The sequence below is a fragment of the Acerihabitans arboris genome, assembly GCF_010131535.1.
In the GTDB taxonomy this organism is placed as follows: Bacteria; Pseudomonadota; Gammaproteobacteria; order Enterobacterales; family Enterobacteriaceae; genus Acerihabitans; species Acerihabitans arboris.
The window spans coordinates 1-115,343 of the sequence record NZ_WUBS01000018.1 but is presented as its reverse complement, the minus strand read 5'-3'; the positions used below and the strand labels follow the sequence as shown (position 1 = coordinate 115,343).

At 58.5% G+C, this 115,343-nt stretch carries 99 protein-coding genes, 3 pseudogenes and 1 riboswitch (1 of these 103 running past the window's edge); of the genes and pseudogenes, 52 read left to right on the top strand and 50 right to left on the bottom strand.

The genetic code is table 11. From position 1 onward, the window contains the following. Together ppaT and GRH90_RS22200 are read right to left on the bottom strand one after the other, a co-directional pair. Positions 1-23, bottom strand: partial view of a pyridoxamine--pyruvate transaminase gene (ppaT, locus tag GRH90_RS22205; protein WP_162368154.1) — the 5' end (the start) only. Its footprint begins 1,150 nt before the window's first position; 23 of the gene's 1,173 nt are visible here — the first part of the coding sequence; it begins with the start codon at positions 21-23; the stop codon falls past the left edge of the window. A gap of 365 nt (positions 24-388) precedes the next feature. After that, a complete protein-coding gene (locus GRH90_RS22200) occupies positions 389-691 on the bottom strand; it encodes a hypothetical protein (protein ID WP_162368153.1) in 303 nt (100 codons plus the stop codon). Between the two features lie 237 nt (positions 692-928). Here GRH90_RS22200 and GRH90_RS22195 point away from each other — a divergent pair, with 237 nt between their 5' ends. Genes GRH90_RS22195 through GRH90_RS22180 form a run of 4 tightly spaced genes read left to right on the top strand, consistent with a single transcriptional unit; the run spans position 929 to position 5,610 of the window. Then, positions 929-1,960, top strand: a complete 1,032-nt coding sequence (locus tag GRH90_RS22195) for a putative B6 ABC transporter substrate-binding protein (protein WP_246236198.1) — start codon at positions 929-931, stop codon at positions 1,958-1,960. Between the two features lie 59 nt (positions 1,961-2,019). Further along, positions 2,020-3,579 (top strand): putative B6 ABC transporter ATP-binding protein, encoded by a 1,560-nt coding sequence (locus tag GRH90_RS22190; protein ID WP_218586276.1) that lies wholly within the window; start codon positions 2,020-2,022, stop codon positions 3,577-3,579. Continuing rightward, a complete protein-coding gene (locus GRH90_RS22185; protein WP_162368151.1) occupies positions 3,576-4,667 on the top strand; it encodes a putative B6 ABC transporter permease subunit 2 in 1,092 nt (363 codons plus the stop codon). Before GRH90_RS22190 ends, GRH90_RS22185 begins: the two co-directional genes overlap by 4 nt. A gap of 7 nt (positions 4,668-4,674) precedes the next feature. Beyond that, positions 4,675-5,610 carry a putative B6 ABC transporter permease subunit 1 gene (locus GRH90_RS22180; protein WP_162368150.1) on the top strand — a complete coding sequence of 312 codons (936 nt, stop codon included), beginning with the start codon at positions 4,675-4,677 and terminating at the stop codon, positions 5,608-5,610. 10 nt (positions 5,611-5,620) lie between these two features. On the opposite strand, the gene GRH90_RS22175 is transcribed toward GRH90_RS22180, so the two are convergent. The 3 genes from GRH90_RS22175 to zipA all read right to left on the bottom strand — a co-directional run bounded on the left by GRH90_RS22175 (position 5,621) and on the right by zipA (position 8,991). Next, entirely contained in the window at positions 5,621-5,833 is a 213-nt protein-coding gene (locus GRH90_RS22175) for a DUF3820 family protein (protein WP_162368149.1), read from the bottom strand. Positions 5,834-5,865: 32 nt separating this feature from the next. Next, positions 5,866-7,890, bottom strand: coding sequence for an NAD-dependent DNA ligase LigA (ligA, locus tag GRH90_RS22170; protein ID WP_162368148.1), 2,025 nt, complete (start codon positions 7,888-7,890; stop codon positions 5,866-5,868). A 69-nt stretch (positions 7,891-7,959) separates the two neighbouring features. Beyond that, a complete protein-coding gene (zipA, locus tag GRH90_RS22165; protein WP_162368179.1) occupies positions 7,960-8,991 on the bottom strand; it encodes a cell division protein ZipA in 1,032 nt (343 codons plus the stop codon). Positions 8,992-9,219: 228 nt separating this feature from the next. On the opposite strand from zipA, the gene cysZ reads away from it, so the two are divergent. The 5 genes from cysZ to crr all read left to right on the top strand — a co-directional run bounded on the left by cysZ (position 9,220) and on the right by crr (position 14,169). Then, positions 9,220-9,984 (top strand): sulfate transporter CysZ, encoded by a 765-nt coding sequence (gene cysZ, locus GRH90_RS22160; protein ID WP_162368147.1) that lies wholly within the window; start codon positions 9,220-9,222, stop codon positions 9,982-9,984. Between the two features lie 209 nt (positions 9,985-10,193). Next, positions 10,194-11,162 carry a cysteine synthase A gene (gene cysK / locus GRH90_RS22155; RefSeq protein WP_162368146.1) on the top strand — a complete coding sequence of 323 codons (969 nt, stop codon included), beginning with the start codon at positions 10,194-10,196 and terminating at the stop codon, positions 11,160-11,162. Positions 11,163-11,579: 417 nt separating this feature from the next. Beyond that, positions 11,580-11,837, top strand: a complete 258-nt coding sequence (ptsH, locus tag GRH90_RS22150; RefSeq protein WP_162368145.1) for a phosphocarrier protein Hpr — start codon at positions 11,580-11,582, stop codon at positions 11,835-11,837. Between the two features lie 53 nt (positions 11,838-11,890). Next, a complete protein-coding gene (gene ptsI / locus GRH90_RS22145) occupies positions 11,891-13,618 on the top strand; it encodes a phosphoenolpyruvate-protein phosphotransferase PtsI (RefSeq protein WP_162368144.1) in 1,728 nt (575 codons plus the stop codon). Between the two features lie 41 nt (positions 13,619-13,659). Further along, positions 13,660-14,169: a PTS glucose transporter subunit IIA gene (crr, locus tag GRH90_RS22140; RefSeq protein WP_162368143.1), complete on the top strand. Its 510-nt coding sequence runs from the start codon at positions 13,660-13,662 to the stop codon at positions 14,167-14,169. Between the two features lie 131 nt (positions 14,170-14,300). Here the strand turns inward: crr and GRH90_RS22135 are convergent, their stop codons facing one another. From GRH90_RS22135 to GRH90_RS22100, 8 genes are all read right to left on the bottom strand, one after another. After that, entirely contained in the window at positions 14,301-15,617 is a 1,317-nt protein-coding gene (locus GRH90_RS22135; RefSeq protein WP_162368142.1) for an ATP-binding protein, read from the bottom strand. Continuing rightward, on the bottom strand, positions 15,617-16,297 hold the full coding sequence (locus tag GRH90_RS22130; protein ID WP_162368141.1) for a response regulator transcription factor: 681 nt from the start codon (positions 16,295-16,297) through the stop codon (positions 15,617-15,619). The genes GRH90_RS22135 and GRH90_RS22130 overlap by 1 nt, the downstream gene beginning before the upstream one ends. A gap of 110 nt (positions 16,298-16,407) precedes the next feature. Then, on the bottom strand, positions 16,408-17,295 hold the full coding sequence (gene cysM, locus GRH90_RS22125) for a cysteine synthase CysM (protein ID WP_162368140.1): 888 nt from the start codon (positions 17,293-17,295) through the stop codon (positions 16,408-16,410). Positions 17,296-17,367: 72 nt separating this feature from the next. Further along, entirely contained in the window at positions 17,368-18,459 is a 1,092-nt protein-coding gene (gene cysA, locus GRH90_RS22120) for a sulfate/thiosulfate ABC transporter ATP-binding protein CysA (protein WP_162368139.1), read from the bottom strand. After that, entirely contained in the window at positions 18,456-19,325 is an 870-nt protein-coding gene (gene cysW / locus GRH90_RS22115; RefSeq protein ID WP_162368138.1) for a sulfate/thiosulfate ABC transporter permease CysW, read from the bottom strand. The genes cysA and cysW overlap by 4 nt, the downstream gene beginning before the upstream one ends. Then, complete coding sequence (gene cysT, locus GRH90_RS22110) at positions 19,325-20,158, bottom strand: sulfate/thiosulfate ABC transporter permease CysT (RefSeq protein ID WP_162368178.1); 834 nt, start codon at positions 20,156-20,158, stop codon at positions 19,325-19,327. The genes cysW and cysT overlap by 1 nt, the downstream gene beginning before the upstream one ends. Next, a complete protein-coding gene (locus GRH90_RS22105) occupies positions 20,158-21,180 on the bottom strand; it encodes a sulfate ABC transporter substrate-binding protein (protein WP_162368137.1) in 1,023 nt (340 codons plus the stop codon). Before GRH90_RS22105 ends, cysT begins: the two co-directional genes overlap by 1 nt. Before the next feature lie 282 nt (positions 21,181-21,462). Further along, complete coding sequence (locus GRH90_RS22100) at positions 21,463-22,047, bottom strand: RpoE-regulated lipoprotein (protein WP_162368136.1); 585 nt, start codon at positions 22,045-22,047, stop codon at positions 21,463-21,465. A 257-nt stretch (positions 22,048-22,304) separates the two neighbouring features. Here GRH90_RS22100 and GRH90_RS22095 point away from each other — a divergent pair, with 257 nt between their 5' ends. Beyond that, positions 22,305-22,697: a YgiW/YdeI family stress tolerance OB fold protein gene (locus tag GRH90_RS22095; RefSeq protein WP_162368135.1), complete on the top strand. Its 393-nt coding sequence runs from the start codon at positions 22,305-22,307 to the stop codon at positions 22,695-22,697. Between the two features lie 37 nt (positions 22,698-22,734). Here GRH90_RS22095 and GRH90_RS22090 read toward each other — a convergent pair whose 3' ends face one another. Further along, on the bottom strand, positions 22,735-23,160 hold the full coding sequence (locus GRH90_RS22090) for a GNAT family acetyltransferase (RefSeq protein WP_162368134.1): 426 nt from the start codon (positions 23,158-23,160) through the stop codon (positions 22,735-22,737). A 246-nt stretch (positions 23,161-23,406) separates the two neighbouring features. On the opposite strand from GRH90_RS22090, the gene amiA reads away from it, so the two are divergent. The 3 genes from amiA (at position 23,407) to GRH90_RS22075 (ending at position 25,756) form a co-directional block, all read left to right on the top strand. Then, a complete protein-coding gene (gene amiA / locus GRH90_RS22085) occupies positions 23,407-24,282 on the top strand; it encodes an N-acetylmuramoyl-L-alanine amidase AmiA (RefSeq protein ID WP_162368133.1) in 876 nt (291 codons plus the stop codon). Positions 24,283-24,392: 110 nt separating this feature from the next. Then, positions 24,393-25,316 carry an oxygen-dependent coproporphyrinogen oxidase gene (gene hemF / locus GRH90_RS22080; RefSeq protein WP_162368132.1) on the top strand — a complete coding sequence of 308 codons (924 nt, stop codon included), beginning with the start codon at positions 24,393-24,395 and terminating at the stop codon, positions 25,314-25,316. Further along, positions 25,316-25,756 (top strand): YaiI/YqxD family protein, encoded by a 441-nt coding sequence (locus GRH90_RS22075; protein WP_162368131.1) that lies wholly within the window; start codon positions 25,316-25,318, stop codon positions 25,754-25,756. The genes hemF and GRH90_RS22075 overlap by 1 nt, the downstream gene beginning before the upstream one ends. A gap of 51 nt (positions 25,757-25,807) precedes the next feature. On the opposite strand, the gene GRH90_RS22070 is transcribed toward GRH90_RS22075, so the two are convergent. Next, entirely contained in the window at positions 25,808-26,791 is a 984-nt protein-coding gene (locus GRH90_RS22070) for a hypothetical protein (RefSeq protein WP_218586275.1), read from the bottom strand. 576 nt (positions 26,792-27,367) lie between these two features. On the opposite strand from GRH90_RS22070, the gene tal reads away from it, so the two are divergent. Continuing rightward, positions 27,368-28,318: a transaldolase gene (gene tal / locus GRH90_RS22065; protein ID WP_162368129.1), complete on the top strand. Its 951-nt coding sequence runs from the start codon at positions 27,368-27,370 to the stop codon at positions 28,316-28,318. A 15-nt stretch (positions 28,319-28,333) separates the two neighbouring features. After that, positions 28,334-30,328 (top strand): transketolase, encoded by a 1,995-nt coding sequence (gene tkt / locus GRH90_RS22060; protein ID WP_162368128.1) that lies wholly within the window; start codon positions 28,334-28,336, stop codon positions 30,326-30,328. A 144-nt stretch (positions 30,329-30,472) separates the two neighbouring features. Here the strand turns inward: tkt and GRH90_RS22055 are convergent, their stop codons facing one another. Both GRH90_RS22055 and nudK read right to left on the bottom strand, forming a co-directional pair. Next, positions 30,473-31,180 (bottom strand): phage antirepressor KilAC domain-containing protein, encoded by a 708-nt coding sequence (locus GRH90_RS22055; RefSeq protein WP_162368127.1) that lies wholly within the window; start codon positions 31,178-31,180, stop codon positions 30,473-30,475. 229 nt (positions 31,181-31,409) lie between these two features. Then, positions 31,410-31,988 (bottom strand): GDP-mannose pyrophosphatase NudK, encoded by a 579-nt coding sequence (nudK, locus tag GRH90_RS22050; protein WP_162368126.1) that lies wholly within the window; start codon positions 31,986-31,988, stop codon positions 31,410-31,412. A 317-nt stretch (positions 31,989-32,305) separates the two neighbouring features. Between nudK and acrD the strand changes: the two genes are divergently transcribed. Continuing rightward, complete coding sequence (acrD, locus tag GRH90_RS22045) at positions 32,306-35,482, top strand: multidrug efflux RND transporter permease AcrD (RefSeq protein ID WP_162368125.1); 3,177 nt, start codon at positions 32,306-32,308, stop codon at positions 35,480-35,482. A 108-nt stretch (positions 35,483-35,590) separates the two neighbouring features. Here acrD and ypfM read toward each other — a convergent pair whose 3' ends face one another. Then, entirely contained in the window at positions 35,591-35,650 is a 60-nt protein-coding gene (gene ypfM, locus GRH90_RS22040; protein WP_162368177.1) for a protein YpfM, read from the bottom strand. Positions 35,651-36,400: 750 nt separating this feature from the next. On the opposite strand from ypfM, the gene GRH90_RS22035 reads away from it, so the two are divergent. The 4 genes from GRH90_RS22035 to GRH90_RS22020 are packed head-to-tail and all read left to right on the top strand — an operon-like array spanning position 36,401 to position 38,771. Then, positions 36,401-36,778 carry an ArsC family reductase gene (locus GRH90_RS22035; protein ID WP_162368124.1) on the top strand — a complete coding sequence of 126 codons (378 nt, stop codon included), beginning with the start codon at positions 36,401-36,403 and terminating at the stop codon, positions 36,776-36,778. A 1-nt stretch (position 36,779) separates the two neighbouring features. Further along, the gene (gene dapE, locus GRH90_RS22030; RefSeq protein WP_162368123.1) at positions 36,780-37,907 is read left to right on the top strand and encodes a succinyl-diaminopimelate desuccinylase; all 1,128 of its coding nucleotides are present in this window, start codon (positions 36,780-36,782) and stop codon (positions 37,905-37,907) included. Next, positions 37,904-38,578, top strand: a complete 675-nt coding sequence (locus GRH90_RS22025) for a M15 family metallopeptidase (protein WP_162368122.1) — start codon at positions 37,904-37,906, stop codon at positions 38,576-38,578. The genes dapE and GRH90_RS22025 overlap by 4 nt, the downstream gene beginning before the upstream one ends. A 4-nt stretch (positions 38,579-38,582) precedes the next feature. Next, positions 38,583-38,771, top strand: coding sequence for a YpfN family protein (locus GRH90_RS22020; RefSeq protein ID WP_162368121.1), 189 nt, complete (start codon positions 38,583-38,585; stop codon positions 38,769-38,771). 130 nt (positions 38,772-38,901) lie between these two features. On the opposite strand, the gene GRH90_RS22015 is transcribed toward GRH90_RS22020, so the two are convergent. From GRH90_RS22015 to dapA, 6 genes are all read right to left on the bottom strand, one after another. Then, complete coding sequence (locus tag GRH90_RS22015; RefSeq protein ID WP_246236197.1) at positions 38,902-40,983, bottom strand: tRNA(Met) cytidine acetyltransferase TmcA; 2,082 nt, start codon at positions 40,981-40,983, stop codon at positions 38,902-38,904. 1 nt (position 40,984) lies between these two features. Beyond that, positions 40,985-41,437: a DUF441 domain-containing protein gene (locus GRH90_RS22010; RefSeq protein WP_162368120.1), complete on the bottom strand. Its 453-nt coding sequence runs from the start codon at positions 41,435-41,437 to the stop codon at positions 40,985-40,987. Positions 41,438-41,459: 22 nt separating this feature from the next. Beyond that, complete coding sequence (ypfJ, locus tag GRH90_RS22005; protein WP_162368119.1) at positions 41,460-42,308, bottom strand: KPN_02809 family neutral zinc metallopeptidase; 849 nt, start codon at positions 42,306-42,308, stop codon at positions 41,460-41,462. Between the two features lie 181 nt (positions 42,309-42,489). Then, the gene (purC, locus tag GRH90_RS22000) at positions 42,490-43,203 is read right to left on the bottom strand and encodes a phosphoribosylaminoimidazolesuccinocarboxamide synthase (protein ID WP_162368118.1); all 714 of its coding nucleotides are present in this window, start codon (positions 43,201-43,203) and stop codon (positions 42,490-42,492) included. A 71-nt stretch (positions 43,204-43,274) separates the two neighbouring features. Next, positions 43,275-44,324, bottom strand: a complete 1,050-nt coding sequence (bamC, locus tag GRH90_RS21995) for an outer membrane protein assembly factor BamC (RefSeq protein ID WP_162368117.1) — start codon at positions 44,322-44,324, stop codon at positions 43,275-43,277. A gap of 18 nt (positions 44,325-44,342) precedes the next feature. Further along, on the bottom strand, positions 44,343-45,233 hold the full coding sequence (dapA, locus tag GRH90_RS21990; RefSeq protein WP_162368116.1) for a 4-hydroxy-tetrahydrodipicolinate synthase: 891 nt from the start codon (positions 45,231-45,233) through the stop codon (positions 44,343-44,345). Positions 45,234-45,361: 128 nt separating this feature from the next. On the opposite strand from dapA, the gene GRH90_RS21985 reads away from it, so the two are divergent. The 3 genes from GRH90_RS21985 (at position 45,362) to bepA (ending at position 47,996) form a co-directional block, all read left to right on the top strand. Then, positions 45,362-45,952: a glycine cleavage system transcriptional repressor gene (locus tag GRH90_RS21985; protein ID WP_162368115.1), complete on the top strand. Its 591-nt coding sequence runs from the start codon at positions 45,362-45,364 to the stop codon at positions 45,950-45,952. Beyond that, positions 45,952-46,419 carry a thioredoxin-dependent thiol peroxidase gene (gene bcp / locus GRH90_RS21980; RefSeq protein ID WP_162368114.1) on the top strand — a complete coding sequence of 156 codons (468 nt, stop codon included), beginning with the start codon at positions 45,952-45,954 and terminating at the stop codon, positions 46,417-46,419. The genes GRH90_RS21985 and bcp overlap by 1 nt, the downstream gene beginning before the upstream one ends. Before the next feature lie 101 nt (positions 46,420-46,520). Further along, complete coding sequence (gene bepA, locus GRH90_RS21975) at positions 46,521-47,996, top strand: beta-barrel assembly-enhancing protease (protein ID WP_162368113.1); 1,476 nt, start codon at positions 46,521-46,523, stop codon at positions 47,994-47,996. Between the two features lies 1 nt (position 47,997). On the opposite strand, the gene hda is transcribed toward bepA, so the two are convergent. The 3 genes from hda to upp all read right to left on the bottom strand — a co-directional run bounded on the left by hda (position 47,998) and on the right by upp (position 50,771). Beyond that, positions 47,998-48,711, bottom strand: a complete 714-nt coding sequence (gene hda, locus GRH90_RS21970) for a DnaA inactivator Hda (RefSeq protein ID WP_162368175.1) — start codon at positions 48,709-48,711, stop codon at positions 47,998-48,000. A 77-nt stretch (positions 48,712-48,788) separates the two neighbouring features. After that, entirely contained in the window at positions 48,789-50,087 is a 1,299-nt protein-coding gene (gene uraA, locus GRH90_RS21965) for a uracil permease (RefSeq protein WP_162368112.1), read from the bottom strand. Between the two features lie 57 nt (positions 50,088-50,144). Continuing rightward, complete coding sequence (upp, locus tag GRH90_RS21960; RefSeq protein ID WP_162368174.1) at positions 50,145-50,771, bottom strand: uracil phosphoribosyltransferase; 627 nt, start codon at positions 50,769-50,771, stop codon at positions 50,145-50,147. A 232-nt stretch (positions 50,772-51,003) separates the two neighbouring features. Between upp and purM the strand changes: the two genes are divergently transcribed. Beyond that, positions 51,004-52,044 carry a phosphoribosylformylglycinamidine cyclo-ligase gene (gene purM, locus GRH90_RS21955; RefSeq protein ID WP_162368111.1) on the top strand — a complete coding sequence of 347 codons (1,041 nt, stop codon included), beginning with the start codon at positions 51,004-51,006 and terminating at the stop codon, positions 52,042-52,044. After that, positions 52,041-52,679 (top strand): phosphoribosylglycinamide formyltransferase, encoded by a 639-nt coding sequence (gene purN / locus GRH90_RS21950; protein WP_162368110.1) that lies wholly within the window; start codon positions 52,041-52,043, stop codon positions 52,677-52,679. The genes purM and purN overlap by 4 nt, the downstream gene beginning before the upstream one ends. Before the next feature lie 3 nt (positions 52,680-52,682). Here the strand turns inward: purN and pstB are convergent, their stop codons facing one another. The 3 genes from pstB to GRH90_RS21935 are packed head-to-tail and all read right to left on the bottom strand — an operon-like array spanning position 52,683 to position 57,371. Continuing rightward, positions 52,683-53,498, bottom strand: a complete 816-nt coding sequence (gene pstB, locus GRH90_RS21945) for a phosphate ABC transporter ATP-binding protein PstB (protein ID WP_162368109.1) — start codon at positions 53,496-53,498, stop codon at positions 52,683-52,685. A gap of 13 nt (positions 53,499-53,511) precedes the next feature. Next, entirely contained in the window at positions 53,512-55,143 is a 1,632-nt protein-coding gene (gene pstA, locus GRH90_RS21940) for a phosphate ABC transporter permease PstA (RefSeq protein ID WP_162368108.1), read from the bottom strand. Next, positions 55,140-57,371, bottom strand: coding sequence for an ABC transporter permease subunit (locus GRH90_RS21935; RefSeq protein ID WP_162368107.1), 2,232 nt, complete (start codon positions 57,369-57,371; stop codon positions 55,140-55,142). Before GRH90_RS21935 ends, pstA begins: the two co-directional genes overlap by 4 nt. A gap of 178 nt (positions 57,372-57,549) precedes the next feature. Here GRH90_RS21935 and ppk1 point away from each other — a divergent pair, with 178 nt between their 5' ends. The 6 genes from ppk1 (at position 57,550) to yegD (ending at position 68,108) form a co-directional block, all read left to right on the top strand. Then, a complete protein-coding gene (gene ppk1, locus GRH90_RS21930; RefSeq protein WP_162368106.1) occupies positions 57,550-59,619 on the top strand; it encodes a polyphosphate kinase 1 in 2,070 nt (689 codons plus the stop codon). Between the two features lie 3 nt (positions 59,620-59,622). After that, complete coding sequence (gene ppx, locus GRH90_RS21925; protein ID WP_162368105.1) at positions 59,623-61,158, top strand: exopolyphosphatase; 1,536 nt, start codon at positions 59,623-59,625, stop codon at positions 61,156-61,158. A 181-nt stretch (positions 61,159-61,339) separates the two neighbouring features. Continuing rightward, complete coding sequence (locus tag GRH90_RS21920; RefSeq protein ID WP_218586274.1) at positions 61,340-61,513, top strand: YfgG family protein; 174 nt, start codon at positions 61,340-61,342, stop codon at positions 61,511-61,513. 196 nt (positions 61,514-61,709) lie between these two features. Beyond that, complete coding sequence (locus GRH90_RS21915; protein WP_162368103.1) at positions 61,710-63,146, top strand: magnesium transporter; 1,437 nt, start codon at positions 61,710-61,712, stop codon at positions 63,144-63,146. A gap of 141 nt (positions 63,147-63,287) precedes the next feature. Then, a complete protein-coding gene (locus GRH90_RS21910; protein ID WP_162368102.1) occupies positions 63,288-66,668 on the top strand; it encodes a diguanylate cyclase in 3,381 nt (1,126 codons plus the stop codon). A 72-nt stretch (positions 66,669-66,740) separates the two neighbouring features. After that, positions 66,741-68,108, top strand: coding sequence for a molecular chaperone (gene yegD, locus GRH90_RS21905; RefSeq protein WP_162368101.1), 1,368 nt, complete (start codon positions 66,741-66,743; stop codon positions 68,106-68,108). Here the strand turns inward: yegD and ureG are convergent. The 7 genes from ureG to GRH90_RS21870 all read right to left on the bottom strand — a co-directional run bounded on the left by ureG (position 68,089) and on the right by GRH90_RS21870 (position 73,146). Beyond that, a complete protein-coding gene (ureG, locus tag GRH90_RS21900; protein WP_162368100.1) occupies positions 68,089-68,700 on the bottom strand; it encodes an urease accessory protein UreG in 612 nt (203 codons plus the stop codon). The genes yegD and ureG overlap by 20 nt on opposite strands. A gap of 107 nt (positions 68,701-68,807) precedes the next feature. Continuing rightward, positions 68,808-69,485 (bottom strand): urease accessory protein UreF, encoded by a 678-nt coding sequence (locus GRH90_RS21895; RefSeq protein WP_162368099.1) that lies wholly within the window; start codon positions 69,483-69,485, stop codon positions 68,808-68,810. A 1-nt stretch (position 69,486) separates the two neighbouring features. Continuing rightward, positions 69,487-69,939 (bottom strand): urease accessory protein UreE, encoded by a 453-nt coding sequence (gene ureE / locus GRH90_RS21890; protein WP_162368098.1) that lies wholly within the window; start codon positions 69,937-69,939, stop codon positions 69,487-69,489. Positions 69,940-69,956: 17 nt separating this feature from the next. Next, positions 69,957-71,660: an urease subunit alpha gene (ureC, locus tag GRH90_RS21885; protein WP_162368097.1), complete on the bottom strand. Its 1,704-nt coding sequence runs from the start codon at positions 71,658-71,660 to the stop codon at positions 69,957-69,959. Next, on the bottom strand, positions 71,657-71,974 hold the full coding sequence (locus tag GRH90_RS21880) for an urease subunit beta (RefSeq protein WP_162368096.1): 318 nt from the start codon (positions 71,972-71,974) through the stop codon (positions 71,657-71,659). Before GRH90_RS21880 ends, ureC begins: the two co-directional genes overlap by 4 nt. A gap of 16 nt (positions 71,975-71,990) precedes the next feature. After that, positions 71,991-72,293, bottom strand: a complete 303-nt coding sequence (locus GRH90_RS21875) for an urease subunit gamma (RefSeq protein ID WP_162368095.1) — start codon at positions 72,291-72,293, stop codon at positions 71,991-71,993. Positions 72,294-72,303: 10 nt separating this feature from the next. After that, the gene (locus GRH90_RS21870) at positions 72,304-73,146 is read right to left on the bottom strand and encodes an urease accessory protein UreD (RefSeq protein WP_162368094.1); all 843 of its coding nucleotides are present in this window, start codon (positions 73,144-73,146) and stop codon (positions 72,304-72,306) included. Between the two features lie 598 nt (positions 73,147-73,744). On the opposite strand from GRH90_RS21870, the gene GRH90_RS21865 reads away from it, so the two are divergent. Beyond that, complete coding sequence (locus GRH90_RS21865) at positions 73,745-79,561, top strand: hypothetical protein (RefSeq protein WP_162368093.1); 5,817 nt, start codon at positions 73,745-73,747, stop codon at positions 79,559-79,561. A 10-nt stretch (positions 79,562-79,571) separates the two neighbouring features. On the opposite strand, the gene GRH90_RS21860 is transcribed toward GRH90_RS21865, so the two are convergent. Further along, entirely contained in the window at positions 79,572-80,069 is a 498-nt protein-coding gene (locus GRH90_RS21860; RefSeq protein WP_162368092.1) for a GNAT family N-acetyltransferase, read from the bottom strand. Positions 80,070-80,214: 145 nt separating this feature from the next. Here GRH90_RS21860 and GRH90_RS21855 point away from each other — a divergent pair, with 145 nt between their 5' ends. After that, positions 80,215-80,463: a DUF1272 domain-containing protein gene (locus GRH90_RS21855; protein WP_162368091.1), complete on the top strand. Its 249-nt coding sequence runs from the start codon at positions 80,215-80,217 to the stop codon at positions 80,461-80,463. Between the two features lie 199 nt (positions 80,464-80,662). After that, positions 80,663-80,845 (top strand): hypothetical protein, encoded by a 183-nt coding sequence (locus tag GRH90_RS21850; protein ID WP_162368090.1) that lies wholly within the window; start codon positions 80,663-80,665, stop codon positions 80,843-80,845. Positions 80,846-80,947: 102 nt separating this feature from the next. On the opposite strand, the gene GRH90_RS21845 is transcribed toward GRH90_RS21850, so the two are convergent. Together GRH90_RS21845 and GRH90_RS21840 are read right to left on the bottom strand one after the other, a co-directional pair. Continuing rightward, complete coding sequence (locus GRH90_RS21845) at positions 80,948-81,904, bottom strand: aldo/keto reductase (protein WP_162368089.1); 957 nt, start codon at positions 81,902-81,904, stop codon at positions 80,948-80,950. A 29-nt stretch (positions 81,905-81,933) separates the two neighbouring features. After that, entirely contained in the window at positions 81,934-82,866 is a 933-nt protein-coding gene (locus GRH90_RS21840) for a LysR substrate-binding domain-containing protein (RefSeq protein ID WP_162368088.1), read from the bottom strand. Positions 82,867-83,128: 262 nt separating this feature from the next. Between GRH90_RS21840 and GRH90_RS21835 the strand changes: the two genes are divergently transcribed. From GRH90_RS21835 to GRH90_RS21780, 12 genes are all read left to right on the top strand, one after another. Further along, the gene (locus GRH90_RS21835) at positions 83,129-84,292 is read left to right on the top strand and encodes a methionine aminotransferase (RefSeq protein WP_162368087.1); all 1,164 of its coding nucleotides are present in this window, start codon (positions 83,129-83,131) and stop codon (positions 84,290-84,292) included. Between the two features lie 68 nt (positions 84,293-84,360). Further along, entirely contained in the window at positions 84,361-85,143 is a 783-nt protein-coding gene (locus GRH90_RS21830) for an ABC transporter substrate-binding protein (protein ID WP_162368086.1), read from the top strand. Between the two features lie 189 nt (positions 85,144-85,332). After that, positions 85,333-86,589: an MdtA/MuxA family multidrug efflux RND transporter periplasmic adaptor subunit gene (locus GRH90_RS21825; RefSeq protein WP_162368085.1), complete on the top strand. Its 1,257-nt coding sequence runs from the start codon at positions 85,333-85,335 to the stop codon at positions 86,587-86,589. After that, complete coding sequence (locus tag GRH90_RS21820; RefSeq protein WP_162368084.1) at positions 86,589-89,708, top strand: MdtB/MuxB family multidrug efflux RND transporter permease subunit; 3,120 nt, start codon at positions 86,589-86,591, stop codon at positions 89,706-89,708. Before GRH90_RS21825 ends, GRH90_RS21820 begins: the two co-directional genes overlap by 1 nt. Then, complete coding sequence (gene mdtC / locus GRH90_RS21815; RefSeq protein ID WP_162368083.1) at positions 89,705-92,791, top strand: multidrug efflux RND transporter permease subunit MdtC; 3,087 nt, start codon at positions 89,705-89,707, stop codon at positions 92,789-92,791. Before GRH90_RS21820 ends, mdtC begins: the two co-directional genes overlap by 4 nt. A 7-nt stretch (positions 92,792-92,798) precedes the next feature. Then, positions 92,799-94,262, top strand: a complete 1,464-nt coding sequence (mdtD, locus tag GRH90_RS21810; protein ID WP_162368082.1) for a multidrug transporter subunit MdtD — start codon at positions 92,799-92,801, stop codon at positions 94,260-94,262. Continuing rightward, on the top strand, positions 94,262-95,647 hold the full coding sequence (baeS, locus tag GRH90_RS21805) for an envelope stress sensor histidine kinase BaeS (protein WP_162368173.1): 1,386 nt from the start codon (positions 94,262-94,264) through the stop codon (positions 95,645-95,647). Before mdtD ends, baeS begins: the two co-directional genes overlap by 1 nt. Beyond that, complete coding sequence (gene baeR, locus GRH90_RS21800) at positions 95,644-96,354, top strand: envelope stress response regulator BaeR (RefSeq protein ID WP_162368081.1); 711 nt, start codon at positions 95,644-95,646, stop codon at positions 96,352-96,354. Before baeS ends, baeR begins: the two co-directional genes overlap by 4 nt. Before the next feature lie 84 nt (positions 96,355-96,438). After that, positions 96,439-96,777 carry a YegP family protein gene (locus GRH90_RS21795; protein WP_162368080.1) on the top strand — a complete coding sequence of 113 codons (339 nt, stop codon included), beginning with the start codon at positions 96,439-96,441 and terminating at the stop codon, positions 96,775-96,777. 156 nt (positions 96,778-96,933) lie between these two features. Continuing rightward, positions 96,934-98,322, top strand: a complete 1,389-nt coding sequence (trhP, locus tag GRH90_RS21790) for a prephenate-dependent tRNA uridine(34) hydroxylase TrhP (RefSeq protein WP_162368079.1) — start codon at positions 96,934-96,936, stop codon at positions 98,320-98,322. Between the two features lie 340 nt (positions 98,323-98,662). Continuing rightward, positions 98,663-99,562: a lipid kinase YegS gene (gene yegS / locus GRH90_RS21785; protein ID WP_162368172.1), complete on the top strand. Its 900-nt coding sequence runs from the start codon at positions 98,663-98,665 to the stop codon at positions 99,560-99,562. Between the two features lie 141 nt (positions 99,563-99,703). Beyond that, entirely contained in the window at positions 99,704-100,618 is a 915-nt protein-coding gene (locus tag GRH90_RS21780; protein WP_162368078.1) for a hypothetical protein, read from the top strand. On the opposite strand, the gene thiD is transcribed toward GRH90_RS21780, so the two are convergent. The 4 genes from thiD to GRH90_RS21760 all read right to left on the bottom strand — a co-directional run bounded on the left by thiD (position 100,565) and on the right by GRH90_RS21760 (position 103,610). Continuing rightward, positions 100,565-101,368: a bifunctional hydroxymethylpyrimidine kinase/phosphomethylpyrimidine kinase gene (gene thiD / locus GRH90_RS21775; RefSeq protein ID WP_162368077.1), complete on the bottom strand. Its 804-nt coding sequence runs from the start codon at positions 101,366-101,368 to the stop codon at positions 100,565-100,567. The genes GRH90_RS21780 and thiD overlap by 54 nt on opposite strands. Continuing rightward, entirely contained in the window at positions 101,365-102,159 is a 795-nt protein-coding gene (gene thiM / locus GRH90_RS21770) for a hydroxyethylthiazole kinase (protein WP_162368076.1), read from the bottom strand. Before thiM ends, thiD begins: the two co-directional genes overlap by 4 nt. Before the next feature lie 39 nt (positions 102,160-102,198). Next, positions 102,199-102,299, bottom strand: a riboswitch (TPP riboswitch). A gap of 48 nt (positions 102,300-102,347) precedes the next feature. Further along, a complete protein-coding gene (locus GRH90_RS21765; protein ID WP_162368075.1) occupies positions 102,348-102,599 on the bottom strand; it encodes a hypothetical protein in 252 nt (83 codons plus the stop codon). 279 nt (positions 102,600-102,878) lie between these two features. After that, on the bottom strand, positions 102,879-103,610 hold the full coding sequence (locus GRH90_RS21760) for a helix-turn-helix transcriptional regulator (RefSeq protein ID WP_162368074.1): 732 nt from the start codon (positions 103,608-103,610) through the stop codon (positions 102,879-102,881). 302 nt (positions 103,611-103,912) lie between these two features. On the opposite strand from GRH90_RS21760, the gene GRH90_RS21755 reads away from it, so the two are divergent. Further along, the gene (locus GRH90_RS21755) at positions 103,913-104,359 is read left to right on the top strand and encodes a GNAT family N-acetyltransferase (protein WP_162368073.1); all 447 of its coding nucleotides are present in this window, start codon (positions 103,913-103,915) and stop codon (positions 104,357-104,359) included. 545 nt (positions 104,360-104,904) lie between these two features. Here GRH90_RS21755 and GRH90_RS21750 read toward each other — a convergent pair. Further along, positions 104,905-105,372 (bottom strand): MarR family winged helix-turn-helix transcriptional regulator, encoded by a 468-nt coding sequence (locus tag GRH90_RS21750; RefSeq protein WP_162368072.1) that lies wholly within the window; start codon positions 105,370-105,372, stop codon positions 104,905-104,907. Between the two features lie 114 nt (positions 105,373-105,486). Here GRH90_RS21750 and GRH90_RS21745 point away from each other — a divergent pair, with 114 nt between their 5' ends. Both GRH90_RS21745 and GRH90_RS21740 read left to right on the top strand, forming a co-directional pair. After that, positions 105,487-106,440 carry a quinone oxidoreductase family protein gene (locus GRH90_RS21745; RefSeq protein WP_162368071.1) on the top strand — a complete coding sequence of 318 codons (954 nt, stop codon included), beginning with the start codon at positions 105,487-105,489 and terminating at the stop codon, positions 106,438-106,440. A gap of 134 nt (positions 106,441-106,574) precedes the next feature. Then, positions 106,575-107,021: a Rossmann-fold NAD(P)-binding domain-containing protein gene (locus tag GRH90_RS21740; RefSeq protein WP_162368070.1), complete on the top strand. Its 447-nt coding sequence runs from the start codon at positions 106,575-106,577 to the stop codon at positions 107,019-107,021. Positions 107,022-107,091: 70 nt separating this feature from the next. On the opposite strand, the gene GRH90_RS21735 is transcribed toward GRH90_RS21740, so the two are convergent. After that, a complete protein-coding gene (locus tag GRH90_RS21735; RefSeq protein WP_162368069.1) occupies positions 107,092-107,913 on the bottom strand; it encodes an isocitrate lyase/PEP mutase family protein in 822 nt (273 codons plus the stop codon). Between the two features lie 94 nt (positions 107,914-108,007). Continuing rightward, the gene (ampC, locus tag GRH90_RS21730) at positions 108,008-109,177 is read right to left on the bottom strand and encodes a class C beta-lactamase (RefSeq protein WP_162368068.1); all 1,170 of its coding nucleotides are present in this window, start codon (positions 109,175-109,177) and stop codon (positions 108,008-108,010) included. Between the two features lie 833 nt (positions 109,178-110,010). Here ampC and GRH90_RS21725 point away from each other — a divergent pair. After that, positions 110,011-110,118 (top strand): annotated as a pseudogene (locus GRH90_RS21725) (helix-turn-helix domain-containing protein); the annotation flags it as partial. A gap of 275 nt (positions 110,119-110,393) precedes the next feature. Continuing rightward, a pseudogene (locus GRH90_RS26355) lies at positions 110,394-110,833 on the top strand (IS66 family transposase); the annotation flags it as partial. 103 nt (positions 110,834-110,936) lie between these two features. On the opposite strand, the gene GRH90_RS21710 reads toward GRH90_RS26355, so the two are convergent. The 3 genes and pseudogenes from GRH90_RS21710 to GRH90_RS21700 all read right to left on the bottom strand — a co-directional run bounded on the left by GRH90_RS21710 (position 110,937) and on the right by GRH90_RS21700 (position 112,964). Then, positions 110,937-111,701, bottom strand: coding sequence for a Fic/DOC family protein (locus tag GRH90_RS21710; protein ID WP_162368065.1), 765 nt, complete (start codon positions 111,699-111,701; stop codon positions 110,937-110,939). Then, positions 111,698-111,961, bottom strand: a complete 264-nt coding sequence (locus tag GRH90_RS21705) for a hypothetical protein (RefSeq protein WP_162368064.1) — start codon at positions 111,959-111,961, stop codon at positions 111,698-111,700. The genes GRH90_RS21710 and GRH90_RS21705 overlap by 4 nt, the downstream gene beginning before the upstream one ends. Positions 111,962-112,188: 227 nt before the next feature. Further along, positions 112,189-112,964: pseudogene (locus tag GRH90_RS21700) on the bottom strand (type IV toxin-antitoxin system AbiEi family antitoxin domain-containing protein). A 423-nt stretch (positions 112,965-113,387) separates the two neighbouring features. On the opposite strand from GRH90_RS21700, the gene GRH90_RS21695 reads away from it, so the two are divergent. After that, positions 113,388-114,749 (top strand): McrC family protein, encoded by a 1,362-nt coding sequence (locus GRH90_RS21695; protein ID WP_162368063.1) that lies wholly within the window; start codon positions 113,388-113,390, stop codon positions 114,747-114,749. Positions 114,750-115,343: the final 594 nt, after the last annotated feature.

The window sequence follows — 115,343 nt, the reverse complement described above, 5'->3', positions numbered from 1 at the left end:
TCGTTGCCTGCGTTTTTCATCATTCTCTCTCTTGGATCCGGGGAGCGGCGCGGTGCGGAGAATACGGCATGGGCACGCTTTCCCGATAGTAAACTCGTCCGGCCAGGTGGCGACAAAGCAGCCCGGCCAGTGGTCCCCTTTGCCCGCCACGCCGGAATAGCCGTGCTGGGTCAGCACCGGATACTCCCCGCGCGCGCAGTGCCGGCCGCCGAGGTAACTGTCATGGCGCGCGCCGCAAACAGGCGGTGGCCGCCATCGCCCGCCGCTTATCGGCGCGGGCGGGCAGCAGGCGCAACAGCATTTCGGCGGTTCCACCGCCAGCGGCATGCGGGTATCGGCTTTCAGGATCTGCTCCTGTTCGGGTGAAAACAGCATCATCATGGGGTTGTCAAAGACCGCCAGGCGCCGGCCGGCACAGGATCCGACCCGCGCCGCCGGCGCAGTCGAGCGCGATGGATAACGGCTTCTCCCCGCCGCGCGTCGACAGGGCAACCTCGCGGCGGGTCTGCCAGGACCGGCCTTCCTCGCCGCACCAGAGGCGCTGGACCGGCATCCGATCCTGCTGACTGTTTAAGATAACCACCTCGCCGCCGCCGACATTTTTCCATAGCCCGGTGGACAGGGTTGCGCCGGGGGCGATGCCGCCCAGCGGGACCGAGTACCAATGGGCGGTGGTCGCTTCACAATCCAAAGGGACCTGACCGGTGTTTGTTACCACCACCGAAAAAGGGGTTAGGCCATGCGTACCGCGTTGATAGTTTGTTGATTCCCCAGCGCAGATTGCGGTGGTGAAAAAAAACAAACAGGACAATACTAGCCCCCGTGATTTCATTTACTGCCCCTGTTAACGCGCCACACCCGATCGGAATGCACCAGAAAAGATTTTATCAGCCGCAATGTCAACAATAAAATTTACCGAGGACAGAACATGATGGTGAAAAGTTGGTTAAAATACGCCGCCGCGATGTCGGTAATGTCGGTGCTGTGCTCAGCGGCCTATGCCGCTGATATCAAGGCAATAGCCATAGTCACCCCCGAACCCGGCACCGATTTCGGCTGGAACCAACAGGGCATCAACGCCGCCAGGGAAGCCGGCGCCAAAGAAGGCGTCAAGGTCATGGTGGCGGATAACCTCGGCTATGGCGATATCCGCCCCACGCTGCGCGACCTGGCGGAAGACGGGGCGCAGCTGATCATTGCCCATGCCAGCGGCTATAACCAGTCGGGACCGGAAATCGGCGCCCAGGCCAACGTGCCGGTGGCCATTACCGACAGCCCGTCCTCGTTAAAAGCCGGTAAAGTGGCCGATTACACGGTAAGCGGCCAGGAAGGGGCCTACCTGGCCGGCACCCTGGCGGCAAAAATGTCGCGCAGCGGCACCATCGGCATCGTGGTTTCCGGCGAACCGCCGTCCTGGAACGCGCAGTCCTCGGCCTTTATCCGCGGCGCCCGGGCGGCCAGGGGCGATATCAAAATCCGCTATGCGGTGATTGGCCCGGCGGCGTACAGCGACGCCGCGGGCGGTAAACGCGTGGCGGCCTCCGTTATCGCCGCCGGCGCGGATATTATCTTTGGCCAGGGCAACGGCTCGAGCTTCGGCATGCTGCAGGCGGTGGAAACCACGCCGGCGCCGGACGGCGGCAAAGTCTATTTTATCGACGTCATCGGCGACAAGTCCCCGATCGACAAAGGGAACTTGCTCAGTTCCGTCTTATGGAACCTGACGCCGGTCTACACCGCCATGATCGAAGACCTGAAGCAGGATAAGTTCGGTTCGCACAACTACAAAACCTCGCTGGCCGACGGCTCGATCAGCCTGCTGAAAACCTCGCATATTCCGGATGACATCTGGAAAAGCGTTAATGTCGTGCGTGACGACATCATCAGCGGCAAAATCACCGTGCCGGCCGACTACGACGCAAAATCGCTGCATACTCTGCTGGCGGCCGGCGGCAAATAGCCGGACGGAAATTAGGAGCGTGCGTCCCGTCGCGCTCCGCTAATGTTAAAGAGTTAATGATGAGCCAAGACCTATCTTCATTGGCCTCCCCGATCGTGACCGTCAGCCGGGTCACCAAGCGGTATCCCGGCATTATCGCCAATAACCAGGTTGACCTGGCGCTGTGGGCCGGGGAGGTTCATGTATTGCTCGGGGAAAACGGCGCCGGCAAGTCGACCCTGGTCGCCATGCTTGCCGGGCTGCAGCAGCCTGACGAAGGCCATATCGCCGTTGACGGACGGATCGAGTTGCTGGGCTCCCCCCGCCGCGCCCGCGCCTTGGGCATCGGCACCGTGTTCCAGCACGCCATGATGGTGCCGGGCTTAAGCGTAGTGGATAATATCGCCCTCGGCGATCCCTGGTGGCGTCGTCCCGCCCGCCGTCATTACGCCGGCCGGGTCAGCGACATCGCCCGGGATATCGGCGTGACGGTAAACCCGTTTGCCCTGGCCGGCTCGCTGTCGCTGGGCGAACTGCAGCAGGCGGAAATCGTCAGCACCCTGCTGCGCGGCAGCCGGGTGCTGATCCTTGACGAAGCCACCGCCATGCTGACGCCCCATAACGCCCACGAGCTGGGACAGTTAATGCGCAGGCTGGTGGCGCAGGGCCTGGCGGTGGTGTTTATCACCCACAAGCTTAACGAGGCGCTGGCCTGGGGCGATCGCGTCTCGGTGCTGCGTCTCGGGCGCAAAGTGGGCGAAATCGGGCCGGAACGGCTTAAATCCCTCACCACCCGGCAGGCAACCCATGAAGTGGTCGAGATGATGTTCAATATTGCCTCACCGGCCGATGCCGCGCCGTTGCCCGCCGCCGCGCCTGCCCGGAAATGCCTCGGTAAACCGGTGCTGGAGGCGCTGGCGCTGGAGGTGGACGATCCGCTGGTGCCGGTCGCCGGCATCGAGCTTAAAATCTGCGCCGGCGAAATCGTGGGCATCGCCGGCATCGACGGCAACGGGCAAAAGCAGCTGGCCGAGGCGCTGGCCGGGCAGCGTCCCCTGGCCGGCGGCCGGATTTATCTCGTGGGCGAGCCGATAGAACATTGCAGCATCGGCCAGCGCCGCCGGCGCGGGCTGCGCTATGTCACCGACGATCGGCTGGGGGAAGGCACCGTCGGCGCGTTTCCGGTATCGATTAACCTGCTGCTGAAGCAGATAGGCGATGCGCCGTTCTGGCGGCGCGGCATCGTGCGGCCGGACGCTATCGCGCGGTATGCGCGGGAGCAGATCCGCGCATACGATATTCGCACGCCGGCAATCGACACGCCGCTGGGCAAGCTGTCCGGCGGCAATATCCAGAAAGCGTTGCTGGCGCGCGAGCTGGGCGGCCAGGCCAGGGCGGTGATCTTTGCCAAACCGACCCATGGGCTAGACGTGCAGAATATTAAATCAATCCGCGGCCGGATACGCCGGTCGGCCGAAGCGGGCATGGCGGTATTGCTGATATCCACCGATCTGGAGGAACTGCTGGAGCTGGCGGATCGGATCGCGGTAATGTCGCAGGGCCGGATTGTCGGCATGGTCGACAACAATCCGGCGGCCCGTGGCCGAATCGGTGAACTGATGAGCGGAGCTATGCCATGAGCAGTCAATCCAGTCATACCCGGGCGCCCGGGCCTTTATCCCTGCCGCGGCTTAAATCCGCCCTGGCGCGCGTCGGGCTATCCGTGGGGCCGGTGGCAATCGCCCTGGTGATAACCGGCGGGCTGCTGGTGGCGATGGGCGTCAACCCGCTGGAGTACTATGGTTTTATCCTGCAAAAGGGCCTGATGACCCCCTCGGGCCTGCAGGCGACGCTGACCCGCATGGGGCCGCTGCTGTTAATCGCCGCCAGCCTGATGGTGGCGTTTCGCGCCGGCCTGTGGAATTTGGGCGGCGACGGCCAGTTTTTACTGGGCGCGGTGATCGCCTCGGCGGTGGCGGCCCCGCTTAACGATATGGGCGCGCCGTCCTGGCTGACGCTATTGGCGGCGATGGCCGCCGGCACGATAACGGGCGGCCTGTGGGCCATACTGCCGGCCATCTTGAAGGCCTGGCAGCATATCAACGAAATCATCACCACCATGATGATGTCGTTTTTAGGTATTTCACTGGCCAACGTGCTGGTGAAGCTGGTGTTTGCCGATCCCGCCACCACGGTGCCGGAAACCCGTACCCTGCCCTATGAGCAGCGATTGCCGTCGCTGTTCGGCACCCATATTTCCAGCGGGCTGCCGATCGGCCTGTTTGCCGTGATCGCGGTGCACTGGATGATGACCCGTACCGCTTTCGGCCTGCGGCTGCGCACCGTGGGCGCCAATCCGCGCGCGGCGCTGCATGCCGGCCTGCCGGTCGGGGCGCTGACCATCGCGGTATTCGCCCTGTCCGCGGCGCTGGCGGGTCTTGCCGGGGCGGTGGAGGTTATCGGCATCGAAGGCAACGTGCGAGCAGACTGGAACCCGGCCTATAGCCTGCTGGTGGTGCCGCTGGTGTTTCTGGCCCGCTTCAACGGCTTCGCCGCCATCGCCTTTGTGTTTATTTTTTCGGTGCTGTCCATCGGCAGCGAAAGCGCGGCCAGGCGAATGGGCGTGCCAAACCATTTCACGCTGGTCACGGTGGCCGTGCTGCTTATCGTGCTCGGCCTGACGGAAATGGTGGAGCAGCGGCGACGCGACCGCGCGGGTGTTCAATAAGGGGAAAATGATGGATCTGCTGACGCAAGGTTTTCTGACCTCCCTGCTGCTGGGGGCGATTGTCGCCGGGGTGCCTTTACTGTTAACCGGCCTGGGCGAACAGCTGTCGGAAAAGGCCGGGGTGTTGAATATCGGCCTGGAAGGCATGATGCTGACCGGCGCCTACCTGGGCTTTTATATCGCCTGGCAAAGCCAGTCCATGAGCCTGGGGCTGTTGGCCGGCGCCGCCGGGGGCGTCATTATCGCCATGCTGATGGCCGGCCTGTGCGTATGGCTGCGCCTCAACCAGATTGTTATCGGCATCGCCCTGACCCTCGGCGCCGAGGGAGCCACCGCCCTGCTGCACTACCTGCAGTTCAGCCGCACCTATCCCCGCCTGGGCGGCATCGATACCCTGGCGCTGCCGCTGCTATCCCATATCCCGTTTATCGGCCGCGTGCTGTTCAACCAGCCGCCGGTGGTCTATCTGGCGGTGGCCTGCGTGGCGCTATTCGCCGCCGTCTACCGCCATACCAACCTCGGGCTTTATCTGCAGGCCGCCGGCGACAAGCCCGCCGCCCTTGACGCCGCCGGGGTAAACGTCCTGTGGACCCGCACCCTGGCGGTGCTGGTCACCGGCGCAATGGCGGGCCTGGGCGGCGCCTTTATGTCGCAGGTCGGCGCCGGTATCTTTGTGCCCTTTATGACCCAGGGCAACGGCTTTATCGGCATCGTGCTGGCGATGCTGGCGCGCGGCAAACCGCTGTGGGTGCTGGGCGGGGCGTTGTTGTTCGGCGCGTGCCTATCCCTGACCACCGCGCTGCAGGTGCTGGGGGTGGACGTGCCCACCGATGTGATCCAGATGCTGCCGTTTATGGCGGTGATGTTGGTGCTGATTATTTTCGGCCGCCGCGCCAGCTTGCCCGACGCGCTGGGGACGGCCTATGTAAGGGGAGCGCGCTGAGCGGGGATTATTACCGCTTCAGCGGCGTGATCAAGCCTTCCAGGCCTTCGATTTTGATGGCGAGCGTAATCGACATCAGTTCCCCCAGCCGGCCCTGGGGAAACTCGCCCTTACGGGCAAACCAGAGCAGGTAAGGTTCGGGCAGATCGATTAGCCGCCGGCCCTGGTATTTGCCAAACGGCATTTCGGTATTGGCAATGGCCACCAGATCTTCTTTTTCCATTATCTATCCCTCTTAGCCAGGCAGGATTAACCTCATTCGCCCAGCAGGCGCATCATTTCCGCCTCATCCATGACCGGAATATTCAGCTGCTGGGCCTTGGTCAGCTTGGAACCCGCCGCCTCCCCCGCGATGACCAGATTGGTCTTGGCCGACACGCTGCCGCTGACCTTGGCGCCGAGGGCCACCAGGCGATCCTTGGCCTCATCCCTGGAAAGTCCGGTTAACGAGCCGGTCAGCACTACCGTCTTGCCGGCGAAGGGGGTGTTATTTTCCGCCGGCGCCGCCGCGGGCGCCGGCCAGTGGATGCCGATGGCGGGGCTTACCAGCTCCGCGATCACATCCAGGTTATGCTGTTCGTCAAAAAAGTTGCGCACATGGGTGGCCACCACTTTGCCGATATCCTGCACGCTAACCAGCGCGTCGATATCGGCGGCATACAACGCATCCAGGGTCTTGAATTCCGTCGCCAGGTTGGCGGCGGTGGCCTCGCCCACTTCGCGGATGCCCAGGGCATACAGGAAACGGGCAAAGGTGGTCTGCTTGGCGGTTTCCAGGGCGGTGAGCAAATTCTGCGCCGACTTCGGCCCCATGCGTTCAAGGCGGGCCAGCATCTCCTTGTTGAGGCGAAACAGATCGGCGGGGGTCTTGACCAATTCGCGCTCGACCAGCTGATCGATGATTTTATCGCCCAAGCCGTCGACATCAAGCGCCCGGCGCGACACAAAATGCTTCAGCGCCTCTTTGCGCTGGGCGCCGCAGACCAGGCCGGCGGTACAGCGCACCACCGCTTCCCCTTCCACCCGCTCGACGTCGGAGCCGCATACCGGGCAATGCGTGGGGAAAACAATAGGCCGGGCGTCCGCCGGGCGCTGCTCCAGCACCACGCCGACCACCTGGGGAATCACGTCGCCGGCGCGGCGGATAATCACCGTATCGCCGATCTGCAATCCCAACCGCTCTATTTCATCGGCATTATGCAATGTGGCGTTGCTGACCATGGCGCCGGACACCAGCACCGGCTCAAGACGGGCCACCGGCGTCACCGCGCCGGTACGGCCCACCTGGAACTCGACGTCCCGCACCCGGGTCATCTGCTCCTGGGCCGGGAATTTATAGGCAATGGCCCAGCGCGGGGCGCGGGCGACAAAACCCAGCCGTTGCTGCAGCGCCAGGGAGTCGACCTTAATCACCACCCCGTCGATATCAAATCCCAGCGTGGGGCGCATTTCCTGCACACGGCGATAAAACGCCAGCACCTGCTCGCCGCCGGTACACAGCTCGATACGGTTACTGACCGGCACGCCCCAGGATTTAAACAACTGCAGCCGTTCCCAATGGCTGGCGGGCAGTTCGCCGCCCTCCAGCAGGCCGACGCCGTAGCAGAAAAAGGTCAGCGGCCGTTTGGCGGTGATCGACGGATCCAACTGGCGCAGCGAGCCGGCGGCGGCGTTGCGCGGATTGGCGAACACCTTGCCGCCCTCGCGTTTGGCGTCGTCATTTAACCGCTGGAAGCCCGTTTCCGACATAAACACTTCGCCGCGGATTTCCAGCCGTTGGGGGATCGGACCATTGCCGTCCTGTAGCCGCAGGGGGATGGTGCGGATAGTGCGCACATTGGCGGTAATATCCTCGCCGGTGGCGCCGTCGCCGCGGGTGGCGGCGCGCACCAGCTCGCCGTTTTCGTACAGCAGGCTCACCGCCAGGCCGTCAAGCTTCAGCTCGCAGCAGAACACCAGGTCGTCGTCGCTTTTCAGGCGATCGCGCACCCGTTTGTCAAACGCCAGGAGGCCGGCTTCGTCAAACACGTTGTCCAGCGACAGCATCGGCACTTCATGCCGGATCTGGTCAAAGGCGCTAAGCGGCGCGCCGCCGACGCGCTGGGTGGGGGAATCGGCGGTGAGCAGTTCCGGATACTGGGTTTCCAGCTCGCGCAGTTGCGCCACCAGCCGATCGTATTCGGCGTCCGGCACCTGCGGCTCATCCATCACATGATAAAAATATTCATAACGACGCAACAGCGCGCGCAGGGAGTCGATTTGTTGATTGATTGGTTCCATTGCTCACCATCAGCGAAAAACCCCCCGCAGGCGGGGGGCGAAGGGTTCAGGCACAACAGCCGTCAAGCGTCAGGCGCTGGCGTTGACATCAAGCACGTCGCGAATGCGCGCCTTGTAGATATCCAGCTTCTGGGGCGTCAGCATCCGGCGCTCGTCGTCAAGCACCACGCCGCCGCAATCGTCCGCAATGCGCTGCGCTGACTGCAGCATAAGTTTGAAGTTCTGGTGCGCGTCACCGTAAGAAGGCACCATCATAAACATGGAGACGCCCGGCGTGGTGAAGGCTCCCATCTCTTCGGGATCGAAAGATCCCGGTTTGACCATATTCGCCAGGCTGAACAGCACCGGGCCGCTGCCCGCCGGGCTCAGGTGACGATGGAAGATGTTCATTTCCCCAAACTGGAAGCCGGCCTGCAATACGCTTTGCAGCAGTTCCTCGCCGCCAATCACGGTGCCGTTATGGGCCGCGACGTGCAGCACCAGCACGGTTTCCTTGCGCTTGACCGGCTCGGCCGTCGCCGGGGCGGAGGCATCCTGCACGGCGTCGTGAGCGTGCGACCCCTGGGATGTTTGCTCCTCAGGGGCCGGCGGACGTGGGGAGGACGCGTACGGCTCATCGGGCAGCACCGCCTGCTGTCGCTTTTTGAAAAATGAGGTTTTCGGCCGCGGCGCCGCAGCTGGCGCCTCGTCGTCCGGCTCGTTGCCGACATCGACATCATCATCATCATCGAGCAGGGGATCAAAGTTATTGCGTTCGCGCACGGGCGATCCGCCCGTCTGCGGCGCTTGCCGCTGCGAACGCGCGCCATGCGCATGACCGCCCTGGGTACGGGTGTCCTGTTCGTGCTCATGCGTGTCATAGCGCCCAAAAGCAGGCTCTTCGGTACGAACCTTCGTTACCCGGACTTCGCCCACGCCTTCATCGCGCTCTTCCAGCGGAGGCTCGTCCTGATCCTGACGGTCTTGTTTCAGTCGTTTAACCGGGCGATCGCGGAAAACCGATGAGCGTTCTTTACGGCTGGTCCACAGGCCGTGTAATAGCAACGCTATGATAGCGATCGCACCAACAACGATTAATATCAGACGCAAATCCTGCATCATTGCCATCTCAGTTGTTCTAATTCATTGCCACGGCGGCAAACATTTACTCTCTTAACTCTATTTGCCTGCGTAGACAAGTGCAAGTCCGCACGGTACTTTCTGACAATAAAGATAGCATCTGCACAGTTTTTTGCTGTTTTTTCAACCAAAAGTGCTAAAACGACAGAAAACCGGGGCGCCCGATGCGCTAGCTTCCCTTTTTATCCGTATAAAAAATGGCCTGGAAAAATGCATAACGACACAAAATCCCGCAGCGGTTTCCATTATTTTGTCCGTGGCTGGCATTTAATGATGCTTCCCGGCATCAAACGCTACGTTGTACTGCCGCTGTTGATGAACATCGTGCTGCTCGGCGGCGCGTTCTGGTGGCTCTATTCGCGCCTGAATATCTGGATCCCCGCGCTGTTGGAACACATACCCGGCTGGCTGCAATGGCTGGGCTATCTGCTATGGCCGCTGTGCGTACTGGCGGTGCTGCTGGTTTTCAGCTATTTCTTCAGCACTATCGCCAACTGGATAGCCGCGCCGTTCAGCGGCCTGCTGGCGGAACAGCTGGAGGCGAAGCTGACCGGCCATATCCCGCCCGACGGCGGGGTCATGGGCATGGTGAAGGATACGCCGCGCATCCTGCACCGCGAGTGGCTTAAGCTAGCGTATTACCTGCCGCGGGCGCTGGCGCTGCTGCTGCTGCACCTGATACCGGCCTTCGGCCAGACGGTGGCGCCGGTGCTGTGGTTTTTATTCGGCGCCTGGATGATGGCCATCCAGTACAGCGATTATCCTTTCGACAACCATAAAGTCCCTTTTGTGACCATGCGCCGCGCATTGGCGCGCCATAAGACCCAAAATATGCAGTTCGGCGCCCTGGTGTATGTCTGCACGGTCATTCCGTTGCTCAACCTGGTGATTATGCCGGTGGCGGTATGCGGTGCCACGGCGATGTGGGTCGACCGCTACCGCGACGATTTTGCGGCATCGCTACCGGTACGGTGACGGCTTACCGCCCCGCGGGGCAAGGTTGCCCGCCCGGCGGGACGGTAAGCCGGCCGCCCTTGGTGCCGGCCGCCGGCATGGGCATGCGTTCTTAAAACTTATGTCTTAATAACATATCGATATACTATTCTTTCACTTCCGTCAGCCATGCGAAAGGGTATGCTTTGGTTATCATTCCCCTAATTTGCACTTACAGTAAAGGACTGGCCATGAGCAATATTTACGAAGACAATTCTTACACCATCGGCCATACGCCGCTTGTACGCTTAAATCGTATCGGTAACGGCCGTATTTTGGCTAAAGTTGAATCCCGTAACCCGAGCTTCAGCGTGAAATGTCGTATCGGCGCAAATATGATTTGGGACGCGGAAAAACGCGGCGTGCTGAAAGAAGGCGTTGAGCTGGTTGAACCCACCAGCGGCAACACCGGTATCGCCCTGGCGTATGTCGCCGCGGCGCGCGGGTATAAACTTACCCTGACCATGCCTGAAACCATGAGCACCGAACGCCGTAAACTGCTCAAGGCATTGGGCGCCAGCCTGGTGCTGACCGAGGGGCCGAAAGGCATGAAGGGCGCCATCGCCAAGGCGGAGGAGATCGTCGCCACCGATCCCAAGCGTTACCTGATGCTGCAACAGTTCAGTAATCCCGCCAACCCGGCCATTCATGAACAAACCACCGGTCCGGAAATCTGGGAAGACACCGACGGCGACGTCGACGTGTTTATTGCCGGCGTCGGCACCGGCGGCACCCTGACAGGGGTTAGCCGTTATCTGAAAAATACCAAGGGCAAAGCGGTCATTTCCGTGGCCGTTGAACCTACCGACTCGCCGGTAATCAGCCAGGCGCTGGCCGGTGAGGAAATCAAGCCGGGCGGTCATAAGATCCAGGGCATCGGCGCCGGTTTTATCCCGGAAAACCTCGATTTGAGCCTGATCGACCGCGTGGTGAAAATCACCAATGACGAAGCCATCAGCACCGCCCGCCGTTTGATGGAGGAAGAAGGCATCCTCGCCGGCATCTCCTCCGGCGCCGCGGTTGCCGCCGCGCTCAAGCTGCAGGAAGATCCGGCTTTCGCCGACAAGACCATCGTGGTAGTGCTGCCCTCTTCCGGCGAACGTTATCTCAGCACCGCGCTGTTTGCCGACGTGTTTACCGAAAAAGAGCTGCAGCAATAAAATCATCCATCGTCGCTTATGTGCGCTTAACGCTAAAAAAGCACCCTTACGGGTGCTTTTTTGTGGAGTAGATCAAATTTTTGCCCCCTGCGTAATTGATTTTGTTGGCTCTGTCTTGTATTTAAGCAGACAATTATTTCGATGTATGAAATTAATCAGGCTATTAATTGTTCTGCTAGCTGAATCGATTAACGACCTATGGATTTTCGCTGAAAAGCGGCATAATGGTAAACGGCGTCACGGCATAACAAAGCCTTCAGAAGATTTAGCCAGAAATGCTTTTATACCGTTTTCTGCTCGCATACATCTTTGTCTTTGTCACATACTCAGGCACTAACCATATAGGCTAAAGTCCATGTTTTAAGCTAAACTTTAGCCCCACAACACTGATATCATCTAATAAGTTGGGGAAACATAATGTTCCAGCAAGAAGTTACGATTACCGCACCTAACGGTCTCCATACCCGTCCTGCCGCTCAGTTTGTCAAGGAAGCCAAAGGCTTCGTCTCCGATATCACCGTAAGCTCGAACGGCAAGAGCGCCAGCGCCAAGAGCCTGTTTAAACTGCAAACGCTGGGCCTGACCCAGGGCACCGTGGTCGCTATCATCGCCGAAGGCGAAGATGAGCAGAAAGCTGTGGAACATCTGGTTAAACTGATGGCAGAGCTTGAGTAATCCAGGCCCGTTATTTTAAGTCAACGCGAGTCACGAGTAAGAAGGGTAGGGTTATGATTTCAGGCATTTTAGCATCACCGGGTATCGCCTTTGGTAAGGCGCTCTTACTAAAGGAAGATGATATTGTCATCAACCGGAAAAAGATCTCTGCCAACCAGGTTGAGCAGGAAACCGAGCGTTTTCTGGCTGGACGAACCAAAGCATCCGCGCAGCTGGAAGCGATCAAGACCAAAGCTGGCGAAACCTTCGGTGAAGAAAAGGAAGCAATCTTCGAAGGCCATATCATGTTATTGGAAGACGAAGAGCTTGAGCAGGATATCATAGCCCTTATCAAAGAAGACCTGGCCACGGCTGACGCCGCCGTTTACAGCGTTATCGAGACCCAGGCCAAGGCGCTGGAAGAGCTTGACGACGAATATCTGAAAGAGCGCGCCACCGACGTGCGCGATATCGGCAAGCGGCTGCTGAGGAATATCCTCGGCATGCCGATTATCGATTTAAGCGCCATCGCCGATGAAGTGGTGCTGGTGGCTACCGATTTAACCCCTTCAGAGACCGCGCAGCTCAATCTTGACAAGGTGCTGGGTTTTGTCACCGATCTGGGCGGCCGCACCTCGCATACCTCCATCATGGCCCGCTCCCTGGAGCTGCCGGCCATCGTGGGCACCGGCAACGTGACCAAAAACGTGGTTAATGGCGATTATCTGATTCTCGATGCCGTCAATAACCAGGTGTACGTTAATCCGACGCCGGAACAAATCGAAGAACTCAAGGCGCTGCATAGCCAGTACGTGCTGGAAAAAACCGAACTGGCCAAGCTCAAGGACCTGCCGGCCATTACCCTTGACGGCCATCAGGTGGAAGTGTGCGCCAACATCGGCACGGTGCGCGACGTCGCCGGCGCCGAGCGTAACGGCGCCGAAGGCGTGGGCCTGTATCGCACCGAGTTCCTGTTTATGGATCGCGACTCGCTGCCGACCGAGGAAGAACAGTTCCAGGCGTACAAGGCGGTGGCGGAATCCCTGAGCACCGGTTCCATTATCGTGCGCACCATGGACATCGGCGGCGATAAAGATTTGCCGTACATGAACCTGCCCAAGGAAGACAATCCATTCCTGGGCTGGCGCGCCATCCGCATCGGCCTCGACCGCAAGGAAATGCTGCACGCGCAGCTGCGCGCCATCCTGCGGGCGTCCTCCTTCGGCAAGCTGCGCATCATGTATCCGATGATCATTTCGGTCGAGGAAGTGCGCGAGCTGAAAGGCGAGCTGGAGCTGCTGAAGACGCAGCTGCGCGAGGAAGGCAAATCGTTCGACGAATCCATTGAAGTGGGCGTGATGGTGGAAACTCCCGCCGCCGCGACCATTGCCCATCATCTGGCAAAAGAAGTTGATTTCTTTAGTATTGGGACAAACGACTTAACTCAGTATACTCTTGCGGTGGATCGCGGTAACGAGTTAATTTCGCATCTCTATAACCCCATGGCTCCGGCTGTGCTGACGCTTATTAAGCAGGTTATTGACGCATCTCACGCGGAAGGTAAATGGACTGGTATGTGTGGCGAGCTGGCAGGTGATGAACGTGCTACACTACTGTTATTAGGGATGGGACTGGATGAATTCAGCATGAGTGCTATCTCTATCCCGCGCATCAAGAAAATTATTCGTAATACAAATTTTGGCGATGCAAAGGCGTTAGCAGAGGAAGCTTTAGCTCAACCGACCGCGGAAGAGCTGATGAATCTGATCAACAAATTCATTGAAGAAAAAACGCTCTGCTGATTTCACGACGCTGACCCGATATAAATGCTTAGGAGAAGATCATGGGTTTGTTCGATAAACTGAAATCTCTGGTTTCCGATGATAAGAAAGACATGGGAAGCATAGAAATTGTTGCACCCCTTTCAGGTGAAATTGTTAACATTGAAGATGTACCTGATGTCGTTTTCGCCGAAAAAATCGTGGGCGATGGCATCGCAATTAAACCCAGCGGCAACAAGATGGTGGCACCGGTAGACGGCACAATTGGGAAAATCTTTGAAACCAACCATGCTTTCTCTATCGAATCCGACAGCGGAATTGAGCTTTTTGTCCATTTTGGCATCGACACCGTCGAGCTGAAGGGCGAAGGTTTCAAGCGTATCGCACAGGAAGGTCAGCGCGTTAAAAAAGGCGATGTGGTCATTGAGTTTGATCTGCCGTTACTGGAAGAGAAAGCGAAATCCACATTGACTCCGGTTGTGATTTCAAACATGGATGAAATCAAGGAACTGATTAAACTGACCGGCAGTGTCGTTGTAGGTGAAACTCCCATTATTCGTATAAAGAAATAATACCAGGCAAACCAATCCCAGCCCGGACGCCATGGCGTCCGGCGCAAACGGCACCCCTTGAGGTGCCGTTTCTACTTTATGACAACGAACTCGGAATGTTGCAAGGGTATGGTGGGCAAACAGATGGGCGCCTATCCCCAATGGGGAATGCGGATATGGATTACCAGGCCGCCGGCGGCGCCGTTGTGCGCGTCCACCTGCCCGTCATGGGCCACTACCGCCTTGCGGGCAATGGCCAGTCCCAGGCCGTAGCCCTTGCCGTTTAGCGGCGAATTCACCCGCACGAAGGGATCAAAAATGCTTGAGAGCTTGCTTTCCTCCACGCCGGGGCCCTGGTCGGCAACGGTAATATCCAGCTGCGTGTCCACCCGTGCCAGGTTTACGCTAACGCGCTGTCCATGGGTAGAGAAACGCACTGCGTTACGTACGATATTTTCCACCGCGCGCCGCATCATTTCCGCATTGCCTTTAACAGTATAATCCTCCGGCTGGCTGGCGCTGAGCACAATCTGCACCCCGGGCACCTGCGCCTCGTAGCGCGCGTCGTTGACCACCGCCTCCACCAGGCCGTACAGGTCGAAATAATCTTCTCCCGGCGACCCCTGGTGCTCGGCGCGGGTCAGCGCCAGCAGTTCGCCAATCATCCGGTCCAGCCTGCCCGCCTCGTGCTCGATGCGATCGAGCGACGCGTAGACGTTTTGCGGGTTCTGGTGCGCCAGCCCAATGGCCAGCTGCAGGCGCGCCAGCGGCGAGCGCAGCTCGTGGGACACATCATGCAGCAGCGCCTCGCGGTCGCTGACCAGCACCTGCAACCGTTCGGCCATGGCGTCGAAATCCTTGGCCACGTCGGTTATCTCGTCGTGGCGGCGGCGCATGGCCGGCAGCAGGCGCACGCTCAGATCGCCCCGGGATACCCGCTCAAACGCCCGCCTGAGCATCAGCATCGGCCGGGTCAGGTTCCAGGCCAGCAGCATGCTGAACAGCAGTCCCCCCGTCAACCCCAGCCAGAACATGGGGCTGGGCATATGCAAGATGCTGCTGCGCCGTCCATGCTGGTATTCATGGCGCAGTCCATACAGGTCGTATCTGAGCAGATAGCGCCGCCCGTCGGCGGCGGTAACCCGCCGGCTGATAACGTCGGGCGGTCCGAACTCCATGGCCGCGCCGGCGGCCGATCCGGCGTCATCCGGGAGGAGGGTGAAGAACCGCCGATCGGCGGGCGACCAGCCGGCGCGCAGCGAATCCAGCGCCGGCATCCCGCCGCTGGCCAGGATGGACGCGGCCGAGCTTAGCTGCACGTCGGCGATACGGCGGGCGATATTATCCTCGGGCGGTTCATGATGGCTGCCGTACAGGGAAAACACGACCCAGAGCAGTTGGGTAATCAGCAGGAAAATCAGCCAGAATCCCAGCAGGATCTTCCAGAATAAACGACCGCGGTTGGCCATCAACGAATCCGGTAACCAATACTGCGTACGGTTTCAATACTCAGGTTGCTGCCGGGCAAGACGGATAATTTCTGGCGGATATTGCTGATATGCACATCGACACTGCGATCGTAGGCTTCGCGACGGCGCCCTAACCCCTTTTCCGACAGGTCGTCCTTGGACACCACGCGATCCGGCGTACGCATCAGCAGTTCCAGTAAATTAAACTCCGACGCGGTCAGGTCGAAGGAGACCCCCTGCCACTGGCTGGATCGGGTGGCCGGGTTGAGGGTCAATTCGCCATAACGTACCGCCCCCGCCTCCACCGGCTCATCGCGCAGCTCGTCAAAGCGCCTGAGCACCGCGCGCAGCCGCGCCACCAGCTCGCGCGGATAACAGGGTTTGGGCATATAGTCGTCGGCGCCCATTTCCAGCCCGATCACCCGGTCGATATTATCACCCTTGGCGGTCAGCATGATAATCGGGATGCGGCTGCTTTTACGCACCTGGCGCAGCACGTCGGTGCCGCTCATATCCGGCAGCATGATATCCAATACCATGGCGGTATAATCGCCTGACAGCGCGCCGATGACGCCTTCTTTCCCCGTCAGGACCAGCGACGTGGCAAAGCCTTCGGCGGTCAGGTATTCGCTGAGCATCTTGCCCAGTTCCTGATCATCATCAACCAGTAAAATCTTCATGTTTTTCTCCATAACAGCAGCGACTCTCTTCATCAGGCCTAAGCATGGCATAAAACCGCGCCGTACAGGCGAATTATCCCCCTATGGAGACCGCTAATTCCTCAAGTCGTTCAGGCGGGATCAAACACGCCGGTGGAGAGGTAGCGGTCGCCGCGATCGCAGATAATAGCCACCACCAGGCTGCCGGGCGCCCCACGGGCGATACGCAGCGCGCCGGCCACCGCGCCGCCCGAGCTGACGCCGCAAAAGATCCCCTCCTCGCGCGCCAGTCGGCGCATGGTATCCTCGGCTTCCCGCTGGCTGATATCCATGATCACATCAACCAGCTCAGGGCGAAAAATACCCGGCAGATACGCCTGCGGCCAGCGGCGGATGCCGGGGATGGCGCTGCCCTCCTCCGGCTGCAGGCCGACGATTTGCACGCTGTCGCGCTGGCTCTTCAGGTACTCTCCGACGCCGGTAATAGTGCCGGTGGTGCCCATGGCCGATACAAAGTGGGTGATATTGCCCGCGGTTTGCCGCCAGATTTCCGGGCCGGTGGTGGTAAAGTGGGCATAGGGATTATCGGGATTATTAAACTGATCCAGCACCTTGCCCTCGCCGGCCCGTTCCATGGCCAGCGCCCGGTCGCGCGCCCCTTCCATCCCCTCGTCCCCGCCGACCAGCACCAGCTCCGCGCCGTAGGCGCGCATCGCCGCCTGTCGTTCCATGCTCATATTGTCCGGCATCAGCAGCCTCAGCCGATAGCCTTTCATGGCGGCGATCATCGCCAGCGCAATGCCGGTATTGCCGCTGGTGGCCTCGATAAGGCGGTCGCCGGGGGCGATCTCGCCGCGCAGCTCCGCCTGACGCACCATGGCCAGCGCGGCGCGATCCTTCACCGAGCCGGCCGGGTTATTGCCTTCCAGCTTGACGCGGATATCGCTGCCGGTCCGGGCGCCCATGCGGCTTAAGGTTACCAGCGGGGTATTGCCTATGCACTGCTCAAGGGTGGTCACGTCGTTATTCCAATAATAAAACAGGCGGCCGCCGGGCCGCCTGTTGCGAGAGGTGGGGTGGTAAAGAACTTATCAAGCGCTTTCGGCGAAAGCAACGGGTTGCAACGCCTTATCGCCCACATACAGCCGGGCGTTCTGCGCGCCCAGGTAATAGCGCTCGCCGCGCTGGGGCGGGGTCGCGCTTGCCCCCGACAGGACCACGCTCAGGGGGTCCTGGTGCCAGCCGGCCGGCTGCACCAGCAGTTGCCAGTAGTGACCGCGCGGGCTGATATCGATCACCTGCACCGGCAGCGGGCAACGCTCGCTGGCCTGGCCGGCGATTTCCATTTCCCACGGGCGCAGGAACAGATCCACCTTGCCCTGGTGGATCGGCGCGTAGTACAGCGGCCAATGGTACTGGCCGATAAACAGCTGCGACCCGCGTATTTCACCATCCAGCCGGTTGACCTCGCCCATGAACTCCAGCACAAAACGGCTGGCCGGTTCGCGCCAGACGTCCTGCGGCGTGCCCACCTGCTCGATATTGCCCTGGCTCATCACCACTACCCGGTCGGCCACTTCCATGGCTTCTTCCTGGTCATGGGTAACGAAGACGCTGGTAAACTTCAGCTCCTCATGCAGTTGGCGCAGCCAGCGGCGCAGCTCCTTGCGCACCTGGGCGTCCAGCGCGCCGAACGGCTCGTCCAGCAGCAGGATCTCAGGTTCCACCGCCAGAGCGCGCGCCAGCGCCACCCGTTGTTTCTGCCCGCCGGACAGTTGGGACGGATAACGGTTGGCCAGGTGGCCGAGTTGTACCATCTCCAGCAGCTGCGCCACCTTTTGTTTGATGGCGCCGCCGCCGGGACGCGCGCGCCTGGGCAGCACCGTCAGGCCAAAGGCGATATTGTCGGCTACGGTCATATGGCGGAACAGCGCATAATGTTGGAACACGAAGCCGACGTGGCGATCGCGGGCGTGGCGCTGGCTGACATCCTGGCCGTTAAAACGCAGATGCCCGCTGTTATGGTGTTCAAGACCGGCGATAATGCGCAGCAGGGTGGTTTTGCCGGAGCCAGACGGGCCCAGCAGCGCCACCATCTCGCCGGTGGGAATATCAAGGGAGATGTTGTTCAGCACCTTGGTGCTGTCGAAATATTTACTGATCTGGTCGATTTCGATGCTCATAACGGCTCCCCCTGCCGAAGATGCGCCTGCTGGCGCGCCAGGCGCCACTGCAGACCGCTCTTCAGGAATAAAGTAACGATAGCCATCAGCGTCAGCAGCGCGGCGGCGGTAAAGGCCCCCACGGTGTTGTAATCCTGATGCAATAATTCAACTTGCAGCGGCAAGGTATAGGTCTCGCCGCGAATCGAGCCGGACACCACCGACACCGCGCCAAATTCCCCGATGGTGCGCGCGTTGGTAAGGATAACGCCGTACAGCAGCGCCCAGCGGATATTGGGCAGCGTCACCCGGCGGAACATCTGCCAGCCCGAGGCGCCGAGCAGTATCGCCGCCTCATCCTCCTCGCTGCCCTGGCTCAGCATCGCCGGCACCAGTTCGCGCACCACGAACGGACAGGTGACGAATACCGTGACCAGCACCATGCCCGGCCAGGAAAACATCAGCTGGACATTGTGCGCGTCCAGCCAGCCGGCCAGCGGGCCGTTGGAGCCATAGAACAGCAGGTACAGCAGGCCGGCCACCACCGGCGAGACGGCGAACGGCACATCCATCAGCGTCAGCAGCAGTTGCCGGCCGCGGAAGTTAAAACGGGTTACCAGCCAGGCCATCAGGGTGCCGAACACCACGTTGACCGGCACGGCGATCAGCGCCACCAGCACCGTCAGCCAGATGGCGTGCAACATGTCCGAATCGTTCAGGTTGCGCCATACCGGCGCCAGGCCTTCCGCCAGCGCGGTAACAAAGATATAGCCCATCGGGATCACCAGGAACAGCAGTGAAATCACCATTCCCGCGCCGATCAACAGCCATTTTACCCAGTCGGTGCGCACGCGCTCGGCACCGTTAAACGCCGGGATATCAGCCATCAGTGACCTCCCAGGCGCCTGCCGAAGCGCGATTGCAAGACGTTAATGGCGAACAGCAGCAGCAGCGACGCCGCCAGGATCACCGAGGCGATGGCGCTGGCGGCGGGATAATCAAATTCCTGCAGACGGATAAAGATCATCAGCGAGGTCACCTCGGTTTTCCAGGCGATATTGCCGGCGATAAAAATCACCGCGCCAAACTCGCCCAGGCTGCGGGTAAAGGATAGCGCGGTGCCGGCCAGCAGCGCCGGCGCCACCTCCGGCAAGACCACCCGGCGGAATGACTGCCAGCGGCTGGCGCCCAGGGTCTGCGCCGCTTCCTCATATTCCGGCCCCAGTTCCTCAAGCACCGGCTGGACCGTGCGCACCACGAACGGAATGCTGGTAAAGGCCATCGCCACGGTAATGCCCAGCCAGGTATAGGACACCTTGATGCCGAACTGCGCCAGCCAGGCGCCGTAGAAGCCGGTGGTGGAAAACAGCGTCGCCAGGGTCAGGCCCGCCACCGCCGTGGGCAGGGCAAAGGGCAAATCCATCAATCCATCCAGCAGCCGGCGGCCGGGAAAATCATAGCGCGTCAGGATCCAGGCCATCAGCATGCCGAAGGCGGCGTTAAACAGCGAGGCGACGCCGGCCGACAGCAGGGTGACCCTATAGGCCGCCAGCAGCTGCGGGCTGGCGATCACCGCCCAGTACTGCTGCCAGCTCATCTGCGCCAGCTGCATCACCAGCGCGCTGAGCGGCAACAGTAAAATCAGGCAGACAAACAGCAGGCTACTGCCCAGGCTTAAGCCGAACCCGGGCAATACGCGTTTGCTTTGCAGGGCCAACATCATTGATGTCCCGCCGCGATTAATTTATCCAGCTCGCCGCCGTTGTTGAAATGCGCGGCCATGGCCTGCGGCCAGCCGCCGAACTGATCTTCAACCCGGAACAGTTTGATCGCCGGGAATTTATCTTTTGCCGCCGTCATGATGGCGTCGTTGTTAACCCGGTAATAAAAGTTGGCGATAATCTGCTGCGCCGCAGGGCTGTAGAGGTAGTTCAGGTAAGCTTTCGCCGCCGCCAGGGTGCCGTTTTTCTCGACGTTTTTATCCACCCACGCGACCGGGAACTCCGCCAGGATATTGACCGGCGGCACGATAACCTCATATTTATCGGCGCCGTACTGGTTGCGGATATTGTTCGCTTCCGACTCAAAGGAAATCAGCACGTCGCCCTGGCCCCGTTCGGCAAAGGTGGTGGTGGCGCCGCGGCCGCCGGTATCGAATACCTCGACATTGGCGATGAATTTCCGCATCCAGGCGCGGGTCTCGGCGTCATTGCCGCCGTCCGCCAGGCTGGCGGCGCCCCAGGCGCCCAAATAGGTGTAGCGGCCGTTGCCGGAGGTTTTCGGGTTGGGGAACACCAGCTTCACGTCGTCGCGCACCAGGTCGTTCCAGCCATGGATATTTTTTGGATTGCCCTTGCGCACCACGAACGCCATGGTGGAATAGAACGGAGAACTGTTGTTCGGCAGCCGGCTTTGCCAGTCCTTCGGGATCAGGTCGCCGCGGTCGTGCAGGATCTGCACATCGGTCACCTGGTTGTAGGTCACCACGTCCGCCTTCAGGCCCTGCAAAATCGCCAGCGCTTGTTTGGACGAACCGGCATGGGATTGCTTGACGGTCAGCTTGTCGCCGGGGTGTCCCGTTTGCCACTGTTGTTCAAAAACCGGATTCAGGGCGACGAACAGCTCGCGCGACACATCGTAGGAGCTGTTGAGCAATTCAGTCGAGTACGCAGGACCGCAAGCCAGCAATACCGCCGCGATGCAACCTTTCACTGCACGGCTTGGAATCAGCGATCGAATCATGCTTTACCTTTTTTATTCGTTATAAAACCTGCCTTATGGTGATACAGTTTATTTATAACAGGGCTATAACCTGTAACGGTTTTTTATACCTTTTTCTGCTTTGAGAGCATGAAAAGCTATAAGCACGCCAAAGGTGCGTTAAAGCAGGGGAAACCGCGCCGAAAGTGTCTTTGGAAGCGTTTAAAACGGGCTGGTAGCAGGTAGAAGGGCGGGAAGAATAAAATATAGCGCGCCGGTATCCTTGCGGCCGACACGCTTGTGGTACAGCGTCTTATACCTTGATTAACGCGAGGCGTCGGCGTGCCAGACTATCTTGCTGACCTGCCAGGTTTTCAGCGTGTCGTCGGAGGGCATCAGCTCGTCCGGGCCATGCCAGGCGCCCGAAAAAACGTAGCTGACATGGCCGCTTTGCGGCGCGGCGCACACCACCCGATCGTCGCCCTCCCCGCGCGCGCAGGCGCCAAAGGCCTTGCCATACAGGCTCTCGAAGGGCGTGCCGATTTTTACGCCCCAGGCGCTGGCGACGGACTTATCCGTGACGTCCACGCGGTTCACCTTGCCGGCCTGCGGGCCATAGATGGTCATTTCCACCCGATCGTCCTTCAACGCCTGGTAAAAGGCCACGATGCCGCCGTTGCGCGTTTCCATACCGCCGCGCAGGCGGTATTTACCGTCCAGCGCCTTATCCAGCGCCTCATGCTCAAGCGGCGTGGCGGCGGAAATATTACCGACGCCGCCGTCGCCGACGGTGGTGTCGCCGCTGAACCAGCTCAACGGCGACAGGCTGGACCAGGAGAAATTGGACAAGGTCGAACAGCCCGCCAACAGAATGGGAAGCCCGATAATCAACGGGCGCAGCTGCTTCATGTAAACTCCTTAAAAGAAATCCGGCTATCGACTGGGGTATTGGATACCGCAAGCGCCGGAAAGTGCCATTATTTTGGGTCTACGCGCCAAGCGGCGCGTTAATGTCTGATTTACCGGCCCTCCGCGGGCGCCGGATTCGCAAATCATGCCCTATGTGCCATGCTTATCTTTTCATTGTAGCAATGAAATATCAGGATGTTACCCTGCCCGCGCTGCCGTTCGCGGCAACCCGCGCCGATTTAAAAGGAGAGCAATTGATGAAAAAGATAACCATCGCCGCGCTTATCGTGTTATGCAGCTTGCCCGCGCTGGCCCAACCGGGCGGTTTCCACGGCGACGAGACGCCGCCTCCGCCGGACAAGCAGCAAAGCGGCTTCAAGGGCTCAAGCGATGCCAAGCAGGTCACCGTCGAGCAGGCCAAGGGAATGAAAGACCATGCCTGGGTCACCCTGCAGGGAAATATCGAGAAAAAGATCGGCGGCGATAAATATATGTTCCGTGACCATACCGGCAATATCGAGGTTGAAATCGGTCATGATAAATGGAACGGACAGGATGTTTCCCCCAAGGATTTGGTGGTCATCAGCGGTAAACTGGATAAAGATCGCCACGACATCAACGTTGACGTCGAACATCTCCTGAAACAATAAGCCAGCCCAGCCGGGCCGGCGGGTTCACCGGCCGGCCTCAGTACTCCTGGTCTTCAATCAACCGCTTGCCCAGGCTGACGCTGTCCACCGGTTCATAATCCAGCTTTTCATACATGCCGATCACCGCCTCGTTATCCTCGCGCACCATCAGCTGGATCTTCGGACAGCCGCGCGCGATAAGCTTCTTCTCCAGGCGGCTTATCAGCGCGTTGGCGATTCCCCGGCCGCGATAATCCGGATGCACGCCGAGGTAGTAGGCCGAGCCGCGATGCCCGTCGTAGCCGCCCATGATCGAGCCGACCACGGCGCCCGCCACCTCGGCCACCATAAACAGGTCGGCTCCGCAGTGCATTTTGCGCTCGATGTCCATCTCCGGATCGTTCCAGGGACGCAGCAAATCGCAGCGTTCCCACAGCATGATGACTTCTTCAAAATCGTCTTGACGAAATACACGGATTTCCATAGCTGACCACCGTAATCTCAAGCAAATAAACCTTATGGCCTGATTATCGCGTTATTTGCCCCCAAGGCAAATAACATCGTGGCCGGGAAGGATATTTCCTGCGATTAAGGCTATAACCGGGGGATTTCAGCACGTTCGGCAGGTAATAGATGGACATAGTTCCGCGATCGATTGCCGGCGCAGACTATGTTATACCCTAACATTTGCCGCCACCCCTTAAACAAACGGTCTGTTCTCGCCATGGTCATGAAAAAAGTTAAGCGCGCCGCGCCCCTGAATATAATGCAAACCCGCCGCCAGATGCTGCTGTCGTGCCTGGCGCTGGCATCGCTGACCGGTCGCGCGGGTTTTGCCGCCGGCGCGCTGATTCCGGCTAGCCAGGGCGCGGCGCGGCCTCGGGGCGGAGCGCATTGCGTCATGATCGATCCGGGCCATGGCGGCATCGATCCCGGCGCCATTGGCCACCAGGGCGCCAAGGAAAAGCACGTGGTGCTGGCCATCGCCAACAAAGTGCGGGCTAACCTGGCGCAGTACAGCCATATCCAGACCCGGCTGACCCGCGAGCAGGATGAGTTTATTCCCCTGTACCGGCGGGTGGAGCTGGCCCATGAGCACCAGGCGGATTTATTTGTATCCATCCATGCCGACGGCTTCACCAGCCCCAGCGCCGCCGGCGCGTCGGTGTTTGCCCTGTCTAATCGCGGCGCCAGCAGCGCCATGGCCGGGTATCTTTCGCAAAAGGAAAATGCCGCCGACGACGTGGCGGGAGGTAAATACCGCCAACAGGATAACTACCTGCAGCAGGTATTGTTTGATTTAGTGCAGACCGATACGATAAAAAACAGCCTGACGCTGGGCCGTCACCTGCTCAACCATATCCGGCCGGTGCATCAGCTGCACAGCCAGCATACCGAGCAGGCGGCGTTCGCGGTGCTGAAATCCGCCTCCATCCCGTCGGTATTGGTGGAAACCTCTTTTATTACCAATCACCAGGAAGAGCAGTTGCTGGAAACGGCGAAGTTCCAGGATCAAATTGCGTTGGCCATCAGCAGCGGCATCGTGGATTTCTTTGCCTATTTCGACGCCCATGAGCGCCATGCGGGCGCCGCCCCGGGCCGCTGAGAATTCCGCGCCGGTTGGTCACGGGCCGTCGGTAAGGTTATACTGCATCACTTTACTACCCTGTCCGCGCGGCGTTAAGCCCGCGCGCCACCAACCACGGGCTTATCGACATGAATTCAGCTGATATCGGGCACATCAAGGCTTTCCTGCTGGATCTGCAGGACAAGATCTGTGCTGCCCTGGCCGGGGAAGACGGCGGCGGCGACTTCAAGCAAGACCTTTGGACGCGTAGCGAAGGCGGCGGCGGGCGCACCAGGGTATTGCGCCAGGGCAAGGTGTTTGAACAGGCCGGGGTCAATTTTTCCCACATCTCCGGCGCGCGGCTGCCCGCCTCGGCCACCGCGCACCGCCCCGAGCTGGCCGGGCGGACGTTTCAGGCGCTGGGCGTGTCGCTGGTGGTCCATCCGGAAAATCCCTATATCCCCACCAGCCATGCCAACGTGCGTTTTTTTATCGCTGAAAAACCGGACGCCGAGCCGGTGTGGTGGTTTGGCGGCGGTTTTGATCTGACGCCGTTCTACGGTTTTCGCGCAGACGCGGTACACTGGCACCAAACCGCCCATGACCTGTGCCGCCCGTTTGGCGACGACGTTTATCCCCGCTATAAAACCTGGTGCGACGACTATTTTTTCCTGAAACATCGCAATGAGGCGCGCGGCATCGGCGGGCTGTTTTTCGACGATCTCAACACGCCGGATTTTGCGCGGGCCTATGCCTTTACCCGCGCCGTAGGTAAGGGATACCTGGACGCCTACCTGCCGATTGTGCGGCGGCGCAAGGCCTTGCGCTGGGGCCAGCGGGAGCGTCAGTTCCAGCTATATCGCCGCGGACGTTACGTGGAGTTTAACCTGGTGTGGGATCGCGGCACGCAGTTCGGGCTGCACTCCGGCGGGCGCACGGAATCCATCCTGATGTCCCTGCCGCCGCAGGCCCGGTGGGAATATGATTATCAACCGGAACCGGACAGCCCGGAGGCGGCGTTATATCGCGACTTCCTGCCGGCGCGCGACTGGCTGTCCCAAGGAGAGCGTTGATGGCGATTTGGGTTGATGCCGATGCCTGCCCCAAGGTTATCAAGGAAATTTTATTCCGCGCCGCCCAGCGTTTGTCGGTGATGGTGACGCTGGTGGCCAACCAGACGCTGGCGGTGCCGCCCTCGCCCTTTATCCGCACCCTGCGCGTCGGCGCCGGTTTTGACGTGGCGGATAACGAAATTGTCCGCCGCGTCGGGCCGGGCGATCTGGTGATCACCGCCGATATCCCGCTGGCGGCCGAAGTGCTGGAAAAAGGCGCGATGGCCCTCAATCCCCGCGGCGAACTTTATAGCCCGGCAACCATCCGCGAGCGGCTGACCATGCGCGATTTCCTGGACACCCTGCGCGCCAGCGGCGTGCAGACCGGCGGGCCGCCGCCGCTCAGCCAGCGCGAACGCCAGGAGTTCGCCCGCGAGCTGGATAAGTGGCTGGCAGGGTAGAACACATATATCCAGCCGCTGTCGCCGGACGCCTTTTCCCGGCGTCATTATTTAACCCAGCCACGGCAAATATCCTCCTGAGAAAAAGTTCGCGCTGGGATTGGGTACAAAATCGAGTATCACCCTCTCTTGCGCGCCGCCGTCCTCCGGCAGGCTAAGGTAGATATCCGCCGACTCGGCAACAGAATTGAATAAATCAATAGTGACGGAATTATCGCTGTTTAAGGTCGCGTTCGACGTGCCACCGGGCACGCCTGGCCTCCTGACGGTATTCGACGGTGACCATATCTGTACATAGGTAATGGGATTTCCGGTAATGGGCGACAGCCGCGCGGTCTGCAGATAGATCGAATTCACCGTCCTGCCGTTGGCGGGAGCGCCGGTAGTGGCGTTGATTAAGCTGAACGCGCCGTTACCCGGCCTATAGGATTCGAATAACGTCGTTCCCCCCACATTGTAACTCGGCACCGAGGTGGTAAGCGCCAGGACAGAGACCGGCCCCGGCTCAAGAGAATAAAGCCCGAAATTACCCTCGCCGTTTTGATTTAACGTCAAGCTGGCATTCTGCGCGCCCGACTCCACTATGACGCCGGGATATTGTACGTTTACAGAAAGTACCCTATTTGGCGGCCCGTAAATAACGCCTCGGTTAAGCGGATTGACCTGTAGCTGGCTGAAATCGGTATAGGCGGCGCCGGTGGTCAAAATCATGTTTAATGAGACTCCCGGAGGCGGGGCTTCCACCGATATAGTGCCAAATAACACTTCGGAAGAATTCTGATTTCCGGTAAGGGTACGCAAGACATAATATACGCTAAAAGCGCCGAGGCTCACCCTTTCCGCAGGGAGCAAAAAATTTAACGGCAGATCGGTAAAAGGATCGTTTAAAAAGTCTTCATACACCACCTCACCATTCCAATACACCCAAATATGATCCCCTGCTGCAGCCGGATAATAATTTCTTATCTGTATCTGGACGCCGCCTACCCTGTTTATGCTATCCAGGGTTATTACGTTAAAATACAGCTGCGGCAAAAAGGCTGGCGGTAGGGGGGTAAGCATGATTTGGTTGGGGCTTAGCATATTAACTCCCGGTTTCTGTTATTTATTTCGCTTATCGATGACATATTATGTTGACAATAACGCCGCCATACCGTTTTTCTAAAAACAGGTTATTTAACGCTTAATAACCAATGGTAAAACCGACAGCCTATTTTATTTAAACATCTTCATTTATTTTTATTAAATTATCGCCGCCGGGGCAATCGTGTTTTTTAGCAGGCACGATTTAAAAACAGCAAAGGCCCTGGGATAAGCGGCCGGCATGCTGTTTATTCCTCTTTCCGGCATACCCGCTTACCCGCTCCCCGCCGCCTTATCGCCTATGCCGGCGGTGACCGGGGCCGTAAGCGCGGGTCCAGGTCCCGCCGCCATGGCGGGAACACGGCGCCGCCTTTCCCTTGGCGGCAACAAACCGCGAGTCCTAATCGATTTTGTCCATTATAATAATCAGAAAAAGCGCATTTCATTCTGCGTCTTATTGAGGCAGTGTTATCCTTAGGTTAACGGTTACTTAGATCAGATGTATTATTTTCTTCATGGAGTTGAGAAATGAATCAGTTAGAAGCGCTAAAACAGTTCACCACCGTCGTGGCCGACAGCGGCGACATCGAATCGATTCGTCATTACACCCCGCAGGATGCCACCACCAATCCGTCGTTGATCCTCAAAGCCGCCAGCCTGACCGCCTACCAGCCGCTGTTTGAAGACGCGCTGGCCTATGCGCGCAGGCAGGGCGGCACCCGCGAAACGCAAATCATCAATGCCAGCGATAAGCTGGCGGTGAATATCGGGGTAGAAATCCTGAAAAGCGTCCCGGGCCGCGTCTCCACTGAAGTGGACGCCCGTCTGTCGTTCGATCGCGGTATGTGTGTCGCCAAGGCGCGTAAGCTGGTCGGCCTTTACCAGGAGCAGGGTATCGATAAATCCCGTATCCTGATCAAGCTGGCGTCCACCTGGGAAGGCATCAAGGCGGCGGAAGAGCTGGAACGCGAAGGCATCAACTGCAACCTGACGCTGCTGTTCTCCTTTGCCCAGGCCCGCGCCTGCGCCGAAGCCGGCGTTTACCTCATCTCCCCGTTCGTCGGCCGCATCTATGACTGGTATAACCAGCGTAAGCCGATGAACCCGTATGACGTGGAACAGGATCCGGGCGTGAAGTCGGTTCGCGCCATCTATGATTATTATAAAGAACATCGCTACCAGACGGTGATCATGGGCGCCAGCTTCCGCAAGACCGAACAGATCCTGGCGTTGGCGGGGTGCGATCGCCTGACCATTTCCCCGGCTCTGCTGGAGGAACTGCACAACAGCGAAGAACCCCTGGAGCGTAAGCTCTCTCCTTCCACCGAAGGTTTTCACCAGCCCGCCCCGTTGTCCGAACCCGAATTCCGTTGGGAACACAACCAGGATCCGATGGCCGTTGATAAACTGGCCGAAGGCATTCGTCAGTTTGCGGTGGACCAGCAGAGCCTGGAAGATCTTCTCTCGGCCAAACTGTAATTTTTGGAGCATTCAATGACCACTCGTAAAGTGCTTGCCAATGCCATCCGCGCCCTGAGCATGGATGCGGTGCAAAAAGCCAATTCCGGCCATCCCGGCGCCCCGATGGGCATGGCGGATATCGCCGAAGTGTTGTGGCGCGATTATATGAACCATAATCCGTCCAACCCGAAATGGATGGATCGCGATCGGTTTATCCTCTCCAACGGCCACGGCTCGATGCTGCTCTACAGCCTGCTGCACCTGACCGGCTACAACCTGCCGATCGAGGAGCTGAAGAACTTCCGCCAGTTGCATTCCAAGACCCCGGGCCACCCTGAATACGGTTATACCGACGGCGTGGAAACCACCACCGGCCCATTGGGCCAGGGCATCGCCAACGCGGTGGGCATCGCCATCGCCGAACGCACCCTGGCGGCGCAGTTCAACCGGCCCGGCCATGAAATCGTCGATCATCATACCTACGTCTTTTTAGGCGACGGCTGCATGATGGAAGGCATTTCCCACGAGGTATCGTCGCTTGCCGGCACCATGAAGCTCGGCAAGCTGATGGCGTTCTACGACGACAACGGCATCTCCATCGACGGACATGTGGAAGGCTGGTTCACCGACGATACCGCCAAGCGCTTTGAGGCCTACGGCTGGCACGTGGTGCGCGGGGTTGACGGCCACGACAGCGATGCGGTGAAAGCGGCGATTGAAGAAGCGCGCGCGGTGACCGATAAGCCGTCGCTGCTGATGTGCAAGACGGTGATCGCCTTCGGTTCGCCGAATAAAGCCGGTACCCATGGCGCGCACGGCGCGGCGCTGGGCGCCGACGAAGTGGCCGCCACCCGCAAGCACATCGGCTGGAACGAGCCGGCGTTTGTAATCCCGCAGGACGTTTATGAGGGTTGGGATGCCAAAAAAGCCGGCGCGGCGAAAGAGTCCGCCTGGCATGATAAGTTCGCCGCCTATGAACAGGCCTTCCCGGCGCTGGCGGCGGAATTCAAACGCCGCACCGAAGGTAAACTTCCCGCCGGCTGGCAGGCGCAGAGCCAGGCATATATTGAAAAGCTGCAGGCCGCTCCGGCCAGTATCGCCAGCCGCAAGGCCTCGCAGAACGCCCTGGAGGCTTTTGGCCCGCTGCTGCCGGAACTGCTGGGCGGCTCCGCCGACCTGGCGCCGAGCAACCTGACTATCTGGTCGAAATCGGTGTCCCTCGCCGACGACACGTCAGGCAACTATATCCACTACGGCGTGCGCGAGTTCGGCATGACCGCCATTGGCAACGGTATCGCCCACCACGGTGGTTTTGTGCCCTATACCGCCACCTTCCTGATGTTCGTGGAATACGCGCGTAACGCGGTGCGTATGGCCGCGCTGATGAAGGCGCGGCAGATCATGGTGTATACCCATGACTCCATCGGCCTGGGCGAGGACGGCCCGACCCATCAGCCGGTGGAACAGCTGGCCAGCCTGCGGCTGACGCCGAACATGAGCAACTGGCGGCCCTGCGACCAGGTGGAAACCGCCGTGGCTTGGCAGCAGGCGATTGAACGCCATGACGGCCCCACCGCGCTTATCCTGTCGCGCCAGAACCTGGCGCAGCAGACGCGCAGCGCGCAGCAGCTGGCCGATATTGCCCGTGGCGGCTATATCCTGAAAGACAGCGACGGCACGCCGGAGCTGATTATTATCGCCACCGGCTCGGAAGTGGAGCTGGCGGTGGCCGCGTGGGAAAAACTGAGCGGCGAAGGCCGTAAGGTGCGGGTAGTGTCGCTGCCGTCCACCGACGTGTTTGATAAGCAGGATGAGGCGTATCGGGAAGCGGTATTGCCGCATGGCGTGCAGGCGCGCCTGGCCATTGAGGCCGGCATTGCCGATTACTGGTATAAGTATGTGGGCCTGAACGGCGCGATTGTCGGCATGACCACCTTTGGTGAATCGGCCCCGGCCGAAGAGCTGTTTAAAGAGTTTGGTTTTACCGTCGAGAACGTGCTGGAAAAAGCGCGCGGCTTGCTGAAGTAGCCGGTAAAGCCCGGTATTGGCGGGCCTGGCGCGCCATGGGGCGCGCTCCCTTTAACATACCGGGTTCAACCTGGAACCTGCTTTACCAAACCGGCCAGCATAAGCTGACCGGTTTTTTTATGCCTGAGGACGACAGGCCGGCGGTCAGGCCACGGCGCCCTTATGTTCCCGGGCGGTATGGGCGGCCCATAAACCGGCGACCCATTTTACGCCCTTAGCCGTGAACCTGGCCTGGGAAAAGGCGTGGCGGCTTTCGCTGGTGCCCCGGTGCAGTTCAAACCGCCCGGCCTCCAGGTGCTGCTGATGGGGAGTGAGCACGCCGGACAGGCGGTACATAATCTGGCGCTCCAGCAGGAACTGGCGAAAATCCGCTTCTTTCGCTTGCAGTAATTTGCACACCCGGCGAAACCCCATGGCTTCGTCGACCACCACGTAGCGATCGAAAAAATCCGCTTTTGGCGCGATAAGGGCGATGCGGTTTTCCAACGCCTGGCGACGCTCGTATTCCTGCGCCCAGGCGCGCGCCGCCACCGCCGGATTGGTAAAATCCGGCAGGTCGTGGCGCATTTCCAGCTCATGCCAGCGATCGAGCACCGCCGGGGTGAAGGCCGGCGACAGCCGCGCGATGGCCGTCAGCGAGTCGCGCTTGTTAAGCCGGTATTCCTGGAAGGTCTGGTCCTGTCGTTGATAATCCGTGGCGCGCAGAGGCTGGCTCAGGCGCCGGGAGGTCTCCAGGCTTTTGATCAGGCGCTTGACTTCACCGTGGGAGATGTCGGTTAGCCCGGCCAGTTCACGGCTGCTCATCGAGACCGGTTGATGAAGGGTGTCAAAACCCGCTGCGGATATCATCATAGCTTCCCCCACTTGGCTATCAGTACGGCAAACAGGCAGCACAGGTACATCACCGAAATACCAAACAGTGCCCATTACGGTTCGCTACCGGACCGGAGATCCCGCATGGGAACATACCGGCCTGTCGATAGTGTAATAAATATACAGCATAACTGTGTATTTATCCAGTACCTTATTGCGGTGAGTCGTTACAGCTACGCCTGGCCCTTCCGATGCCCCAAAAGGTCGATTACGCCTTCAGCCAGCCCCGGATTTGCGCATGCTGCAGCAGCATGATGGTCTTGCCGTCCTGGATACGGCCGTCCCCTACCATGGCCAGCGCCTCGGCAAACGGGAGCTCCAGCACCTCGATATCCTCATCCTCGATACCGCCGCCGTTATTGTCGCGCAGCGAGTCGTTGTACTCGGCGGCAAAAAAATGCACGATTTCGGTGACGCCGCCGGGCGACATATAGGCAGAAAAGAGCTTTTGAACTTCCCCCACCGCATAGCCGGTTTCCTCGACGGCCTCGCGCCGGATGCACTCTTCCGGTGAGTCATCGTCCAGCAGGCCGGCGCAGGTTTCCAGCAGCATGCCGGTGGGGTTGCCGTTGAGGTAGGTGGGCATGCGGAACTGGCGTATCAGCACCAGGGTGTTTTTGGCGCTGTTGTACAGCAGGATGGTGGCGCCGTTGCCCCGGTCGTACACCTCGCGCATCTGGCGTACCGTCGTGCCGTCTTTCCTGGGCAGATCGAATAAAAATTTACGCAGGACAAACCAATGATCCGATAACAACTTATTCTCGATGATTTTAATCATGAACGACATAATGCCCTCTATAATCCGCCGGGAGACCAAAGTGTGATGGCGATCATAACGCAAACCGGCGCCGGGGCGAGAACGATTCCGGGCAAAAACGGCTAAGCTTAGGCAAGCGCCGCGGGGAACGGCGTATTGCACGGGGGCGAAATCAACCCGGATCGGCGGTCAGGGGGGCGGCTATACAACTACGCTAGTACTTCTTTACACGATCTCCTTTTTTTCTCCACGTTTTCTTCCGTCCCTACGCGTAAAGTACCATGGCGGCGCGTAACAGCGTAAATATCGCCGAATCATGACAGGACACTCGCCCGGGGTTTTATTGAATGGCTAACTTTTTTATCGATCGCCCGATTTTCGCCTGGGTATTGGCAATTATCGTTGCCTTGACCGGCACCATGGCAATATTTACGCTTCCTATCGAGCAGTATCCCAAATTAACGCCGCCCACGGTGCGTATTACCTCCAAATATCCCGGCGCTTCCGCCAAGACCGTGGAAAACGCCGTTACCCAGATTATCGAACAGAACATGACCGGTCTGGATAACCTGCTGTATATGGCCTCGCAAAGCAGCAATACCGGCCAGGCCACCACCACCCTGACGTTCGAGGCGGGCACCGATCCCAACGAAGCGATGCAGGAAGTGCAGAACCAGCTGCAGGTGGCGATGAAAAGATTGCCGCAGGCGGTGCAGAGCCAGGGCGTGACCGTGACCAAGACCGGCGACAGCAACCTGATGATGGTGGCGTTTGTGTCGACCGACGGTTCGATGGATAAATCCGATATCGCGGATTATATGGTCAGCAACCTGCAGGAGCCGCTCAGCCGGGTCAGCGGGGTCGGCAGCATCGACGCCTACGGTTCGCAATATTCGATGCGCATCTGGCTTAATCCGGATGCCCTGGTCAATTATCAGTTAACCACCGCCGACGTGGTCACGGCCATCGAGGCGCAAAACAGCCAGGTGGCGGTCGGCCAGCTCGGCGGCACGCCGGCGGTGAGCGGGCAGGCGCTTAACGCCACCATTAACGCCCAGTCGCAGCTCCAGACGCCGGAGCAGTTTCGCGCCATTACGCTGAAGGTTAACACCGACGGCTCGGCGGTGACGCTCGGCCAGCTGGCGACCGTCGAGCTGGGTTCGGAAAGCTACGATTACCTGACCCGCTATAACGGTATGGCCGCGGCGGGCATCGGCATCAAGCTGGCCTCGGGGGCCAATGAGCTGGATACCAACCGGCTGGTAAAGCAAAAGCTGGCGGAGCTGGCGCCCTTTTTCCCCCACGGGCTGAAAGCCGAAATAGCCTATGAAACCGCGCCGTTTGTCACCGCCTCCATCGAGGATGTGGTGAAAACCCTGCTGGAAGCCATCGTACTGGTGTTCCTGGTAATGTATCTGTTCCTGCAGAATTTCCGCGCCACCCTGATCCCGACCATCGCCGTGCCGGTGGTGCTGCTCGGCACCTTTGCGGTGCTGTCCGCCAGCGGTTTCAGTATCAACACCCTGACCATGTTCGCCATGGTGCTGGCGATCGGCCTGCTGGTGGACGACGCCATCGTGGTGGTGGAAAACGTCGAGCGCGTCATGAGTACCGAAGGCCTGTCGCCGCGCGACGCCACGCGTAAGTCCATGGGCCAGATCCAGGGCGCGCTGGTGGGCATCGCGCTGGTGCTGTCGGCGGTGTTTGTGCCGATGGCGTTTTTTGGCGGCACCACCGGCGCCATCTACCGTCAGTTTTCGGTGACCATCGTCGCCGCGATGGTGCTCTCGGTGCTGGTGGCCATGATTTTGACCCCGGCGCTGTGCGCCACCCTGCTTAAACCATTGCCCGCCAATCACCAGCATGCGCGGCGCGGCTTTTTCGGCTGGTTTAACCGCTGCTTTGACAAAAACGCGGCGCGTTACGAGCGCGGAGTCACCCGCATATTAGCGCGCACCACCCGCTGGCTGCTGTTGTACGGACTCCTGCTGGCCGGCATGGCGTTGTTATTTTTGCACCTGCCCACCTCGTTTTTACCCGAGGAGGATCGCGGGGTGTTTATGGGCCAGGTGACGCTTCCCACCAACGCAACCCAAGAACAGACGCTGAAGGTGGTCGCCAAGGTGGAACAGTACTTCCTGACCCACGAACAGGATAACGTGCTGTCGGTCTTTTCCACCATCGGCGCCGGCCCCGGCGGCAACGGACAAAACGTCGCCAGGATGTTTATCCGGCTGAAGAATTGGGATGACCGCGCCAGCGCCGATCGTAGCGCATCGGCCATTATCGCGCGCGCCACCAGGGAGTTCGGCCGGATCACCGAGGCGCGGGTGCTGGCCAACAACCCGCCGGCCATTTCCGGACTGGGCAACGCCGCCGGTTTCGATATGATGCTGGAGGATAAGGCGGGCCAGGGCCACGCCGTGCTGATGAAAGCGCGCGACCAGCTGCTGTCGCAGGCGGCCGACTCGCCGATGCTCGCGCGCGTGCGGCACAACGGCCTGGACGACAGCCCGCAGCTGCAGATCGATATCGATCAGCGCAAGGCGCAGGCGCTGGGCGTATCCGTCGACGATATCAACGATACGCTGCAAACCGCCTGGGGTTCCAACTATGTCAACGACTTTATCGACCGCGGCCGCGTCAAGCGGGTCTATGTTCAGGCGGCGGCCAAATACCGCATGCTGCCCGACGACGTCTACCGCTGGTATGTGCGTAACAGCGGCGGCGGCATGGTGCCCTTCTCCGCGTTTGCCACTTCGCATTGGGAATACGGCTCCCCGCGGCTGGAGCGCTATAACGGCGTCCCGTCGGTGGAAATTGTCGGTGAAGCGGCGGCCGGGGTAAGCAACGGCACGGCAATGGACCTGATGGAGAAGCTGGTGGCGGGACTGCCTAACGGCATGGGACTGGAATGGACCGCCATGTCGTACCAGGAACGGTTATCGGGTTCCCAGGCGCCGGCGCTGTATGCCGTCTCGCTGCTGGTGGTGTTTTTAAGCCTGGCGGCGCTCTATGAAAGCTGGTCGATTCCCTTTTCCGTTATGCTGGTGGTGCCGCTGGGGGTGGTCGGCGCCCTGCTGGGCACCTGGGCGCGCGGGCTGGAAAACGACGTCTATTTCCAGGTCGGCCTGCTGACGGTTATCGGCCTGTCGGCGAAAAACGCCATCCTGATCGTCGAGTTTGCCAATGAGCTGAACCAGCGTGGCCAGGGGGTGATAGAGGCCACGCTGCACGCCTCGCGCATGCGTTTAAGGCCGATCCTGATGACCTCGCTGGCGTTTATCTTCGGCGTGCTGCCGATGGCCATCAGCCGGGGGGCGGGTTCGGCCAGCCAGCATGCGGTCGGCACCGGCGTTATCGGCGGCATGATATCGGCCACGTTACTGGCTGTCTTTTTTATTCCGCTGTTTTTTGTGCTGATCCGCCGCCGCTTCCCGTCCAAAGATCATCCGGACGCGAATATCCAGCTGTTGCCGGACGGCATTGATGCGCCGTCCGGCGACGGCCATGCAAAACCCTAACGCTAAAATGACAAAGGCCACCTTGATGAGGGGTGGCCGTTTATTCGATGGGGTGGATCCCAAGATAGTCAATGGCTAAAAATATTGATGCCTTGTTTAAGACCGTCACTACTTACGCAGCATTGCTTCGATGAAATCTTTCCAGTTTACCAACTCTGTATCTATCATACCCTGCCTCTCTTTTCTTGTGCGGCGATTATACAAAGTCTTTTTCCCGAATAAAAGAGGCCGAACGATGAATTAAAGTTAATTGCCCGGGGAGATCACATATTATATTAACACATCGGCGTTATTGCCCTAATTTGATGCATTATTTCATGCTAATCATGACCACATTTCTCTTGATGGTTAATGTTTAGAACAAAATGTAAAAAAAATGCTTCAATGTTCGCAATATGCTGCATAGTTAAAATCACTATTGATTTTATTATTTTTTTTAATATATCACCTTGAAGTTAGCGCATATGGACAAACAATACTGTGCATTTGCACCAGCCGCGGGTCATAAGGATTTTTTATAGTTTACCCGCGCTGAATCCGTAACATGAAAAAAAACCGATATTTACCTTAAGCGCAGACAATATATTGCATAAATAACGGATATTGCTGTTTATGAAAACCCGCATGGACTATTTAATGCCACTATTGCATCGTTCCTGCTTTAATAAAAAGGGCCGCAGGCGCCGATAGGAAAACGTTAACCCTGGGCAAAACGATTTATTGCAAGCCGGGTAATTTACCCGTGCCCGGGATTAATTACCGGCGTCATATGCTAAGGCATGGCGCCATGACGGCGGGACGGTACAGGCGCGCCATCCAATGACGGCGAATATCAATGATTGTGCCATCGTCTGGATCCACCGGCCGTTTTCCCGCATTATTGACCTAACGACGCATTTTTACAGGTAACGCTTCGCCATGCATGACCCAGAGGTTGGATTTACGCTCTATGGTATCAAAAACTGCGATACGATAAAAAAGGCCCGCCGCTGGCTCGACGAGCGGCAGGTTAATTACCGGTTCCATGACTACCGCGCCGACGGCGTTGACGACGCATTGCTCAGGCGTTTCACCGACGGGGTGGGCTGGCAAACGCTGCTTAACACCCGCGGCACCACCTGGCGCAAACTCAGCGACGGGGAACGCCGGGCGGCGGACGGGGCCGAGGGCGCGCTGGCGCTGATGGTAAACCAGCCGGCTATCATCAAACGACCGGTATTGCAGGCCGCGGACGGCCGGCTTTTGGTGGGTTTCGACGCCGCAGGCTACCAACACTTTATCCACGAGGAGTCCTGACATGTCTTGTCCGGTACTGGAGCTGACGCAGCAGTTAATTAAACGCCCGTCCCTGAGTCCCGACGACTCAGGCTGCCAGGCGCTGATGATTGCCCGGCTGCGGGCCATCGGTTTTACCATCGAGCCGATGAACTTTGGCGCCACCCTGAATTTCTGGGCCTGGCGCGGCGAGGGCAAGACCCTGGCCTTTGCCGGGCATACCGACGTGGTGCCGGAGGGCAATGCCGGCAGCTGGAGCAATCCGCCGTTCGAGCCGGCCCTGCGCGACGGCATGCTGTACGGTCGCGGCGCCGCCGATATGAAAGGCTCGCTGGCCGCCATGATCGTGGCCGCCGAGCGTTTTGTCGCCCAGCACCCCCACCATCAGGGGCGGCTGGCCTTCCTTATCACCTCGGATGAGGAAGCCACCGGCGCCGATGGCACGATAAAGGTGGTGGAGACGTTGATGGCGCGCAATGAACGGCTGGATTATTGCCTAGTCGGGGAACCGTCGAGCCACCTGCGCGTCGGCGATATCGTCAAAAACGGCCGGCGCGGATCGCTCACCGCGACGCTTACCGTGCACGGTACCCAGGGCCATGTGGCCTATCCCCATCTGGCGGATAATCCGGTGCATCGCGCCATGGCGGCGCTGAACGAACTGGTGGCGACCACCTGGGACGAAGGTAATGCTTTTTTCCCGCCCACCACCATGCAAATCGCCAATATCCACGCCGGCACCGGCAGTAACAACGTGATCCCGGGCGAATTGGTGGTGCAGTTCAACTTTCGCTTCAGCACCGAACTGACCGAGGCCGGGATCAGATCCCGGGTGGAGGCCATGATGGCGCGCCACGGCCTGCGTTATCATATCGACTGGTGGCTATCGGGGCGGCCGTTTATCACCCCGCCCGGGGAACTGGTCGACGCGGTCACCAACGCGGTCAGGCATTACCAGGATCTGACGCCGCGGCTGGAAACCACCGGCGGCACCTCGGACGGGCGTTTCATTGCCCGCATGGGCGCGCAGGTGGTGGAGCTTGGGCCGGTGAACGCCACCATCCATAAAGTCAATGAATGCGTCAGCGCCGCCGACCTGCAATTGCTAAGCCGGATGTATCAGCGCATCATGGAGCAACTGGTCCTATGATGACGCCGGCGATGCTGACCGGCCAAACCGACCGGCACCTGGCGCCGCTCTGCGGCGCCCACCGCCTGCAGCCCGAGGCGATAAACGCCTTCCAGCAACTGCAGCGGGCCGCGCGGCAGTCGGGTTTTAACCTGCTGCCGGCCAGCAGTTTTCGTGATTTTGACCGGCAGTTGGCTATCTGGAATGGCAAGTTCCGCGGCGAGCGGCCATTATTAGATAACCATAGCCGGCCGCTGGACAGCCAAAGCCTGGCGGTGGGCGAGCGTTGCCACGCTATTTTGCGCTGGTCGGCGTTGCCGGGGGCGAGCCGCCATCATTGGGGCAGCGACCTGGATGTGTACGATCCGGATTTGTTACCCGCCGGGACGTCGCTGCAACTCGAGCCCTGGGAATATCTGCCGGGCGGTTATCTTGCTCCCCTGGCCGACTGGCTGGGGGTGCGGATGGCGGAATACGGTTTTTACCGCCCTTACGCCCACGATCGCGGCGGGGTCGCCGCGGAGCCATGGCACCTGAGCTACCGTCCGTTGGCGCAGGTCGCCGAGCGCCTGCTGACGCCGGACCTGCTGCTGGCATCATGGAAAGATCGCGACGTGGCGGGGGCATCCTGGTTAACTCCTCGATTACCCGCCATTTTTCGCCGTTATATTGGAAATGTGGATAAGGAGTAAGGATATGCATTGGCTGGCTGATTACTGGTGGATCATTTTAATTGTTTTGGCGGGCATGCTGATAAGCGGCGTTAAAGAACTGCGCCGCGTGGATGTTAAACGCTATCTGAAAGACAAACCCGAGCTGCCGCCGCATCGCGACAACAACGCCAAATGGGACGACGACGACGACTGGCCGAAAAAGAAGCCGTAACGACCGGCGATAACGGCGGGACCCGCCGCGCGGCAACGCGCCGGGCCTTATCTTTGCCCTACCCGTGACCGAGGCGTGGAAGGCGCCGGCATAGCATCCCTTACCCTCGCCGCCTGGCGCATGGCCGGCGTCACCGCTTATCCTTATCGCCTGGCATAGGGCCGGCGTCACCGCTTATCGGATTATCATAGCCGCCGGGCGCGCTCCAGTCCCGCCAGCGCCGGCACATATCCGTATTGATGTTCCCCAGGGCATGCGCGGTTTCCTCCCGCCAGCGCGCAACCAGCGCCTTTTTACCGCTTACTCCCGTTTGCCCGACGATATCGCCCACGCCGCGCCGTTGCTCCAGCCATAGCCGCAGCGCCGTCAGCGGCAGGCCCGACCGGCGCAGCAGCCGGTTGAGCGACGTAAGACAGGCCTCCGGCGGACGCTTGGCAAAAGCGAACCCGGCCAGGTTGCGCCAGTCGTTATCATCCAGTCGGTCATCGGCAATGTTAATACCGGCAACGTCGGCATGGGCCGCTTTATCGCGGGCAAAGAGCGCCCTTCCCCGCGCCGCCAGCCGATGCCCGGCGGGACTTAGCGGATACAGCGCCATGGCGCTGTAGCACCCGCTGCTGGCTTCCAGATGCGTGCCGATATGCACCAGTTGAAACCCCGCCGCCCGCCAGAACGCCCACAGCTCATCGGTCAGCCCAAAGCTGACCGACACAAAATCCAGCCCCGCCGCCCGCGCCACCGCCTGCGCCACCAATTCCCGGCCCCACCCCCGGCGGCGGCCGCCGGCGACCACCGCGACGCGGCTGACGCGGCGCGAGCGCAAACGGGGCGCCATCCACAGTCCGCCGTGGGCCGCCAGGGACTGGGCGACCAGATTGCCCGCCGGGCGTCGCCGCCCCGCCCAGACCTCATGGGCCAGTTGCGCCGGCAGGCCGCCTTCATCCACCGCCCAGAGCGCGCCCAGTAAACGGTCGCCCGACCGGGCGGCAATAAAATGCTGGCCGGGGGCATCCATTAACCGGCGTAAATCCAGCGGCGTGGTACGGTAATGAGCGGCGGCCAGCAGCAGGTAAAACTGTTGTAAATCAACGGGATGTGATTGCCAGTGCGCCTGCGTAAGCGGGAGCAGCACCGGCGTTTCGTTGCGCGCCGCCGCCTGCGCTTCCGCCGGCTCCCCGAACAACAGCGCCGCGCCCAGCCAACGCTCCAGCGGGTCATTTTTTGCCCAGCGCAAGGGATGTTCCAGGGTAAGATGCCGCCAGTGCGCCAGCGACGCGCAGAACTTAAGCAGGAAACCGCGGCCGGTGCCTTCGTAGCCCTGCACGGTGGTGGTCAGCAGGACCCGGGGAAAATAGCCCAGCAGCGAGCGCAGCAGGGGCATTGGAATGGCGGCGGCTTCATCCACCAGCAGCCAGCCGGCCGCCGGATGATGGCGGCAATAATCCAGTAAGGCGTCGGGGGCAAAAAAGCGCGCGCGGCCATCGGCATAATGTTCCAGCACCGCCGCCGTGGCTTTGGCCGGGGCCGTCGCCCAGCAGCCGCCTTCCGCCCGGGCCGCGAGCATGCCGGCCAGGGTCGATTTGCCGCGCCCGCGCGGCGCGGTCAGGACAAAGATGCCGGTGTCGGCCGCCAGCAGCCGGGACAGCAACACCCGCTGTTCACCGGTGGGGCCCGCCGGCGGCGGCCGCCAGTCGGGTAGCGCCGCCGCCGGCGTAACCCTATCGTCCCCAAGCTGGCGCAACACCATCACGTCGGGGTCCGCCAGCAGGGTTTGCCGGAAATACGTAATGAAATGGGGCGTGGGGATAGGCGCGGGACGCTCGCTCCAGCGCAGGGAATCGGCGTCGGGCCGCGCCGGCCAGGACGACCATGGGGGCACCAACAGCACCAGCCAGCTGCCGGCCATCAGGGTGCCGGCCAGGGCCGCCAGCGCGTCCACCGCCAGACCCTGCCGCCCGTCGAACACCGCGTGCCTGAATTCCCGCCCCAACAGCGTCCTGAGCGCGGCGGGAGTGCAGCCCCGCGGCCATCCCTCCTGCGGCGCCCCGACCCAGAGCCAGTCCCCGGGCAGCCGGCCGCGCAGCGTCCGCGCCTGCGCGAGGCTCCAGCCGGCGTCGCCGCTCAATACCAGCAAACGCCGCACGCCGGCCCGCCGCATGCCGGCCGTGGCCCCGTCCAGCAGGTCAAGCGCCGCAGGCAATGCCCCGGTCATATCAGGTTTTGCCGACCAGCAGCGACAAGATGCCGGCGGCGATCAGCGGTCCGACCGGCACGCCGCGAAATAACGCCACGCCCATCACCGTGCCCACCAGCAGTCCGGCCACCACCGACGGCTGGTGGGACATCAGCGACACGCCTCGCCCGCCCAGCCAGGAAACCGCGACGCCTATCAGGATAGCCAGCAGGGATTTCCAGTGCAGGAAGGAGTGCATCACGCTGCCGGCGGAAATGGTGCCGCTGGCAATCGGCGCCATGACGCCGATGGTGAGGATAATGATGCCGAGGGTCAGCCCCTGCTTTTCCACCCAGGGGAAAAAATGGCTGAGGGGAGTAATGCGGATAATCAGTAAAACCAGGATCGCCACCGTAACGGTGTTGTTATGGCTGATAATGCCGAGCGCCGCCAGCGCCAGCAATATCAGCAGCGTAGGATCCAGAAATGTCATCGTTAAGTTCCTGCTGAGTCCATTAGCGACCGGCAAAGGTATCGCATTGATTCATATCGCCGGTGTCAAAACCGCGTTTAAACCAGGTATAGCGCTGCTGCGAGGTGCCATGGGTAAAACTGTCCGGCACCACCCTGCCCTGGCCGCGCTGCTGCAAACGATCGTCGCCAATCGCCGTGGCCGCGTCCAGCGCCTCCTGCAGATCGCCCGGTTCGAGAATCTGCTGTTTTTGCATGGCATTGCCCCAGACGCCGGCATAACAATCCGCCTGCAGCTCCATTTTAACCGAAAGCTGGTTGACCTGTTGTTGCGTCGCGCCCTGCTGCATTTGCCTGACCTTGCGCTCGGTGCCCAGGAGATTCTGGACGTGATGCCCTACCTCATGGGCAATAACGTATCCCTGCGCAAAATCGCCGCCGGCCCCGAGTTTATTTTTCAATTCATCATAAAACGACAGATCGATATAGACCGAGCGATCGGCGGGACAATAAAAAGGCCCCATCACCGACTGCCCGGTGCCGCAGCCCGTTTGCATGGCGCCGCGATACATGACCAGCTTCGGCGGGGCGTAGGTGTTGCCGGTGCGCTGGAAAATCTCTTTCCAGGTGTCCTCGGTGGTCGCCAGGATAACCGAGGTGAATTTGGCGGCCTCGTCGCCATTGGGGCTAACGCGCTGTGGCGACGACTGCTGCACCGACTGCCCACCGTTGAAAAGCGGCGTCAAATCAATGCCGTAATAGCCGGCCACGATCACCACAATAAATATCACTACCCCGGTCTTGCCGCGCAAGGGGATGCGCATACCGCCGCCGGAAGCGGAATTACGCCTGTCTTCAACATTATCGCTTTCGCGACGTCCTTGCCAACGCATATGCTTACCCACCGCTGTTCGGTTATATCGTGGAGGATAGCACAAAAAGCCGCTGCCAACGGCGTAACCCGACGTGGTCTAGCGGTAAACCGGCCTGGTATGACGTGCGCGGCGCGGCATTTTTTGCATGCCGCGCCGTCGACCCGGCGAACGCGGCGGCGCCAGGTAAACGATTGCGTGGTTAGTCCAGTTTTACGCCGATACGGTGGGCAACTTCCTCGTAGGCTTCGATAACCCCGCCCAGGCTCTGGCGGAAACGGTCTTTATCCATTTTATTGAGCGTGGCTTTATCCCACAGACGGCTGCCGTCCGGCGAGAACTCGTCGCCCAGCACCACTTCGCCGTTGAACAGGCCGAACTCGAGTTTGAAATCCACCAGGATCAGGCCGGCGTCGTCGAAAATCTTGCCCAGCACGTCATTGGCCAGGTAGGTCAGCTCTTTCATGCGCGCCAGATGCGGTTGGCTGGCCCAGCCGAAGGTGGCGCAGTAAGATTCGTTGATCATCGGGTCGTGTCTGGCGTCGTTCTTTAAGAACATATCAAACAACGGCGGGTTCAGGACCAGTCCTTCCTCTACGCCCAGGCGTTTTACCAGGGAGCCTGCGGCGCGGTTGCGCACGACGCACTCTACCGGCACCATGGCGAGTTTTTTGACCAGTATCTCGGTATCGGAAAGCAGGCGGACGATTTGCGTCGGGATGCCGGCTTCGGCGAGTTTGGTCATGATAAAATAATTGAATTTATTGTTGACCATGCCCTTGCGCTCGAACTGCTCGATTCGCTGGCCGTCCAATGCTGACGTATCGTTGCGGAACTCCAGGATCAGCAAATCCGGGTCTTCGGTGGTGTAGACCGTTTTCGCCTTTCCGCGATACAACTCAGCTAGCTTTTGCATCTTTTTTACTCCAGTGGCAGATAACGCTTAACTAAAAATAAAAAGGGGCCAAAGCCCCTTTTTTGGTTTCATTACTTGCTCGACGTCTGGCTGAACGCCGCCTGGAATACCGCCACCAGCGCGTCGTTTTGCGCCTGGGTGAGGGTATGGCCCTTCGGATCGGTAAACTGCAGGGTACTGCGGTTGCCGAGATCGCCAACCTGCAGCTTGTAGTCGCCGTTGATCAGATCGGGATCCTTGACGCCAAGGTCGTCCCAGGTGCCGCTGCCCGGCGCATCGTAGGTGACGGAAAGGGTGCCCAGCGGACGGCTGGTATCCTTGACCTTCATCCTGATTTTCTCAAGCGCCGCCGGCAGGTGTTGCCATACCACGGCATACGGGGAACGTACCACCAGCAGCGGCAGCCCGGACTCGTCGGCGCCGCTGATAACGCTCAGGTCCGCCGTCTGGCCCGCGGCGGTTTTACTTGCCTGGTCGCTGTTAAGCTGTTCAATCCCCTGCGCCACGCTGTTCAGCATCGATACGGTATAACGCTGTACGATAGCCGGCGCGGTAACCGCATTACCCTGCTGCTCCAGGCCCAGGGATTTTACCATCAGCGAGGTTTGGTAACCCTCGGTGCGCAGGCTGACCTGATAGCGACCGCGATATTGCAGGTCCTCGTCGGCCCGGGTCCACTGCACCCAATCGGTGTTCAGCGTCTGGCCCCCGTCCTGGCGGGAGGCGATGGTGTAACCCTTGCTTTGCACGACCGCGACCACCTTGGACCAGAGATCACGGTTCTGCGCGCTGTTTTCAAGCTGGATGACCGCGGTATCGCCCGCATATTGCGAACGGGAACCGTCAAGCAAAGCCAAAGGCTGCGCCGGGGGACGAATATCCAGTCCCTTGCCCACGCTTCCCTTTGAGGTCGCGACGGGAATCTCGTAATCCCCGGTCTGCACCGGCAGGATCATCCCTGATGGACTGTTGAGGGAACTAAGCCCCGGCGCTTTCAGGTACTCTTCATTACCGTTTACCTGACGTTTGTAGCGTTGATCGCTGGAACAGGCCGCAAGCAGCATGAACACCGACACGCCCACCACTTTTGCCACCATCGACTTTTGCAATAAATAAGCCATCAATTCTCCCTAACAGAGTTATAGCAAACCGGCATCCGTTAAAGCTTGCTCAACAACACGGCTATCATTCTCGGTCAGCGGCGTCATCGGCAAACGTAACGTATCGGTTGCCATTAATCCCAATGCTTTACAGGCCCATTTAACGGGAATTGGGTTGGATTCGATAAATAATTTCTGATGCAGCGGCATCAGGCGCTGGTTCAGGCGACGCGCTTCGGCAAAGTTGCCCTGTAGCGCCAGTGCGCAAAGCTCCGCCATTTCCCTCGCGGCGATGTTGGCCGTGACGGAAATCACGCCTTTACCGCCCAGTTGCATGAAGTCCAGACCCGTCGAATCGTCGCCGCTCAGCAGGATAAAGTCATCATCAACCAGCTCTTGGATCTGGCTGACGCGGTTTAAGTTCCCCGTCGCTTCCTTAACAGCCACGATATTTTTGATTTTTGACAGGCGCGCAATGGTCGGCGGCAGCATATCGCAGCCGGTGCGCGCCGGCACATTATACAGGATTTGCGGCAGATCGGTGTGTTCGGCAATCGCCTTGAAGTGCTGAAACAGGCCTTCCTGGGTCGGTTTATTGTAATAAGGCGTCACCGTCAGGCATCCCGCCACGCCGCTGTTGTTAAACCGCTGCGTCAGGCTGACCGCCTCGGCGGTTGAATTGGCGCCGGTGCCGGCGATAACCGGGATCCGCCCGTCGCTTAGCTCCAGGGTGCGCATGACCACTTCGCCATGTTCGTCATGGCTGAGCGTGGCCGACTCTCCGGTCGTCCCGACGGACACGATAGCCGTAGTCCCGCTGGCCACATGATAATCGATTAATTTTTTCAGACTTACCCAATCGACGGCACCCTTGTCATCCATTGGTGTAACCAGCGCAACTATGCTTCCAGTAAAGCTTCCCGTGAACATTGACCATCCCCTCCACAAACAGGTTATTCATGGTACTTTTGTCACCTATCCAAAAGCAAGCAAACATCGGCCATGTAAGCCCTTGGCAGCAGGTTTTTTTTAGGGTTACCATGTAAATCACATCAGCCATGACAGGAAGCACCATTTTGCCACAGTCACAACAACACTATCTGGTCATCACTGCGCTGGGTACCGACCGTCCCGGTATCGTCAATACCATCACCCGCCACGTCAGCAGCTGCGGATGTAATATTGAAGATAGCCGTCTTGCCATGCTGGGTGAAGAGTTTACGCTGATAATGCTGTTGTCGGGCAGTTGGAACGCCATTACCCTGATCGAATCCACCCTGCCGCTGAAAGGCGCCGAACTGGATTTGCTGATTGTCATGAAACGCACCAACGCCAATGAACAGCAGGCGACGCCGAACACCCTGTGGGTTAAAGTCGATGTGCAGGACTCGCCGCACTTAATCGAGCGTTTTACCGACCTGTTCGACAGCCAGGAAATGAACATCGCCGAGCTGGCCTCCAAGACCCAGCCGGCGCTGGGCGATAATCCACCGCGCCTGAATATCCAGATTACCGCGCACGGTCCCGCCGGTTGGCCGGTGGAGCAGATCGAAGATACGTTTCATCAACTCTGTACAGAACTGAAAGCGCAAGGCAGTATTAGCATTGTGAATCATCCACAGAATCAAGAGAAAGATGGAGTAATTTAATGATGCCACTGAAAGCCGGTGATACCGCACCGAAATTTAGCTTGCCCGATCAGGACGGTGAACAGGTCAGTCTGACCGACTTCCAGGGACAAAAAGTATTGGTCTACTTTTATCCCAAAGCCATGACGCCCGGCTGCACCGTGCAGGCATGCGGGCTGCGCGACAATATGGACGAGCTGAAAAAGGCGGGGGTGGAAGTGCTGGGTATCAGTACCGACCAGCCGGAAAAGCTGTCGCGCTTCGCGGAAAAGGAACTGCTGAATTTCACGCTGTTATCCGATGCCGATCACCAGGTGGCCGAGGAGTTTGGCGTATGGGGCGAAAAATCCTTCATGGGCAAAACCTACGACGGTATCCATCGCATCAGTTTCCTGGTGGGCCTGGACGGCAAGATCGAGAAGGTGTTCGACGACTTCAAGACCAGCAATCACCACGATATCGTGCTGGCTTACCTCCAGGGAGCATGATCGGGTCGACTGCCCGGCCACCGGGCGGGCGCCACAGGGTGAGAACGCTTGGCGGCCTTGGCTGTCCAAGGAATATCTCCCGGGTAAAGGTTGGATGGTTTATGTCCGCATGGATGAAAAAAAGTCTTGTCGCCGGCATGCTGGCCGCCCTGATCGCGGGCGCGGGGCAGCCGGTGCTTGCCGACGATCTGCAGGATCAGCTGCCGGATATGGGCACCACCGCCGGCAGCACGCTCAGCATCGACCAGGAAATGCAGATGGGGGATTTTTATGTCCGCCAGATGCGGGGCGGCGCGCCCCTGATCAACGATCCCCTGCTCAATACCTACATTAATCATTTGGGCGGCATCCTGGTGGCGCACGCCAACTCGGTGCGCACCCCGTTTCATTTTTTCCTGATCCACAGCGACGAGCTGAACGCCTTCGCCTTTTTTGGCGGCAACGTAGTGCTGCATTCCGCCCTGTTCCATTACACCGAGAACGAGAGCGAACTGGCCTCGGTGCTGGCTCATGAACTCTCCCACGTCACCCAGCGCCACCTGGCGCGGGCAATGGAAGATCAAAAGCGCAACGCCCCGCTGACCTGGGCCGGCGTGCTGGGATCGATATTATTGACCATGGCTAATCCGCAAATGGGCATGGCGGGCCTGAGCGGCACCATCGCCGGCAGCCAGCAAGGCATGATAAGCTTCACCCAGGCCAACGAGCAGGAAGCGGATCGCATCGGCCTGCAGGTATTGCAACGTTCCGGTTTTGATCCCCAGGCCATGCCTGACTTCCTGCAGCGGCTGTCCGATCGGGTGCGCTACACCACCACGCCGCCGGAAATGCTGCTCACCCATCCCCTGCCGATGAGCCGTTTGTCGGACGCCCGCAACCGGGCGAATCAAATGAAACATCTGGTGCTGGACTCATCGCAAGATTTTTACCTGGCCAAGGCGCGTATTCTCGGGATGTACGGTTCGGGCGCCATCGTGCTGGACGACGACCTGATCGCCGGTTGGAAAAAAGGCAACGCGCGCCAGCAGATTGCCGCCCAGTACGGCCAGGCGATCCTGTTCTACCAGGCTAAAAAATACGACGACGCCCGCCGGACCCTGCAACCCCTGCTTGGCAAACAGCCGGCCAACGTATGGTTCGTGGATTTGATGACCGATATCGATCTGGCGCAGCAGCAGGCGCCCCGGGCCATTACCCGCCTGGAGGCGTTGGTCGGGCCACAGGATAATAACGCCAATCCGGTGCTGCTGCTCAACCTGGCGAACGCCTATGTGGAAGGCAAACGTTTTGCCGACGCCGGCCGCCTGCTCAATCGCTACACCTTCAATCACCCCGACGATACCAACGGCTGGGATCTGCTGGCGCAGGCCAGCGCCGGCCAGGGACTGCGCGATCAGGAGCTGGCGGCGCGCGCCGAAAGCCTGGCGCTTAACGGCGAGCTGGACCAGGCGGTGCGGGCGTTAAGCAACGCCAGTTCACTGGTTAAGCTGGGCAGCCTGCAGCAGGCCCGTTACGATGCGCGTATCGACCAGTTGCGCCAGCTGCAAAAACGCTTTAAGCCGTACCAAAAAACCTGAATTACAGGTTGAGGATATCTTTTACAAACGGGATGGTCAGTTTGCGCTGCGCGCGGATGGAGGCGTGGTCAAGCTGGTCGAGCGTTAACGACAGGGTGCGCATATCCCGTTCCAGCCGTTTAAGCAAAAAGCGGCTGACGTCTTCCGGCAGTTCAAAACCCCGCAACCGGGCACGCAGCTGCAATGCGGCCCCTTTTTCCTCGTCGGAGAGGGCCTGCAGGCGGTAAATCTGCCCCCAGTCCAGGCGCGAGGCCAGATCGGGCAAATTCAGGTTCAGCTGGCGCGGCGGGCAGTTGCCGCTGATGATAAGCCGGGTACGGCCCGTCTCCTGGATACGGTTGTACAGGTTAAAGATGGCCATTTCCCAGGGTTCGTCACCGACGATGCACTCGATGTTGTCGATGGTCACCAGCGCCAGTTGCTCCATGCCGTCCATCACCTCCGGCACGAACCAGGTGCGCTTATCCAGCGGCACATACCCCACCGCCTCCCCGCGATGGGAAAGCTCGGCGCAGGCGGCGTGCATTAAATGGCTGCGCCCGCCGCCCTTGCGTGACCAGAAGTAGAGGTAACTGCCGTGTTCCTGCGCCAGCATGCTATGCAGCGCCGCCAGCAACGACCTGTTTTCGCCCGGATAAAAACTGGCGAAGGTTTCATCGTCGGGGAGGTATAGCGGTAATGAAAGCTGTGCCGGCGTGTTCAGAAAAACCTCTATGCATACGGGCGGGTACCGGCCTAGTTTATCATAGAATCGCCACGGCGGCGTATTGGTTCGCCGCCGGGCGCAGGTCGCTATTTATCGCCAGGTTCAGGGGCCGGGGTCTCGATCGGTTCGATAACCACCTCTTCGCCGCGCACCAGGGTAATGACCCGGAACAGCAGGCTCAGGCCGATGCCGACCACGGTGGCCAGCGCCATGCCCTTCAGTTCGGCGGCGCCCAGGTGGATTTTCGCGCCGCTGACGCCGATGATCAGGATAACCGAGGTCAAGATCAGGTTTTGCGGTTTATTGTAATCCACTTTCGATTCAATCAGCACCCGGATGCCCGAGGCGGCAATCACCCCGTACAGCAGCAGGGAAACGCCGCCCATAACCGGCACCGGCACCGCCTGGATGGCCGCCGCCAGCTTGCCGACGCAGGAGAGCAGGATGGCCAGGATGGCCGCGCCGCCGATAACCCAGGTACTGTAGACCTTGGTGATGGCCATTACGCCGATATTCTCGCCGTAGGTGGTGTTGGGAGTGGAGCCGAAAAACCCGGACAGCATGGTGGAAAAGCCGTTGGCGAACAGCGAGCGATGCAGGCCGGGGTCGCGCAGCAGGTCCCTTTTGACGATATTGGCCGTCACCACCAGATGGCCGACATGTTCGGCAATCACCACCAGCGCCGCCGGCAGGATGGTCAGGATGGCGACCCACTCGAAGCGCGGGGTATAGAACGTCGGCAGCGCAAACCAATGGGCGGCGGCGACCGGGGACAAATCGACCACGCCCATCGCGCAGGCCAGCGCATAACCCGCCAGCACGCCGATCAGGATCGGGATAATGGCCAGGAAGCCGCGAAACAGCACCGATCCCAGCACGGTAACGCCCAGGGTCACCAGGGAAATGATGATGGTGGAACCGGCCACCGGCGCGCCCTCCGTCGGCAGCAGCCCCGCCATATTGGCCGCGACCCCGGCCAGCTCCAGCCCGATGACCGAGACGATGGCCCCCATGGCGGCGGGCGGGAACACCACGTCAATCCAGCCGATGCCGGCGACCTTCACAATCAGCGCCACCAGGCAAAACAGCGCGCCGCAGGCGATAAAGCCGCCCAGCGCCGCTTCATAGCCCATCGGCAGCAATAACAGCACCGGGGAAATAAAGGCGAAGCTGGACCCGAGGTAGGCCGGGATCTTGCCTTTGCAGATAAACAGGTACAGCAGCGTGCCGATACCGTTGAACAGCAGGACCGTGGCCGGGTTGATTTTAAATAAAATCGGCACCAGCACGGTGGCGCCGAACATGGCGAACAAATGTTGGAAACTGAGCGGAATGGTTTGCAGTAACGGCGGGCGTTCATCAACACCAATGGCGCGACGGGTCATGTGGATATTCCTTAAAAAATGAATCAAAAAAAAGCCGGCCTGCCGGCCGGCTTGATTTTACTTGGTGCCAAATAGCTTATCGCCCGCATCGCCGAGGCCCGGCATGATATAGCCATGCTCGTTGAGCCCCTTATCGATGGCGGCGGTGTACAGCTCGACATCGGGATGGGCCTTTTCCAGTGCGGCGATGCCTTCGGGCGCCGCCACCAGTACCAGGATCTTAATGCTTTTGCAGCCGGCCTTTTTCAGCAAATCAATGGTGGCGATCATCGAGCCGCCGGTGGCCAGCATCGGGTCCACCACCAGCGCCATGCGTTCATCGATGCTGGACGCCAGCTTCTGGAAATAGGGCACCGGCTCAAGGGTGGTTTCATCGCGGTACATGCCGACCACGCTGATACGCGCGCTGGGCACGTTTTCCAATACCCCGTCCATCATGCCCAGGCCCGCGCGCAGGATAGGCACCACGGTTATTTTTTTGCCCTTGATCTGTTCAATTTCCACCGGACCGCACCAGCCTTCGATGGTGACTTTTTCGGTTTCAAGGTCGGCGGTGGCTACATAGGTCAGTAAACTCCCCACTTCTGAAGCTAATTCACGAAAACGCTTGGTGCTGATATCATTTTCGCGCATTAAACCTAACTTATGTTTAACAAGCGGGTGCTTTACCTCAACGATCTTCATCATTATTCTCCCCAAGTAGCATTAATCGCGCAAAAAAATCGCGAGATTATAACCCCTTTTTTTTGACGCGCCATATGAAATTAGCTGATCCGGATCAAGGGTTTATCGAAATAGAGTCTAGACGACTAAAGCCGGGCCGTTTGACAACACCACTCGCAAACGATTGCCCACGCTGTTAGAATTGCCAGCGCCAGAACACAAGCCAACATACCATCTCCGTGGGGATCTTGCAGTGACCGATAAAACCTCTCTCAGCTATAAAGACGCAGGCGTGGATATTGATGCCGGCAATGCATTGGTAGACCGCATCAAAGGCGTGGTGAAACAGACGAAACGCCCGGAAGTGATGGGCGGGCTGGGCGGCTTCGGTGCGCTGTGCGCGCTGCCGCAGAAATATCGCGAGCCCATCCTGGTTTCCGGCACCGACGGCGTCGGCACCAAACTGCGTCTGGCGATGGATTTAAAACGTCACGATACCATCGGCATCGACCTGGTGGCGATGTGTGTCAACGATCTGGTGGTACAGGGCGCCGAGCCGCTGTTTTTCCTCGATTATTTTGCCACCGGCAAACTGGACGTGGATACCGCGGCCCAGGTGATCACCGGGATTGCCGAAGGCTGCAAACAGTCCGGCTGCGCCCTGGTCGGCGGTGAAACGGCGGAAATGCCCGGCATGTACCATGGCGAAGATTATGATGTGGCCGGTTTTTGCGTCGGCGTGGTGGAAAAATCGGAAATCATCGACGGCAGCAAGGTGCGGGCCGGCGATACGCTGCTCGCCCTGGCCTCAAGCGGCCCGCATTCCAACGGCTATTCGCTGGTGCGTAAAATCCTGGAATTCAGCCGGACCGATCCGCTCACCACCCGGTTGGCCGGCAAACCCCTGGCCGATCACCTGCTGGAGCCGACCCGTATTTACGTCAAGGCGCTGCTGCAGCTGATTGCGCAAACGGAAATCCATGCCATTGCCCATCTTACCGGCGGCGGCTTCTGGGAAAATATCCCCCGGGTATTGCCGGCCGACACCCAGGCGGTCATCGACGAGCGCAGTTGGCAGTGGCCGGCGGTATTCGGCTGGCTGCAGCAGGCCGGCAACGTCAGCAGCCATGAGATGTACCGCACCTTCAACTGCGGCGTCGGCATGATCGTCGTGGTGCCGTCGCACAGCGCCGACCAGGCGCTGTCGCTGCTCGGCAACCTCGGCGAGACCGCCTGGAAACTGGGTGAGATCCAGGCATTGACCGGTACCGAGCGGGTGATTATCCGTCAATGAAAAAGCTGGTGGTGCTGATCTCGGGCGAGGGCAGCAATCTTCAGGCGGTTATCGATGCCTGCCGGCAGGGAAGAATAGCGGCGCGGGTTGCGGCGGTATTCAGCAACCGGGCCGACGCGTTCGGGCTGAGACGCGCAGCCCAGGCCGACCTGCCGGCCCACGCGCTGCCGCCGGCCGGCTTCGCCGACCGCGCGTCCTTCGACCGGGCGTTATGCCAGGCCATCGACCGCTATCGGCCGGACGCGGTGATCCTGGCCGGTTATATGCGTATCCTGTCGCCGGAATTCGTCGGCCATTACGCCGGACGCATGCTGAATATCCACCCGTCCCTGCTGCCGTTGTATCCGGGCCTGCATACCCATCGCCAGGCCTTGGCCAACGGCGATCGGGAGCACGGCACCTCGGTGCATTTTGTCACGGAACAGCTGGACGGCGGCCCGGTGGTCCTGCAGGCGAAGGTACCGGTATTCGCCGGCGACGACGAAGCCAACCTGGTCGCCAGGATCAAGACCCAGGAACATGATATTTATCCGCTGGTGATAAGCTGGCTGCTGGACGGCCGGCTGGAGCTGCGCGACGGCGCCGCCTGGCTGGACGGCGCTCCTTTGCCGCCCGCGGGCTACGCCGCCGACTGAGGGTCAGCGCAGCCGGCCGGTGATATATTCTTCGGTCTTGCGCTGCGCGGGCGAGGTAAACAACCGATCGGTGGCGGCATATTCCACCAGCCGGCCCTGATGGATAAAGGCGGTATAGTCCGACACCCGCGCGGCCTGCTGCATATTGTGGGTCACCAGCACCAGGGTGAAATGGGCTTTCAGCGAAATCATCAGTTCCTCAATGGTCAGCGTGGTAATGGGATCAAGCGCCGACGTCGGCTCATCCAGCAGCAACACCTCCGGCTCGATGGCTATCGCCCTGGCAATCACCAGCCGCTGCTGCTGGCCGTTGGACAGGCGGAACGCATTGTCCTTCAGGCGATCTTTCACCTCATGCCATAACGCCGCCGCGCGCAGCGCCTGTTCGGCCGCGTCGTCCAGCACCCGCCGGTCGCGAATGCCCAGCAGGCGCAGGCCATACACCACGTTATCGTAGATGGATTTCGGAAAGGGATTGGGACGCTGGAACACCATGCCCACCCGCCGCCTGAGCGCGACCACGTCCTGGCCGGATGCGTTCACGTCCTGGCCCGACAGGCGCACCGCCCCGTCGATACGGCAATCATCGGTCAGGTCGTTCATACGGTTAAAACAGCGCAGCAGGGTCGACTTGCCGCAGCCGGACGGCCCTATCAGCGCGGTAATACGCTGCCTGGGTATGCGCAGGCTGATATCCTCCAGCACCGGCCGGCCGCCATAAGCGACGTTGAGGCGTTCGGTTTCCAGCACGGTTTGTTCGGCGGTAAACCGCTGGACATCCGGCATCTGCGCAAAAATATCGGGAGTCAACAGGGACATGGATCGCTCTCCTTCAAAGCGCCAGCGCGCGGTATTTTTCCCGCAGGCGATGACGCAGACCGATGGCCGCCAAATTCAGCCCCACCACAATCACCACCAGCAGCAACGCCGTGGCGAACACCAGCGGACGCACCGCATCGCTATCGGGGCTTTGCAATGCCATATCGTAGATTTGAAAGCCCAGATGCATAAATTTCCGGTCCGCGTGCAGATAGGGGAACACCCCGTCCACCGGCAGCAGCGGCGCGGATTTAATCACCCCCACCAGCATCAGCGGGGCGGTCTCGCCCGCCGCCCGCGCCACCGCCAGGATTAGCCCGGTGATCATCGCCGGGGCCGCCCCAGGCAATACCACGCGCCACAGGGTCTCCGCCCGGGTCGCCCCCAGGGCCAGCGAGCCGTGGCGCAGCGACGGCGGGATGCGCGACAGGCCTTCCTCGGTGGCGACGATCACCACCGGCAGCGTCAGCAAGGCCAGCGTCAGCGCGGCCCATAACAAGCCGGGGGTGCCGAAGGTCGGATTGGGCAGGGTATCGGCGTAAAACAGTTTATCCAGCGTTCCACCCAGGACATAGACAAAAAAGCCCAGGCCGAATACGCCATAGACAATCGAGGGTACGCCCGCCAGGTTGCCCACCGAAATACGGATCAGCCGGGTCAGCCAGCCGGTCCCGGCATATTCATGCAGGTAGACCGCCGCCATTACCCCAAGCGGCATGACCATCACCGACATCAGCATTACCAGCAGCAGCGTGCCGACAATGGCCGGAAAGACGCCGGCCTGCGCCGGATACGCCTGGGCGTCGCGCGCCACAAACCGGCCGATCTGCCCGGCCCACAGCTGAATTTTTTGCGTCGCGCCCATCGCGTTGGGATACCAGGCGCGCTCGATTTCCCGCAGCGGTATCAGCCGGGTTGCGCCCTGGGCATCCCGCAGCAGCACGCTATCGCGGTCCATCTCTTTGTTGATACCGGCCAGCTGGCGCCGCAGGCTGTCGCCCAGACGCTCGATTTCACCCTGCTCGGTGCCAAACAGCGCCTGGTTGAGCGGCGTCCACTGCCCGTCCTTGAGCCACTGCTGCCGCCGGGCGGTTAACCGGCCGGCGCGCTGGCGTAGTTCGACCTGCTGCCGGGTACGCAATCCGGCGGCCAGCCGGCGCTGGGTTTCGATTGACGCCAGCCGCTGCTGCAGCGCCCGCGGCATATCATCGGCGGTCAGGGGCTGGCCGTCCTCGGTCATGCCTTGCAGGAAACCATAGTCCTTACCATAGCCGCCGCGCTCAAGCAGCAGCAGATCCGGCGGACGATGACGGGTAACCACCCGCGCCGCCGGCACGCGGTAAAAGTCCCGGCCGGCATCGGCGCCGCCGGTGCGGATAACATAATGGCCGGCGCCATCGCCGCCGGCCGTCGCCGCGTCGGGGGGCGGGGACCTTGGCCCGGCGGCGTATATTTCGCCAAGCAGCGCGTCCGGTTGGCCGGGCGCGGCCGTCAGTTGAAACTGATAGACCGGCTGCGGCCAGAACAGCCGCATGCCCTGCAGCCCGAGCAGCGCCACCAGCGCCAGCATGGCCAGCAGGCTGATGCTTACCGCGCCGGCCGTCAGCCAGATCCAGGGCCGGCCGGAGCGAAACCAGGTTCTCATCCCGCCTCCCCTTCCTGTCGTCGATAATGGGCGCGCAGGCGCAGGCGCAGCGCTTCCGCCAGGGTGTTAATCAGGAAGGTGAAGACAAACAGCACCAGGGCGGTCAGCAGCAGTATGCGGTAGTGCCCGCTGTTAACCGCCGCCTCCGGTATTTCAATGGCGATATTAGCCGCCAGCGCGCGCAGCCCCTGGAACAGGCTGCCGTCCACGCGGGGCATGTTGCCGCTGGCCATTAACACGATCATGGTTTCCCCGATGGCGCGCCCGAGACCGAGGATAAACGCCGAAAACAGGCCGGCGCTGGCGGACGGCAGGATAACGCCCAGCAGCGTCTGCCAGGGCGTCGCCCCCAGCGCCAGCGAACCCTGGATCAAACGGACCGGCACGTTGAACAGCGCATCTTCCGCCAGCGAAAACATCACCGGCACCAGGGCGAACCCCATGGCGGTACCGATCACCAGCGCGTTCATCGGGTTATAGTCGTCCCCCAGCCAGCCCGACATGGGCTGGCCGAACAGCGCCCCGTCGATCAAGGGCGACAGGCGGCAAACCAGCCAAATCACCAACGCCAGTGCGGGCAGCAGCAGCAGGCATTCCCATCCGGGAGAGCGCCGGCCGCGCAGGCCCGCGGGCAATCGGCTGATTGCCCAGCCCAGCGTCAATACCACCGCCGGCAATAACAGCGGCAGCAGTAAAATGCCGCTCAGCGCCCGGCTATAATAAGGCGCCAGCCAAAGACCCGCGATCAAACCGATAATCACGCTCGGCACCGCCCCCATGATCTCCATGGCGGGCTTGACCCAACGCCGTAACGCCGGCGACATGAACCAGGCGGTATACATGGCCGCCGCCAGCGCCAGCGGGGTCGCGAACAGCATGGCGTAACCGGCGGCTTTCAGGGTGCCGGCCAGCAGCGGCACCAGGCTGAATTTGCCGCTGTCCTGGCCGCCGGCGGAGGTTGACTGCCAGACCCAGGCCGGCGCGGGGTAATGGTGATACCATACCTTTTGCGTCAGCGTGCGCCAGCTGATATCGGGAAAGGCGGTATCGAGCCGCCAGACTCGCCAGCCCCGGGCGTCGATGCCCAGGATGCCTTCATCCTGCCCTCCGTCAGGCCCGGCGCCGCGCCCGGCTCCGGCATCCGCGCCTAGCGGACTGAATACCGCCCGTCCGGCGGCCAGACGCGACCGCAGCAGCGGATCGGCCTGGCGGGCGCTGAACAGTGAAAACGCGCCGTCCGGCGCCAATAGGCCGAACACCGGCCGCCGCGCCGACACCAGGATCTGCGCGTCGGGGGGCGCTTGGGCGGCGAATTCCCGGATACGAGCCAAATGATGCCCGTCGTCATCGGCGATATCGAACCATAATGAGAGCCGCTGCCCGGCGTCGCGCACCAGCAGCGATCCGTCCGCGGGCAGCAGGGTAATATGCGCCGGGCCGGCCGGGGCCAGCGCCTGGCGCTGACGTAACTGTATTTGGCCGTCGTCGTTAAGCCGGTAAATGCTGAGCTGGTTTTCGGCCAGCAGGTAGAGCAGGCGGCCGTCCGGCGACAGCAGCACCTGATTGATGCCGCCCCCGTCCGGGGCCAGTTCACCGCGCGTCAGGCCGTCCGGCCCCAAACGGGCGACCAGGACCCGGCCCGATGCCAGCTGCGCCGCCATAACAACCTGGTTTGCCGTCGGTTGCGCCAGCGCCGGATGGCGCAGCGGACGGCCGTCGGTGCTTAGCGGCAGCAGGCTTTCCCCGAACGGAAACGACCAGGATGCCGGGTTGCCGGGTCCGGCGGCAAAATCCGGCCGCGCCAGCCGCGCGCCGCCACGGCTGTCGCTGAGCAGATAAAGCGGTTGACCGCCGCTGGCGGCCGCCAGGGCGGAAAAGCCGGCGATAAGGCTTACGGCGGGCAGCGCGTCGCCCTGCCGCGGAATAATCTGTCCCTGTCCCCGCGCATCGATAACATAGGCGGCGGACAGGGCGGCGTCGATACCTAAAACCGGTAAATCGGCGGCAGGCGGCGCATTCCCGTGCGCCCTGTTCCACGGCGCCGACGCTACCGGCGCAATCGTCGGAGCGCGAAACAGCGGCAATACCGCGTACAACAGATAAAAAAACATGACCAACAGCGCCAACAGCACCAGTGCGCCGCCGCCGCTGACGACGGCGCGCGTCATGCGGTCGTTGAAGCGACGATGGGCGGCGGTTTTAGCGTTGGAAAGCCGTTTTATTGTCATATTCCTCTGTTATATAGGGACAACCCCAAGGTTCGGAGCCATTAAGGAAGCCTATGTTGCCTGTAAGATATTAAGATGACAATCTTAAGAAGGTTGTTGTGTTGGACTTTGCTCCTGTGGGGGCGATAATACCCTTAATACAGGATCCCTCTTTCCTGAACAAATTAACGGAGTGGCAATGGGTCAGGAAAAGCTTTACAGCGAAAAAGAATTGAGTTGGCTATCGTTTAATGAACGTGTTTTGCAGGAAGCGGCGGACAAGACCAATCCATTGATTGAGCGTATGCGTTTTTTAGGCATCTATTCCAACAACCTCGACGAGTTCTATAAAGTCAGGTTTGCCGAATTAAAACGACGCATTTTAATCAGCGAGGAGCAGGGTTCCAAAGTTACCTCGCGCCATCTGCTGAATAAAATCCAGGCCAAGGTGCTCAATACCGAGCAGGAATTCGATAATTTGTATAACGATTTGCTGCTGGAAATGGCGCGCAATCAGATCTTCCTGATCAATGAGCGGCAATTGTCCCCCAACCAGCAAGAGTGGCTGCGTTATCATTTCAAGCAGCAGCTGCGCCAGCATATTACGCCGATCTTGATCCAGCACGACACCAATCTGGTGCAATTCCTGAAGGATGACTATACCTATCTGGCGGTGGAAATTATCCGCGGTCAGGAAACCAATTACGCCCTGCTGGAAATCCCGGCCGATAAGGTGCCGCGTTTTATCAATCTGCCCGCCGAGCCGCCGCGCCGGCGCAAGCCGATGATACTGCTTGATAACATCCTGCGTTATTGCCTTGATGATATTTTTACCGGGTTTTTCGATTACGATACCCTGAACGCCTATTCCATGAAGATGACCCGCGACGCCGAGTATGATTTGGTGACGGAGATGGAATCCAGCCTGCTGGAACTGATGTCGTCAAGCCTCAAGCAGCGCCTGACCGCCGAACCGGTACGTTTTGTCTACCAGCGGGATATGCCCAACAGCATGGTGGAAATGCTCAAGGATAAGCTTGGCATCTCATCCTATGACTCGGTAATCCCCGGCGGGCGTTATCATAATTTCAAGGACTTCATCACCTTCCCCAACGTCGGCAAAGCCAATCTGGTGAATAAACCCTTGCCGCGCCTGCGCCACACCTGGTTTGAGCACTTTCGCAACGGCTTTGACGCCATTCGCGAACGGGACGTGTTGCTATATTATCCCTACCATACCTTCGGGCATGTACTGGAACTGCTGCGCCAGGCGTCGTTCGACCCCAGCGTGCTGTCGATTAAAATCAATATTTACCGGGTGGCGAAAGACTCGCGCATTATCGATGCCATGATCCATGCGGCCCATAATGGTAAAAAGGTCACGGTGGTGGTGGAACTGCAGGCGCGCTTTGATGAAGAGGCCAATATCCACTGGGCGAAGCGGCTGACCGAAGCCGGCGTCCACGTGATTTTCTCGGCGCCGGGGCTGAAGATCCACGCCAAGCTGTTCCTGATCTCCCGCATGGAAGGCGAGGATATCATGCGCTACGCGCATATCGGCACCGGTAACTTCAATGAAAAAACCGCCCGGCTGTACACCGATTATTCGTTGATTACCGCCGACCCGCGCATTACCAACGAAGTGCGGCGGGTATTTAATTTTATCGAGAATCCCTATCGCCCGGTCAGTTTCGATTACCTGATGGTATCGCCGCAGAACTCGCGCCATATGCTGTATCAAATGATCGACCAGGAAATCGCCAATGCCCAGGCCGGCCTGGCCTCCGGCATCACGCTGAAGATTAACAACCTGGTGGATCAAGGGTTGATCGACAGGCTGTACGCCGCCTCCGGCGTGGGGGTGCGTATTCGCATCCTGGTGCGCAGCATGTGCTCGTTGATCCCCAACCTGCCGGGCATCAGCGAAAATATCCAGGTGACCAGCATTGTCGACCGCTATCTGGAGCACGATCGGGTGTATGTGTTTGAAAACGGCGGCGACAAGAAGGTATTCCTGTCCTCCGCCGACTGGATGACCCGCAATATCGACTATCGCATCGAGGTGGCGGTTGCGCTGCTGGATCCCAGGCTGAAGCAGCAGGTCTTGGACATTCTGGCATTACTGTTCAGCGATACGGTAAAAGCGCGTTATATTGATGCTGAACTGAGTAATCGCTATGTGCCGCGCGGCAATCGTCGTAAGGTGCGTGCGCAGACCGCCATCTATGATTATATTAAGCGACTTGAGCAACCCGGAGATCAGGCCTGACGTATGCCATTAAATAACTCAACCACGCCAAAACCCGAAGAATTCGCCGCCATCGATCTGGGATCGAACAGCTTTCATATGGTGGTCGCCCGGGTTGTCAACGGCGCGTTGCAGGTCCTGAGCCGGTTAAAACAGCGCGTGCATCTCGCCGACGGGCTGGATGCCGGCAATGTGTTAAGCGACGAGGCGATAGAGCGCGGGATTGCCTGCCTGGCGCTGTTTGCCGAGCGCCTGCAGGGGTTTTCCCCGCTGCGGGTCTGCATCGTCGGCACCCATGCCCTGCGCGAAGCGGTGAATTCCGAAGTATTCTTAACCCGCGCGGCGCAGGTGATCCCCTACCCGATTGAAATTATTTCCGGGCATGAGGAGGCACGGCTGATTTTTATGGGCGTGGAGCATACCCAGTCGGAAAAAGGCCGCAAGTTGGTGATTGATATCGGCGGCGGCTCCACCGAGCTGGTGATTGGCGAAAATTTTGAACCGATATTGGTGGAAAGCCGCAGGATGGGTTGCGTCAGCTTCGGCAATCTGTTTTTCCCCGACGGCGTCATCAGTCCGGCCCATTTCCGGCGCGCGCGCCTCGCGGCGGCGCAGAAAGTGGAAACCCTGGCCTGGCAATACCGTATCCTAGGCTGGCAGGTGGCCCTCGGCGCGTCGGGCACCATTAAGGCGGCCTGTGAAGTGTTGCTGGAGCTGGGCGAGAAAGACGGCACCATCACGCCGGAGCGGTTGCAACTGCTCTATGACAAGGTGATGAAGTTCAAGAACTTCAGCTCCCTGAGCCTGCCGGGGCTGTCCGATGAACGCAAAAGCGTGTTCGTGCCCGGCCTGGCCATCCTGTGCGGCGTGGTGGATGCCCTCGCCATCAGCGAATTACAGCTTTCCGACTGCGCGCTGCGCGAAGGGGTGCTGTATGAAATGGAGGGCCGTTTCCGTCATCAGGATATTCGCTCACGCACCGCCAGGAGCCTGGCGGAGCACTACAATATCGATAGCGATCAGGCCAAACGGGTGTGCGACACTACCGAAGATATGTACCGGCAGTGGTACCGGCAAAACGAGGATTTGCAGAACCCGCAACTGGAAGCCCTGTTGACCTGGGCCGCGCAGCTGCATGAGGTGGGCCTGGGCATCAATCATAGCGGCCTGCAGCGCCACTCCGCCTATATCCTGCAGCAAACCAATATGCCCGGCTTCAACCAGGAACAGCAGCTATTGCTGGCGACCCTGGTGCGTTTTCACCGCAAGGGCATTAAGCTCGACGATATGCCGCGGCTGAATCTGTTCAAGAAAAAGCATTTCCTGCCCTGCCTGCAGGTACTGCGGCTGGCGGTATTGCTCAATAACCAGCGCCAGGCCACGTCGCCGACGCAGCTGCGGCTGCTGACCCGTGAGAATCATTGGACGCTGGTGTTCCCGGCCGGTTTTTTCGCCCAGAACAACCTGGTACAGCTGGATCTGGAACGCGAGCAGGAATACTGGTCGGAAATTCCCGGCTGGAAACTCGAGATTACGGAAGAAGCCGAGGCGCTGAATTAACACCGTTACGACCATCCGCGTCAGGCGGCTGGCGCGGATATAAAACGTGGCTATGGATAAAACGCGAGTATGTATAAAAAATGTCCAGAGATCATAAAACCGCTCATCAACTTCGGTTATAATGATGAGCGATAATACCGTCACCCCAAAAGGACCCCCTTTAGTGAAGTTGGCCTATTCTATGCGTAGACGACAAACCTCGGTGCGAATGACCCGCTGGATCTTATTTATCAGCTTTATTTTTTTATTCGCCCGGCTGATCTTCGCCACCCTCGGCGCCTGGGATCATCATCAGGGTAAAATGTCTGAACCCGCCGGGCAAATCATGAATATCGGCGATCGCCACGATAACTAATCCCGCCGGGGCCACCACCCGCGCTTAACCGGCTGTCCCCCTTTCCGGCATACCGCGTCAGGCCCGTTTTTATCGGTTTTTCCCGCTTTTTTATGCCGGCCGGTCCTTCCAGCTCCCGGCTGCGCTATCTATACTGCTTGCGTCGGTAAACGATTTACCTGCCCGATGCCCATGACAAAAACGGGGAAACCACGCTATGCCCGCCATTAAACAACATGCCCTGCAGCTGACCGGGCTGCGCCGCCAGGTGCTCGGTTTACTGCTGGCCAACCGGCCGCTGGTCGACAGTATCCTGGGCCGGCCGGTACGCGACGCCTCGGCGGCACCCCAGGTCATTTCCGACCAAACCGCCCGGCTGGTGGCGATTCAACGGCATTTGCACGCGGCGGATCTGGCGGATTTACTGGAGAGCCTGCCTCATGATGAACGCCTGGCGTTCTGGCGGCTGGTGGGCAACGACAAGCGCGGCAAAACCCTGGTGGAAGCCTCGGAAAGCGTTTGGGAAAGCCTGATCGCCGAGATGAGCAACGGCGATATCCTGAAAGCCATCAGGCCGCTGGATGTCGATGAACAGGCCTACCTGGCCCGTTATCTGCCGCGGGATCTGGTCGGGCGCATTCTGACGTCCCTGGAACCGCACCGGCGCGCCCAGGTCCGGGCCATGATGAATTTCGACCGGGACAGCGTCGGCCATCATATGGATTTCGAACTGGCGGCGATCCGTCCCGACGTTTCGCTTGCCACGGTGCAACGCTACCTGCGCTGGCGCAAAACGCTGCCGGAGAACACCGACAAGCTGTTTGTCGTCGATCGCCACAACCTGCTGGTGGGGGAACTGGCGCTGTCCACCCTATTGCTTAATCCCCTGGATAAACAGGTGATGGATGTGATGGACCCCCGCCCCACCACCTTTCGCGCCGAGGATCGGGCGGAAGACGCGGCCGGCGCGTTTGAACGCTACGATCTGATTACCGCCCCGGTGGTCGATAACAAAGGCAAGCTGATGGGCCGGCTCAGCATCGAGCACGTGGTGGATCTGTTTTTTGAGGAAAACGACAGCAACCTGCGCAACCTCGGCGGTTTAAGCCCCTCCGAGGATATTTTCGCGCCGGTGCGTAAAACGGTGCGCACCCGCTGGGCGTGGCTGGCGGTGAACCTGTGCACCGCCTTTATCGCCTCCAGGGTCATCGGGCTGTTCGAAGGCACCATATCCCAACTGGTGTCGCTGGCGGCCCTGATGCCCATCGTCGCCGGCATCGGCGGCAATACCGGCAATCAAACCATTACCATGATTGTCCGCGCGCTGGCGCTGCGTCAGCTGGAAAAAGGCAACGCGGTATTCCTGCTGCTGCGCGAGCTGGGCGTGGCGGTGATTAACGGCCTGGTCTGGGGCGGTATTATGGGCGTGGTCACCTGGCTGCTCTATCGCGACGCCGGCCTGGGCGGCGTCATGATGCTGGCCATGCTGCTTAACCTGGTCCTGGCCTCGCTGATGGGAGTGCTTATTCCGCTTACCATGATCAAGGTCGGGCATGACCCGGCGGTGGGATCGAGCGTCATGATTACCGCCGTCACCGATACCGGCGGTTTTTTTATTTTTCTCGGCCTGGCGACGCTGTTTTTAATGCATTGAACGCCGGTTGACCGGTTCCGTCGCCGCACAGGGTAACGCCGATAAATGAGTGGGTGAGCAACACTAATGTATTAGCGACGAAACTCACTTTTTAACCCATTTCTAGACTATTCTTATGATAAGAAAGCTTGGGATTAAACTATGGATGCCAATAACGCGACCTCCGCTTCCCGCAGTAATGGAATAGGGATCTTTATTGCGGCGGTAGCGCTGCTGATTTTCATGTTGTCCGTATTATGTTTAAATCTCAACCATCATACCGACCCCCTGTCGCCGGTATGGTTATCCACCGCCGCCATGCTGGCGGCGCTGTTTTATTGCCCGTGGCGCTACTGGCCGGCTATGGTTATCGTCGGCGGGCTGGCGATTATCGCCGCCTATGCGCTGATGTCGTCACATACCCTGGACTCGTTGCCTTTAACCGGCGTTTCACTTGCCGAGTCGGCTCTCGGCGCCTGGTTGCTGAAACTCATGTTAAATCCCCGCGATCCGCTGGACGGTATCGTTCCCTGGCTGAAATTTTTCCTGGTGGGCGTGCTGCTGGTGCCGTCCCTCGGCGCGCTGGCCGCCGGCTATTTTGCCGATGCCGCCCAAACCGATTACCTGACTTTTGTGCCCAGGTGGTTTACCGCCGAGGCTATCGGCATCCTGGCCCTCACCCCGGTGGGATTATTATGCCGGCGCCAGGCGCTGCTGCAGATGATCAAACAGCGATCCTGGCTGGAACTGCTGCTGATGATCGCGCTGACGTTGGCCATCAGCTATTTCGCGCTGCGTTTTTTACCCTTTCCATTTACCTATATCATTTTGCCGCTGCTGATCGGCGCGGTACGGTTGCCGCGCTTCGAGGCCTTCGGCCTGTTTTTGGTCACCACCCTGGCGTTATTGATTATCCTTGGCACCGGGCTGATTAATATGGATTTGCCTCCCAGCACTAAGCTAGCCGTAATATTGCATATTCCGCTGCTGATGATTTTAATCCCCGCCCATGCCATGGCCATGGCCATGTACGCCTTTCAGCTTGAGCGCGGCCATATATCGCAAAGCGAAACCCGCTTTCGCAACGCCATGGAATATTCCGCCATCGGCATGGCGCTGGTATCGTTGGAAGGCTCGTGGATGCAGGTGAATAAAGCGCTGTGCCGGTTCCTGGGCTATAGCGCGCCCGAGCTGAAAAAGCTCAGTTTCCAGGAGATCACCTATGCCGACGATCTCAGCTCCGACCTCACCCAGCTCAACGACCTGGTCAACGGGCACATCGAAAGCTATACCCTGGAAAAACGCTATATCCGCAGCGATGGCGAGATCGTCTGGGCGCTGCTGGCGGTATCGCTGGTGCGCGACCAACACGACCAGCCGCTGTATTTTATTTCCCAGATAGAAGATATCACCGAGGTCAAACACAATAATATTATTAATCAACGCCTGATGGAGCGTATCACCCTGGCCAACGAGGCGGGCGGCGTGGGCATCTGGGAATGGGATGTCGAAGCCAAAATCATGAGCTGGGATAAGCGCATGAGGGAAATCTACGCCGTGCAGCCCGCCGAAAGTGTCAGCTATGAGTACTGGCTGGAGCGCATCCTGGAGGAAGACCGGCCCTTGGCGCTGCAAACCCTGGCCGACTCCCTGGAAAAACATAAGCCGTTCCTCCTGGGGTTCCGTATCCGTAACCCAGGGGACGATATCCGTCATATCAGGGCCTACGCCAATACGCTGATGGATGAGAACGGCCGGGTGGAGCGTATGCTGGGGGTCAACCTGGATATGACCGGCGAGGTCCGGCTCAGGGAAGCGCTGTATGAAGAAAAGGAACGCCTGCATATTACCCTCGACTCCATCGGCGACGCGGTGATTTCGGTGGATCGGCAATTGCGCGTTAACTTCATGAACCCGGTGGCGGAAAACATGACCGGCTGGCGCCAGGAAAAGGCGCACGGCCGGCATATCGACGGTATTATGCATATCAGCGCCGGCGTGGATGGCCCGCGGCTGCCGATGTCGATGGACCATGTCAGCGGCGCGGCGCACGGGGCGTTGACCATTGAGCAGGATTTTGTGCTCAACAACCGCAAGGGAACGCTGTTTGACATTCATTACAGCTGTACGCCGTTGAAAAACCTGAAAGGCGACGTCCTGGGCGCGGTGCTGGTCATCAAGGACGTCAGCGAGTCGCGCCAGCTATTGCAGCAGCTGAGTTATAACGCCTCCCATGATGTCCTGACCGGCCTGCCGAACCGGGCCAGTTTTAAACAGCACCTCGATGCCGCGCTGTTGGCGGCGACCCGCGAAAAACGCCGGCACGCCCTGGTGTTTATCGATTTGGACCGGTTTAAGCAGATCAACGATTCGGCCGGACACGCGGCGGGCGACGCCCTGTTGCTGGAGCTCGGCCTGCTGATGCAGGACAATATCCGTCAATACGATTGCCTGGCGCGGCTCGGCGGCGATGAGTTCGGCCTGATCCTCACCGATTGTCCGCTGCCTGAAGCCCAGGCATTGGCGCAGCGGATTATCGACGCGGTAAACGCCTACCGCTTTTATTGGCAGGATCAGCTGTATCGCATCGGCGGCAGCGCCGGCGTCACGCTGATATCGGAGGATAATTTTAACGCCCAGGAGGTCATGGCCCAGGCCGATACCGCCTGCTATGCGGCAAAACACAGCGGCCGCGGACGGGTCTTGTCATACGAACCGCCGCAGCCGCTCGCCGGCGCGGCGGCGCGCCGCGCCACCCTGAGCCACGAGCGGCTGCTGGACATGATGGGTAACGATCTTATCAACTTCCAGGTCGAGGCGGTCGCATCGCCGCTGGCCAGATTATCGGTCGATTTTTTCCTGCTGGGCTTCGATATCCAGGCCCCGGCGCTCCAGGCTGCGGGCGCGTTACCGGTCCCGGTCAGCCAGGATGAGTTGACCATTGCGGCGCGGGCGCATGATTTATCCTCGGCGGTCGATGGCTGGCTGCTTAAACAGCTCTTCTACGGGCATGGCGCCGCCATCGGCGGCCAGGGAATAATCCTGGCCCTGCCCCTCTCCGTGCAGGGCGTGTGCGATCCGACGATAACCGATGAACTGTTATCCCTCGGCGAGCGCCATCCGCAGCTGAACGCGCAGATGTTGATCATCAGCCTGGACGGTAAGGACTTTATGGACCAATATCCCGCCATCACCCGGGCGATAGACCCGTTGCGCCAGTATGGCTATAAAATCATGCTGACCCAGTTCGGCGCCGATCTGGGCGTGTTTAACAAACTCAGGGCGGGGCAGATCGATTATATCAGGCTACCGGACCATTTTATCGGCAATGTCCATTGCAGCCAGATGGACGATATTATGGTCAGGGTGATCAACGGCCATGTCCACCGCCTGCAGGCGCGTTCCCTGGCCGGCCCCGCCAGGCTGCCCGCCACGCTCGACACCCTGGGCAATATCGGTGTCGATCTTGCGACCGGTGAAACCATAGGCCAACGCTTGCCGCTGTCCGCCATGCTGGATAAAGGCAATTTCGCCAGCCGATAATTAACGCTCTCCGTTGCCTGACTCCCGACATTCCTGTAAAGTTCCCCGCCTCATTGGCATGGGGAGGCAGCGATGTTTATTGGTTTTGACTACGGTACCGCAAACTGTTCCGTCGCGGTGATGGATGGTTCCCGGCCGCGATTATTGCCGCTGGACGGCCCTTCACCCTATATGGCGTCAATGCTGTGCGCGCCCACGCGCGAAGCCGTCAGCGAATATCTACACCAATTCTGGCAGGTCCCCACCGGCAGCGATGAAAATCAGCGGTTGCTGCGCCGGGCGATTAACGCCAATCGGGAAGAAGACATTATCCTGACGGATCAAAGCCTGCAGTTCGGCAGCCAGGCGCTGGCAAACTACATCGCCGATCCGCAAGAGGTGTATTTCGTCAAATCACCGAAATCCTTCCTGGGCGCCAACGGCCTCAAGCCGCAGCAGATTGCGCTGTTCGAGGATCTGGTCTGCGCCATGATGCGCCATATCAAACGCCGGGCCGAGGCGGTATTGTCGGCGCCCATCACCCAGGCCATGATTGGCCGGCCGGTGAACTTCCAGGGCACCGGCGGCGAGGACGCCAACCGCCAGGCCCAGGGCATTTTGCAGCGGGCCGCCGGGCGCGCGGGTTTTACCGATATCGCCTTTCAGTTCGAGCCGGTGGCGGCGGGGCTGGATTTCGAGGCCACCCTGGAGACGGAAAAAATTGTCCTGGTGGTGGATATCGGCGGCGGCACCACCGACTGTTCCCTGCTGCTGATGGGGCCGGAGTGGCATAAGCGGCGCGATCGCCAACAGAGCCTGCTCGGGCACAGCGGTTGCCGCGTCGGCGGCAATGATCTGGATATCATGCTGGCGTTCAAATCGCTGATGCCGCAGCTGGGCTTGGGCGGAATGACCGAAAATGGCCTGGCGTTGCCCGCCCTGCCGTTCTGGCAGGCGGTGGCGATCAATGACATTCCGGCGCAGGGCGATTTTTACAGCGTCGCCAACGGCCGTTTCCTGCGTGAGCTGATCCGCGACGCCGCCGATCCCCAACGCGTAGCCGCCCTGCTGCAAGTCTACCGGCAGCGGTTAAGCTATCGCCTGGTGAGGAGCGCGGAAGAAAGTAAAATTGCCTTGTCGAGCGCGGCTGATACCCTGGCCGGGCTGGAGTTTATTCGCGCCGGCATGCGGGTGCCCATCAGCCAGGCGGAGCTGGAAGAGGCGATCAGGGCGCCCCTGGAACGTATCCGGCAGCAGGTTGACGACGTACTGTCGCAGGGCGGCGCGGCGCGGCCCGATGTGGTTTATCTCACCGGCGGCAGCGCCCGTTCCCCGCTGCTGCGCCGGGCGCTGGAGCAAAGCCTGCCCGGCATTCCGGTCGCCGGCGGCGATGATTTCGGTTCGGTTACCGCCGGGCTGGCGCGCTGGGCGCAGCGTCAGTTTACAACAGGCCTTGCCTGATAATAAACGCCATCAGGGTATCCAGGCCGTCGCCGGTCTTGAGGTTGGTGAACGCCCAGGGGCGCAAGGGCCGCATGCGGTTGGTATCGCGCTCCATCACCTCCAGCGATGCGCCGACGTAAGGCGCCAGATCGATTTTATTGATGACCAGGAAATCGGATTTGGTGATGCCCGGCCCGCCCTTGCGCGGGATTTTTTCCCCTTCCGCCACGTCGATAACGTAGATGGTCAGATCGGCCAGCTCCGGACTGAAGGTCGCGCTCAGGTTATCGCCGCCGCTTTCGATAAAAATAATATCCAGATTACCGAATTTTCGCGCCAGATCCTCCACCGCCGCCAGGTTCATGGACGCATCCTCGCGGATGGCGGTATGCGGACAGCCGCCGGTTTCCACGCCGACGATACGATCGGCCGCCAGCGCGCCGGCTTCGGTAAGGATACGCTGATCCTCCTTGGTATAGATATCATTGGTCACCACCGCCAGCTGGTAACGATCGCGCAAGGCTTTGCACAGCGCTTCCAGCAGCGCGGTCTTGCCCGACCCTACCGGGCCGCCGACGCCGACGCGTAAGGGTTGTTTATAATCTTGCATCTTAACTCCCGGATTAAAACGTAGAATAACTTATCGTATTATGACCCGTCCCGGCTCGGGCCTGGAGGTCGCGGCCAGGGGCCGCGCCGCATTGCCCCGGCAAAGGTTCAGGAACGGAACAGGCGTGAATATTGGGTTTCATGACGGGATGAGGCAATGGCCTGTAAAGGAAAGCTGCCGCCCAGCGCGTCATCGCCCAGCAGCCCGGCCCGGGCAAACGCCGCCGGCAGCAGGGCGGACAGCTCGCGTAACAGGCCTTGCGCTTTTTGCTGGCCGAACGGCACCAGCTTCAACCCCGCCATCACGCCGCTTTCCAGCACGCTGTAGCCGTAGCCCATGGCCAGCGCTTCCAGCGGAATCGCCCACTGCCGGCCCAGCCAGGCCATGCCCGCCAGCTGGCTTTGGCGCAGCGCCGGCAGCCAGGCGTCGTCATGCGGCAAATCCGGCCATTCCAGGATCAGCCGGCTCAACGCCTGGCCCCGCTGCTGTTCTTCAAGCCTAAGCTCGCGGGTCTCGCGGCCGGCCAGCAAGAAATCGCTCCAGCGGGCAAATTGCCCGCTATCGCCCGCCTCGCAGGCCCGGTACAGCCGGATCAAAACCGGCCAGTCCAGGCCGCCGAGGGTATCGGTGATGATATGCCGCTGCCAGTCGGCAAAAGCCTCCCCCGAGGCCACCCAACCGGCTTCCACCGCCCACTCCAATCCCTGGGAATAGGTGAAGCCGCCCACCGGCAGGCTGGGGCTGATAAGCTGCATCAGGCGCAGCAGCGCGGTTTGTTCCAGCATATCAGTGGGGATGGTGGTGGCCGTGCGGCGCGCTCTGGTACGCCCCGGCCTCGGGTTCAAACGCCGCCTGCTCGGTCCGGACCGCCGCGCCCAGCCCCATCACCATCGCGTCCAGCACGTGATCTGGTTGATAGCGCACCCATTCGCGCTCGATCTGCAACGGCACGTGGCGGTTGCCAAGGTGATAACAGATCCGCGCCAGCAGCAGGGCATCGCGCGCATATACCGTGGAAACGGTTTCGGGCGCCGCGATCACCCGCACCACTTCGCCGCCGTCCTCGGTACAGAGCACGTCCCCGCCGCGGATAACCTGCCCGCGCGGCAACAGCAGACCGGCCTCGCGGCCGTCGTCAAGCCGCACCTGCGCCCGGCTTTTGATCCGGGTATCCAGATCCAGCGTCACGGTGGCGGTGACCTCCGGTGCTTGATCAAGGTGTTTCGTTAAAACAATCATCCTGGTTCCCGACGTGGTTAGAAAAGAAAATAGCGCTGCGCCATAGGTAAAACGGCGGCGGGTTCGCAGGTCAGCAGCTCCCCGTCGGCCCGTACCTGATAGGTCTGCGCATCCACCTCGATGGTGGGCTGCCAATGATTATGGATCATATCGGCCTTCCTCACATGGCGGCAGTGCCTGACCTCGCCTATCAGGCTGTTCAGGCCCAGCCTGCCGGCCAGCCCGTCGGCGTATGCCGCGTGGGACAGAAACGTCATGCGGGTGGCGTGGCGCGCGCCGCCGAGCGCGCCGAACATCGGACGGTAATGGACCGGCTGCGGGGTGGGAATCGACGCGTTGGCGTCGCCCATCGGCGCCATGGCGATCATGCCGCCTTTGATGATCAGCGCCGGCTTGACGCCGAAAAACGCCGGCGACCACAATACCAGATCGGCCAGCTTGCCGGGTTCGATGGAGCCGACCTCATGGGAGATGCCGTGGGTAATGGCCGGGTTGATGGTATACTTGGCGATATAACGTTTTACGCGAAAATTGTCGTTGCGCTCGCCGTCGGGCGCGAGCGGGCCGCGCTGCACCTTCATTTTATGCGCCGCCTGCCAGGTGCGCAGGACCACCTCGCCCACCCGCCCCATCGCCTGCGAGTCGGAAGAGAGCATGGAGAAGGCGCCCAGATCGTGCAGGATATCCTCGGCGGCAATGGTTTCACGCCGGATGCGCGATTCGGCGAAGGCCACGTCCTCGGCGATGCCGGCGTCAAGATGGTGGCAGACCATCAGCATATCCAGATGCTCGTCGATGGTATTCACCGTATAAGGCATGGTGGGATTGGTGGAGGAAGGCAGAATATTGCCGAAGCCGCACACCTTGATGATATCCGGCGCATGGCCGCCGCCCGCCCCCTCGGTATGGTAGGTGTGGATGGTGCGATCGCCGATGGCGGCCAGCGTATCCTCGACAAAACCCGCTTCGTTAAGGGTGTCGGTATGGATGGCCACCTGGACATCGTAGTTATCCGCCACGCCCAGGCAGCAGTCGATGGACGCGGGCGTGGTGCCCCAGTCCTCGTGCAGTTTCAGGCCGATGGCGCCGGCTTCCACCTGCTCCGCCAGCGCTTCCGGTTTCGACGCGTTGCCTTTACCGGTAAAACCGATATTGACCGGCAGGGTTTCCGCCGCCTGCAGCATGCGCGCCAAATACCAGGGGCCGGGGGTGCAGGTGGTGGCGTTGGTGCCCGCCGCGGGTCCCGTGCCGCCGCCAATCATGGTCGTCACGCCGGCGCAGATGGCTTCCTCCACCTGCTGCGGGCAGATAAAGTGGATATGCGCGTCGATACCGCCGGCGGTGACGATTTTCCCCTCCGCCGCCACCACTTCGGTGCCGGGGCCGATGGGAATGGTGACGCCGGGCTGGATATCCGGGTTGCCGGCCTTGCCGATGCCGACGATACGACCGTCCTTAACGCCGATATCCGCTTTGACAATCCCCCAGTGATCGATAATCAGGGCATTGGTCAGCACCAGATCGACACAAAACGCCGAGGTCATCTGCCCCTGCCCCATGCCGTCGCGGATCACCTTGCCGCCGCCGAACTTCACCTCTTCGCCATAGAGGGTAAAGTCCTTTTCCACCTCGATCCACAGCTCGGTGTCCGCCAGCCGCAGCCGGTCGCCCACGGTGGGACCAAACATTTCCGCATACGCGCGGCGAGAAATCCTGCTCATGACGATGGCTCCAGCTTGCCCATGATCTCGGCGCGAAAACCATAGACTTCGCGTTTGCCGGCATAGGCCACCAGGGTGACATCACGCGATTGCCCCGGCTCGAAGCGCACCGCCGTACCGGCGGCGATGTCCAGCCTGAACCCGCGCGCGCGCGGACGGTCGAATTTCAGCGCCGGATTGACCTCGAAAAAATGGTAGTGAGACCCTACCTGTACCGGCCGGTCTCCATGATTGGCGACGGTGACCGTTACCCGCTCGCGGTCGGTATTAAGCTCGATTTCACCCTCGGCGATGCACATTTCACCAGGTATCATAACGCCTCGCTGTTTGTCAGATTATCGGATCGTGGACCGTCACCAGTTTGGTGCCGTCGGGGAAAGTCGCCTCCACCTGCACGTCGGGGATCATTTCCGGCACGCCTTCCATCACATCATCCCGGGTGAGGACCTCGCGCCCCAGGCTCATCAGCTCGGCCACCGTCAGTCCGTCGCGCGCGCCTTCCAGGATCGCCGCGCTTATCAACGCCACCGCCTCAGGATAATTCAGCTTCAGCCCACGGGCCTGTCGCCGTTCCGCCAATAGCGCCGCGGTAAACAGCAACAGCTTGTCTTTTTCTCTCGGGGTTAGTTCCATTCACTGCTCCTCAGGTTGCCCAGATGCGGGGCGCTACCGCGTCCAGCCCCAGCATCCTGGGCCGTAAATATGCCCAGATACGGTGCAGCAGTTGCTGCAGCCGCTGATTGTCATTATCCAGCACTCGCACCACCAACAAAGAATCCAGCAGGCTGGCGCCGGCCGCCGGCACGGCGGCCTCCTCCAGCAGCAGGCGCACCCCCGCCAGCATCGCCTCGCTGACCGGCGTGGCATAGAAAGTGGCGCTTAACGGATAGCCGCCCAGTTTTTCCAGCCGGCCCGCGCCGATGCGCAGGCGTTCGAACAGGCCCGGGCACCCCGGGAGGATAATCCGCAGGGACGCATTCAGGCAACCATCGGTAAACGCCTCGCCGGCCGCCGGCCGGCCGAGGCACAACGTGTCGAATCCCAGCAGGCGCGCGCCGGGCGAGAGCCGGAACTCGGTATCGATGGCAACCCTGGCGGCCGGGAAAAAAATATTATCCTGCGGCAGCCATTCCAGGATGCTGCCCTCACCGAGCAAAAACCGTTGCGACACCCGGGCCAGCTCGCCCGCGCTGCGATAAAACTTGGTGGCTCCCGGCATGGTCAGCAGCGCGTGGCTGCCCGCGTCCAGGGTGACCGATAATTCAAGCCGGTCGCCGCCGACCACGCCGCCGGGGGGATGCAGCAGATACACATGCGGATGATCGGCTTGGGGATAAAATGCCCGCTGCACCCGGTAAGGCCCGCTATGCCGTCGCGTCGTCAGCAGCGTCCGGCCCCGGCGGAGCTCAAATCCCAGCTGGAGTTTTCCCAGCCATCCTGGGTGCGCCCGCGGCGACGGATCGGCTAAAACAGTGTCATTTGTCATAAAACCTTATTGCGTGCCACGTCGTTAAAATGGGTGGAGCGGTCACCGGCTTGCCATACTATTCGCCTTCATTCAAGGCCATAACTTAGTGCAAAACCGGTGCAAAAACCGCGCCAGTTATAACCGGAGCATAATCGGTCAAGACAGGGCCACGACGCACCATCATCGCGCCGCGCGCGCACCATAACTAATCATCACCGCCGGAACGCCCCAACTTGGTGCGCGTCGCCCGGAGAAATATTAAGTTGTTTCACGACGACGTTTAAAAGACTCATCATGTTGTTAACCGAAACCCAAGGTAATAAAGCAGACAAACCAGATTTTAACAGGTAATGTCTGTAACAAACGCCACTCAATATTAAGTAAAATAAATCTCTAATTGATATTAATTCATATTTAAAACATTATTTCATCTCATTTTTATTATTAATAAAAATACTTTGGTCAAAAACTTTAAAGCCAAATAAATTTCATAATGCCTTGCATTACCAATAATTATTTAAGGAAATAAATTGAATGAATGAATGAATGGAATCATCCCCTGCAAAAAAAACGTCAATGAAGAGTTCACCTCTCATAAACTATTAGGAACACCATAATGAAAAACATCTCATATTCTAACAGTACGTATCCGGTAAGCATCCCCTACCCGCAGTCATCCATTCCCTGCCCCCGCGAAAACCAGACAGGATTGCCTAACCCGATTACTGGCCAACACCCGGGCGACCAACGGAAAAACACGCCTGGACGTCGGCATGCGCCGTTCGTTCAAACAACGTCGGCCGGGCAGTATGACAATGCGGATAACCTCAGGATTGATAATTTATATTCATGCGTTGCGGAATTAACGCGACAGCCGGAAAGCCTGCTGAAAAATAAGGGTAGTAAATATATAAAAATATTCCTGGATGGTCAAAAAAAATCCATATTCACCAAAATAATTACCCTGTCAAGCGGCAGGGAGATTTATGTCGGGAATATTTCAGGGAGGATGATGGTTTCAGATGGAGAAATTTACCATCTGGAATACTCGCGCCCCCATTACCCTATAAACCTGTCTTGCCCCCTGATGCTAATCTGGGCGCAAGTAAGCCTGTATTTTTGCCATCCGCAAGCGTGGCATGGCTCACCGCCGCTTACGCCCGACATCACCGGGAGGTCGCGGGAGCGCCCATATGAGAAAACCACTCCCTATTGCGCTGCGCCATCCGGAGCGGCGCAATTTTTTTCCTGCTGGAAAGATAGGATCCTGCAGCCTGTCAAAGCGTTGTTAAATGTGTTTAATCTTCCCGCCGCCTCGGCCCAGGATATGCATGAAGATCCTGATAGTCATGAAGAAACCGTGGATCAGCTATGGCCGACTGATATTCATGATCTCCTCGCGGGTGAAATAAACCCAAGGGTAAATTTGCATGGATGCAGACCCGACATACCGGACGCGCAAAATGAAACATATTTCACCATTGGTAAATCCTTATCTTTCATGATAGATGGGGAAGAAACCACTCTGATTATACCCCATCGTGACGCGCAATTAGAGTTCGAGCGTTTGGTATCCGTATTCTCCCTAATAACATTCCCCACAAATGATTCACTGAGTGCGCTTTTAGCTTTTGATGAATATGTCGGTGAAAAGGTTCAGGATTTTTTCGATCAGGGCACACTTTCGCTGAAAGATCGGGAAACTATATATCTCATATTATTAAAAGGTAAAATCGAAGCCGTCATTACTGAATATTTATTGAGTAAAAACGCCAGCAGCGCAACTAAACATGCCATACTAAAATATGCCAAGGGGCAAATATTTATCAATTTTTTTATCAAAATAGAGCTTGATAAACTAAATATGCTTTCCCGTAATTTTGAAATTGATAACATCTGCGAAACGGTTGAGTATAAAAAAGGAGTGACGTTTGGCGACGCGAGAAATAACGTACTCGCCCTATACAGAAATGCGGCTCATGATCAAAAACTAAAATATATAGAGCATTACAAAACACTGCTATTGATGGAAGAAGCTAAAATGGAGTATTGCAGTGAACTTTATGTTTATCCAAAAGCGACAACACTTGAAAAGGTTATTTACAACAATGATATGAAATTACTCGAGGCATTGTTCGAAGAAGATAACATCAAAGTTAACGATATCATTAAAAAAAGAATTTTTTATAGTATTTATGACTTTACGCGCAAGAATGACATTAGCCTGCAAAGCGAAAACCTGCTCATCCCAGGAGAATTAACAAAATTTAACGCCATATTTGATGAGATTGATTTTGAAATAAAAGAAGAGGAAATACTTAACCACTTCTCTAATGAGATCATTAGTTACTGCAGTCTAAAACCCGAAACTGCTGAACAATTAGTTAAGGTTCTAAAAGTCGTTGAATTATTCAGGAACGCAGAAGACGATGAAGATAACAAAAACCATTGGAGTGAAAATAACCTCAATCCATTCTTGATGGCGAAAAATTTATATCATGACCTTATTAGCTCCAACACGGAGGAAAAAACCCGGATGGTGTGGCCAAAAGAATGGTATGAGGATTATAAAAAACAGTTGATTCTTGACAAAACTTCGTATTTGATGACGGATATTATGATACATTTTCAGAATAATTTTAATCGCGATACCAAGATATTTTTAGGACTAAATGAGTTTGATGAACCTGAGGATGAAGAACAGCGTATTACTAACGCAAAAATTGCGGCGGTTGAGTTATCCCTGCCATTTGAAATAAAAAAAGGCGATTATGATTCATATATAAAACATTATCGAAACAGTATTTCTCAAGGTTATATTGAGTTATTAATTTCAGCGGCGGCGCATTGGAACTTATCCAACCATCGAGGGATGGGGGTAAACGCGACACTCTGGGATGCGCATTTTTTAATGATTGTCCGAAGTTTCAGCGAGCAGGAACACAATATAGCAACAGAGCTGCACGCGGCTGCTACGGAAAAATTTTCCAGTGTTTATAACTTAAAACCGTCCGGTGAATTTGATAATAAACAAGACTATTTCAGTCAATTCACTGAATATAAAATCCACATGATTAATAAAGAAGCCAGGTTTAAAACTTTTTTTGCCGTGAAATATTCTTCTTTGGGTTACTATGACCTTATTTATAATCCCAAAGCGGCTTACACTTTTAAAGTATTTTCCAGGAAATATATTGAAAATACCCTAGCTCACGCCCCAAGCGTGTTAACGCCGGCGACCAACCTAGGTTTTGTTTCTATTGTCTTAACTCAGTCTGAACGCTTAATCATGATTTCGACATTGTCTGACTTTGCCTCGCTTATTGATGTTTCACAGCTGCGGGATACAATGCTGATTACCCGGCTGATTTCGGAATGGAAAGAAGCGCCGGACCACCTTGAGGTGAAAAGCCGCAATAAATTTCCCGTCACGATGGACGAACTGAATTTGTTATTTTTGTGCTGCGGGGAAAACAATTTGGACGTCAATCTGTCTTTAGATTTACTGCTGATAAAACCCGCGGATAACCAGCATTCTAATCCATCGTCTGAATTTTCCTTTGCGGCAGTTAAAGAATTTGATACTGACCAAAATTTACGAGGTTTTATCGACACGCTAAACCGTAAGACTCTGATTGAAGTTTGTAATGGTTTGAAAGAGCCCTTGCGGACTTATACTTGGATTGATTATGTTACTATGAATATTCCCTTCTATCACATTATTGAACGATACTGGTATGATGCCGACATGGAGTTGACTTTTGAAGATGTTTTTTTTGATATATTTGATCTATTGATCGCGTTAGTTCCTACAGGATTTTCCATTAACAAATTATCCCGGAATTATATATCATTGATCATACGCTCCGCTAAAAAGCAAAAGATTCCTAAGCATTTGCTTAAGCGTTTTTTTATCACCGAATTCTCAAAACTGACACCGTCGATGATCGCCGCTATAACAAAGACGCTTTCAAGTGATTTATTGCAATTCATGACGCCATTGCCGTTATCGGTTCGCACTACAATAAACTTACCGATATATTGTTATAATAATCTGAAAAAGAACATGTTTTTCGTAAATGCAAAAACAAAATTGAAAAAAACGCTAAAACAAAGTTTTCGCAAGGAATGGAGTGTTGATATCGGTGTCGATAAGCTGACGCCAATGTTGGGCGGGGTATATATAGAAAATGGGTGGAAAGATAAAACTCGCCATTTTATCAAAGACCACAACGAAGTCTTCCAGGTCAGACACGATGAAAAAAGCCAAATTTGGCGGGTACTCGATCCCAGTAAGGATGGCGATATCAACAATGCCATTGCCGTCGTACCGCAGGGAGAAGATATGTGGGCATTAAGTCCGGTAAGTGAACGAATGGGTTCATCGATATTTTCGCAGCGAAATCTAGGTCGAAACATGAGGGCTATCATCAAAGATCTTGAAATTGAGCAGCTAGCCATCGTACAATCAACCGCCACGATTGAAAATAATTACTTCGCATATCATACTAAAATGCTCAGTTTTTTTTTGGATGAAAATGGAGAATACATAAATGAACTTTTATCCACTAACTATGATAAAGAAGCTATTCTCTCAGCACTAACCGATCGTCTTACCGGCACGGTCGCAAGAGACATCGTGTTTCCCGGCGAGGATTATTCAACGCTGCAAAACATCTTAATTCATGAATTTTATAGCATCCCTGAAAAATTTGAAACGCACATCAGCTACCGGTCGGTCAATTTTTGGCTCAATGAGGAAGATTACGATCCTATTAATCATCTGTTGATTAAAGTAAAAATCGGCGACTTCGTTTATATTTTAGATGTCAGGGCGATCCGGCCCTTAACGAATATAAACGCTAATATGTATCAGGTTTACCTGGAAAACAATTGGTTGCTGAACTATAAGAATAATTTACCCAATATATTCGCGCTGGTCAAATTCAAAGATTACAATAGCATTAAAGAAGCGCTATCATTTTCACAAGGAGAAAATGTTTCGCCTTCCATGATCATTACTGATGCATATCTGCTTAGGGAACCGAAATGGTATAGGAGCACAGTGTTGAAAAACAAGTACTCTTTTATAAAAAAGACACGCCCTATATTATCCCTGGAGATGTCCAACTTTCGGGGTATCTGCAGAAAAGCAATCAGGAAGATGGGGACCACGACCTCACCTGAGGTTATCCCCCCTAAAATATTGCGCAAGGCGGGCGTTATCGACAAGCGCCAGGCTGATATGCTTCTCATGCGCCTTCAAAACTCAAAAACCAGCATTATGGCGGCAAGTATATTTCTTGATGCCGGTTCGTTGGTGCCGGATCTTAACACCCTTATAAAAATCAATCCGGGAAAACTTGTGCTGTGTTATGGCCGGGACGAGCTATTGCAACATACCCTAATAAGCATTGGCGGCGGTCGTTTTGCCGGCGCGGGAAATTCATTTTTTGATCCCCGCTTGTCTGACCGGGCGGCAATACTGATGGCGGAGGAGTTGGGAGAATTTAGTGATCAAAAACTGACCCCCAGGAGCAATACCTCCCCGCTTAACGTTATCGTTGGTAACGTCAAGGGCGCCGCCGACCTGTCGCCGGTAATCTCCCCTCCCCTGGCGCGGGACAAAGTGCTGTCAATCAGAGGGGATGGCGAACCGCTCGTCCAACAGGGGGTTCCATCAACCCGCGAGGGAATGCTGCTCGGCGATAGCTGGGAGCTTCATGCCATTAGCGGCATGAAAACCCATATTCAGATCAAAATGCACGGCGCGCCTTTTAATGTCAATTACATGGATGCGGCAGAATTTTCCCATGTCGTTCGCGGCCTGTTGCTGGCTAACCCGGACAAATATGATTTGGCCAGATTGCAAAGCATCGACCTGTACTCGTGTTTTAGCGGCTTTGGCGGGAAATATTCCATGGCGCAAACGCTGGCAAACGAGTTGCAGGTGCAGGTCAGGGGTTATCCCGGATTTATTAGCCGGGACATTGAACAAAGACATCCCGCATGGTTTAAAACCTACATGCCCATTAAGCCCAAAGGAGAAGATGACAGAAATTCTTATACTCAGGCACAACACGCGGCCAAAATGGAAAGCCTACGGATAAGGCATGGCGAACTGCATGATTTTGTCGCCTATTTGATGAAGTTAAGAAATAAAGCGCGCATATTCCGGCACAAACGCTCTTTTGCCAGTATCGCTAAAATCCAAACCGAGCTGGCCCAGCTTATACTGGGTAATATCTCTCTTGGCAGTTTCGTCGATACATTTGATATTCAGGAAGAATCAGAAAATGTATTAACAAAGATATTAATCGAGTATCAATTTGATGATAACATTTCGGATGATATCTTTTTACAACTCTATTTTGATATCATTTTCACCGTCGAGCGCTTTAGGGAAATCCGGAAAAATTGGTCATGGATTTAAGCACCGGGAGTCACGACCGCAGCATAGCGTACATGGCGGTATCCCAGCGCTGCTGGCCCACTTTCACCGAGCTGCGGCGTACGCCTTCACGGATAAAACCCAGTTTTTCGTAGGTATGGATAGCCGCCTGGTTAAAGGTGTAGACATTCAACTCCAGACGTTCAATAGCAGGCAAGGCGAATACCAGCTCGATTATCCGGGTCAGGAAGGGGACGGCAATCCCCTGCCCCCGCTGTTCCGGGTTAACGGCTACCCGCCCCAGCAGGGCCACGCCGTTACGCCAGTCAAAGGTTACCTGGGCATGAGCGGTGGCCGCGCCCGGCGGCCCGGCGCAAAACAGCCACCTGCGGGGCGGCGCGCCGGCCGATTCGGCGAGCATTTCGGCTAATTGCGGCGGGTCCAGGGGGAAACGCGGCAGTGGGCCACCCCACTGCGCCAGCTCTTTTTCCGAGGTAAACCAGCGGCAAATTCCGGTAAAATCAGCTTCCTCGATATTACGGATATCCATTCAACCCCACCTTTAGGAAATTAACCTGATGCCACTATATCTGTCCCGGAATGTACCTGACATTGGCCGCTTTTGACCTGTACTATATAAATATATTTTGCTAAAAATCACAAGGTGCCTTGAATAATCTTGCCGGGAGAAAGTGATGCTGGAATTACGCCCGAACTGCGAACGTTGTGATTGCGATTTACCCGCCGAAAGCCATCAGGCCCGCATATGCTCCTATGAATGCACCTTCTGCGCCGGCTGCGCCGAAAACCATCTTGATAACCGTTGTCCCAACTGCGGCGGGGAATTAGTCGCCAGGCCGGTGCGTCCCCCCCATCGCCTTAAACTGCACCCCGCCTCCACGCTGCGCATAATAGCAAAAGCACCGCTAGTCCCCGGCCGATAAAAGCGGGAACCTCGCTAAAAAGTTAACTTTCAGCTATCGAATCCATCTATAAAAGCAGCTATCAAAGATTGGGCATTAACGTAGTATGCCCTAATTGGCGACAAGGGAATGATGACCCTTCGGTGCTGGTCGATAACTGTTTTAACCCCTTATTCGGCTCAGGCATTCCGCGTAAAATTAACTTTAATCGAGGCATAAAATGTATAATTTTTCACGTTTTCAGGCAAAAGAATTAGCATTGGCCTATATGAGCGGCAAAGCCGCCGGCCTGACGCCGGAGGAATTTTTCCAACAGGTAGTGAAAGTCGAAAAATCATTTGATTCCCTGATCAGGACCGGGACCGCGCTGCCGGCTAAAGGTGTGCTGGTCAAATCCTTCTGATTATTCCCCGCTGCCGTAAACAGGACATTGCCGCCGTGGCGCGGCTTTACGCCGGCGCGCTCCCGGGATGACGTCGGCCGCCGCCCGAGAGCGCCGTCAGGGTTATTTCCAGGCGCTGGCTTCGTCCAATTGCCTGTAATCCTCGTCGCTTAGCCGCAGAGCGAGCGCTTTTACCAGTTCGTCCAGTTGCTCCACCGACGTGGCGCTGGCGATGGGCGCCGTGATGCCGGGACGTTTCAATAGCCAGGCCAGCGCCACCTGGGTCGGCGTAACCCGGTGCTGCTCGCTGACCGCGTCCAGGGTATGCAGTATGCGAATGCCGCGATCGTTGAGATAGGCTTCAACCACGCTGTTACCGCGCCGGCTTTTAGCGGCATCCTCGCGGCCACGGTATTTACCGGTCAGGAAGCCGCTGGCCAGCGCGTAGAAGTTGATAACGCCCACGCCGTGCGCGGTGACCACCGGCGCCAGGTTTTGCTCATATTCCTGGCGATCGTAGAGGTTGTACTTAGGTTGCAGCGTCTCATAGCGCGCCAGGCCGTTCTGCTCGCTGATGCGTAGCGCCTCCGCCAGCCGCGGGCCTGCGTAGTTCGACGCGCCGATGGCCCGTACCTTGCCCTCGTTGATCAACGCGTCAAACGCGGCCAGGGTCTCTTCCAGCGGCACGGATTGATCATCGTCGTGGGATTGGTACAAATCGATATAGTCGGTTTGCAGGCGTCTAAGCGAATCCTCCACCGCGCGTTTGATATAGCCCGCCGACAGGCCTTTTTTATCGCCGCCCATGGGCTTGCCCACCTTGGTGGCGATAATCATCTCATCACGCCTGCCGCTTTTTTTCAGCCAGTCGCCGATAATGGTTTCGGATTCGCCGCCCTGGTTGCCGTCTACCCAGGCCGAATACACATCGGCCGTATCGATGAAATTCAGCCTGCGCTCCACCAGCGCGTCAAGCATCCCGAAGGACGTCTGCCTGTCGATAGTCCAGCCAAACACATTGCCGCCGAAGGTCAGCGGTGGAACGGTAATTCCGGAACGACCCAAGGTTCTTGTTTCCATTGTCATGTCCTCTTCTTGTTGCTATAGCTTTAGCGCCTTGCCAGATTAACTACCTTAGCATTCCCCAGGTTTAGCGCCAGCCTTTGCCGGCTGTCACGCGCCTCCCGTTCCAGCCAGTGCTTGAACAGCACCAGCGGCGGCGACAGCACTTTCTGTTCGGGATGGATCAAATAATAGGACGCGCCGCTTTGTATGCACAGGGGAAAAGGCGCTATCAGGCGCCGGGCCTGCAGGTCGAACTCCAGCAGGCAAAGATCGCCCATGGCGATGCCATACCCTTGCAGGGCCGCCGTCATGGCTAAATCCAGCGTATCGAAATGCTGGGCCTTGGTCGGCGGCGGCGCGTCGCAGCCGGCCGTCCTCAGCCATAACAGCCAATCGCGGCGATCGCGGGTGGGATGGAGCAGGGTTTTATCGGCCAGCCGGGCGACGGCGTCACCCTGCCCGCGCCATAATTCCGGTATGCAGACCGGCGTGAGCACCTCATCGAACAGATGGGTGGTCTGTACCCGTTTATTGTCCGGCCGGCCGAATACCACCGCCGCGTCAAAATGTTCGCTGGCGAAATTGACCCCATGGGAAATGGCGGTGGTCAGGGCGATATCGATTTCAGGATGCTGGTTCTGCAGTTGGATAATGCGGGGCAACAGCCAGCGCATGGCGCAGGTTGGGCACTTAACCCGCAGGGTGCCCGCCGGTCGGCCGGCGAGGGCCAGCGTCGAGTCGATTTGCCCCATCGCCTGCTGCAACGGCGCCAGCAGGGCCAGGCCCGGTTCGGTCAGGGCCAGCCCCCGCGCCTGGCGGATAAACAGCGCGCAGCCCAGATGCTGTTCCAGCCCGGCTATCTGGCGGCTGACGGCCCCCTGGGTAAGATGCATATGCCGGGCGGCATGGGTAAAATTCAGCCGCTCCGCGACGACGATAAAGGTTTTCAGCACATCCAGCGAGGGCAGCGGATTCATGTCGCCGCCCCGGGCGGGCAGAGGATAAAGAGTGCGTCCACGGGCAGGGCTCCCTGGTCCGGATTGCCGGTTATCCCGCTGACGCGGGCGGCAAGGTTGCCGTCTCGATGTCCTTCCCTTGCCGCGGCCATGTTTCAGGATCATGGCATCTATGATAAAGGATCGGTTGTCGTCGCGACGGATATGTTGCTTAATCATTATTCATTTAGCCACAAGTGTCACGGTTTTATGCCGTTTTAACCGCACCCGGAGGAAGTTACCCATGCAGAGCGTTATTCCGCCCCGCTCTAAGTTGCCCGATGTCGGCACCACTATTTTCACCACTATCGGACAGCTGAGCGCCGAACACCAGGCCCTTAATCTTTCATCGGGGGCGCCGAGCTTTGACTGCGATCCGCTGTTGATAGACAGCACCGCGAGAGCCATGCGCGCCGGACATAACCAATATGCGCCAATGCCCGGCCTGCCGGCTCTGCGCGAGGCGCTGGCGGATAAAGTGGCGCGCCTGTACGGCGGCCGGTACGACCCGGAAAGCGAAATCACCATTCTCGCCAGCGCCAGCCAGGGGCTTTACAGCGCCATCAGCGCCCTGGTGCATCCGGGCGACGAGGTGATCTATTTTGAACCGGCGTTCGACAGCTATTCCCCCATCGCGCGTTTGCAGGGCGCGGTGCCGGTGCCGGTGAAAATGTCGCTCGAAAACTACCGTATCGATTGGGACGCGGTGGCCGCGGCAGTTACCCCGCGCACCCGCATGATTATCGTCAACAGCCCGCATAATCCCACCGGGATGGTATTCGGCGAACAGGATATCCAGCGGCTTACCGCCCTGACCGCCGGCACCGATATCCTGATACTGTCGGACGAAGTATATGAGCATGTGGTGTTTGACGGCGTTCCCCACCGCAGCATGGCTGCGTATCCCGCGCTGGCCGAGCGCAGCGTGGTGGTGTCGTCCTTCGGTAAAACCTACAGCGTCACCGGCTGGCGCGTGGGCTATTGCCTGGCGCCGGCCGAACTGATGCTGGAAATCCGCAAGGTGCACCAGTTCATGGTCTTTGCCGCCGATACGCCGATGCAATATGCCTTTGCCGAGGCGTTGACCCGGCCGGAAAGTTATCTCGGCCTGTCGGCTTTTTATCAGCAAAAGCGCGATATATTGGCCACTGCCCTGCGGGATTCGCCGTTTAAACTGCTGCCCAGCGGCGGCAGCTTTTTCCTGCTGGCGCAGTTTAGTCATTTCTCGGCGGACAGCGATAACGATATGGTTATAAAATTAATCCGCGATGCCAAAGTCTCATCCATACCCCTGTCGGCGTTTTACCACGACGGCGCCGATACCGGGATGATCAGGCTGAGTTTCGCCAAGGATGAACAGACGTTGCTTGAAGGCGCGCGCAGGCTCTGCGCATGGCGGCCGGAGTAGGCCGGGCCATGGGCGACCCCGATCGCCGTTTTTTATGTCGTTTTTATCTACCTATGACGGGACACGCAATGAAAAAAATAGCCACCCTATTACTGTTTATGTGCGGCATGGCCGCGATACCGGCCATGGCGGACGAGGGCAAAATCCGCTTCGGCCTGGAAGCGCTCTACCCACCGTTTGAATCCAAATCGCCCACCGGGGAACTGCAGGGCTTTGATATCGATCTGGGCAATGCCGTATGCCAGGCCGCCGGGGTAAAATGCGAATGGCTGGATACCTCTTTTGACGGCTTGATCCCGGCGTTGCAAGGGCGCAAATTCGACGCCATCAACTCGGCGATGAATGTCACGGAAAAGCGCCGCCAGGCGATTGATTTCACCCAGGTGATTTACCGGGTGCCCACTAAACTGATCGCCCGCGCCGGCGCCGGACTGCAGCCGACCCCTGAATCGCTGAAAGGCAAAAGCGTCGGCGTATTGCAGGGATCGATCCAGGAATCCTATGCCAACGCCCACTGGGCCGGCAAAGGCGTGAACGTGGTGGCCTACCAGGATCAGAACCAGGTTTATATGGACCTGACCTCGGGTCGCCTGGACGGCACGCTGGTGCTGGCGCCGGCCGGGCAGTCCGGTTTCCTGTCGCAGCCGCAGGGCAAGGGTTTCGCGTTTAGCGGACCCGCGGTCAGCGATGACGCCATCCTCGGCAGCGGCATCGCCTTCGGTATCCGCAAAGGCGACGACGTCCTGAAAAAACAGCTGGACGACGCCATCGCCAAGGTGAAAGCCCAGGGGACGATCGGCACCCTGGCGAAGAAATATTTCGGCGATATCGATGTGTCGGCGGCCAACTGATAAGCGCTCCCGCCCCGGACATGGCGTTTCGGGGCAATTTTCGTACCAAAGCGACACTCCCTGACAATACCTCCACAGTTCCTCCATTTTTAACCGCGCTTTTTTGTCTAAACTGGATATATCATTCTCCTTTATGCAGGGACGTGCGATTCTGATGCCCTGTCCGTATGATTGCAGGTATATCGATTGATGAAGGGTAAACGCAATGGACGCTTATTGCTCCTGATAGCGGCGCTGCTGATAATCCTTATCGGCGCGTTTTTCCTTTGGCGGCAGGGCAAGGGACAAACCGTCGCCGAACCCGCCGGCGCCGCCCGTTCCGGCGGCGAACGCCCCGAGGCCGGCCGTCGCGGCGGCAGTCGCCCGGGCCGTCACAACCAGGCATTGTCGCCGGTCCAGGCCGCCATCGCGCAGGCTAAATCGGTGCCGCGTTTTGTTACGGGCCTGGGCACCGTGACCGCCGCCGGCACCGTGACCGTGAAGAGCCGGGTGGACGGCCAGCTGATGGCGCTGCATTTCGCCGAGGGCCAATGGGTCAAGGCGGGCGCGTTGCTGGCGGAGATCGATCCCCGTCCGTTTGAGGTGGCGCTGCTGCAGGCCAAGGGCCAACTGGCGAAAGACCAGGCTACCCTCGCCAACGCCCGGCAGGATATCGCCCGCTACCGGCAGCTGGTCAAAACCAGCCTGGTCTCCCGTCAACAGCTCGACACGCAGCAATCATTGGTGCGCGAGGCCGAGGGCACGGTGCAGGTGGATCAGGCGGCGGTGGCCAGCGCCGAACTGCAGCTGGCCTATAGCCGCATCACCGCGCCGATGGACGGGCGGGTCGGCCTGCGCCAGGTGGACGTGGGCAATTATATTACCAGCGGCGATACCACCGGGATTGTGCTGCTGACCCAAACGCGGCCGATCGATGTGCTGTTTACGCTGCCGGAAAGCGAGATCCCAAGCGTTATCGCCGCGCAGAAAACCGGTAACGCGCCCTTGGTCGAGGTGTGGGATCGCACCAATAAAACCAAGCTGGCCGAGGGCGCGCTGCTCAGCCTGGATAATCAAATCGACGCCGCCACCGGCACGGTTAAGCTGAAGGGCCGTTTTGACAATACCGACGACAGCCTGTTTCCCAATCAGTTTGTTAATGTCCGCATGAAGGTGGCCACCCTGCAAAACGCGGTGGTGATCCCGCCGGCCGCGGTGCAGATGAGCAACGACGGCCACTTTGTCTGGGTGCTGAACGATGAAAACCAGGTCAGCCAGCATCGGGTAACCACCGGCATGGAAAACAGCCAGCAGGTGGTGATCACCGCCGGTTTGCAGGCGGGACAGCGGGTGGTTACCGACGGCGTCGACCGGCTTACCGAAGGGACCAGGGTGGAGGTTATCGCCCCCGCCAGCACGCAGCCCGCCGTCGTCCGCTCCCCTGAGCGCCGTGGGGAAAAATCCTGATGGAAGTGTTGCCGTCCAGCCATAACGGCGGTCCCTCGCGCCTGTTTATCATGCGGCCGGTCGCCACCACGCTTTTGATGATCGCCATCCTGCTGGCCGGCATCCTCGGCTACCGGACGTTGCCGGTGTCGGCGCTGCCCGAGGTGGACTACCCGACCATCCAGGTGGTGACCCTGTATCCCGGCGCCAGCCCGGATGTCGTCACCTCCGCCATCACCGCGCCGCTGGAGCGGCAGTTCGGCCAGATGTCGGGATTAAAGCAAATGGCGTCCCAAAGCTCGGGCGGCGCGTCGGTGGTCACGCTGCAGTTCCAGCTGTCGCTGCCGCTGGACGTGGCCGAGCAGGAAGTGCAGGCGGCCATCAATAACGCCACCAACCTGCTGCCGGACGATCTGCCCAATCCACCGGTTTACAGCAAGGTCAACCCGGCCGATCCGCCGATCATGACGCTGGCGGTCACCTCGACGTCCATGGCGATGATCCAGGTGCAGGACATGGTGGAGACCCGGGTGGCGCAAAAGATTTCCCAGGTGAGCGGCGTGGGCCTGGTCTCGATTTCCGGCGGCCAGCGCCCGGCGGTGCGGGTCAAGCTTAACGCCCCCGCGCTGGCGGCCTATGGCCTGGACAGCGAAAGCGTGCGCACCGCCATCGACGCCGCCAACGTCAACTCCGCCAAGGGCAGCCTGGACGGGCCCGAACGCTCGGTGACCCTGTCGGCCAACGATCAGATGAAATCCGCCGAGGATTACCGCCAGCTAATCGTCAGCTGGCAAAACGGCGCGCCGGTGCGGCTGCGCGATGTGGCGACCATCGAACAGGGCGCCGAGAACAACCGCCTGGGCGCCTGGGCCAACCGCCAGCCGGCCATCGTGATGAATATCCAGCGCCAGCCCGGCGCCAACGTCATTGCCACCGCCGACAGCATCCGCGCCCTGCTGCCGTCCTTGACCGCCAGCCTGCCGAAGTCGGTCACCGTCTCGCTGCTGGCCGATCGTACCGACAATATCCGCGCCTCGGTCAGCGACGTGCAGTTCGAACTGCTGCTGTCCATTGCGCTGGTGGTGATGGTGATTTACCTGTTCCTGCGCAACGCCGCCGCCACCATTATCCCGGCCGTCGCCGTGCCGCTGTCGCTGGTGGGCACCTTTGCGGTGATGTACCTGCTTGGATTTTCCATCAACAACCTGACCCTGATGGCGCTGACCATCGCCACCGGTTTTGTGGTGGATGACGCCATAGTGGTGATCGAAAATATCTCCCGCTATATCGAGCAGGGGGAAAAACCGCCGGCGGCGGCGCTGAAGGGCGCCGGCGAAATCGGCTTTACCATTATTTCCCTGACCGTGTCGTTAATCGCGGTGCTTATCCCGCTGCTGTTCATGGGCGATATCGTCGGGCGGCTGTTCCGGGAATTCGCGGTGACGCTGGCGATAGCCATCCTGATTTCGGCGGTGGTGTCGCTGACCCTGACGCCGATGATGTGCGCGCGGATGTTAAGCTACGAATCCCTGCGCCGCCAGAATCGTTTTACCCGCGCCAGCGAACGTATTTTCGAACGGGTGGTGGCCGGCTACGGAGGCTTGCTGCGCAAGGTGCTGTTCCACCCCTGGCTGACGCTGGCGGTGGCGATGTCCATGCTGGCGCTGACCATTATCCTGTACCTGGCGATCCCGAAAGGCTTTTTCCCCACCCAGGACAACAGCGTTATCCAGGGCACGGTACAGGCGGCGCAAAGCGTGTCGTTCAGCAATATGGCGCAGCGCCAGCAGGAAGTGCTGTCGGTGATCATGCGCGATCCGGCGGTACGCAGCGTCTCCTCGCTGATTGGCGTGGACGGCACCAACGCCACGCTGAACAGCGGACGGCTGCAGATTAACCTTAAACCCCTGGACCAGCGGCAGGACCGGATCGGCGTGGTGATCGCGCGTTTGCAGCGGGCGACCGCCGGTCTGACCGGCATCCGGCTGTATCTGCAGCCGGTGCAGGACCTCACCATCGATACCCAGCTCAGCCATACCCAGTATCAGTTCACGCTGCAATCCCTGTCCCTGGACGATCTGGGCAAATGGATACCGCCGCTGCTGTCCCGTTTGCAAAGCCTGCCGCAGCTGCGCGATGTGAGCAGTGATTTGCAGGATCGCGGGCTGGAGGCCTATATCAAGGTCGACCGCGACAGCGCCAGCCGGCTGGGCATCAGCATGTCGGATGTGGACAACGCGCTGTACAACGCCTTCGGCCAGCGGCTGATTTCCACCATCTACACCCAGGCCAACCAGTACCGGGTGGTGCTGGAACAGGATACCGACCAGCTCTCCGGAATGGCGGCGCTCGACAATATCCGCATCAAGGGCAGCGACGGCAACATGGTGCCGCTCAGCGCCATCAGCAGCGTGCAACAGCGCCTCGGCGCGTTATCCATAAACCATCTCGAGCAGTTTCCCGCCGCCACCGTCTCGTTTAACCTGGCGCCCGGCTATTCGCTGGGCGAGGCGGTGCAGGCCATAAACCAGGCCGAGCAGGACCTGGATGTGCCGGACAGCGTCGCCACCCGTTTCCAGGGCAGCACGCTGGCCTTTCAGTCGGCGCTCGACAGCACCGCGTGGCTTATCGCGGCGGCCATCGTGGCGGTGTATATCGTGCTGGGCGTGCTGTATGAAAGTTTTATCCATCCGGTGACCATCCTGTCCACCCTGCCCACCGCCGGGGTGGGGGCGTTGCTGGCGCTTATGATATCCGGCCACGAGCTGGATGTGATTGCCATCATCGGCATTATCCTGCTGATCGGCATCGTCAAGAAGAACGCCATCATGATGATCGATTTTGCGCTGGCCGCCGAGCGGGAAAAGGGCATGACGCCTTACGACGCCATTTTCCAGGCATGCCTGCTGCGTTTCCGGCCGATCCTGATGACGACCCTGGCCGCGCTGTTCGGCGCGTTGCCGCTGATGTTCAGCACCGGGGTCGGCGCGGAGCTGCGCCGTCCGCTGGGGATCTGTATGGTGGGCGGGCTGGTGGTTAGCCAGGTGTTGACGCTGTTCACCACGCCGGTGATTTATCTGCTGTTTGACCGCCTGTCGCGCCACAGCCGGCCCGTTGTCGATAAGCCGGAAACGACGTGAAATTTTTCGCCCTGTTTATCTACCGCCCGGTGGCCACGCTGCTGCTAACGCTGGCGATTGCCCTGTGCGGCGCGATCGGTTTTCGCCTGCTGCCGGTGGCGCCGCTGCCGCAGGTGGATTTTCCGGTGCTGATGGTCACGGCGTCATTGCCGGGCGCCGCCCCCGAGACCATGGCGTCCTCGGTAGCCACGCCTCTTGAGCGCGCGCTGGGCCATGTGTCCGGAGTCAACGAGATGACCTCCAGCAGCTCCCTGGGCAGTACGCGGATTATTTTGCAGTTCGATTTTGATCGCGACATCAACGGGGCGGCGCGCGACGTGCAGGCGGCGCTTAACGCGGCGCAAAGCCTGCTGCCCAGCGGCATGCCCAACCGGCCGCAGTACCGCAAGGTGAATCCATCGGATGCGCCGATCATGATCCTGACCCTGACCTCGGACACCTATAGCCAGGGCCAGCTCTATGATATTGCCTCCACCCAGCTGGCGCAGAATATTGCCCAGATGGACGGCGTCGGCAACGTGAACGTCGGCGGCGGGTCGCTGCCGGCGGTACGGGTCGAGCTTAATCCCCAGGCATTGTTTAACCAGGGCGTGTCGCTCGACGAGGTACGCGAGGCCATCAGCCTGGCCAACGTCCGCCGCCCGCAGGGCGCGCTGGAGGACCCGCAATCCCGTTGGCAAATCCGCACCAATGACGCGTTGTACCACGCCCGGGAATACCAGCCGTTGATTGTGCATTATCAAAACGGCGGCGTGGTGCGGCTGCAGGACGTGGCCAAGGTGCGCGATTCGGTACAGGACGTGCGCAACGCCGGCATGTCGAATGATAAACCGGCCATTTTGATCGTGATTTTCCGCTCGCCCGACGCCAATATCATTTCCACGGTGCAAAGCGTCCGGGCGGCTATCCCGGCCCTGCGCGCCTCGATCCCGGCCGGCATCGAGATGAGCGTCGCGCAGGATCGCTCGCCGACCATTCGCGCCTCCCTTGACGAGGTGGAGCAGTCGCTGGCGATCGCGGTGGCGCTGGTGATCCTGGTGGTATTGCTGTTCCTGCGATCCTGGCGCGCCACCCTGATCCCGGCCCTGGCCGTGCCGGTGTCGCTGATCGGCACCTTTGCCGCCATGTACCTGTGCGGGTTCAGCCTGAACAATATTTCGCTGATGGCCCTGACCGTCGCCACCGGTTTTGTGGTGGATGACGCCATCGTGGTGGTGGAGAATATCGCCCGTCACGTGGAGTCCGGCATGAAACCCCTGGCGGCGGCCCTGTTGGGGGTGCGCGAAGTCGGCTTTACCGTGCTGTCGATGAGCCTGTCCCTGGTGGCGGTGTTTATTCCGCTGTTGCTGATGAGCGGCCTGCCCGGCCGGCTGTTCCGCGAGTTTGCCGTGACGCTGTCGGTAGCCATCATGATTTCACTGGTGGTGTCGCTGACGCTGACGCCGATGCTCTGCGCCCGCCTGCTGGGCAAGGATCCGGCGCGCGTCGATAATAAACCCGATGGTTTTACCGTCCTGATGCTGCGGCTGCAGGGCGGCTATGCGCGTTCGCTGCATTGGGTGCTCAATCACGCCGGCTGGGTGCTGTTGCTGTTCCTGGCCACCCTGGCGCTGAACGTCTGGTTATATATCGCCATACCCAAAACCCTGATGCCGGAGCAGGACACCGGGCGGATACAGGGTTTTATCCAGGCCGACCAGAGTATTTCCTTCCAGGCGATGCGCGGCAAGCTACAGGATTTTATGAAGATCGTGGCTGCCGACCCGGCGGTAGATAATGTCACCGGTTATACCGGCGGCTCGCGCACCAACGCCGGGTCGATGTATATCTCCCTCAAGCCTTTATCCGAGCGCAGGGACAACTCCCAGGACGTTATCGCCCGCCTGCGCGCCAGGCTGGTCAAGGAGCCGGGCGCCGATCTGTATTTATCGGCGGTGCAGGATATCCGCGTCGGCGGACGGGAGTCCAACGCCGCCTACCAGTATACCTTGCTGGCGGACGACCTGGCCGACCTGCGCGCCTGGGAGCCCAGGGTGCGCCTGGCGCTGGCGGCGCTGCCCGAGCTGGCCGATGTCAACTCCGATCGGCAGGATAAAGGCTCGGAGCTCGGCCTGGTGTATGATCGAGACGTGCTGGCCCGCCTGGGACTGGCGGTGTCCGACGTCAATAACCTGCTTAACAATGCGTTCGGCCAGCGGCAGATATCCACCATCTACCAACCGCTGAATCAATATAAAGTGGTGATGGAAGTCGCGCCGCAATATACCCAGGACCCGGGCGCGCTGGGCCAGATGTTTTTGATTAACGCCACCGGCCAGCCGATCCCGCTGTCGGCGTTTGCCCATTGGCAACCGGCCAACGCGCCGCTGTCGGTCAACCACCAGGGCCTCTCGGCGGCGTCGACCCTCTCCTTTAACCTGCCGGAAGGCGTGGCGCTGTCCACCGCGTCGGCGGCCATCGAGCGCGCCATGACCGGGCTGGGCGTGCCCGCCAGCGTGCGCGGCACCTTTGCCGGCACGGCCAAGGTGTTCGAGCAGACCCAGCAATCCCAGCTGTGGCTTATCGTGGCGGCCATCGCCACGGTGTATATCGTGCTGGGCATCCTCTATGAAAGCTATGTGCACCCGCTAACCATCCTATCCACCCTGCCTTCGGCCGGGATTGGCGCGCTGCTGGCGCTTGAGGCGTTCAGCGCCCCGTTCAGCCTGATTGCCATGATCGGCATCCTGCTGCTGATAGGCATCGTGAAAAAGAACGCCATCATGATGGTGGACTTTGCCCTGACCGCCCAGCGGCAAAGCGGCATCAGCGCGTCCGACGCGATTTTCCAGGCCTGCCAGCTGCGCTTCCGGCCCATTATCATGACCACCCTGGCGGCGCTGTTCGGCGCGCTGCCGCTGGTGCTCGGCAGCGGCGACGGCGCCGAACTGCGCCAGCCGCTCGGTATTACCATCGTCGGCGGGCTGGTGGTCAGCCAGTTGATGACCCTGTACACCACGCCGGTGATTTATCTGTTCTTTGATAAATTACGCCTGAAAGGGCGTCCGTCCCGCGCCGGCCTTGTTATCCCAGAGCAAGAGTAACCGCGACATGCAATGGCATCCATTTCATCATAAAACCGCCCCCGCCGAGCCCCGGCCCTCCGCCTCGGTGCACTGGCAACTGTGGACGGTGGCCTTTGGCTTTTTTATGCAAACGCTGGACACCACCATCGTCAATACCGCCCTACCCTCGATGGCGCATAGCCTGAAAGAAAACCCGCTGCATATGCATTCGGTGATCGTTTCTTATGTGCTGACGGTAGCGGTGATGCTGCCGGCCAGCGGCTGGCTGGCGGATCGGTTCGGCGTCAAGAAGGTGTTTTTCAGCGCTATCCTGTTGTTTACCCTGGGCTCGCTGCTGTGCGCGCGGGCCGAATCGCTGCAGGAGCTGGTGCTGGCGCGGGTGGTGCAGGGCATTGGCGGCGCGATGATGGTGCCGGTGGGACGTCTGACGGTGATGAAAATCGTGCCGCGCTCGCAGTATATGGCGGCGATGGCTTTCGTCACCATGCCGGGCCAGGTGGGACCGCTGATCGGCCCCGCCCTGGGCGGCTTCCTGGTGCAATACGCCAGTTGGCACTGGATCTTCCTGATCAACCTGCCGGTGGGCGTTATCGGCGCGCTTATCACCTGGCTGCTGATGCCGAACTACAAAATGGAGACCCGCGGGTTTGATATCGGCGGTTTTGTCCTGCTGGCGGTGGGCATGGCCACCATGACCCTGGGGCTGGAGGGGCGTAAAGGACTGAACATCGGCCCGATATATATCGCCGGCCTGATGCTGACAGGCTTGCTGGCGCTGTTCGGCTACTGGCTGCACGCCAGGCGTAATGAAGACGCGCTGTTTAACCTGCGGTTGTTCGATACCCCGACCTTCTCCATCGGTTTGCTCGGCAGCCTGCTGGGACGGATCGGCAGCGGCATGCTGCCGTTCATGACGCCGCTGTTTTTACAGCTCGGCATGGGCTACACCCCGTTCCACGCCGGGCTGATGATGATCCCGATGGTGATCGGCAGCATGGGCACCAAGCGCATCATCGTGCGGTTGGTCAACCGCGCCGGCTATCGTAACGTCCTGACCGGCGCAACGCTCGGGCTGGCGGCGGTCAGCCTGGTATTTCCGCTGGTGGCGCTGGCGGGCTGGACTTACGCCATCCCGGTGGTACTGTTTTTCCAGGGGGTGGTCAACGCCATGCGTTTCACCTCGATGAACACCCTGACGCTGAAGGATTTGCCTGATTCCCTGGCCAGCGGCGGCAACAGCCTGTTATCGATGGTGATGCAATTGTCCATGAGCCTCGGGGTGACCACGGTGGGCATCCTGCTCGGCCTGTTTGCCGGCACGCAGGCGCCGCTGGCGACCAGTGATATCCACGGCGTATTTATCGCCACCTATTTATGCATGGCGGTGGTGATCGCCCTGCCGGCGCTGGTATTTGCCCGCGTACCGCCCGATACCACGCCAAACGGTCTGCTGTCGCAACGCGACCCGGACGGGCAACAGAGGTCATGATGAAATTCGGCATTACCGCAAAACTGTTTCTCGCCATTTTCGCCACCTGCATGCTGGTGGTGATCACCATGCACTGGGGAACACGCGTCAGCTTTGAGCGCGGTTTTATCGACTATATCAAACGCAGCAATAACCAGCGCATCGAGCTGTTGGGCAACGCGCTGGCCGATCAGTATCAATTGCACGGCGACTGGCGTTTCCTGCGCAATAACGATCGTTTCGTCTATCAGCTGCTGCGATCCTTCGAACAAAATCTGGAGGAAGGCAAAAACCTGCCGCCCCATGGCCTGCGCACCCAGATCTGGGTGGTGGACGCCCAGCGGAAAAAGCTGGTCGGCCCGGGCGGTCCCCTGCCGGACGAGGGCCCGCGCCGCGCCATTAACGTCAACGGCACCCTGGTCGGCTGGGTGATGTCGACGCCGGTGGAACGGCTGACCCGTGACGCGGATATCAGCTTTGACGCCCAGCAGCGGCGCACCAGTTGGCTGATTGTCGGCCTGGCCGGGTTGCTGGCGGCGGCGGTAACCTGGTTAACCGCGCGCGGCCTGCTGGCGCCGGTTAAACGGCTGGTGGGCGGTACCCATCAGTTGGCCGCCGGTAATTTCTCCTCGCGGGTGGAGACCGGCACCCAGGATGAGCTGGGGCGCCTGGCCAATGATTTTAACCAGCTGGCCATGTCGCTGGAAAAAAACGACGCCATGCGCCGCGAATTTATGGCCGATATTTCCCACGAGCTGCGCACGCCGCTGTCGATACTGCGCGGCGAGCTGGAGGCGCTGCAGGACGGGGTGCGGCAGCCGACCGGCGCATCGCTTTCATCGCTGCAGGCGGAAGTCACCATCCTGACCAAGCTGGTGGACGATCTGCACCAACTTTCCCTGTCCAATTCCGGGGCGCTGGCCTACCGCAAGGATCGGGTGGACGCCATCCATATATTGGCTATTGCGGTGGCGTCGTTTCGTGAACGCTTTATGATCAAGGGCCTGGAGCTGACCTTATCGTTGCCCGACAAAGCCTGGATCTTCGGCGACGCGGATCGCCTGACCCAGCTATTCCTCAACCTGCTGGAAAACAGCCTGCGCTATACCGACGTCCCGGGCAGCGTGGCGCTCGAGGGATGGATCAGGGACGACAACCTGACGCTGCGCTGGCGGGACAGCGCTCCCGGCGTCGAGGATAAGCAGCTTACGCGGATTTTTGAACGATTCTACCGTACCGAGGGTTCACGCAATCGCGCCAGCGGCGGTTCCGGGCTGGGGCTGGCGATTTGCCAGAATATCGTGGACGCCCACGGCGGAACGATATCGGCCGCGCATTCGGCTTCAGGCGGCCTGCAAATCACGGTACAATTACCGCTCTATCCCCGGGCACCCAGGACATTATGAGCGAACCAGACACAGCGCCGTTAACCATCCTTATCGTCGAGGATGAGCCCAAGCTGGGGCAATTATTGGTGGATTACCTCCAGGCGGCGGACTACCGCACCCATTGGCTGACCCGGGGCGACGAAGTGGCCGATTACCTGCTGAAAACACCGGCCGCGCTGGTGCTGCTGGATTTAATGCTGCCGGGCCGCGACGGGCTGGCGGTATGCCGGGACATCAGGCGCTTTTCCGATGTGCCCATTATCATGATGACCGCCAAGACCGAAGAGATCGACCGGCTGCTCGGGCTTGAGATCGGCGCGGACGACTATATCTGCAAACCCTACAGCCCGCGGGAGGTGGTCGCGCGGGTCAAGGCCATCATGCGCCGTTGTTATCGCCCGGCGGCATCCGCGCCGCTGCCCAGCCCGCTGAAAATCGATGAAAACCGGTTCAAGGCCAGCTATCGCGACCGGTTACTGGATTTAACCCCCGCCGAATTCCGGCTGCTGAAAATCCTCGCCGGCGCGCCGGGCAAAGTGTTTTCGCGCGAGGCGCTGCTTAACCAGCTGTATGACGATTACCGCGTGGTCACCGATCGCACGATAGACAGCCATATCAAGAATCTACGCCGCAAGCTGGAGTGCCTGGCCGACGACGTGGTGTTTATCCGCGCCGTCTACGGCATGGGCTACCGCTGGGAAGCCGAACCCGGAGATTTAGTTTAACCGATTCAGCCACGGTGACGACCGTTATCGTCTCCTATACTTCTTTGAGCGCGCAGGCGCAGTGTAAGTTAAGGAGGAGCCGACATGGCAACCGTACACTATGAGCTGGAAAAAGTCAGGAATGGGCATTTTATCTTTAGACTCAAGGGGATTCACGACGAAATCATTCTCTCCAGCGCCACGTTCTGCAGCAAGGCGTCAGCGGAGAATGCCATTCATTTCGCCCGATATAACGCCCCGGACGAGAATAATTACGAGTTAAAGAGCAGTATGGACCAGCATGCCTATTTCATTCTCAGGGGAGGTAATTACCAAATCCTCGGGCAAAGCGGCCCGTACAATTCCGAAACCGCCGCCCGACGAGGCATTAAAGCCGCGATGGAATGCGCCGCCACCAAAGAGATCATGGATTTGACTCACTGACCCGTCTACGCCTGGGGCGCGCTGCGCGTGCCAGGCGCCATGAATTAACCCTGCGTTTCATCGGTTTTTGCTGATTTTTTCCCCGCCAGGGGCTAAAATCCCGTGCTTTACTGCCCGCGCAAGGGCAGCCTGTCTTGATATCAGACGAGATTTATCATGTTTACTCCCGAACTACTCTCTCCCGCGGGTTCGTTAAAAAATATGCGTTACGCCTTTGCCTACGGCGCCGACGCGGTATATGCCGGCCAGCCGCGTTATAGCCTGCGGGTGCGCAATAATGAATTCAATCACGAAAACCTGTCAACCGGCATTAACGAAGCCCACGGCCTGGGTAAAAAATTCTATGTGGTGGTGAATATCGCCCCGCATAACGCCAAGCTGAAAACCTTTATCCGCGATCTGACGCCGGTGGTCGAGATGGGTCCCGACGCGCTGATCATGTCCGACCCCGGCCTGATTATGCTGGTGCGCCAGGCATTTCCGGCCATGCCCATCCATCTTTCGGTACAGGCCAACGCGGTTAACTGGGCGACGGTGGAATTCTGGCACCAGGCCGGTCTGACCCGGGTTATCCTTTCCAGGGAACTGTCGCTGGAAGAGATCGAGGAAATTCACGCCCAGGTGCCGGAAATCGAGCTGGAAGTGTTTGTCCACGGCGCCCTGTGCATGGCCTATTCCGGCCGCTGCCTGCTGTCGGGCTACCTGAATAAGCGCGACCCGAACCAGGGCGCCTGCACCAATGCCTGCCGCTGGGAATATAAGGTGCAGGCGGGTAAGGAGGACGACCTGGGCAATATCGTCCACCGGCATGAACCCATCGCCGTCACCCAGGTTGAACCGACCCTTGGCATCGGCGCGCCGACCGGCCGGGTGTTTATGCTGGAAGAAGCCCAGCGCCCCGGCGAATATATGAGCGCGTTCGAAGATGAACACGGTACCTATATCATGAACTCGAAAGACCTGCGGGCGATTGCGCATGTGGGACGCCTGGCGGCGATGGGCGTGCATTCCCTGAAAATCGAAGGCCGCACCAAATCCTTTTATTACTGCGCGCGCACCGCCCAGGTCTATCGCCGGGCAATCGATGACGCCGTGGCCGGCAAGCCGTTTGATGCCGGCCTGCTTAACACGCTGGAGGGCCTGGCGCACCGGGGTTATACCGAAGGGTTCCTGCGCCGCCATGTCCATGAGGATCAGCAGAACTACGATTACGGCTATTCCGTTTCCGACAGCCAGCAGTTTGTCGGCGAGTTTACCGGCGCGCGCCGCGACGGGCTGGCCGAAGTGGATGTGAAAAACAAATTCTCCCGCGGCGACAGCGTCGAGCTGATGACCCCGCAGGGCAACGTCAGTTTCACCCTTGAGCGGATTATCACCGGCAAAGGCGCCGAAGCCGAGGTGGCGCCGGGCAACGGCCATACCGTTTACCTGCCGATCCCGCAGGAGATTGATGTGCGCTTCGCAATCCTGCTGAGAAACCTGCCGGGCACGTCCACTCGCGATCCGCACGCAAAAGTCGCGGCGACAGACATAACCGCCGGTTAACTATTACACACAAAAACGGCATCGTTAATCTGGAAATTAGAATTGGGTCACAATACGCCGGCGGGGCAAAGCGTATGATGCGCTTGCTGAATCAAAACGCAAAACAATGACCCAGCTCCACCAGGAACCACCTCTTTCGCCAGCTCATCCTCCCTTGAGCTGGCTTTTTATTTGGCGCGGCCTTTTTTTTTAACGCATTATCGTCCCTGTACGTTTCCCGCGTTTTTTCCCGCCATTGAACGCATATTCCTGCTCGACATTCCCGAAGCGATATATAGTATCTAGGCTGTATCACCGCGAAAAACCATTACTCCAAGGGAAAGCATCAATGGAATCAGCCATGTTAACCGCGCCCGCTGCGCTGCTCATCGTGAACGGCAAAAGCGCGGGTGATGAAGAGCTCAGAATGGCGGTGGAGCGGCACCGCGAAGCGGGCTACCCGCTTCATGTGCGCGTGACCTGGGAGCATGGGGACGCGCAGCGTTATGTCGAGGAGGCCGCCCGCCTGCGGGTAGAAACGGTTATCGCCGGCGGCGGCGACGGCACCATCAATGAAATTGCCGGCGCCCTGGTGCTGCTGCCGGCGGAGCATCGCCCCTGCCTGGGCATCCTGCCGCTGGGCACCGCCAACGATTTCGCCCTCAGCTGCGCTATTCCGCAGGGGCTGGATAAGGCGCTCGCGCTGGCCATTAACGGCAAGCCGGCCGACATCGATATTGCCCAGGTCAATCACGATCGCTATTTTATCAATATGGCCACCGGCGGTTTCGGCACCCGGATTACCTCCGAGACCCCGGCAAAACTGAAATCCGCCCTGGGCGGCGCCTCCTATTTTATCCACGGCCTGCTGCGCATGGATACCCTGAAAGCCGACAGCTGTGAAATCAAGGGACCCGGGTTCAACTGGGCGGGCGAGGCGCTGGTTATCGGCATCGGCAACGGCCGCCAGGCCGGCGGCGGGCAGGCGCTTTGCCCGGACGCACTGATTAACGACGGCCTGCTGCAGCTGCGGGTCTATGCCTCCGAGGCGCTGTTGCCGATACTCCTGAACAGCCTGACCAGCGATGAGCAAAATCCCCATGTGATATCCGCCTCGCTCCCTTGGCTTGAGATCGAGGCGCCCCATGAGGTGACCTTCAACCTCGACGGCGAACCGCTGAAGGGGAAAAAATTCCTGATTACCGTCTTGCCAGCGGCGCTGACATGCCGTTTACCACCGCTCTGCCCGCTGCTGGGCTGATAAATACGCGCTTAACGGCGTTGGGTTCGGCCTGGGATTTGATCTTCCGCACATTAATGACAGTCCGGGGCCAGGCGCATGAGAATTTGTATAACAACTTAGGGTAATCTATAGGCTATGTAGCTGGTTCAGGAAGTTATCATGCAAGCATTTTCACCTGCCCTGCCCGCGCCGCAATCGCTTTACTACAGCGCCGGGGAAGCCCATTCCCTCGAGACGCTGCAGGAAAAAAGCCTGTGCGACATGGTCGAGGATATCAAGGTCACCCACAGTGACAAAGAACATTATATTACCGGTTGGATGGGCGCCGACAGCGTGGTGGTGATTCATAACTATCATGAAAAGCGCGGCACCTCCAACGGCTTTGTACTGACCAAGGAGAACCAGTATCGTCTCAGCGTGCAGTCGATTGCGTTCCGCATCCCGAAATTGATCCTGTGGCTATCGTTTCGCCGCAATCCGCGTACCATGATGCTGATTACCTACAATACGCTGGGCGAGCTGGTCAGCCCGCTGATGCAGTATCGCAATATGACCGATAAGCCGGTCAAGCTGAAGCTGGAGCAGGATTGGCAGGCGCTGAACGACTATATCGGCATGGCCTGCTGGCAGTTGGAAAACGGCAGCCCGCTGTGGGGCCAGCTACAACAGGCGTTAACGCCCGACGCGCTGGCGGGTTATGTTAACGCGCCGGTTTTCAGCGAAAAGCGGCTGCAAAAAGACGGCGAGTTCGAAGGCTTCTGGGCCGGTAATGTCTTTATCGCCCGCTGCCTGGGCCCCTACCCCGCGCTGCAATTACTGTGGCGCGATGAAGACAACCAGATGCAGCCGGGCTATATCTATACGGCGGTGCCGGAAACCCGGGGCGGCGTTCTGCTGCCTTCCCTGCGCATCCGCCCGCACCGTGGCGATAAGAGCTACCTGCTTAATGCCTTCGATGCGCAGCATCTGCACCACGCCCGCTCATTGCTTAGCTTTGCCCAGGGCATATTAACCGGCATGTCACCACCACTGGTGGAAATGATGGACCGGCCCGATACCCTGACCGACCTGTAGGTCATCCGCATGCAGCAGAGCCTGCTGCAGCCAGGTCTTTGCCGCGAAGAGCGTCTGCGCCCAGTCGTCATGTAACGGCCGCAGGGCCGCCAGCGCGGCGGAGAGCGTGCAACCGGTGCCGTGGGTGTGGCGGGTATCGACCCTCGCGGCGTCAAAACGCTGTTCGCCGGTCGCGGTAATCAGCCAGTCGGGGCTGGACTGCCCGGGCAAATGCCCGCCCTTCATGACCACCGCCCCGCAGCCATAGGCCAGCAATGCCCGCCCCTGTTCGCGCATCTCCCCCTCGCTGTCCGCCGGCCGGCAGCCCAGCAGCGCCGCCGCCTCCGGTAGGTTGGGAGTGATAATGGACGCCAGCGGCAACAGCAAATCCCGCACCGCGTCCACTGCGTCCGGCAATAATAAAAAATCGCCGCTTTTCGCCACCATGACGGTATCGAGCACCACATAAGGGATGGGGTATTGCCGCAGCTTGTCGGCAACCGTCCGCACGATGGCCGCCTGCCCCAGCATGCCGATTTTTGCGCTGTCGATGCGCACATCCCCCAGCACCGAATCCAACTGCTCGGCCACAAATCGCGGGCTGATGGGATAAATGGACTGCACGCCCCGGGTATTTTGCGCCACCAGCGCGGTAATGACCGTGGTGCCATAGGCGCCGAGCGCCGAAAAGGTTTTCAGATCGGCCTGGATACCGGCGCCGCCGCTGGGATCGGTACCGGCAATACTGAGCAGGTTGCAGATGCGCGTCATTGCAGATCCTCCCCCTGCAGGCGGTACAGCCGGTCGAGCAAACCGACGGCAAAACTCCCGGGCCCCGCGGATTCCGGGGCGGTTAAGCGCCCCGCCCGCGCCATCACCCGGCAGGCGGCGGCCACATGCTGCAGCCGATCCCCCGGCAGGGCGCAAAACGCCGCCACCACGGCCGATAAGGCGCAGCCGGTACCGGTGACGCGCGTCATCATGATGTCTCCGTCCGCCACCGACCACGCCCGCTCGCCGTCGGTGATAAAATCCACCCGGCCGGTCACCGCCACCAGGGTGCCGTACTCTTCGGCCAGTCTGCGGGCAAAGGGCAAGGCGTGGCGGGAGTCGTCGGCGCTGTCCACGCCCCGGCCCAGCGCCGGCTGCCCGGCCAGCGCCAGGATTTCCGACGCATTGGCGCGGATGGCGGCGGGTTTTAACGGCAGTACGCTTAGGGCAAATTCAGTACGGAAGGTCAATGCGCCCACCGCCACCGGATCCAGCACCCAGGGCGTGCCCGCCTGGTTGGCCGCCTCGATGGCGGCCAGCATCGAGACGCCGCGCCGCTCGGTCAACGTGCCGATATTGATCAGCAGGGCATCGGCCACGGCGCTGAACTGCGCGGCCTCACGCGGTTCTATCACCATGGCCGGCGCGGCGCCGACGGCCAGCAGGGTATTGGCGGTAAACGCCTGCACCACGTCGTTAGTCAGGCAATGGACCAACGGCGCATGTTGACGCAGCAGGGCAAGGGATGTGGCGGCGGCTAAGCCGGGCAATTCGGCAGGTTCGACGTTCATGGCGCTCCCAGCCGGCGTTATGGAACACGGACCCGGCGGGACAAGAGGCCGTGACTTCCCTACGCTGGCATTATCCAGATCAGGTCATACGGGTGAAATCTCAGTCCGGCGCACGGCGGCGGACACCCCGAGTCAAGTGTTTATGATTATCGGGTCGCCGGGGTAAAAGGTCAATGATGAGGTTATGATCAGGGCGCGAGCGGGCTTATCAACATCCGGCCATAACAGCCATCCCAATGGGACCACGGAACCATGGTGCCGGTGGGCGTCAGCCACCAGCCCATGCCGCCGTCGCCCTGTTCCTCATGCTGGACAAATCCCGCGTCTGCCAGCGCAAGGAGCCGCCCGGCCAGCCAGGGGTCGTTTTTTACCATCGGGGTTATGGGCCACCCCGGTTCGCCATGGCAAGCCACCGGCTTATTATTCGTAAGGCCGGCCATGATATTTTCAGGGAGGTTCGCGGAGGAAAACGCTGATAATGAAATCAGTGCTAATAAATAACAATGGCAGACTCTAAACATGCGTACCTTCAAAACAGGCAAACAAAACACCCGGCAATGATACCATTAAATTTTTCATGGCAAGACGTATTTCTTAAACGCCATTTAAATGGTCATGGATATATCAGGTTTTTTTAATTTCAGCCAATCGATTTATAAAATCGTTTCATCTACGGGGGTATAGAGAAAATAACATAGCGCGTTATTATAAACGAATAGTTAACCAAATAATTTAAGCTCCGTGGCCCGGCTGATAGCATGTTTAGCATTCGTGACGCCAAGTTTATCAATGATATTCCTGATATGAAATTTCACCGTACCTTCCCGAATGGCAAGAATGGTTGCTACCTCGCCATAGGTTTTTCCCACGCTTGCCCAGAATAAGACTTCTTTTTCCCGCGGCGACAATGCCTGGATCTGTAGCATTCCGGCAAAGGGTACGACCGGCGGCAGGTAATTATGCTGGAAATTCAACACCTTTTCGTGAGTGGTGATCAACAGCATCTGGATTTTTTCCTTATTCAGCTCAATGAAATGATAGAATTCAGCGCTTCCCTGCCGATTGCTGATGCTTAACGTCGCCAGGTTGTTATCGCAATCATGCAAAGTGAAGGTATAGCCGCTGTCAAGGCGATAATATTTTGACAACCTGAAAAAGCTATGCTGTTGTATTATCGATGGGTTCTCGGGCCATAAAAAAGGGGTAAATTTTCGGTATGCATTAAGCATGACCGGATCGATTTTTTGATAACCGTAGCTGCGGTATTGATTCAGCCAACCGGTGGGGTAGTCGGATATAATGGAGACCGGGAAATTATCCGTTTTATTCATCATGAAGTAAGCAAAACAGAACATGTTGGTGTTGCTGAATATTTTCTGAAGGTAAAGTTTGATTTCTCTTTTCATCGTTTGGATAAAAAAAACTTGATTATTCTCTAAGAATTTTTCCATAAAATATGCCTGTCGCATTAACTAACACTCATCATTTATTATCCTTAACAGGTAATAAAGATCGGTTCCAAAATTTACGCACGGGGGTTTTGGATAATATAAGAGGCCGGCCGTTGATGCAACCTCTAACAGCTTTACCAATCATACCAGCGCCGACGGCAGGCATCCGGGCCAGCTCTTCACAGCGATATCGTATCGAATCGTTAATATTATTAAGATAATAATCATAATATTGTTTATGCTATCTAAAGCTGGAATTTAAAGCGACCGGCTTAAAAAAAACACGTTAAGTAAGGTATTACATGAGCAAAGAGGATGTCGTTATCAGGGATTACCGGGAAGCGGACCGGCCTTTTTTGCGCACCCTTTATCTGTCCGCGCGCAAGACGGGCTGGACCTGGCTTGATAACCGGCGCTGGCGGCTGGAGGATTTTGACAGCGCCACGTTCGACGAAAAAATAGTGGTCGCCGAGATCCAGGGCCGTATCGCCGGATTTGCCTCGCTGTGGCTACCGGACAGTTTTTTGCATAACCTGTTTGTCGATCCCGCCTGGCAGCGCCGGGGCGTGGCCAGCGCGTTGCTCGCGGCGTGCTATCCGTTATGCCGCGGCACCATGGCGCTGAAGTGCCTGCAGGAAAATGTGGGCGCGCAACGGTTCTATCTGCATCATGGCTGGAAAATTATCTCTTCCGGCGTCTCCGAACACGGCAAGTATTACCTGATGCATCGCCGCCTGCGCCACGACTGACCTGCCGGCGCATGGCGAGGCGTTTCACGTCTTCGCCGCCGCGCCCATACTCCCCTGAAGTGAATACACATTTCCTTGACATCTGATTGTCACTTATGCAAAACTGAACCGTACAGTTCGCTTTAGTTTAATTTATATACCTACGCCGCGTATCGTCGATGCCGGAGGAGATAACATGAAATCTATTTTTTTACTGGGCTTGGTTGCGTCATTGTTTATGTTAAGTGGCTGTGTTTCCTTGTTTTAAAAAATTTACACACCACTTTTAAATACCCTTGATGCCACAGGAGTCGCTATGAAAAGTCTGTTTTTGCTGGGCTGTATCGCTTCGGCGTTTATGTTAAGCGGTTGTCTGTCGATCGGCAGTCATATTGCCTTATTTTGACTGGCATTTAAGCATTGAGGCACCAGGCTAAGCGTCATCACCAGGGCCAGGCCAAAAAATAACGAAAACCCGCGCCGGCCGGATGCCGCTGCCCGGGCGACAGCCGGCACCGGGTAAGCGGCGCGGCGCGGCCGCATTCCACTTAATACGTGCGGGCGGCTTATGCGGACCGGGATTTTTCCGCGCGCGCAAACCTGAGCGCCTCCCCGGCAAATTTACTTAGCAACCGCCCCAGCTCGGCTACCTCCCGCAGGTCCCAGCCCGCCAGCAAGGACAGGATGATTTTCTCCCTGGCGCCGTCGAGGGCGTCGGTCATTACCTTTCCCTTTTCAGTAATTACGGCTTCCTTGACGCGGGCATCCAGCCGGTTAACCTGACGCGCCACCAGGCCCAGTCCCTCAAGTTTGGTTATCTGCCGGCTGACGGTGGTGTAATCACGCCCGCAAAGCTCGGCAAGCTCGCCGATCCCAAGCGGTCCCCGGCGTTCCACACGCACCAGCAGCGGGAACAATGCGCGGTCCAAATCGACGCCCGCCAGGGCGATAAGCGCGGCGTCGGGCTGCGGGCGGTTCAGTACGCCGTTGAGATCCAGCAGCGCGTCGCGCAGCTGCGAAATTTCTTTCCTCATGACTTTCCCCGCTGAAAATATAAGTGCATAATACACTCATTATCCGCCTGAATAAAGCTTCCCCAGGAGTAGACGACGGATAGCCGAATTCTTGTTCCCGGAGCGACACAGCAAATGAAGGCAGCAATCGTAGTAGCGGCGGGCCAACCCCCCGTTTTCGGAGACTTCAGGGATCCGACGCCCGCGCCGGGCAAAAGCCTGATACGCGTTACCGCGTCGTCGCTTAGCCATATCACCAGAAATCGCGCGTCGGGCAAGCATTACAGCGCCGACACCGCGCTGCCGTTTATCCCCGGGATCGACGGAACCGGAGTCACTCAAGACGGGCAGCGCGTTTATTTCCTGCTGCCGGAGGCGCCTTTCGGCGCCATGGCCGAGTTTTGCCTGGTGGACGACAGACATCGGATCGCCCTGCCGGATAGCCTGGACGAGGACTCAGCCGCCGCAATGGCGATCCCGGGCATGTCGTCGTGGGCGGCCCTGGTGGAGCGCGCCAACCTGCGCCCCGGCGAAACGGTGCTGATCAACGGCGCCACCGGCGCCTCCGGTCGCCTGGCAATACAAATAGCCAAACATCTTGGCGCCGGCAAGATCATTGCGACGGGACGCCAGACCGCGTTGTTCGACGATCTTAAACGTCTCGGCGCCGATGTAACCCTTCCCCTGGTCCAGGACCATGATGCCCTTGAGCACGCCTTTAAGCATGAATTTCAACAGGGCGTCGACATCGTCCTGGACTATTTGTGGGGCATCAGCGCGCAAACGCTGGTGGTTGCCGCCGCGAAGGCCGGCCCGGAGGGAGTGCCGATACGCTACGTGCAGATTGGCTCGTTAAGTGGGGCAAATATCAACCTGCCGGGCGCGGCGCTGCGGTCGTCCGCGTTGCAGCTGATGGGCAGCGGGATCGGCAGCGTGCCGTTTGGCCGGCTGCTGGCGGCCATCCAGGGCGTGCTGGCGGCGGCCACCGCCGCCGGCTTCGGGATAGCCGTCCAATCCATGCCGCTGGCGGACGTGGCCAAGGCCTGGGCCGCCGAAGACAACGGAGCGCGGATCCTGTTGCGTCCTTGAGTGCCGCCCTGCTGACACCGGGTCGTCTTGCGGTCGAAGATACCCTGGCCACCTTCGATTCGCATTCGATTCCCCGCGTCGCGTCTGAAGTCGCCGCGGCGACATTGGCGGCCCAGGGCGTGCATGTATCAGTGATGCGCCTCCCACCTTCGGTCCATGGCGACAGCGATCACGGCTTTGTGCCCACCCTTGTCGCTGTTGCACGCGACAAGGGTGTTTCGGCCTATGTGGGCGACGGACTTAACCGCTGGCCCGCGGTACACCGGCTTGATGCCGCCCATCTTTACCGGCTGGCGCTGGAGAAGAACGCGGCCGATGCCCGCTACCATGGCTGCGCCGAAAAGGGCGTGCCGTTCCGGGATATTGCCGGGGTGATCGGTCGTGATTTGAATGTACCTGTGGTGTCAAAATCGCCCGGGGAAGCAGCCGAACGCTTTGGCTGGTTTGCCCATTTCGCGGCCATCGACTGCCCGACCTCGAGTCGGCAAACCCGGGAACGGCTGGGATGGCAGCCGAAGCAGCCGGGGCTGGTTGCCGATGTTGACCACGAGCGCTATTTCAAAACACAACAAGCCAGCTAACGTCAGCCACCACCTCCGCGGTTTCACGCCGCAAACGCATGGTGGCTGAAACGGGGGTTTCATTTAGCCGTTAATCACGAGACTGAGGAAAATAACCCTCAATGTCGCTAAACCCGATCGCCTCCTCCAGCGAGGAAAATGCGCCACAAGTTTTCATTTCCTCGGCTGCCCGGATAAACACGCCGAACGCCAGCCGCGACAAAGCCGACCCGACGCTTATCCGCTTTACGCCCACCCGCTCTAACTCAGCCATGCTGAAGGTTGCGCCCTTAATGCCGGCGATCACATTAACCGGTTTAACCAGCGACCGGCAGACGGTCCGAATGCTGTCCAGATCCCGCAAGCCCGGCGCGTAAAGGACATCCGCCCCCGCTTTTTCAAACGCCTGTAACCGCCTGAGGGTATCGTCGAGGTCAGGCTTTCCCCACAGATAATTTTCACACCGCGCGGTAAGGACAAAATCCTGGGGCAATTTCCTGCATGCGTCGGCGGCGGCCTGGATCCGCTCCACGGCCAACTGGAAATCATAAATGGGGTGCGCGGCGTCGCCGGTGTGATCTTCCAGCGAGCATCCGGCAAGACCGATGCCGGCCGCCGCCCGGACAGTTTCCGCCGCGCTGTCGGGGCTGTCGCCAAAACCGTTCTCAAGATCGGCCGATACGGGAAGCGGGGTCGCCTCGACCAGCGACCGGCAATGTTTCAGCACATTTTCCCGGTCAACCGCCCCTTCCCTGACGCCCAGCGAAAACGCCATGCCCGCGCTGGTGGTGGCCAGCGCCTTAAATCCCATTGCGGCCAGGATCCTGGCGGTGCCGATATCCCAAGGGTTGGGAATGATAAAGGCGCTGGAACCTGCGTGCAATTGTCGAAAAATCTTACCGGCATGTTCCATTATTCACCCCATATAGGTTACGACATCACCTCTATAATACGGCACCGGTTAGCATTGAGCACTGTTAAACGCCGCGGGATCATGCCTTACAGATCTAATCAGGCAATGCGGACCCTTTCGTGACGTGATCAAAGATCTGCCATGCCGCCCGGGCGCGTTCAACGTTCGGATAGTTGCGGTTGGCCAGCATCACGATGCCGATTTTTTTCTCCGGGATAAAGGCCACATAGGCGCCAAAGCCGCTGGTGGCGCCGGTTTTGTTCAGTAAAACCGCCTGTTGGGGGGGCGTGGCGGGCGTGATGGCTGTTACCGGATTGATGTTATACGTCATGTTATCGGCGTTGCCCTCGATAACGGTGTTAAGCGCCACCGGCCAAGGATATTGCTCCCAAAGCATATCCTGGGTGTATTTTGCCGTTAAGAAATAGCCGCGATGGGTTTGGGTAACGGCTTGCCGCACCGGCGACCCTTCTCCTGCTTTCAGCATATTGGCTTCCACAAACCGGATCATATCGGCGGAGGTGGATTTTATGCCGTAGGCCACATCACCCAGCAGATCGGAACCGACGCGTACCGGCTTATCCTGATTATCATATCCCCAAGCATAGTTCTGCATCTCATGTTCAGGCACATCAATCCAAGTATGGCGCATATCCAGCTCAGGCAAGATCACTTTTTGCAGCAGACTAACGTAAGTCTCACCCATTGCCCTGGCGGAGATTAGCCCCAGGGCGCCGATACTGATATTGGAGTAAGAGCGCCCATGGCCGCTCTCGTCGGCGGGGCGCCAGGCGCGCAGATAGTCCATCAGCTGCGCTTCGGTGTTAACCGCGTCGGGAACCTGCAGCGGCAGCCCGCCGCTGGTATGCGTGGCGAGGTTGATAAGCGTCAGGTTGCCGAACGGCGTGCCTTGTAGTCCCGGCAGGTAATGACTGACTTTGTCGGCCAGGGACAATTTGTTCCGCTGCGCGGCATAGGCGGCCAGCGTCACGTTAAACGCCTTGCTCACCGAACCCAGTTCAAACAGGGTATCGGAGGTGACATCTTTCCCGGGTGCCAGTTGAGCCAGCCCGTAGTTATAAAAATAGCGTCTGCCGTCCACCGTCAGGGCAACGGCCATGCCGGGAATCCGATACTTTTCCATCATCGGCAGGATGGAACGGTCGACATCGGCGCGGTAGGCATCCGGCCCCGCGGCCGCGGCCGCCTGGGCGCTTATCAGCATGGATAAGGCTATCAAGGAAAATATCTTTTTTTTATACATAAGTATCTCATCATAATGGGGTAAAAATACAGGCTGATTATTTTACTTCTATTATTGTTCCAACAATTATAATTGATGGGAACACATAAATTCTTGTATTCATAAACGGCCCCTATGTTTACCAGCAATAACACAACATTAGGTAAACCAGCGTTAACTTCACGACGGTTTTAGCCTGTTTCATCAAACGAAATATTGATTATGGATTTTGGCTGTTCTAATCTTGTGTTTGCAATAATGATTGATACATCAATAAGTTAGCTTACAGGTTCAGCTTAATGGCCCCACGATAGCCATTGAAGAGCCATGGAAGACAAAATGAAAATTAATATGCAGTGCATCATAGGTGGCGCAGGAGCTGGATTTGCTCTTTCCGGCGGTGGTACTAAAAACCGGAGGGACTACACTGCCAGCCCGCCACTCGCTGATGAAAGAGCAACGCAAACGGAACCTGCCTGGATGTTGAAAAATAGCCGGGCCCAACAGCCCGGCCGGCAACATTAGCCTACCTACAGTCCACAGCAGAGACATCATCGGGGGTTGTATAGTGGCAGAGAGAGCCTCAATAGCTCCTTAACCGTTCCTAATGTTGCCAAATCAGGGTGATGGGGCAAGGGAGTCAGCATCGTCAGGTCAATACCGAACGCACGTCCAAGAAAAACGTTGGGATGCCAAACACCGGCCGAAGCTCTGGACGCTATGTTGCAATGACCGCCTGAATCCACAGGAATCTTAAGTAGAATTCATGCCCTCAATGCAAGTTTTGGCCTCCACGGCGGATTGCTGCCGCTGATGCCATAACGAAAGCGGATCTTTTCCAGTGACGGCCCGGCACCTATATCAGCGGGATTGAGCGGGGCGTCAGAAACCCGACGCTTGAAGCGATTGCCGTGATCGCGGGAGGACTGGGCATTAAGCTGGCAACATTGTTCGATTATTAAAATTTCCATCATTACATGACATCTGGCATTTGAACCCATTGCCCGGTTCGTTTTGCTCTTGCGCCCACACGATGGCGAAGCGTATCCCTGATATTCCGACGTGAAACCAGTTTAACTTTTACCGAAAAAGTTCACTCTCAGTGTCCCTTTTCATCAAAAAATAAACCAAGACGCAGAGAGGATGCCAACGTTTAGGCAGTATCTGTATCGTGAAAATCTTTCGATTTATAAAAGGAAAATCCGTTCAAATTCAGCGATTTTTTTATCAAACTATCATTTCAAACGCGGTTGCGTATGCGGGCTTCAATCCCTTATATGAAGAAGGCCATATCCGCGAGGCCGGCTGCATGGCGCACGCCCGGCGTAAAATCCATGAATCCGCGTGCGGCAACCGTCGCCGACCACCACCGAAGCCCTGCATCGGATAGGTGGGCTGTATGCGATCAAAGCCGACATCCGGGGGCGTCCGGCAGAGGAACGACAACAGGTGCGCGAAGCGCGATCCTGACCGATACTGATGGGCCTGGAGAGCTGGATCCGGGAAAAGCTCATTACGCTGTCGCGACAGGCCGATACGGCGAAGGCGTTCAACTACCTGATGAACCACTGGCAAGCGCTGTGTTACTACGCCAGTGATGGCTGGGCGGAGATCGATAACAATATCGCCGAAAACGCGCTGCGGGTGGTGAGCCTGGGCCGGAAAAACAACCTGTTCATGAATGGTTTATAAAAATCGCCAAAGTGACACTTGTTAATTAGGTGCTAAGACGGTATTAAGAACCTTGGACATTCCTACCCTTTAGTGATCCACTGCATTTTCAGCCGTCAGATTCAGTGGGATTCGGGGCATCCGGTGAATGTGTTCTATATGTCTTGTAGATCTGTTGGACCTCTGGATTGTCTAAACTCTTGTACACGATATTTTCTTTGTCTAAGCCATCCAAGCCTCTAATACCACTTATCAACTCTGGCCACTCGTCACGACTAGAAATGTTTACCACGAACGGTTTCAGGTAATTATCGAGATGTCTCTTGGAAGGATCTCGGATCTCGTCGCTGAGTGCCCGCAGGTAGTCGTCCTTGGTTGTCCTTGACCAGTCGATAGCGAATTTGGCACGATAGGAGAGTTCCATGAAGACAAGCAGAATAGTGCGACCATTGCCGTCCAGGAAGGGGTGTGCGAAAGCCAACTGACCCATCACCTCGCCAGGCCGATCTCTAAAGCGCTTCTTGTTTGCTGCCAACTGAAGCGCATAGTCGATAGACATTTTGATCAAATCCGGGCGCTCAAAGACGGTGCTATGAGGATCTTCGTGCGACCCTTTGAATACTGCGAGGTGCGGCACAAGCTCGTTACGATCTTTCCCTGCCCAGTGATAGAAGTCGGCAAAAAGGATCTCATGAACTTTAAGTACGGTCTGGTAGTCGATGGGCCTCCTGCTAGCCAAGTAGGCAAGAGCCTCTTCGATACTCAATTCGAACGAAAGATGCTCTGACTCCTTTACTTCGCCAGGATCTTTAAGCTGTAGCGAATTTTGAAGATATCCAGCAGTTTCGAAATCGCCAAAGGGATCAAAACTCATATGCTGATTTTTTTCTTGGAATCTCTTTTCTCCTGAAGGTACCCCCCTTGGAGGGTCAGGATTTCAGACTTGCTCAGCACGCCTTTTCTTTTTAGATTGACGAGTAATTGCTCGACGTTATCCAACTCGACTACGTCACCAGCCATACGGGTAATAGCTACGGCCATACGGCTTATGCCGTCACGTTCAGTAGTGACTTTGTGGGATTTAGCAAGCCTGCGGACTTGAGTTGCAACACTTACAGCGGCTGTTTTAGTCATCGAAAACCCCCAATTTACTTACAAAGTATAGCAAGATGCTGGCGTGTTGTCTCCACCTAGCGTTTCAACTGTGTCGCGATCTTCGGGCGGGTACAGAGAACCGCGCGCAACGGGTGAAACTTCAATTTTTATCTGCGCATCTCATTTGGATTATTGGTTTTCGGGACCGCCGACACGCCGGTAGCGCGCTTATCAATAGCGCGACCTGTTGGTAATAGGGTGATTGCTTATCCATGCAATGACTCTCCGTTGATAAATTTTTCAGGTACGGTGATCTGGTATTGTTTATCCGGTTTACCGCCTGATACAACCTGCCGTTTTCCTGATCCTAGGTCGATACTGGTTTTATCGATTCGTTTAGCCCAGGCATGGGCATAATAATCGGCTAAAAACAGATATAAGCGGTTCGTTTGCACCGCACTACTGGCATAAAGTAACTTTGCACCACTTTGCGCGGATTCAGGTTAACCAGTCCCTGAAACAGCTCGGCCGCATGCTCAAAAGCGATCTCCTCCGGCACAGCATTTACCAGTTCGTAGGCCGCTAATTCAGGCACGCTGGCTTTTAACCTATTCCCTTTTATCTCGATATCGGTCAGATACTGCTCGCCAAGCGAGGATAGCTTCTGATTAGAACAAAAAAGCCAGTCAACGCCGGGGAATTCTTTAAACCACTTTGGCAACGCCGCCTGGTCATCGACATACAGCCAGACGCTCTTGTGGGTTAGCTGGAGATAATGAGCACGGCCCTGATAGGTTAAACTGGTAAGGCCTGCCAGATGGACCGGCACCGATAACTGGTTTTGCAGGCATAATACCGCGTCATGCCAATCAGGCTCACGACCGGTTCGCACGTATATTCCCGAACGCAGTTTATGCAGCCAGTTGCTCTGCTCATACCTATGTGCCAGGGAAGGACTGATATCATGCTTTGTCAGCCAGGACTGTGCCACCAGAGAACCAGGAGTTGTGTTCTGTAAAAGCCAGTTTATTTTTGACGACATACATTCACTATCAGTGAAACTATCCCATTAATAGTAAACCAAGAAATGGTGAGTAATACCACGAAAAATACCACACCAATGCAACGCTTCCTTAAGGTCAGTTGCCATGTAGCCTCATCCTACCCAGGTAGCTGCAAAACCGCCTTCTTGTCAAAGGACACAAAGGTTTCACAACTCAGCCACTTGCCTTCATGCGACACAGTGCTCAACGTAGCATCCTCGAATAAATCGTGCGTCAGTGTTACCGGCACTTTCACGTGACTGCAAGCGATGCCATCGCAACCTCCTGTCCGTCACACCCGAAGTAAGGAATTTTTCAATTACCGTCAAGATGGGCACATGGTATGCACGCTTGCCAAAGATGGCTAAATGGCTAAAATGGCTAAAATTTGCCGACTCCGTGGCAACTGGTGAATCCGGGCAATGATTCACCTAACTGTCCATGAGTGGGGCGGCACATCCGTTTGCACGGAAATCAGTGGCAACGGCTCCCATGCCTTCACCCGAGTTCAGGCCAATGCCCTGCTCACGGCTGCGCGCGCGCATCCCTTGGCGAATCAGCATGGGACCAATATTCTGATCGACCGGCACAACGAAATTATTGCGGGACAGATGGTCGGCGTGATCGCCGCGCCGGAATGCAGCCTTGAGATCCTGCCCAAGATCGACTCCGATGCTATCGAACCGGACGCCACAATCCGGTGTCGTCTGGTGCGAATGCTCGATGTAGCCCTCGGCCTTAAACTAGGCGATGGGCAGGCCGCAGCGATGGCGCGACAAACCGAAACCTTGCTCGACATTCTCATACGTCTGTTCGCCGACCGGCTGTTAGCCGAAGCACGACGCGGATTGCCACGCGCCTATCTGGCCCAGGAGGGCGATTTGCCTGCGCTGCGGGGAAGACTCGATGTCAGGCGGCAATTCACCGCGCTTGCCGTGCGGCCCGACCGTCTCGCCTGCCGTTACGACACGCTGTTAGCCGATACAGCGCTGCTCCGTATCATCAAGTCGTGCGTAGTCCTGCTACGCCGCTATGCTCGTGCAACCGAAACTATACGCCATTTGGACGAGCTGCGATTCCTGTTAGCCGATGTCAGCGATGTGCCCCTAAGCAATCTCCCGTGGTCACAGGTTCGCATCGACCGGACCAACCGCCGCTGGGAAACGCTCTACGGATTAGCGCGCTTATTCCTGAAACGCGATTGGCCGGCCACACATCTCGATAGCCGCGCACAGAGCGGGATCACGCTGCTTTTTCCTATGAACGACCTGTTCGAGGCTTATATTGCGGCGCTGGCCAAGCAGGCAGTGCGCGGCACTGAATGGACGGTCCATACCCAAGGCGGCAAGTTGTTTTGCCTGGTCGAAGAAGGCGAAGGCGGCAGGCAGCGCTTCCAGACTAGACCCGACCTGCTTATCAAGCAGGGCCACGATACCGTGATGATAATCGACACCAAATGGAAGCACATCGGGCGCAATCCCGAAGATGCCAAGCGCGGCGTATCGCAAGCAGATGTCTATCAGATTATGGCCTATGCCAGGCTCTATCGCTGTCCCGAAGTCATGCTTCTCTATCCGCACCATGCGGGACTTGGTACCTGCGCGCTGACGGCCGGTTATAGGATTTGGGAAGGAAAGGAACGATTGCAAGTGGCGAGTGTCGATCTGGTACCTGGTGAGGCCGCCGTTGTCGAGCGGTTAATCAACTTGCTCCCAACAGCCAAGCCGGGGCCTGCGCAGGAACCCACATCGGTCAGCGAATTGCATTTTCGGGAAGGGTGCTGATCCTCGGATAGATAGGGGCGTGCAGATGCGCTCCATGCTATCGCATCCTTTTCACATACCATGAAAAATGCCACTGACAATGTGAAACACATCATCAATGGCATTAATTTTATTGAATAAAATCAATTAGTTGTAAAAAACTACTCACTCCCACTCGATTATCAACAGACTTCCCAAACCCGCGTGGTTAAAGGGTTTGGTGGTGATTGACCTGGAGCCTTTACCGTCGCTTTTACCGTCAAATGCACAGCTCTTTGGCTGACGCGGGAGATGGAGCGATTTGCGGGGCGTTGACGTTTGCGGGATCATTGTCAATCAGGTTTCATTATATCAAATTTGCTGAGTTTTTTAAGTCAGGAATTGCGGTTTATAAAAGACATAAAAGTGATACTTTTAGTGAATCTATTTCGGGATTTTATAAACTAATCTAGCCAGCTACTGAGTACCCTTCCAGTTTAGCTAATGCCTCGGTGTCAACATCGTGAAGCGGTGGCCCCTTTTCAACGTTTCCGTTGTCCACTGTTTATCGTTTTAACGTCCGCTCATTATCGCGTCATCTGACGCACTCTTTGCCGATAACATTCCTGCCTTGCG

Bases quoted from the DNA above. Each gene is read 5' to 3' on its own strand.
- GRH90_RS22195 (WP_246236198.1), top strand. From the start codon at position 929: ATGATGGTGAAAAGTTGGTTAAAATACGCCGCCGCGATGTCGGTAATG.
- GRH90_RS22190 (WP_218586276.1), top strand. From the start codon at position 2,020: ATGAGCCAAGACCTATCTTCATTGGCCTCCCCGATCGTGACCGTCAGC.
- GRH90_RS22185 (WP_162368151.1), top strand. From the start codon at position 3,576: ATGAGCAGTCAATCCAGTCATACCCGGGCGCCCGGGCCTTTATCCCTG.
- GRH90_RS22180 (WP_162368150.1), top strand. From the start codon at position 4,675: ATGATGGATCTGCTGACGCAAGGTTTTCTGACCTCCCTGCTGCTGGGG.
- GRH90_RS22175 (WP_162368149.1), bottom strand. From the start codon at position 5,833: ATGGAAAAAGAAGATCTGGTGGCCATTGCCAATACCGAAATGCCGTTT.
- ligA (WP_162368148.1), bottom strand. From the start codon at position 7,890: ATGGAACCAATCAATCAACAAATCGACTCCCTGCGCGCGCTGTTGCGT.
- zipA (WP_162368179.1), bottom strand. From the start codon at position 8,991: ATGATGCAGGATTTGCGTCTGATATTAATCGTTGTTGGTGCGATCGCT.
- cysZ (WP_162368147.1), top strand. From the start codon at position 9,220: ATGCATAACGACACAAAATCCCGCAGCGGTTTCCATTATTTTGTCCGT.
- cysK (WP_162368146.1), top strand. From the start codon at position 10,194: ATGAGCAATATTTACGAAGACAATTCTTACACCATCGGCCATACGCCG.
- ptsH (WP_162368145.1), top strand. From the start codon at position 11,580: ATGTTCCAGCAAGAAGTTACGATTACCGCACCTAACGGTCTCCATACC.
- ptsI (WP_162368144.1), top strand. From the start codon at position 11,891: ATGATTTCAGGCATTTTAGCATCACCGGGTATCGCCTTTGGTAAGGCG.
- crr (WP_162368143.1), top strand. From the start codon at position 13,660: ATGGGTTTGTTCGATAAACTGAAATCTCTGGTTTCCGATGATAAGAAA.
- GRH90_RS22135 (WP_162368142.1), bottom strand. From the start codon at position 15,617: ATGGCCAACCGCGGTCGTTTATTCTGGAAGATCCTGCTGGGATTCTGG.
- GRH90_RS22130 (WP_162368141.1), bottom strand. From the start codon at position 16,297: ATGAAGATTTTACTGGTTGATGATGATCAGGAACTGGGCAAGATGCTC.
- cysA (WP_162368139.1), bottom strand. From the start codon at position 18,459: ATGAGCATCGAAATCGACCAGATCAGTAAATATTTCGACAGCACCAAG.
- cysW (WP_162368138.1), bottom strand. From the start codon at position 19,325: ATGGCTGATATCCCGGCGTTTAACGGTGCCGAGCGCGTGCGCACCGAC.
- cysT (WP_162368178.1), bottom strand. From the start codon at position 20,158: ATGTTGGCCCTGCAAAGCAAACGCGTATTGCCCGGGTTCGGCTTAAGC.
- GRH90_RS22105 (WP_162368137.1), bottom strand. From the start codon at position 21,180: ATGATTCGATCGCTGATTCCAAGCCGTGCAGTGAAAGGTTGCATCGCG.
- GRH90_RS22100 (WP_162368136.1), bottom strand. From the start codon at position 22,047: ATGAAGCAGCTGCGCCCGTTGATTATCGGGCTTCCCATTCTGTTGGCG.
- GRH90_RS22095 (WP_162368135.1), top strand. From the start codon at position 22,305: ATGAAAAAGATAACCATCGCCGCGCTTATCGTGTTATGCAGCTTGCCC.
- GRH90_RS22090 (WP_162368134.1), bottom strand. From the start codon at position 23,160: ATGGAAATCCGTGTATTTCGTCAAGACGATTTTGAAGAAGTCATCATG.
- amiA (WP_162368133.1), top strand. From the start codon at position 23,407: ATGAAAAAAGTTAAGCGCGCCGCGCCCCTGAATATAATGCAAACCCGC.
- hemF (WP_162368132.1), top strand. From the start codon at position 24,393: ATGAATTCAGCTGATATCGGGCACATCAAGGCTTTCCTGCTGGATCTG.
- GRH90_RS22075 (WP_162368131.1), top strand. From the start codon at position 25,316: ATGGCGATTTGGGTTGATGCCGATGCCTGCCCCAAGGTTATCAAGGAA.
- tal (WP_162368129.1), top strand. From the start codon at position 27,368: ATGAATCAGTTAGAAGCGCTAAAACAGTTCACCACCGTCGTGGCCGAC.
- tkt (WP_162368128.1), top strand. From the start codon at position 28,334: ATGACCACTCGTAAAGTGCTTGCCAATGCCATCCGCGCCCTGAGCATG.
- GRH90_RS22055 (WP_162368127.1), bottom strand. From the start codon at position 31,180: ATGATGATATCCGCAGCGGGTTTTGACACCCTTCATCAACCGGTCTCG.
- nudK (WP_162368126.1), bottom strand. From the start codon at position 31,988: ATGTCGTTCATGATTAAAATCATCGAGAATAAGTTGTTATCGGATCAT.
- acrD (WP_162368125.1), top strand. From the start codon at position 32,306: ATGGCTAACTTTTTTATCGATCGCCCGATTTTCGCCTGGGTATTGGCA.
- GRH90_RS22035 (WP_162368124.1), top strand. From the start codon at position 36,401: ATGCATGACCCAGAGGTTGGATTTACGCTCTATGGTATCAAAAACTGC.
- dapE (WP_162368123.1), top strand. From the start codon at position 36,780: ATGTCTTGTCCGGTACTGGAGCTGACGCAGCAGTTAATTAAACGCCCG.
- GRH90_RS22025 (WP_162368122.1), top strand. From the start codon at position 37,904: ATGATGACGCCGGCGATGCTGACCGGCCAAACCGACCGGCACCTGGCG.
- GRH90_RS22020 (WP_162368121.1), top strand. From the start codon at position 38,583: ATGCATTGGCTGGCTGATTACTGGTGGATCATTTTAATTGTTTTGGCG.
- GRH90_RS22015 (WP_246236197.1), bottom strand. From the start codon at position 40,983: ATGACCGGGGCATTGCCTGCGGCGCTTGACCTGCTGGACGGGGCCACG.
- GRH90_RS22010 (WP_162368120.1), bottom strand. From the start codon at position 41,437: ATGACATTTCTGGATCCTACGCTGCTGATATTGCTGGCGCTGGCGGCG.
- ypfJ (WP_162368119.1), bottom strand. From the start codon at position 42,308: ATGCGTTGGCAAGGACGTCGCGAAAGCGATAATGTTGAAGACAGGCGT.
- purC (WP_162368118.1), bottom strand. From the start codon at position 43,203: ATGCAAAAGCTAGCTGAGTTGTATCGCGGAAAGGCGAAAACGGTCTAC.
- bamC (WP_162368117.1), bottom strand. From the start codon at position 44,324: ATGGCTTATTTATTGCAAAAGTCGATGGTGGCAAAAGTGGTGGGCGTG.
- dapA (WP_162368116.1), bottom strand. From the start codon at position 45,233: ATGTTCACGGGAAGCTTTACTGGAAGCATAGTTGCGCTGGTTACACCA.
- GRH90_RS21985 (WP_162368115.1), top strand. From the start codon at position 45,362: ATGACAGGAAGCACCATTTTGCCACAGTCACAACAACACTATCTGGTC.
- bcp (WP_162368114.1), top strand. From the start codon at position 45,952: ATGATGCCACTGAAAGCCGGTGATACCGCACCGAAATTTAGCTTGCCC.
- bepA (WP_162368113.1), top strand. From the start codon at position 46,521: ATGTCCGCATGGATGAAAAAAAGTCTTGTCGCCGGCATGCTGGCCGCC.
- uraA (WP_162368112.1), bottom strand. From the start codon at position 50,087: ATGACCCGTCGCGCCATTGGTGTTGATGAACGCCCGCCGTTACTGCAA.
- upp (WP_162368174.1), bottom strand. From the start codon at position 50,771: ATGAAGATCGTTGAGGTAAAGCACCCGCTTGTTAAACATAAGTTAGGT.
- purN (WP_162368110.1), top strand. From the start codon at position 52,041: ATGAAAAAGCTGGTGGTGCTGATCTCGGGCGAGGGCAGCAATCTTCAG.
- pstB (WP_162368109.1), bottom strand. From the start codon at position 53,498: ATGTCCCTGTTGACTCCCGATATTTTTGCGCAGATGCCGGATGTCCAG.
- pstA (WP_162368108.1), bottom strand. From the start codon at position 55,143: ATGAGAACCTGGTTTCGCTCCGGCCGGCCCTGGATCTGGCTGACGGCC.
- GRH90_RS21935 (WP_162368107.1), bottom strand. From the start codon at position 57,371: ATGACAATAAAACGGCTTTCCAACGCTAAAACCGCCGCCCATCGTCGC.
- ppk1 (WP_162368106.1), top strand. From the start codon at position 57,550: ATGGGTCAGGAAAAGCTTTACAGCGAAAAAGAATTGAGTTGGCTATCG.
- ppx (WP_162368105.1), top strand. From the start codon at position 59,623: ATGCCATTAAATAACTCAACCACGCCAAAACCCGAAGAATTCGCCGCC.
- GRH90_RS21920 (WP_218586274.1), top strand. From the start codon at position 61,340: ATGCGTAGACGACAAACCTCGGTGCGAATGACCCGCTGGATCTTATTT.
- GRH90_RS21915 (WP_162368103.1), top strand. From the start codon at position 61,710: ATGCCCGCCATTAAACAACATGCCCTGCAGCTGACCGGGCTGCGCCGC.
- GRH90_RS21910 (WP_162368102.1), top strand. From the start codon at position 63,288: ATGGATGCCAATAACGCGACCTCCGCTTCCCGCAGTAATGGAATAGGG.
- yegD (WP_162368101.1), top strand. From the start codon at position 66,741: ATGTTTATTGGTTTTGACTACGGTACCGCAAACTGTTCCGTCGCGGTG.
- ureG (WP_162368100.1), bottom strand. From the start codon at position 68,700: ATGCAAGATTATAAACAACCCTTACGCGTCGGCGTCGGCGGCCCGGTA.
- GRH90_RS21895 (WP_162368099.1), bottom strand. From the start codon at position 69,485: ATGCTGGAACAAACCGCGCTGCTGCGCCTGATGCAGCTTATCAGCCCC.
- ureE (WP_162368098.1), bottom strand. From the start codon at position 69,939: ATGATTGTTTTAACGAAACACCTTGATCAAGCACCGGAGGTCACCGCC.
- ureC (WP_162368097.1), bottom strand. From the start codon at position 71,660: ATGAGCAGGATTTCTCGCCGCGCGTATGCGGAAATGTTTGGTCCCACC.
- GRH90_RS21880 (WP_162368096.1), bottom strand. From the start codon at position 71,974: ATGATACCTGGTGAAATGTGCATCGCCGAGGGTGAAATCGAGCTTAAT.
- GRH90_RS21875 (WP_162368095.1), bottom strand. From the start codon at position 72,293: ATGGAACTAACCCCGAGAGAAAAAGACAAGCTGTTGCTGTTTACCGCG.
- GRH90_RS21870 (WP_162368094.1), bottom strand. From the start codon at position 73,146: ATGACAAATGACACTGTTTTAGCCGATCCGTCGCCGCGGGCGCACCCA.
- GRH90_RS21865 (WP_162368093.1), top strand. From the start codon at position 73,745: ATGAAAAACATCTCATATTCTAACAGTACGTATCCGGTAAGCATCCCC.
- GRH90_RS21860 (WP_162368092.1), bottom strand. From the start codon at position 80,069: ATGGATATCCGTAATATCGAGGAAGCTGATTTTACCGGAATTTGCCGC.
- GRH90_RS21855 (WP_162368091.1), top strand. From the start codon at position 80,215: ATGCTGGAATTACGCCCGAACTGCGAACGTTGTGATTGCGATTTACCC.
- GRH90_RS21850 (WP_162368090.1), top strand. From the start codon at position 80,663: ATGTATAATTTTTCACGTTTTCAGGCAAAAGAATTAGCATTGGCCTAT.
- GRH90_RS21845 (WP_162368089.1), bottom strand. From the start codon at position 81,904: ATGGAAACAAGAACCTTGGGTCGTTCCGGAATTACCGTTCCACCGCTG.
- GRH90_RS21840 (WP_162368088.1), bottom strand. From the start codon at position 82,866: ATGAATCCGCTGCCCTCGCTGGATGTGCTGAAAACCTTTATCGTCGTC.
- GRH90_RS21835 (WP_162368087.1), top strand. From the start codon at position 83,129: ATGCAGAGCGTTATTCCGCCCCGCTCTAAGTTGCCCGATGTCGGCACC.
- GRH90_RS21830 (WP_162368086.1), top strand. From the start codon at position 84,361: ATGAAAAAAATAGCCACCCTATTACTGTTTATGTGCGGCATGGCCGCG.
- GRH90_RS21825 (WP_162368085.1), top strand. From the start codon at position 85,333: ATGAAGGGTAAACGCAATGGACGCTTATTGCTCCTGATAGCGGCGCTG.
- GRH90_RS21820 (WP_162368084.1), top strand. From the start codon at position 86,589: ATGGAAGTGTTGCCGTCCAGCCATAACGGCGGTCCCTCGCGCCTGTTT.
- mdtD (WP_162368082.1), top strand. From the start codon at position 92,799: ATGCAATGGCATCCATTTCATCATAAAACCGCCCCCGCCGAGCCCCGG.
- baeS (WP_162368173.1), top strand. From the start codon at position 94,262: ATGAAATTCGGCATTACCGCAAAACTGTTTCTCGCCATTTTCGCCACC.
- baeR (WP_162368081.1), top strand. From the start codon at position 95,644: ATGAGCGAACCAGACACAGCGCCGTTAACCATCCTTATCGTCGAGGAT.
- GRH90_RS21795 (WP_162368080.1), top strand. From the start codon at position 96,439: ATGGCAACCGTACACTATGAGCTGGAAAAAGTCAGGAATGGGCATTTT.
- trhP (WP_162368079.1), top strand. From the start codon at position 96,934: ATGTTTACTCCCGAACTACTCTCTCCCGCGGGTTCGTTAAAAAATATG.
- yegS (WP_162368172.1), top strand. From the start codon at position 98,663: ATGTTAACCGCGCCCGCTGCGCTGCTCATCGTGAACGGCAAAAGCGCG.
- GRH90_RS21780 (WP_162368078.1), top strand. From the start codon at position 99,704: ATGCAAGCATTTTCACCTGCCCTGCCCGCGCCGCAATCGCTTTACTAC.
- thiD (WP_162368077.1), bottom strand. From the start codon at position 101,368: ATGACGCGCATCTGCAACCTGCTCAGTATTGCCGGTACCGATCCCAGC.
- thiM (WP_162368076.1), bottom strand. From the start codon at position 102,159: ATGAACGTCGAACCTGCCGAATTGCCCGGCTTAGCCGCCGCCACATCC.
- GRH90_RS21765 (WP_162368075.1), bottom strand. From the start codon at position 102,599: ATGGCCGGCCTTACGAATAATAAGCCGGTGGCTTGCCATGGCGAACCG.
- GRH90_RS21760 (WP_162368074.1), bottom strand. From the start codon at position 103,610: ATGGAAAAATTCTTAGAGAATAATCAAGTTTTTTTTATCCAAACGATG.
- GRH90_RS21755 (WP_162368073.1), top strand. From the start codon at position 103,913: ATGAGCAAAGAGGATGTCGTTATCAGGGATTACCGGGAAGCGGACCGG.
- GRH90_RS21750 (WP_162368072.1), bottom strand. From the start codon at position 105,372: ATGAGGAAAGAAATTTCGCAGCTGCGCGACGCGCTGCTGGATCTCAAC.
- GRH90_RS21745 (WP_162368071.1), top strand. From the start codon at position 105,487: ATGAAGGCAGCAATCGTAGTAGCGGCGGGCCAACCCCCCGTTTTCGGA.
- GRH90_RS21740 (WP_162368070.1), top strand. From the start codon at position 106,575: ATGCGCCTCCCACCTTCGGTCCATGGCGACAGCGATCACGGCTTTGTG.
- GRH90_RS21735 (WP_162368069.1), bottom strand. From the start codon at position 107,913: ATGGAACATGCCGGTAAGATTTTTCGACAATTGCACGCAGGTTCCAGC.
- ampC (WP_162368068.1), bottom strand. From the start codon at position 109,177: ATGTATAAAAAAAAGATATTTTCCTTGATAGCCTTATCCATGCTGATA.
- GRH90_RS21710 (WP_162368065.1), bottom strand. From the start codon at position 111,701: ATGAGTTTTGATCCCTTTGGCGATTTCGAAACTGCTGGATATCTTCAA.
- GRH90_RS21705 (WP_162368064.1), bottom strand. From the start codon at position 111,961: ATGACTAAAACAGCCGCTGTAAGTGTTGCAACTCAAGTCCGCAGGCTT.
- GRH90_RS21695 (WP_162368063.1), top strand. From the start codon at position 113,388: ATGATTCACCTAACTGTCCATGAGTGGGGCGGCACATCCGTTTGCACG.